Annotated in this window: 105 protein-coding genes and 2 pseudogenes (1 of these 107 running past the window's edge); 52 read left to right on the top strand and 55 right to left on the bottom strand. The window is 62.4% G+C overall.

What is annotated here, in order from left to right; all coding sequences use genetic code 11:
• The 6 genes from APH28_RS17160 to APH28_RS17135 all read right to left on the bottom strand — a co-directional run.
• Positions 1 to 234: the start of an ABC transporter permease subunit gene (locus tag APH28_RS17160; RefSeq protein WP_060511353.1), read on the bottom strand. 777 nt of this gene lie to the left of the window's left edge; only the first 234 of its 1,011 coding nucleotides appear in the window; its start codon is at positions 232 to 234; its stop codon lies off the left edge, out of view.
• A 74-nt stretch (positions 235 to 308) separates the two neighbouring features.
• Positions 309 to 1,904: an ABC transporter substrate-binding protein gene (locus tag APH28_RS17155; protein ID WP_060511351.1), complete on the bottom strand. Its 1,596-nt coding sequence runs from the start codon at positions 1,902 to 1,904 to the stop codon at positions 309 to 311.
• 73 nt (positions 1,905 to 1,977) lie between these two features.
• Positions 1,978 to 3,357 (bottom strand): OprD family porin, encoded by a 1,380-nt coding sequence (locus APH28_RS17150; protein ID WP_060511349.1) that lies wholly within the window; start codon positions 3,355 to 3,357, stop codon positions 1,978 to 1,980.
• Positions 3,358 to 3,575: 218 nt separating this feature from the next.
• Positions 3,576 to 5,168, bottom strand: a complete 1,593-nt coding sequence (locus APH28_RS17145; RefSeq protein ID WP_060511348.1) for an ABC transporter substrate-binding protein — start codon at positions 5,166 to 5,168, stop codon at positions 3,576 to 3,578.
• A 152-nt stretch (positions 5,169 to 5,320) separates the two neighbouring features.
• Complete coding sequence (locus APH28_RS17140; protein WP_060511346.1) at positions 5,321 to 6,946, bottom strand: ABC transporter substrate-binding protein; 1,626 nt, start codon at positions 6,944 to 6,946, stop codon at positions 5,321 to 5,323.
• 300 nt (positions 6,947 to 7,246) lie between these two features.
• Positions 7,247 to 7,963, bottom strand: coding sequence for an SIMPL domain-containing protein (locus APH28_RS17135; RefSeq protein WP_060511344.1), 717 nt, complete (start codon positions 7,961 to 7,963; stop codon positions 7,247 to 7,249).
• A 202-nt stretch (positions 7,964 to 8,165) separates the two neighbouring features.
• Between APH28_RS17135 and APH28_RS17130 the strand changes: the two genes are divergently transcribed.
• The 4 genes from APH28_RS17130 to APH28_RS17115 all read left to right on the top strand — a co-directional run bounded on the left by APH28_RS17130 (position 8,166) and on the right by APH28_RS17115 (position 12,520).
• Positions 8,166 to 9,422 carry an ATP-binding protein gene (locus APH28_RS17130; RefSeq protein ID WP_060511342.1) on the top strand — a complete coding sequence of 419 codons (1,257 nt, stop codon included), beginning with the start codon at positions 8,166 to 8,168 and terminating at the stop codon, positions 9,420 to 9,422.
• On the top strand, positions 9,422 to 9,982 hold the full coding sequence (locus APH28_RS17125; RefSeq protein WP_060511341.1) for a response regulator transcription factor: 561 nt from the start codon (positions 9,422 to 9,424) through the stop codon (positions 9,980 to 9,982). Before APH28_RS17130 ends, APH28_RS17125 begins: the two co-directional genes overlap by 1 nt.
• A 182-nt stretch (positions 9,983 to 10,164) precedes the next feature.
• Positions 10,165 to 11,106 carry an AEC family transporter gene (locus APH28_RS17120; RefSeq protein ID WP_060511339.1) on the top strand — a complete coding sequence of 314 codons (942 nt, stop codon included), beginning with the start codon at positions 10,165 to 10,167 and terminating at the stop codon, positions 11,104 to 11,106.
• A 55-nt stretch (positions 11,107 to 11,161) separates the two neighbouring features.
• A complete protein-coding gene (locus APH28_RS17115) occupies positions 11,162 to 12,520 on the top strand; it encodes an amino acid permease (protein ID WP_060511338.1) in 1,359 nt (452 codons plus the stop codon).
• Between the two features lie 19 nt (positions 12,521 to 12,539).
• On the opposite strand, the gene APH28_RS17110 is transcribed toward APH28_RS17115, so the two are convergent.
• The 5 genes from APH28_RS17110 to gatC all read right to left on the bottom strand — a co-directional run bounded on the left by APH28_RS17110 (position 12,540) and on the right by gatC (position 17,378).
• Positions 12,540 to 13,583 (bottom strand): calcium/sodium antiporter, encoded by a 1,044-nt coding sequence (locus tag APH28_RS17110; RefSeq protein ID WP_060511336.1) that lies wholly within the window; start codon positions 13,581 to 13,583, stop codon positions 12,540 to 12,542.
• Positions 13,584 to 13,655: 72 nt separating this feature from the next.
• Entirely contained in the window at positions 13,656 to 14,030 is a 375-nt protein-coding gene (locus APH28_RS17105; RefSeq protein ID WP_156340905.1) for a septal ring lytic transglycosylase RlpA family protein, read from the bottom strand.
• Positions 14,031 to 14,166: 136 nt separating this feature from the next.
• Positions 14,167 to 15,612: an Asp-tRNA(Asn)/Glu-tRNA(Gln) amidotransferase subunit GatB gene (gene gatB, locus APH28_RS17100; protein WP_060511334.1), complete on the bottom strand. Its 1,446-nt coding sequence runs from the start codon at positions 15,610 to 15,612 to the stop codon at positions 14,167 to 14,169.
• An 11-nt stretch (positions 15,613 to 15,623) separates the two neighbouring features.
• On the bottom strand, positions 15,624 to 17,075 hold the full coding sequence (gatA, locus tag APH28_RS17095) for an Asp-tRNA(Asn)/Glu-tRNA(Gln) amidotransferase subunit GatA (RefSeq protein WP_060511332.1): 1,452 nt from the start codon (positions 17,073 to 17,075) through the stop codon (positions 15,624 to 15,626).
• Positions 17,076 to 17,090: 15 nt separating this feature from the next.
• Positions 17,091 to 17,378 (bottom strand): Asp-tRNA(Asn)/Glu-tRNA(Gln) amidotransferase subunit GatC, encoded by a 288-nt coding sequence (gene gatC, locus APH28_RS17090; protein WP_060511330.1) that lies wholly within the window; start codon positions 17,376 to 17,378, stop codon positions 17,091 to 17,093.
• 203 nt (positions 17,379 to 17,581) lie between these two features.
• Here gatC and mreB point away from each other — a divergent pair, with 203 nt between their 5' ends.
• From mreB to tldD, 8 genes are all read left to right on the top strand, one after another.
• On the top strand, positions 17,582 to 18,619 hold the full coding sequence (gene mreB / locus APH28_RS17085) for a rod shape-determining protein MreB (protein WP_003255163.1): 1,038 nt from the start codon (positions 17,582 to 17,584) through the stop codon (positions 18,617 to 18,619).
• A 192-nt stretch (positions 18,620 to 18,811) separates the two neighbouring features.
• Positions 18,812 to 19,834 (top strand): rod shape-determining protein MreC, encoded by a 1,023-nt coding sequence (gene mreC / locus APH28_RS17080; protein ID WP_371263096.1) that lies wholly within the window; start codon positions 18,812 to 18,814, stop codon positions 19,832 to 19,834.
• A complete protein-coding gene (gene mreD / locus APH28_RS17075) occupies positions 19,834 to 20,322 on the top strand; it encodes a rod shape-determining protein MreD (RefSeq protein ID WP_060511328.1) in 489 nt (162 codons plus the stop codon). Before mreC ends, mreD begins: the two co-directional genes overlap by 1 nt.
• Positions 20,323 to 20,352: 30 nt before the next feature.
• Positions 20,353 to 20,964, top strand: coding sequence for a nucleoside triphosphate pyrophosphatase (locus tag APH28_RS17070; protein WP_060511326.1), 612 nt, complete (start codon positions 20,353 to 20,355; stop codon positions 20,962 to 20,964).
• Positions 20,965 to 21,018: 54 nt separating this feature from the next.
• On the top strand, positions 21,019 to 22,476 hold the full coding sequence (rng, locus tag APH28_RS17065; RefSeq protein ID WP_060511324.1) for a ribonuclease G: 1,458 nt from the start codon (positions 21,019 to 21,021) through the stop codon (positions 22,474 to 22,476).
• Positions 22,477 to 22,558: 82 nt separating this feature from the next.
• On the top strand, positions 22,559 to 26,374 hold the full coding sequence (locus APH28_RS17060; RefSeq protein ID WP_060511322.1) for a YhdP family protein: 3,816 nt from the start codon (positions 22,559 to 22,561) through the stop codon (positions 26,372 to 26,374).
• Between the two features lie 14 nt (positions 26,375 to 26,388).
• Positions 26,389 to 27,240 (top strand): carbon-nitrogen hydrolase family protein, encoded by an 852-nt coding sequence (locus APH28_RS17055; RefSeq protein WP_060511320.1) that lies wholly within the window; start codon positions 26,389 to 26,391, stop codon positions 27,238 to 27,240.
• A 2-nt stretch (positions 27,241 to 27,242) separates the two neighbouring features.
• The gene (gene tldD, locus APH28_RS17050; protein ID WP_060511318.1) at positions 27,243 to 28,682 is read left to right on the top strand and encodes a metalloprotease TldD; all 1,440 of its coding nucleotides are present in this window, start codon (positions 27,243 to 27,245) and stop codon (positions 28,680 to 28,682) included.
• Positions 28,683 to 28,723: 41 nt separating this feature from the next.
• On the opposite strand, the gene yjgA is transcribed toward tldD, so the two are convergent.
• A complete protein-coding gene (gene yjgA, locus APH28_RS17045; protein WP_060511316.1) occupies positions 28,724 to 29,245 on the bottom strand; it encodes a ribosome biogenesis factor YjgA in 522 nt (173 codons plus the stop codon).
• Positions 29,246 to 29,354: 109 nt separating this feature from the next.
• Between yjgA and pmbA the strand changes: the two genes are divergently transcribed.
• From pmbA to APH28_RS17015, 6 genes are all read left to right on the top strand, one after another.
• Positions 29,355 to 30,701 (top strand): metalloprotease PmbA, encoded by a 1,347-nt coding sequence (gene pmbA, locus APH28_RS17040; protein ID WP_060511314.1) that lies wholly within the window; start codon positions 29,355 to 29,357, stop codon positions 30,699 to 30,701.
• A 128-nt stretch (positions 30,702 to 30,829) separates the two neighbouring features.
• Complete coding sequence (locus tag APH28_RS17035) at positions 30,830 to 31,231, top strand: FagA protein (RefSeq protein ID WP_082432316.1); 402 nt, start codon at positions 30,830 to 30,832, stop codon at positions 31,229 to 31,231.
• A complete protein-coding gene (locus tag APH28_RS17030) occupies positions 31,224 to 32,600 on the top strand; it encodes a lyase family protein (RefSeq protein ID WP_060511312.1) in 1,377 nt (458 codons plus the stop codon). The genes APH28_RS17035 and APH28_RS17030 overlap by 8 nt, the downstream gene beginning before the upstream one ends.
• A 30-nt stretch (positions 32,601 to 32,630) precedes the next feature.
• Entirely contained in the window at positions 32,631 to 33,092 is a 462-nt protein-coding gene (locus tag APH28_RS17025; protein WP_060511310.1) for a hypothetical protein, read from the top strand.
• Position 33,093: 1 nt separating this feature from the next.
• Positions 33,094 to 33,705, top strand: a complete 612-nt coding sequence (locus APH28_RS17020; protein ID WP_060511308.1) for a superoxide dismutase — start codon at positions 33,094 to 33,096, stop codon at positions 33,703 to 33,705.
• Between the two features lie 11 nt (positions 33,706 to 33,716).
• Positions 33,717 to 34,610: a ZIP family metal transporter gene (locus tag APH28_RS17015; RefSeq protein ID WP_060511494.1), complete on the top strand. Its 894-nt coding sequence runs from the start codon at positions 33,717 to 33,719 to the stop codon at positions 34,608 to 34,610.
• 111 nt (positions 34,611 to 34,721) lie between these two features.
• Here the strand turns inward: APH28_RS17015 and APH28_RS17010 are convergent, their stop codons facing one another.
• The 10 genes from APH28_RS17010 to APH28_RS16965 all read right to left on the bottom strand — a co-directional run bounded on the left by APH28_RS17010 (position 34,722) and on the right by APH28_RS16965 (position 41,736).
• Entirely contained in the window at positions 34,722 to 34,994 is a 273-nt protein-coding gene (locus tag APH28_RS17010) for an HPr family phosphocarrier protein (RefSeq protein ID WP_060511306.1), read from the bottom strand.
• Positions 34,995 to 35,014: 20 nt separating this feature from the next.
• Positions 35,015 to 35,869, bottom strand: a complete 855-nt coding sequence (gene rapZ, locus APH28_RS17005) for an RNase adapter RapZ (RefSeq protein WP_060511304.1) — start codon at positions 35,867 to 35,869, stop codon at positions 35,015 to 35,017.
• Positions 35,870 to 35,871: 2 nt separating this feature from the next.
• On the bottom strand, positions 35,872 to 36,336 hold the full coding sequence (ptsN, locus tag APH28_RS17000; protein WP_060511302.1) for a PTS IIA-like nitrogen regulatory protein PtsN: 465 nt from the start codon (positions 36,334 to 36,336) through the stop codon (positions 35,872 to 35,874).
• 12 nt (positions 36,337 to 36,348) lie between these two features.
• On the bottom strand, positions 36,349 to 36,657 hold the full coding sequence (hpf, locus tag APH28_RS16995; protein ID WP_003255135.1) for a ribosome hibernation-promoting factor, HPF/YfiA family: 309 nt from the start codon (positions 36,655 to 36,657) through the stop codon (positions 36,349 to 36,351).
• Positions 36,658 to 36,735: 78 nt separating this feature from the next.
• Positions 36,736 to 38,229, bottom strand: a complete 1,494-nt coding sequence (locus tag APH28_RS16990; RefSeq protein WP_060511300.1) for an RNA polymerase factor sigma-54 — start codon at positions 38,227 to 38,229, stop codon at positions 36,736 to 36,738.
• 172 nt (positions 38,230 to 38,401) lie between these two features.
• Positions 38,402 to 39,127 carry an LPS export ABC transporter ATP-binding protein gene (gene lptB, locus APH28_RS16985; protein ID WP_060511298.1) on the bottom strand — a complete coding sequence of 242 codons (726 nt, stop codon included), beginning with the start codon at positions 39,125 to 39,127 and terminating at the stop codon, positions 38,402 to 38,404.
• A complete protein-coding gene (gene lptA, locus APH28_RS16980; RefSeq protein ID WP_060511296.1) occupies positions 39,128 to 39,655 on the bottom strand; it encodes a lipopolysaccharide transport periplasmic protein LptA in 528 nt (175 codons plus the stop codon).
• Positions 39,642 to 40,214 (bottom strand): LPS export ABC transporter periplasmic protein LptC, encoded by a 573-nt coding sequence (lptC, locus tag APH28_RS16975; protein ID WP_060511294.1) that lies wholly within the window; start codon positions 40,212 to 40,214, stop codon positions 39,642 to 39,644. The genes lptA and lptC overlap by 14 nt, the downstream gene beginning before the upstream one ends.
• Before the next feature lie 8 nt (positions 40,215 to 40,222).
• Positions 40,223 to 40,747, bottom strand: coding sequence for an HAD family hydrolase (locus tag APH28_RS16970; protein WP_060511292.1), 525 nt, complete (start codon positions 40,745 to 40,747; stop codon positions 40,223 to 40,225).
• Positions 40,748 to 40,761: 14 nt separating this feature from the next.
• Positions 40,762 to 41,736 carry a KpsF/GutQ family sugar-phosphate isomerase gene (locus tag APH28_RS16965; protein ID WP_060511290.1) on the bottom strand — a complete coding sequence of 325 codons (975 nt, stop codon included), beginning with the start codon at positions 41,734 to 41,736 and terminating at the stop codon, positions 40,762 to 40,764.
• 247 nt (positions 41,737 to 41,983) lie between these two features.
• On the opposite strand from APH28_RS16965, the gene APH28_RS16960 reads away from it, so the two are divergent.
• The 10 genes from APH28_RS16960 to hisC all read left to right on the top strand — a co-directional run bounded on the left by APH28_RS16960 (position 41,984) and on the right by hisC (position 49,909).
• Positions 41,984 to 42,793 carry an ATP-binding cassette domain-containing protein gene (locus tag APH28_RS16960; RefSeq protein WP_043213285.1) on the top strand — a complete coding sequence of 270 codons (810 nt, stop codon included), beginning with the start codon at positions 41,984 to 41,986 and terminating at the stop codon, positions 42,791 to 42,793.
• Positions 42,793 to 43,590: a lipid asymmetry maintenance ABC transporter permease subunit MlaE gene (gene mlaE, locus APH28_RS16955; protein ID WP_060511288.1), complete on the top strand. Its 798-nt coding sequence runs from the start codon at positions 42,793 to 42,795 to the stop codon at positions 43,588 to 43,590. The genes APH28_RS16960 and mlaE overlap by 1 nt, the downstream gene beginning before the upstream one ends.
• On the top strand, positions 43,590 to 44,075 hold the full coding sequence (gene mlaD / locus APH28_RS16950; RefSeq protein ID WP_060511286.1) for an outer membrane lipid asymmetry maintenance protein MlaD: 486 nt from the start codon (positions 43,590 to 43,592) through the stop codon (positions 44,073 to 44,075). Before mlaE ends, mlaD begins: the two co-directional genes overlap by 1 nt.
• 9 nt (positions 44,076 to 44,084) lie before the next feature.
• On the top strand, positions 44,085 to 44,732 hold the full coding sequence (locus tag APH28_RS16945) for a phospholipid-binding protein MlaC (RefSeq protein ID WP_060511284.1): 648 nt from the start codon (positions 44,085 to 44,087) through the stop codon (positions 44,730 to 44,732).
• A complete protein-coding gene (locus APH28_RS16940) occupies positions 44,729 to 45,031 on the top strand; it encodes a lipid asymmetry maintenance protein MlaB (RefSeq protein WP_060511283.1) in 303 nt (100 codons plus the stop codon). Before APH28_RS16945 ends, APH28_RS16940 begins: the two co-directional genes overlap by 4 nt.
• 118 nt (positions 45,032 to 45,149) lie before the next feature.
• Entirely contained in the window at positions 45,150 to 45,389 is a 240-nt protein-coding gene (locus APH28_RS16935) for a BolA family protein (RefSeq protein WP_003255121.1), read from the top strand.
• Between the two features lie 23 nt (positions 45,390 to 45,412).
• On the top strand, positions 45,413 to 46,678 hold the full coding sequence (gene murA, locus APH28_RS16930) for a UDP-N-acetylglucosamine 1-carboxyvinyltransferase (RefSeq protein WP_060511280.1): 1,266 nt from the start codon (positions 45,413 to 45,415) through the stop codon (positions 46,676 to 46,678).
• A 91-nt stretch (positions 46,679 to 46,769) separates the two neighbouring features.
• A complete protein-coding gene (gene hisG / locus APH28_RS16925) occupies positions 46,770 to 47,405 on the top strand; it encodes an ATP phosphoribosyltransferase (RefSeq protein ID WP_060511279.1) in 636 nt (211 codons plus the stop codon).
• A gap of 126 nt (positions 47,406 to 47,531) precedes the next feature.
• Positions 47,532 to 48,857 (top strand): histidinol dehydrogenase, encoded by a 1,326-nt coding sequence (hisD, locus tag APH28_RS16920; RefSeq protein ID WP_060511277.1) that lies wholly within the window; start codon positions 47,532 to 47,534, stop codon positions 48,855 to 48,857.
• A 2-nt stretch (positions 48,858 to 48,859) separates the two neighbouring features.
• Positions 48,860 to 49,909, top strand: a complete 1,050-nt coding sequence (gene hisC / locus APH28_RS16915; protein ID WP_060511275.1) for a histidinol-phosphate transaminase — start codon at positions 48,860 to 48,862, stop codon at positions 49,907 to 49,909.
• 55 nt (positions 49,910 to 49,964) lie between these two features.
• Here the strand turns inward: hisC and APH28_RS16910 are convergent, their stop codons facing one another.
• Positions 49,965 to 51,155, bottom strand: a complete 1,191-nt coding sequence (locus APH28_RS16910) for an alkaline phosphatase family protein (protein WP_060511493.1) — start codon at positions 51,153 to 51,155, stop codon at positions 49,965 to 49,967.
• Positions 51,156 to 51,311: 156 nt separating this feature from the next.
• Between APH28_RS16910 and APH28_RS16905 the strand changes: the two genes are divergently transcribed.
• From APH28_RS16905 to APH28_RS16895, 3 genes are all read left to right on the top strand, one after another.
• A complete protein-coding gene (locus tag APH28_RS16905) occupies positions 51,312 to 51,962 on the top strand; it encodes a FadR/GntR family transcriptional regulator (protein WP_060511273.1) in 651 nt (216 codons plus the stop codon).
• Positions 51,963 to 51,975: 13 nt separating this feature from the next.
• Positions 51,976 to 53,256 carry an MFS transporter gene (locus APH28_RS16900; RefSeq protein ID WP_060511271.1) on the top strand — a complete coding sequence of 427 codons (1,281 nt, stop codon included), beginning with the start codon at positions 51,976 to 51,978 and terminating at the stop codon, positions 53,254 to 53,256.
• 180 nt (positions 53,257 to 53,436) lie between these two features.
• Entirely contained in the window at positions 53,437 to 53,904 is a 468-nt protein-coding gene (locus APH28_RS16895) for a nuclear transport factor 2 family protein (protein WP_060511269.1), read from the top strand.
• 6 nt (positions 53,905 to 53,910) lie between these two features.
• Here APH28_RS16895 and APH28_RS16890 read toward each other — a convergent pair whose 3' ends face one another.
• Entirely contained in the window at positions 53,911 to 54,687 is a 777-nt protein-coding gene (locus tag APH28_RS16890) for a hypothetical protein (protein WP_060511266.1), read from the bottom strand.
• Between the two features lie 151 nt (positions 54,688 to 54,838).
• Between APH28_RS16890 and APH28_RS16885 the strand changes: the two genes are divergently transcribed.
• Positions 54,839 to 55,123, top strand: a complete 285-nt coding sequence (locus APH28_RS16885; RefSeq protein WP_060511264.1) for a GIY-YIG nuclease family protein — start codon at positions 54,839 to 54,841, stop codon at positions 55,121 to 55,123.
• Here APH28_RS16885 and yejK read toward each other — a convergent pair whose 3' ends face one another.
• Entirely contained in the window at positions 55,124 to 56,131 is a 1,008-nt protein-coding gene (gene yejK / locus APH28_RS16880; protein WP_060511262.1) for a nucleoid-associated protein YejK, read from the bottom strand. It abuts the gene before it with no gap.
• 393 nt (positions 56,132 to 56,524) lie between these two features.
• Between yejK and APH28_RS16875 the strand changes: the two genes are divergently transcribed.
• Positions 56,525 to 56,806: an HU family DNA-binding protein gene (locus tag APH28_RS16875; RefSeq protein WP_060511261.1), complete on the top strand. Its 282-nt coding sequence runs from the start codon at positions 56,525 to 56,527 to the stop codon at positions 56,804 to 56,806.
• Positions 56,807 to 56,857: 51 nt separating this feature from the next.
• Here APH28_RS16875 and rlmF read toward each other — a convergent pair whose 3' ends face one another.
• From rlmF to APH28_RS16850, 5 genes are all read right to left on the bottom strand, one after another.
• Positions 56,858 to 57,808 carry a 23S rRNA (adenine(1618)-N(6))-methyltransferase RlmF gene (gene rlmF / locus APH28_RS16870; RefSeq protein WP_060511259.1) on the bottom strand — a complete coding sequence of 317 codons (951 nt, stop codon included), beginning with the start codon at positions 57,806 to 57,808 and terminating at the stop codon, positions 56,858 to 56,860.
• A gap of 103 nt (positions 57,809 to 57,911) precedes the next feature.
• Positions 57,912 to 60,758, bottom strand: coding sequence for a valine--tRNA ligase (locus APH28_RS16865; RefSeq protein ID WP_060511257.1), 2,847 nt, complete (start codon positions 60,756 to 60,758; stop codon positions 57,912 to 57,914).
• 146 nt (positions 60,759 to 60,904) lie between these two features.
• Positions 60,905 to 61,276: a hypothetical protein gene (locus APH28_RS16860; protein WP_060511256.1), complete on the bottom strand. Its 372-nt coding sequence runs from the start codon at positions 61,274 to 61,276 to the stop codon at positions 60,905 to 60,907.
• Between the two features lie 5 nt (positions 61,277 to 61,281).
• The gene (locus tag APH28_RS16855; RefSeq protein ID WP_060511255.1) at positions 61,282 to 61,710 is read right to left on the bottom strand and encodes a DNA polymerase III subunit chi; all 429 of its coding nucleotides are present in this window, start codon (positions 61,708 to 61,710) and stop codon (positions 61,282 to 61,284) included.
• A gap of 50 nt (positions 61,711 to 61,760) precedes the next feature.
• A complete protein-coding gene (locus APH28_RS16850) occupies positions 61,761 to 63,254 on the bottom strand; it encodes a leucyl aminopeptidase (RefSeq protein ID WP_060511254.1) in 1,494 nt (497 codons plus the stop codon).
• Positions 63,255 to 63,543: 289 nt separating this feature from the next.
• On the opposite strand from APH28_RS16850, the gene lptF reads away from it, so the two are divergent.
• The gene (gene lptF, locus APH28_RS16845) at positions 63,544 to 64,659 is read left to right on the top strand and encodes an LPS export ABC transporter permease LptF (RefSeq protein WP_060511253.1); all 1,116 of its coding nucleotides are present in this window, start codon (positions 63,544 to 63,546) and stop codon (positions 64,657 to 64,659) included.
• Complete coding sequence (gene lptG, locus APH28_RS16840; protein ID WP_060511252.1) at positions 64,652 to 65,713, top strand: LPS export ABC transporter permease LptG; 1,062 nt, start codon at positions 64,652 to 64,654, stop codon at positions 65,711 to 65,713. Before lptF ends, lptG begins: the two co-directional genes overlap by 8 nt.
• A gap of 42 nt (positions 65,714 to 65,755) precedes the next feature.
• Here the strand turns inward: lptG and APH28_RS16835 are convergent, their stop codons facing one another.
• The 6 genes from APH28_RS16835 to gcvH all read right to left on the bottom strand — a co-directional run bounded on the left by APH28_RS16835 (position 65,756) and on the right by gcvH (position 72,836).
• Positions 65,756 to 66,250: an RDD family protein gene (locus tag APH28_RS16835; RefSeq protein WP_060511250.1), complete on the bottom strand. Its 495-nt coding sequence runs from the start codon at positions 66,248 to 66,250 to the stop codon at positions 65,756 to 65,758.
• Positions 66,251 to 66,341: 91 nt separating this feature from the next.
• A complete protein-coding gene (locus tag APH28_RS16830) occupies positions 66,342 to 66,551 on the bottom strand; it encodes a cold-shock protein (protein ID WP_016392187.1) in 210 nt (69 codons plus the stop codon).
• A 357-nt stretch (positions 66,552 to 66,908) separates the two neighbouring features.
• Positions 66,909 to 68,030: a glycine cleavage system aminomethyltransferase GcvT gene (gcvT, locus tag APH28_RS16825; RefSeq protein WP_060511248.1), complete on the bottom strand. Its 1,122-nt coding sequence runs from the start codon at positions 68,028 to 68,030 to the stop codon at positions 66,909 to 66,911.
• Between the two features lie 26 nt (positions 68,031 to 68,056).
• Positions 68,057 to 69,433 (bottom strand): L-serine ammonia-lyase, encoded by a 1,377-nt coding sequence (locus APH28_RS16820; RefSeq protein ID WP_060511246.1) that lies wholly within the window; start codon positions 69,431 to 69,433, stop codon positions 68,057 to 68,059.
• 152 nt (positions 69,434 to 69,585) lie between these two features.
• On the bottom strand, positions 69,586 to 72,441 hold the full coding sequence (gene gcvP / locus APH28_RS16815) for an aminomethyl-transferring glycine dehydrogenase (RefSeq protein ID WP_060511245.1): 2,856 nt from the start codon (positions 72,439 to 72,441) through the stop codon (positions 69,586 to 69,588).
• A gap of 11 nt (positions 72,442 to 72,452) precedes the next feature.
• Positions 72,453 to 72,836: a glycine cleavage system protein GcvH gene (gene gcvH / locus APH28_RS16810; RefSeq protein ID WP_060511243.1), complete on the bottom strand. Its 384-nt coding sequence runs from the start codon at positions 72,834 to 72,836 to the stop codon at positions 72,453 to 72,455.
• A 348-nt stretch (positions 72,837 to 73,184) separates the two neighbouring features.
• On the opposite strand from gcvH, the pseudogene APH28_RS28165 reads away from it, so the two are divergent.
• Positions 73,185 to 73,565, top strand: a pseudogene (locus tag APH28_RS28165) (cytochrome c); the annotation flags it as partial.
• Positions 73,566 to 73,597: 32 nt separating this feature from the next.
• On the opposite strand, the gene gltS reads toward APH28_RS28165, so the two are convergent.
• Positions 73,598 to 74,803, bottom strand: coding sequence for a sodium/glutamate symporter (gene gltS / locus APH28_RS16805; RefSeq protein WP_060511240.1), 1,206 nt, complete (start codon positions 74,801 to 74,803; stop codon positions 73,598 to 73,600).
• Between the two features lie 110 nt (positions 74,804 to 74,913).
• Positions 74,914 to 76,422: a sigma-54-dependent transcriptional regulator gene (locus APH28_RS16800; protein WP_060511238.1), complete on the bottom strand. Its 1,509-nt coding sequence runs from the start codon at positions 76,420 to 76,422 to the stop codon at positions 74,914 to 74,916.
• A gap of 65 nt (positions 76,423 to 76,487) precedes the next feature.
• Here APH28_RS16800 and APH28_RS29185 point away from each other — a divergent pair.
• Positions 76,488 to 76,601 (top strand): annotated as a pseudogene (locus tag APH28_RS29185) (LysR family transcriptional regulator); the annotation flags it as partial.
• A 215-nt stretch (positions 76,602 to 76,816) separates the two neighbouring features.
• On the opposite strand, the gene APH28_RS16795 reads toward APH28_RS29185, so the two are convergent.
• From APH28_RS16795 to arcD (APH28_RS16750), 10 genes are all read right to left on the bottom strand, one after another.
• Positions 76,817 to 78,208 carry an HEXXH motif-containing putative peptide modification protein gene (locus APH28_RS16795; RefSeq protein ID WP_060511236.1) on the bottom strand — a complete coding sequence of 464 codons (1,392 nt, stop codon included), beginning with the start codon at positions 78,206 to 78,208 and terminating at the stop codon, positions 76,817 to 76,819.
• On the bottom strand, positions 78,205 to 79,071 hold the full coding sequence (locus tag APH28_RS16790; protein WP_156340904.1) for a class I SAM-dependent methyltransferase: 867 nt from the start codon (positions 79,069 to 79,071) through the stop codon (positions 78,205 to 78,207). The genes APH28_RS16795 and APH28_RS16790 overlap by 4 nt, the downstream gene beginning before the upstream one ends.
• Positions 79,072 to 79,077: 6 nt before the next feature.
• Complete coding sequence (locus APH28_RS16785) at positions 79,078 to 79,644, bottom strand: hypothetical protein (protein WP_060511231.1); 567 nt, start codon at positions 79,642 to 79,644, stop codon at positions 79,078 to 79,080.
• Positions 79,638 to 80,507 carry a radical SAM protein gene (locus tag APH28_RS16780; protein ID WP_177334272.1) on the bottom strand — a complete coding sequence of 290 codons (870 nt, stop codon included), beginning with the start codon at positions 80,505 to 80,507 and terminating at the stop codon, positions 79,638 to 79,640. The genes APH28_RS16785 and APH28_RS16780 overlap by 7 nt, the downstream gene beginning before the upstream one ends.
• Entirely contained in the window at positions 80,443 to 81,882 is a 1,440-nt protein-coding gene (locus tag APH28_RS28870; protein ID WP_177334271.1) for a nucleotidyltransferase domain-containing protein, read from the bottom strand. The genes APH28_RS16780 and APH28_RS28870 overlap by 65 nt, the downstream gene beginning before the upstream one ends.
• Before the next feature lie 570 nt (positions 81,883 to 82,452).
• Complete coding sequence (locus APH28_RS16770) at positions 82,453 to 82,821, bottom strand: DUF5064 family protein (RefSeq protein WP_060511225.1); 369 nt, start codon at positions 82,819 to 82,821, stop codon at positions 82,453 to 82,455.
• Between the two features lie 55 nt (positions 82,822 to 82,876).
• Positions 82,877 to 83,806 (bottom strand): carbamate kinase, encoded by a 930-nt coding sequence (gene arcC / locus APH28_RS16765; RefSeq protein WP_060511223.1) that lies wholly within the window; start codon positions 83,804 to 83,806, stop codon positions 82,877 to 82,879.
• 63 nt (positions 83,807 to 83,869) lie between these two features.
• On the bottom strand, positions 83,870 to 84,880 hold the full coding sequence (locus APH28_RS16760) for an ornithine carbamoyltransferase (protein WP_060511220.1): 1,011 nt from the start codon (positions 84,878 to 84,880) through the stop codon (positions 83,870 to 83,872).
• A 69-nt stretch (positions 84,881 to 84,949) separates the two neighbouring features.
• The gene (gene arcA, locus APH28_RS16755) at positions 84,950 to 86,203 is read right to left on the bottom strand and encodes an arginine deiminase (protein ID WP_060511218.1); all 1,254 of its coding nucleotides are present in this window, start codon (positions 86,201 to 86,203) and stop codon (positions 84,950 to 84,952) included.
• Positions 86,204 to 86,236: 33 nt separating this feature from the next.
• Positions 86,237 to 87,664 (bottom strand): arginine-ornithine antiporter, encoded by a 1,428-nt coding sequence (arcD, locus tag APH28_RS16750; RefSeq protein ID WP_060511217.1) that lies wholly within the window; start codon positions 87,662 to 87,664, stop codon positions 86,237 to 86,239.
• Positions 87,665 to 88,098: 434 nt separating this feature from the next.
• Here arcD (APH28_RS16750) and arcD (APH28_RS16745) point away from each other — a divergent pair, with 434 nt between their 5' ends.
• Positions 88,099 to 89,526, top strand: coding sequence for an arginine-ornithine antiporter (gene arcD, locus APH28_RS16745; protein WP_060511215.1), 1,428 nt, complete (start codon positions 88,099 to 88,101; stop codon positions 89,524 to 89,526).
• Here arcD (APH28_RS16745) and APH28_RS16740 read toward each other — a convergent pair.
• The 6 genes from APH28_RS16740 to gap all read right to left on the bottom strand — a co-directional run bounded on the left by APH28_RS16740 (position 89,506) and on the right by gap (position 96,208).
• Positions 89,506 to 89,919, bottom strand: coding sequence for a YbaN family protein (locus tag APH28_RS16740; RefSeq protein WP_060511213.1), 414 nt, complete (start codon positions 89,917 to 89,919; stop codon positions 89,506 to 89,508). The two genes, arcD (APH28_RS16745) and APH28_RS16740, sit on opposite strands and share 21 nt — an antisense overlap.
• A gap of 52 nt (positions 89,920 to 89,971) precedes the next feature.
• Positions 89,972 to 90,565 carry a biliverdin-producing heme oxygenase gene (locus APH28_RS16735; protein WP_060511211.1) on the bottom strand — a complete coding sequence of 198 codons (594 nt, stop codon included), beginning with the start codon at positions 90,563 to 90,565 and terminating at the stop codon, positions 89,972 to 89,974.
• Between the two features lie 218 nt (positions 90,566 to 90,783).
• Positions 90,784 to 93,372 carry a TonB-dependent receptor gene (locus APH28_RS16730; RefSeq protein ID WP_060511210.1) on the bottom strand — a complete coding sequence of 863 codons (2,589 nt, stop codon included), beginning with the start codon at positions 93,370 to 93,372 and terminating at the stop codon, positions 90,784 to 90,786.
• A gap of 125 nt (positions 93,373 to 93,497) precedes the next feature.
• Positions 93,498 to 94,460 carry a FecR domain-containing protein gene (locus tag APH28_RS16725; RefSeq protein ID WP_060511208.1) on the bottom strand — a complete coding sequence of 321 codons (963 nt, stop codon included), beginning with the start codon at positions 94,458 to 94,460 and terminating at the stop codon, positions 93,498 to 93,500.
• Positions 94,461 to 94,550: 90 nt separating this feature from the next.
• Positions 94,551 to 95,063 carry an RNA polymerase sigma factor gene (locus APH28_RS16720; protein WP_060511206.1) on the bottom strand — a complete coding sequence of 171 codons (513 nt, stop codon included), beginning with the start codon at positions 95,061 to 95,063 and terminating at the stop codon, positions 94,551 to 94,553.
• Between the two features lie 143 nt (positions 95,064 to 95,206).
• Complete coding sequence (gene gap / locus APH28_RS16715; protein ID WP_060511204.1) at positions 95,207 to 96,208, bottom strand: type I glyceraldehyde-3-phosphate dehydrogenase; 1,002 nt, start codon at positions 96,206 to 96,208, stop codon at positions 95,207 to 95,209.
• Positions 96,209 to 96,472: 264 nt separating this feature from the next.
• Between gap and edd the strand changes: the two genes are divergently transcribed.
• The 11 genes from edd to APH28_RS16660 all read left to right on the top strand — a co-directional run bounded on the left by edd (position 96,473) and on the right by APH28_RS16660 (position 109,668).
• Positions 96,473 to 98,299, top strand: a complete 1,827-nt coding sequence (gene edd / locus APH28_RS16710) for a phosphogluconate dehydratase (protein WP_060511202.1) — start codon at positions 96,473 to 96,475, stop codon at positions 98,297 to 98,299.
• On the top strand, positions 98,296 to 99,255 hold the full coding sequence (locus tag APH28_RS16705; protein ID WP_060511200.1) for a glucokinase: 960 nt from the start codon (positions 98,296 to 98,298) through the stop codon (positions 99,253 to 99,255). The genes edd and APH28_RS16705 overlap by 4 nt, the downstream gene beginning before the upstream one ends.
• Before the next feature lie 68 nt (positions 99,256 to 99,323).
• A complete protein-coding gene (gene gltR / locus APH28_RS16700) occupies positions 99,324 to 100,049 on the top strand; it encodes a two-component system response regulator GltR (protein ID WP_060511198.1) in 726 nt (241 codons plus the stop codon).
• Positions 100,030 to 101,484: an ATP-binding protein gene (locus tag APH28_RS16695; protein WP_060511196.1), complete on the top strand. Its 1,455-nt coding sequence runs from the start codon at positions 100,030 to 100,032 to the stop codon at positions 101,482 to 101,484. The genes gltR and APH28_RS16695 overlap by 20 nt, the downstream gene beginning before the upstream one ends.
• A 101-nt stretch (positions 101,485 to 101,585) precedes the next feature.
• Positions 101,586 to 102,836 carry an AGE family epimerase/isomerase gene (locus APH28_RS16690; protein ID WP_060511194.1) on the top strand — a complete coding sequence of 417 codons (1,251 nt, stop codon included), beginning with the start codon at positions 101,586 to 101,588 and terminating at the stop codon, positions 102,834 to 102,836.
• A gap of 104 nt (positions 102,837 to 102,940) precedes the next feature.
• Positions 102,941 to 104,227, top strand: a complete 1,287-nt coding sequence (locus APH28_RS16685) for an ABC transporter substrate-binding protein (protein WP_060511192.1) — start codon at positions 102,941 to 102,943, stop codon at positions 104,225 to 104,227.
• Between the two features lie 179 nt (positions 104,228 to 104,406).
• Positions 104,407 to 105,315 carry a carbohydrate ABC transporter permease gene (locus APH28_RS16680; protein ID WP_060511190.1) on the top strand — a complete coding sequence of 303 codons (909 nt, stop codon included), beginning with the start codon at positions 104,407 to 104,409 and terminating at the stop codon, positions 105,313 to 105,315.
• Complete coding sequence (locus tag APH28_RS16675) at positions 105,308 to 106,153, top strand: carbohydrate ABC transporter permease (protein ID WP_060511188.1); 846 nt, start codon at positions 105,308 to 105,310, stop codon at positions 106,151 to 106,153. Before APH28_RS16680 ends, APH28_RS16675 begins: the two co-directional genes overlap by 8 nt.
• 3 nt (positions 106,154 to 106,156) lie before the next feature.
• Positions 106,157 to 107,311 carry an ABC transporter ATP-binding protein gene (locus APH28_RS16670; protein WP_060511186.1) on the top strand — a complete coding sequence of 385 codons (1,155 nt, stop codon included), beginning with the start codon at positions 106,157 to 106,159 and terminating at the stop codon, positions 107,309 to 107,311.
• Between the two features lie 41 nt (positions 107,312 to 107,352).
• Entirely contained in the window at positions 107,353 to 108,696 is a 1,344-nt protein-coding gene (locus tag APH28_RS16665; RefSeq protein WP_060511184.1) for a carbohydrate porin, read from the top strand.
• A gap of 117 nt (positions 108,697 to 108,813) precedes the next feature.
• Positions 108,814 to 109,668, top strand: a complete 855-nt coding sequence (locus APH28_RS16660) for a D-hexose-6-phosphate mutarotase (RefSeq protein WP_060511182.1) — start codon at positions 108,814 to 108,816, stop codon at positions 109,666 to 109,668.
• Here APH28_RS16660 and hexR read toward each other — a convergent pair.
• Positions 109,661 to 110,524, bottom strand: a complete 864-nt coding sequence (hexR, locus tag APH28_RS16655) for a DNA-binding transcriptional regulator HexR (protein ID WP_177334273.1) — start codon at positions 110,522 to 110,524, stop codon at positions 109,661 to 109,663. The two genes, APH28_RS16660 and hexR, sit on opposite strands and share 8 nt — an antisense overlap.
• Before the next feature lie 211 nt (positions 110,525 to 110,735).
• Here hexR and zwf point away from each other — a divergent pair, with 211 nt between their 5' ends.
• Genes zwf through APH28_RS16640 form a run of 3 tightly spaced genes read left to right on the top strand, consistent with a single transcriptional unit; the run spans position 110,736 to position 113,603 of the window.
• A complete protein-coding gene (gene zwf / locus APH28_RS16650; RefSeq protein ID WP_060511178.1) occupies positions 110,736 to 112,205 on the top strand; it encodes a glucose-6-phosphate dehydrogenase in 1,470 nt (489 codons plus the stop codon).
• Positions 112,192 to 112,905 carry a 6-phosphogluconolactonase gene (gene pgl / locus APH28_RS16645; RefSeq protein WP_060511176.1) on the top strand — a complete coding sequence of 238 codons (714 nt, stop codon included), beginning with the start codon at positions 112,192 to 112,194 and terminating at the stop codon, positions 112,903 to 112,905. Before zwf ends, pgl begins: the two co-directional genes overlap by 14 nt.
• Positions 112,906 to 112,922: 17 nt before the next feature.
• On the top strand, positions 112,923 to 113,603 hold the full coding sequence (locus APH28_RS16640) for a bifunctional 4-hydroxy-2-oxoglutarate aldolase/2-dehydro-3-deoxy-phosphogluconate aldolase (RefSeq protein WP_060511175.1): 681 nt from the start codon (positions 112,923 to 112,925) through the stop codon (positions 113,601 to 113,603).
• The last annotated feature ends 141 nt before the right edge of the window (positions 113,604 to 113,744 follow it).

Genomic DNA, 113,744 nt, shown 5'->3' with positions numbered 1-113,744 from the left:
GAGATCGCCCTGGGCCAGCTTGCCGACGTAGTCCAGGTACTGGACTGGCAGTGGCTTGTTCAGGCCCAGGCGCTCCATGGCCTGGGCGTGCATTTCAGGGTCGACCCTGCGCTCGCCCATCATCACTTCCACCGGGTCGCCGGGGATCAGGCGTATGAGCGCGAAGGTCAGCAAGGTGATACCGAAGAAGGTCGGTATCAGCAGGCCCAGGCGCCGGGCAATAAAACTCAACATTGTCGGGGTTACCTCATCAACAGGTCACGCAGTGCCGCCGGTGCCCGTGTGGGGTCCCGGCGATCGTTGTTGTTCTACTTCACCTTGGTGGTGGCGAAGTTGTTGTTGGTCAGAGGGTTGATCACGTAGCCCTCCACGTTGTCTCGCATGGCGGTGAACATCTTCGGATGGGCCATGCTGATCCAGGGTTGATCGTCATCGTACACCTTCAAAGCCTCGGCATAGAGCCTGGCGCGTTCGTCGTTGTCGATCACTTCGCGGGCGCGGGTGATCAGTTCCTGGAATTTAGGGTTGCACCAGCGCGCATAGTTCTCGCCGGATTTTGCGGCATCGCAACTGAGCAGCGGGCTGAGGAAATTGTCCGGGTCGCCGTTGTCGCCAGCCCAGCCGGTGGACACCAGGTCGGCCTCGCCGCTCTTGGCGCGGCGCAGCATTTCGGCCCACTCCATCACGCGGATGTCCAGCTTCAGGCCGATCTGCTTGAGGTCGGCCTGCAGCATCTCGGCGGACAGGCGCGGGTTGGGGTTGGTCGCGCCGCCGCCGTTGCGGGTGAACAGGGTGATCACCGTGCCCTCCGGTACGCCGGCCTGCGTGAGCAGCTCGCGGGCTTTGGCCAGATCGCGCGGCGGGTTCTTGTTCTCGGTGTTGTAGCCGATCATGGTCGGGGGGTAGGGGTTCACGCCGACCAGCGCGTTGCCCTTGCCGAACAACTGGTCGACGTGGGTCTGGCGGTCGAAGGCCATGTTGATGGCTTTTCGCACGCGCACGTCGCTCAGGTATTTGTGCTCGGTGTTCATCGCGATGTAACCGGTGACCAATGCTTCGATCTCGTCGACCTTAAGTTGCGGGTCCTGCTTGATCAGCGGTACGTCATCAGGCTTGGGGTAAAGCGCCACTTGGCATTCGTTGGCGCGCAACTTCTGCAGGCGTACGTTGCTGTCGGTGGCGATGGCAAAAATCAGTGCGTCGGCCGGTGGCTTGCCGCGGAAGTAGTCCGGGTTGGGCTTGTAGCGAACCTGGGCGTCCTTGTTGTAGCGCTGGAAGATGAACGGGCCAGTGCCGATGGGCTTGCTGTTGAGGTCGCCGGTCTTGCCGGCCCTGAGCAGCTGGTCACCGTATTCGGCGGAGTAGATCGAGGTGAAGGCCATGGCCATGTCGCGCAGGAACGGCGCTTCGGGGCGGGTGAGGGTTATCACCACAGTGTGGTCGTCGGTCTTGCTCACCGACTTGAGCAGGTCCTTGAAGGCCATGCTCTCGAAGTACGGGTAGCCGACGCTGGTCTTGGCGTGCCACGGGTGGTTCGGGTCGAGCTGCCGATTCAGACTCCACAGCACGTCGTCGGCGTTGAAGTCGCGGGTCGGCTTGAAGTAGTCGGTGGTGTGGAACTTGACCCCTTGGCGCAGGTGGAAGGTGTAGGTCAGGCCGTCGGGCGAAATGTCCCAGCGTTCTGCCAGGGCCGGCTGGATGTCGGTGGTGCCGGGCTTGAAGTCGACCAAGCGGTTGAACACCGTCTCGGCCGAGGCGTCGGCGGTGACGGCAGTGGTGTACTGGACGATGTCGAAGCCTTCCGGGCTGGCTTCGGTGCACACCACCAGCGGCTTGGCCGCGAGGTGGCCGGCGGCGCCCAGGATGACCGCTGCCAGGGCAGCGCGGAGCGGTAGCGATGTCATGGAAACTCCCTGCATGCGTTGATTCCAGCGTAGCCGCCACGGCCCGGGTTGAAGCGGGCCGTGGCGCCAGCGGTCAGAGAATATTGAATGGAATGGTGGTGACCAGGCGGAACTCGTCCAGGCTGCCATCGGCCTGCGCCTTGCTGGCGCGGTGCGCGGTGTAGGTGGCGCGGATGCTGGTGTCTTTCAGCGGCCCGCTCTGTACCGCGTAGCTGGTGCCGATGCCCCACTCGTAATGGGTTTCGCCGTCCAGGCCGTTCACGTCGTAGGCGGTGCCACGGTAGTGGGTGCCGTCGATGCCCCAGCCGCGGGCGTTATACAGGTTGAACTTGAGGCCTGGGACGCCGTAGGGCGCCATGTTCAGCACGTAGGAAATCTGCAGGGATTTCTCGTTGGGGCCGTTGAAGTCCGACAGCAGCGAGTTGGCCAAGTAGATGCCGTTGGTTTCGTGCAGGTAGTCGAAGTACTCGTTGCCGTTGACCTGCTGCCAGGAGGCAGTGAGGGTGTGTGCCTGGTGGGTCAGGCCGAACGACAGGCTGTAGGTGTCGTTGTCGATCTCGCCCATCTTCTTGCTGCCTGCATCCACTGTCTTGTAGTAGTTCAGGCCGGTGGTCAGGGCAAGCACGGCGTTGTCGCCGAGCACGTGGTTGGCGCCGAAGTAGTACTGGTTCCAGAAGTCGTCGACCTTGGTGGCGTACAGGCTGGTGGTCAGGCTCTTGAACGGCTGGTAGTTGACCCCGGCGGTGCTGGCGCGGTCGGTTTCGACGCCGGTGGCGCCATATTCGCTGCGGAACTTGCTCAGGCTCTGTTCGGTGCGGGGCGAAACGCGGTCGAAGGTGCCCAGGTCGATCGACAGGTTGTCGAATTCGGCGCTGTGCAGGAACGCGCCCTGGAAGCTCGACGGCAGTGCACGGTTGCCGATGTAGGCGATCATCGGCGTGTCCACCGACTGGCGGCCGACGGTGAGGGTCGTGTTGGACACGCGCGCCTTGATGTTCCCCAGGCCCATCTTGCTCCACTGGCCGACCGGGTCGCCGTCGCTGTGGGTGAGCGTGCGGTTGTTTGGCCCTGCGATCGCGGCGCGGCCCTGCTGGATGGCGACGGCGTTGTAGCCGGCGGCCTCGACGGCGAAGCCGACGGTCCCCTGGGTGAAGCCCGAACTGTAGTTGAGGATGGTGCCCTGCACCCAGTTGTCACGGCTGTGGGTGTCGTGGCGGGTGCCGTCGGCCTTGTAGTACTTCCACAGCGGTGCGCGGGTGGCGCGTTCGTGGGCGTACCAGTTACGGGTGCTGCCGGACAGGCTCTGGCCGTCCAGGAAGCCGCTGGCCGCGTCCTGTTCGCTGCTGGATTTCAGGCTGATCGGGACGTAGTCCTGGCTCTGGGTGTCGGCCTCGGTCACGGCGGAAAAGGTGCCGATGGATAAGGCCAAAGCGGTCAAGGTGAATAGTCTCAAGGTTAAAGCTCCCTTTCTGTTCTTTTAGTTATTGCCTGGCCTTGTGGGCCGGGTTGCTAGCTGCGGTGTTGCCAGGGTTGCCCGGGGTTGCCGGGCAAAATCGCGGGAGGTGTATTGGCTGTACCGGCCCTTTCGCGGGGCAAGCCCGCTCCTACAGGGCGATCACCAACCTGTGTGGGAGCGGGCTTGCCCGCGAAGAGGCCGGTCCTGGCTATCGCCTAATCAACACTCACACCGGAAAAGTCATTGCGCCCGAACGGGCTGACCTTGAAATCGGCCACCTTGATGCTCAGCGGCTGGTTGACGGTGGAATGCGCCACCGGGGTGATCGGCACCTGCTGTTTGAGGCGCTGCTGGGCCTGCTGGTACAGCGCCGTGCGCTGCTCGCGGTCGGTGACCTGCTTGGCCTGCTTGACCAGACTGTCGTACTGCGGGTCGCACCACTGCGAGTAGTTGTTGCTGCCGATGGCGTCGCAGTTGTAGAGGGTGCCGAGCCAGTTGTCCGGGTCACCGTTGTCGCCGGTCCAGCCGATCAGGGCGATGTCGTGTTCGCCGCTTTTCATGCGCTTGAGGTATTCGCCCCATTCGTAGCTGACGATGCGCACCTTGAACCCGAGCTTGTTCCAGTCGGCCTGGAGCATCTCGGCCATCAGCTTGGCGTTGGGGTTGTACGGGCGCTGCACGGGCATGGCCCACAGGGTGATCTCGGTGCCTGACTTGACCCCGGCCTGTTGCAGCAGTTGCCTGGCCTTTTCCGGGTCGAAGGGGGCGTCCTTGAGGCTGTTGTCATAGGACCACTGGGTCGGCGGCATGGCGTTGACCGCCAGCTGGCCGGAGTCCTGGTACACCGCCTGGATGATGGCCTTCTTGTTCACCGCCATGTCCATGGCCTGGCGCACTTCCAGGCGATCGAACGGCGGGTGCTGGGTGTTGTAGGCGATGTAGCCGAGGTTGAACCCCGGCTGCTGCAGCACCTGCAGTTTGCCATCGGCCTTGAGCGCCGGCAGGTCGGCCGGGCGCGGGTGCAGGGTGACCTGGCATTCGTTGCGGCGCAGCTTCTGGATGCGCACCGACGGGTCGGTGTTGATCGAGAACACCAGGTTGTCGATCTTCACTTGATCTGGCGCCCAGTACTGCGGGTTGCCCTTGAAGCGAATCTGCGAGTCCTTCTGGTAACGCTGGAACACGAACGGCCCGGTGCCGATCGGTTGCTGGTTGATGTCGCTGGGGCGCCCGCTGGCCAGCAACGTTTCGGCATATTCGGCCGAGAGTATCGAGGCGAAGCTCATCGCCAGGTTCTGGATGAACGCGGCATCGACCTTGTTCAAGGTGAACACCACGGTCAGCGGGCCGGTTTTCTCGACCCGGGCGATGTTCTTGTCCAGGCCCATGCTGACGAAGTACGGGAACTCGGTGGGGTAGGCCTTGCGGAACGGCTGGTGCCTGTCGAGCATGCGGTTGAAGGTGAACAGCACGTCGTCGGCGTTGAAATCACGGCTCGGTTTGAAGGCCTTGTTGGCGTGAAACTTCACGCCCGAACGCAGGTGGAAGGTGTAACGCAGGCCGTCGTCGGAAACTTCCCATTTCGTCGCCAGCGCCGGGTGCACCGCCGTGCCGCCGCGCTCGAACTCCACCAGCCGGTTGTAGATCGGCTCGGCGGCGTCGTTGTCGGTGGCGCTGGTGTACTGGGCGGTGTCGAAGCCGGCCGGGCTGCCTTCGGAGCAGAACACCAGGTTCTTGGCCTGGAGGGCAGGGGCCTGGCTCAGCAGGCCGAGGGCGAGCAGGGTCGAAAGGCGGGGGACGTGGCGCATGGCGGTTCCTTTTCCAGCTGTTCAAGCCGCTTCGGGGTGCGAATGACGGCAACAGTTTCCTGCTCCGTCGCGGGTAGCGTCGGAGTGGGCACGAGATGCTTGGTGGTGGTGAGGCGGCACCCGCCATCGATCGGCGGGTGCCCGGATCTACCCTATTTGTCCACGCTGACGCCGTAGAAGGCGTTCAGCGCGAACGGGCTGATCTTGAAGTCCTTCACCTTGGCGCTCATCGGCTGGTAGACCGTGGAGTGGGCGATCGGGGTGATCGGCACCTGCTCCTTGAGGATGTGCTGGGCCTTCTGGTACAGCTCGGTGCGCTTGGCCTGGTCGGACGTGGCCTTGGCCTGCTTGATCAGGTCGTCGTAGGGTTTGTAGCACCACTTTGAGAAGTTGTTGCCGTCGATGGCGTCGCAACCATAGAGGGTGCCGAGCCAGTTGTCCGGGTCACCGTTGTCGCCGCTCCAGCCAATCAGCATGGCGCCCTGTTCGCCGCCTTTGGAGCGCTTGATGTACTCGCCCCACTCGTAACTGACGATCTTCGCCTTGATGCCGATCTTGGCCCAGTCTGACTGCAGCATTTCGGCCATCAGCTTGGCGTTGGGGTTGTACGGTCGCTGCACGGGCATGGCCCACAGGGTGATCTCGGTGCCGTCCTTGATGCCGGCTTCCTTGAGCAGTTGCTTGGCTTTTTCCGGGTCGTACGGGGCGTCCTTGATGCTGGTGTCATAGGACCACTGGGTCGGCGGCATGGCGTTGACCGCCAGCTGGCCGGCGCCCTGGTAGACCGATTCGATGATCTTCTTCTTATCGACGGCCATGTCCAGCGCCTGGCGGACTTTCAGCTGGGCCATCGGGTTGGGCTCATTGCTGCCCTTGATCTTGTCCATCACGTTGTAGGCGATGTAACCAAGGTTGAAGCCGGCCTGCTGCGGCATCTGCAGGTTCTTGTCGGCCTTCAGCGGCTCGATGTCGGCCGGCCGCGGGAACAGGGTGACCTGGCACTCGTTTTTCTTCAGCTTCTGCATGCGCACCGAAGCGTCGGTGGTGATGGCGAAGATCAGGTTGTCGATCTTCACGTCCTCGGGCTTCCAGTAGTCCTTGTTGCCCTTGAAGCGGATCTGCGCGTCTTTCTGGTACTTGCTGAACACGAACGGGCCAGTGCCGATCGGCTTCTGGTTGATGTCGGCGGCCTTGCCGTCCTTGAGCAACTGATCCGCGTACTCGGCGGACTGGACCGAGGCGAAGCTCATGGCCAGGTTCTGGATGAACGCGGCGTCCACTTCATTGAGGGTGAACTTGACCGTGTGATCGTCGAGCTTCTCCACCTTGGCGATGTTCTTGTCCATGCCCATGTCGGTGAAGTATGGGAACTCGGTGGGGTAGGCCTTGCGGAAGGGGTGGTTCTTGTCGAGCATGCGGTTGAAGGTGAACAGCACGTCGTCGGCGTTGAATTCGCGGGTCGGCTTGAAGTAGTCGGTGGTGTGGAACTTGACACCCTCGCGCAGGTGGAAGGTGTAGGTCTTGCCGTCGTCGGCCACGTCCCATTGGGTCGCCAGGCCCGGGATGACCGCGGTGCCACCGCGTTCGAACTGGGTCAGGCGGTTGAAGACGGTCTCTGCCGAGGCGTCGAAGTCGGTTCCGGTGGTGTATTGCCCAGGGTCGAAGCCGGCCGGGCTGCCTTCGGAGCAGAACACCAGGTTGGACGCGGCGTGGGCTAGCGGAGCGCCGGCGAGCAAGCCTGCACCGAGCAGGAACGGAATGACTGCGTGTTTGAGCATGGTGGCCTCATTGTTGTCATTTTTGGTTTGAGGTGGCCTCGTGAGCCGACCTGCGGATACTTATGCAGGGGGTATTCCCAATGCAACAGGCAGAAGGATAGTTGGCGTCAGAAAAGTAGTACGAACGTACATGGATGTCGCATTCGTATAACTTTCAGCGAAGTTGAACGTTTGCGCAGGCGAAATGATGGCTTTTTTCAGGATGTTTCGGGGCGGGGGAGGCTGTAGGACGCACCTGTGTGGTGCGTAGGAAATGTCTGAAAATGTGGAATTAGGGGCGCGCTGCGCCCCCAATGTGCATCAAGGCATCTGTACTTCGATCAGGCCATCGGCATTCATGCTGACTTCACTGGTACCTGCTTCGATATCCGGCGCTGGCGCAGCCTCATCAGCCCCCATGGCCTTCATCGCCATCGGCGCGCTGCGCAGGTAAGGGCGCGGATACCCAGAGCTGTTGAGGTTCAGGCTGACCACTTTATAGCCCTTGCCGCCCAACGCCTCGGTGGCCAGCTGCGCACGGGCCTTGAACGCATTCACCGCATCCTTGAGCAGCTCATCCTCGCTGGCCTTGCGCGTGGCCGGGGCAATGGAGAAGTCCATGCCGCCCATTTTCAGGTCCTGCAGCAGGTCGGCAGTGAGCTGGGACAGGGCTGGGAAGTCGGCACCTTCCAGGCGCAGCTCGGCGCGCTCACGCCAGCCGGTGATCTTCTGGCCCTTGCTGTCATACACCGGGTAGCTGTTGCGGCTGCCCTGGCTGATCTTCACGTCCTTGACCTGGCGCGCCTGCTGCACGGCCTTGTTCATGGTTTCGGTGATCTGCTTGGCGAGCTTGCCCGGGTCGGTATTCTGCGCTTCGCTGTAGAGGGTCACGACCATCAGGTCGCGCGCCACTTCCTTGCTGACTTCGGCGCGCAGCGATACCTGGTTGAAGCGCGGCTCATCGGCCGCCAGTGCCGGCAGGCTGGCGAGCAGGCCACAGGACAGGATCAGGGCCGCGCCGCGACGTGGAATGTGCATGTGTTACTCCTTGGCAATAATGGGCGTGGGTTCTGGTCATCCATTCCACGCATGGCCCATCAGACCGGGACCAGTGTAGTGGGTTCAAAAGTGCCATCATGAACGTGTGACAAAGTGTGGCGCTTTGCCGCATCGCTGCAGTGGGGCGCCCGGCTTCGGTATACTCCAGCCGATTTTCCTGGAGCACTCATCGGGAGAGCGCATGCTCGCCGCCGCACAACCGTTGTCCGCAACACGCCAGAACCTCTGGCGCCTGACTGTCATTCGCGTACTGGTCCTGGCCGCCCAGGCAGGCTCTGTGGGCGTCGCCTACTGGACCGACCTGCTGCCGCTGCCGTGGCTTTCGCTGGCCGCGACCCTGGCCCTGTCGTCGATCCTCTGCGCCTTCACCGCCTTACGCCTGCGCCTCTCGGTGCCGGTCACCGAGACCGAATACGCCTTGCAGCTGGCCTGCGACCTGCTGATTCACAGCGCCTTGCTGTACTACTCAGGTGGCTCGACCAACCCGTTCGTCTCCTATTACCTGGTGCCGCTGGCGATTGCCGCGGTCACCTTGCCATGGCTCTATTCGCTGATCCTCTCGGGCATCGCTCTGACCGCCTACAGCTTGCTGCTGGTGCAGTTCTACCCGCTCGAGGGGCTGCCAATGGCGCGGGACAAGATGCAGGTTTACGGCATGTGGCTGAGTATTGCCCTGGCCGCCGCCGTGATCACCTTTTTCGCCGCGCGCATGGCCGAAGAGCTGCGCCGTCAGGAGCAGCTGCGCTCCGAGCGCCGCGAAGAAAGCCTGCGTGACGAGCAGCTGCTGGCCGTGGCCACCCAGGCTGCGGGCGCTGCCCATGAACTGGGCACGCCACTGGCGACCATGAGCGTGCTGCTCAATGAAATGCGCCAGGACCACACCGACCCGCTGCTGCAGGAAGACCTGCAGATCCTTCAGGACCAGGTCAAGCTGTGCAAGGAAACCCTCCAGCAGCTGGTGCGCGCCGCCGAGGCCAACCGCCGCTTGGCGCTGGTGGAGCAGGACGTCACCGCGTGGCTCGACGAGGCCCTGAACCGCTGGCACCTGATGCGCCCGGAGGCCAGCTACCGCTTCCAGCGCCTGCGCGACGGCGAAGTGCCGCGCCTGACGCCGCCACCCGACCTGACCCAGGCGCTGCTGAACCTGCTGAACAATGCCGCCGATGCCTGCCCCGATGACCTGCAGGTGACCCTTGACTGGGACGCCCAGGACATCCTGATCAGCATCCGCGACCATGGCCCTGGCGTGCCGCCGGCCATCGCCGAAGCGATCGGCAAACCCTTCATTACCACCAAGGGCAAAGGCTTCGGCCTGGGCCTGTTCTTGAGCAAGGCCAGCGTGACCCGTGCGGGCGGCTCGGTGAAACTCTATAGTCATGAACAGGGTGGCACCCTGACCGAACTGCGCCTGCCCCATGGCAAGCGAGGAGATGAATGATGAGCGAAGAAATCCAGGTCGAAGGCGAAGAGCTGCCGCACCTGCTGCTGGTGGACGATGACGCCACCTTTACCCGGGTCATGGCCCGCGCCATGAGCCGCCGCGGTTTCCGCGTGAGCACTGCCGGTTCGGCCGAAGAGGGCCTGATCCTGGCCCAGCAGGATCTGCCGGACTACGCCACGCTGGACCTGAAGATGGAAGGCGACTCGGGCCTGGTGCTGCTGCCCAAGCTGCTGGAGCTGGACCCGGAGATGCGCGTGGTGATCCTGACCGGTTACTCGAGCATCGCCACTGCGGTCGAGGCGGTCAAGCGCGGCGCCTGCAACTACCTGTGCAAGCCGGCCGACGCCGACGACGTGCTGGCAGCGTTGCTCTCGGAGCATGCCGACCTGGACTCGCTGGTGCCGGAAAACCCGATGTCGGTCGACCGCCTGCAGTGGGAGCACATCCAGCGCGTGCTGAACGAGCACGAAGGCAACATCTCCGCCACCGCGCGGGCGTTGGGCATGCACCGCCGGACCTTGCAGCGCAAACTGCAGAAGCGCCCCGTACGGCGCTGAGCCGGGGTTGGCCCTTTCGCGGGGCAAGCCCGCTCCTACAGGCATCGTGTGCCCCTGTAGGAGCGGGCTTGCCCCGCGAAAGGGCCGGTACAGGCATTAAAGTCCTCCACGATCCCCGCATTTCCTGACGCGTTGGCGTATCATTAGCCGCCTAACGGCAACCCCTTCAGGACCGCTTGCGCATGCTCGCCCTTCTAATCCAGACGCTGAACATCACGGCCCCCGTCTTCGCCATGCTGTTCATGGGCGTGCTGCTAAAGCGCATCCACCTGATTGACGACAACTTCAACCGCGTCGCCTCGCAGCTGGTATTCAACGTCTGCATGCCGGCACTGCTGTTCCTCGGCATCTACCACGCCGACCTGGCAACGGCGGTCAAACCCAAGGTCATTCTCTACTTCGTCGCCGCCACCCTGGTAGGCTTTGCCGTGGCCTGGGGCATGGCGATCTGGCGCAGCCCACTGGCCGACCGCGGCATCTACACCCAGGGCGCGTTCCGCGGCAACAATGGCGTGATCGGCCTGGCCCTGGCCGCCAGCCTCTATGGTGATTACGGCATCTCGCTGGGGGCAGTGCTCGCCGGCCTGGTCATCCTCATGTACAACTCGCTGTCGTCGGTGGTGCTGGCGGTGTACAGCCCGGACCTCAAGTCCGACCCCTGGAGCATCTGCAAGAGCATCTTCAGCAACCCGCTGATCATCAGTGTGCTGGTGGCCACGCCCATGGCCTACGGCCAGGTGCCGCTGCCCAACTGGCTGCTGACCTCGGGCGACTACCTGGCGCAGATGACCCTGCCGCTGGCGCTGATCTGCATCGGTGGCACCTTGTCGCTGGCGGCGCTGCGCGACAGCGGCAAGCTGGCCGTCGATGCCAGCCTGGTGAAAATGGTCTGGCTGCCGCTGATCGGCACCCTGGGTGCCTGGCTGTGCGGCTTCCGTGGCGCCGAGCTGGGCATCCTGTTCCTGTACATCGGCAGCCCGACGGCGGCGGCCAGTTACGTCATGGCTCGCGCAGCCAACGGCAACCATGAACTGGCAGCGTCGATTATCGTGATCACCACGCTAATGGCGGCGATTACCACCAATATTGGTATTTTCATCTTGCAGTGGGGCGGATGGATCTAGATCCTTGTCTGCAAACAACAGCACAACACTGCCTCACTGAGCCAAAGGACACTTCATGCAAGACCAGAGCACGCCCGAGCAGCTGAAGCGCGGGCTGAAGAATCGCCATATCCAGCTGATCGCGCTGGGTGGTGCCGTGGGTACCGGGCTTTTTTTGGGCGTCGCCCAGACCATCCAGCTGGCCGGTCCCTCCGTTTTGCTGGGCTATGCCATCGCCGGTCTGATGGCTTTCTTCATCATGCGCCAACTGGGTGAGATGGTGGTCGAGGAGCCGGTTGCCGGTAGCTTCAGTCACTTTGCCCACCAATACTGGAGCGAGTTCGCCGGGTTCGTCTCCGGTTGGAACTACTGGGTGGTGTACGTGCTGGTCGGCATGGCCGAGCTCACGGCGGTGGGCATCTATGTGCAGTACTGGTGGCCGGAGTTCCCGACCTGGGCGACGGCGGCGATTTTCTTCGTGGTGATCAACCTGATCAACCTCACCCAGGTGAAGGTCTATGGCGAAATGGAGTTCTGGTTCGCCCTGGTCAAGGTAGTAGCCATCGTCAGCATGATCGGTTTTGGCGCCTGGATGCTCGCCAGCGGCCATGGTGGCCCTGAAGCCAGCGTGGCTAACCTGTGGCAATACGGCGGCTTCTTCCCCAATGGTGTGACCGGGCTGGTGATGGCGCTTGCGGTGATCATGTTCTCGTTCGGTGGCCTGGAGCTGGTCGGTATCACCGCCGCTGAGGCCGACAACCCGCGCCAGAGTATCCCCAAGGCGACCAACCAGGTGGTCTACCGCATCCTGATCTTCTACATCGGCGCGCTGGCCGTACTGCTGTCGCTGTACCCCTGGCAGAAAGTGGTGCAGGGCGGTAGCCCGTTCGTGATGATCTTCCACGAACTGGACAGCGACCTGGTGGCGACCATCCTCAACATCGTGGTGCTGACCGCTGCGCTGTCGGTGTACAACAGCTGCGTATACGCCAACAGCCGCATGCTGTTCGGCCTGGCCAGCCAGGGGGATGCGCCGCGCCAGCTGCTCAAGGTCAGCCGCAGCGGCGTGCCGCTGACAGCGCTGGGGGTGTCGGCCTTCGCGACCGGTATGTGTGTGCTGATCAACTACCTGATGCCCGGTGAAGCGTTCGGCCTGCTGATGGCGCTGGCGGTATCGGCGCTGGTGATCAACTGGGCCAGCATCAGCATTACCCACCTGAAGTTCCGCAAGGCCAAGCTGGCGGCGGGTGTCACTCCGTTCTACCAGAGCTGGGGGCACCCGGTGACGAACTACCTGTGCCTGGCGTTCATCGTGCTGATCCTGGTGGTGATGTACCTGACCCCGCCGATTCGCATCTCGGTGTTGCTGATTCCGGGGTGGATCCTGGTGCTGTGGGGTGCCTTCAAGCTGAAGAAGGCTCGCCAGGGCAGGTGAGGGAAGCAGGCTCGGCCGCTCAGTGCTGCCTGCGCCAGGCCCGAACTGTGGTGAACAAAAGCACCGCGCCTAGAACCGGAAGCACATAGAACAGCATCAGCCGCTCCAGCCGCCCGGCCAGCGGCATGCCCATGGTGAAAGCGGCAATGTGCAGCCCGTAGGCCAGGTACAGGCACAGGAACACCAGCCCTTCGGCGCGGGTGATGCGATAGCCGGAGTAGAACACCGGCAAGCTCAGCGCGGCGACGCCAAGCATCACCGGCAGGTCAAAGGCCAGCGCATTGGGCGAAATGGTCAGTGGCTCGGGGGTGAGCAGTGCGGTCAGGCCCAGTACTGCCAGCAGGTTGAACAGATTGCTGCCGATCACCGTGCCTACCGCAATCTCCCGCTCGCCGCGAATGGCGGCGATCAGCGCAGCGGCAAGCTCAGGCAGCGATGTGCACACCGCCACCACGGTCAGGCCGATGACGCGCTCGGACAGGCCAAGATCGGTGGCCACCTCAATGGCCGCTTCCAGCAGCAGATGGCCGGCCAGGCTCAGCAGCCCAAGGCCGAACAGTATCTGTAACAGTGTCCCGGACCAGAAACGCCCAGCGCTGGCTACCGCGACATCCTGGGCGGGATAGGTGCGGGCATAGTTGCGCGACTGGTGCCACAGCATGGCCAGGTAGCCCACCAGGGCAAGCAGCAGCAACAACCCTTCGGCCCTGCCCAGGTGGCCATTGGCACAGAGCGCATAGACCAGGGCGCTGGCGGCGATCATCAGCGGGATGTCCAGGCGCACCAGCTGGCGCGATACCCGCAGTGGAATGATCAGCGCGGCCAGGCCGAGGATGACCAGCACGTTGAAGATGTTGCTGCCGATCACACTGCCCACGGCCACGTCGGGCGCACCCTGGTAGGCGGCCTGCAGGCTCACGGTCAACTGCGGTGCGGTACTGCCGAAGGCTACCAGGCTCAGGCCGATGATCAGTGGCCGCACGCGCAGGCGTTCGGCCAGGCGCAGCGCCGCGCGCACCAACAGTTCGGCTCCGGCGATTAGCAGCAGGAGGGCAGCGCCCATTTGCAGCAGGCTGAAGGTGGGGAGGGTGGCCAGGTCGAAAATGGTCGGGCTCCAGTCAGTTCGGGTATTGGCTCAGTCGCTCAGACCTTGTACCCGCACGCGCGCCGTTCCGCTACGGAGCATGCCGATTTTTTCTGCTGCAGCACGTGACAGGTCGATCAGGCGGCCGCGGGTATGCGGGCCGCGGTCGTTGATGCGCACCACCACGCTGCGGTCGTTGGCCAGGTTGGTGACCAGCACCCGGCTGCCGAAGGGCAGGCTGCGGTGGGCGGCGGTGAGGCCGTGCTGGTTGAACGGTTCGCCACTGGCAGTGCGTTTGCCGTGGTGGCGCGAGCCGTAGAAGGACGCGGTGCCGGTTTCGTTGTAACCGCGGGGGTCGATGTCATGGCTGGCGCAGCCGGCCAGGAAGGAGAAAAGGGCCAGGGTGCCTAGGGATCGTTTCAGCAATTCGGATGCTCCGGTGCATTGGGGCCGCTGTGCGGCCAATCGCGGGTCAAGCCCGCTCCTACAGGAATGCGCGATCTCTTGTAGGAGCGGGCTTGGCCCGCGATCGAGGGCAAAGCCCTCGCCGCTTTTTTTCAGCTCACCCTTCGAGCTTGGCCTTGAGCAATTGGTTCACCTGCCCCGGGTTGGCCTTGCCTTTGGAGGCCTTCATCGCCTGGCCGACGAAGAAGCCGAACATCTTGCCGCGCTTGGCCTCGTCGGCGGCGCGGTACTGTTCGACCTGCTCGGCGTTGGCAGCGAGCATTTCTTCGAGCATCTTGTCGATCGCGCCGGTGTCGGTGACCTGCTTGAGGCCGCGGCTTTCGATGATGCTGTCGGCATCGCCTTCACCGGCGGCCATGGCCTCGAACACGGTCTTGGCGATCTTGCCGCTGATGGTGTTGTCGCGAATGCGCAGCAGCATGCCACCCAGGTGCGCGGCGCTGACCGGCGCCTGGTCGATCTCGATGCCCAGCTTGTTCAGCAGGCTGCCCAGTTCGACCATGACCCAGTTGGCGGCCAGTTTGGCATCGCCACCGATCTTCACCACTTCTTCGAAGTAGTCCGCCTGCTCACGGCTGGATGCCAGCACGTTGGCGTCGTAGGCCGACAGACCGTACTGGCTCTGGAAGCGCTCGACCTTCTGCGGCGGCAGCTCCGGCAGGCCGGCGCGGATGGTTTCGAGGAAGCTGTCCTCGATCACCACCGGCAGCAGGTCCGGGTCGGGGAAGTAACGGTAGTCGTTGGCCTCCTCCTTGCTGCGCATGGAGCGGGTCTCGTCCTTGTTCGGGTCGTAAAGGCGGGTTTCCTGCACCACCTTGCCACCGTCCTCGATCAGGTCGATCTGGCGCTGGATTTCGCTGTTGATCGCGCGCTCGATGAAGCGGAACGAGTTGACGTTCTTGATCTCGCAGCGGGTGCCAAACTCGGCCTGGCCTTTCGGGCGGATCGACACGTTGCAGTCGCAGCGCAGCGAGCCTTCGGCCATGTTGCCGTCACAGATGCCCAGGTAGCGCACCAGCGCGTGGATCGCCTTGACGTAGGCCACGGCTTCCTTGGCGCTGCGCATGTCCGGCTCGGAGACGATTTCCAGCAGCGGCGTGCCGGCGCGGTTCAGGTCGATGCCGGTGGAGCCGCTGAAGTCTTCGTGCAGGCTCTTGCCGGCGTCTTCTTCCAGGTGCGCACGGGTCACGCCGATGCGCTTGATGGTGCCGTCTTCCAGGGCGATGTCCAGGTGGCCCTTGCCGACGATCGGCAGGTCCATCTGGCTGATCTGGTAGCCCTTGGGCAGGTCGGGGTAGAAGTAGTTCTTGCGCGCGAACACGTTACGCTTGCCGATTTCGGCATCGATCGCCAGGCCGAACATGCACGCCATGCGCACGGCTTCCTGGTTCAGCACCGGCAGTACGCCGGGCATGCCCAGGTCAACCAGGCTGGCCTGGGTGTTCGGCTCGGAGCCGAAGGTGGTGGCGCTGCCGGAGAAGATCTTCGACTGGGTGGCCAGCTGGGTATGAATCTCCAGCCCGATCACAACTTCCCATTGCATGTGTGAATTCCTCAGAAGCCGTTAGGGGCGCGGGTGTGCCAGTCGGTGACTTGCTGGTAACGGTGCGCGACGTTGAGCAGGCGGCCTTCCTGGAAGTACGGGGCCAGCAGCTGCACGCCGACCGGCAGGCCGTCGACGAAGCCGGCTGGCATCGACAGGCCCGGCAGGCCCGCCAGGTTGGCGGTGATGGTGTAGACGTCTTCCAGGTAGGCGGCGACCGGGTCGCTGCTCTTGGCGCCAAGCTTCCAGGCCGGGTTCGGCGTGGTTGGGCCGAGGATCAGGTCAACCTCGTTGAAGGCGGCCATGAAGTCGTTCTTGATCAGGCGACGGATCTGCTGGGCCTTGACGTAGTAGGCGTCATAGTAGCCGGCCGACAGGGCGTAGGTGCCGACCATGATGCGGCGCTGCACTTCGGCGCCGAAGCCTTCGCCACGGGAACGCTTGTATAGGTCGGTCAGGTCTTTCGGCTCTTCGCAGCGGTAGCCGAAGCGCACGCCGTCAAAACGCGACAGGTTGGAGGACGCTTCTGCCGGGGCGATCACGTAGTACGCCGGGATGGCATGCTGCATGTTCGGCAGGCTGATTTCCTTGACCACCGCGCCGAGCTTTTCCAGCTCCTTGACGCTGGCCTGGACCAATTCGGCAATGCGCGGGTCGAGGCCGGCACCGAAGTACTCCTTCGGCAGGCCGATGCGCAGGCCCTGCAGCGAGCCGTTGAGCGTGGCGCTGTAGTCCGGCACTGGCTCATCGATGCTGGTGGAGTCCTTGGTGTCGAAGCCTGCCATGCCTTGCAGCAGCAGGGCACAGTCTTCGGCGGTGCGCGCCAGCGGGCCACCTTGGTCGAGGCTGGAGGCGTAGGCGATCATGCCCCAGCGCGAAACACGACCGTACGTCGGCTTGAGGCCGGTGAGGTTGGTCAGTGCCGCCGGCTGGCGGATCGAGCCGCCGGTGTCGGTACCGGTGGTAGCCGGCAGCAGGCGCGCGGCCACGGCGGCGGCCGAACCACCGGACGAACCGCCTGGCACGTGCTCGAGGTTCCATGGGTTCTTCACCGCGCCGTAATGGCTGGATTCGTTGGCCGAACCCATGGCGAACTCGTCCATGTTGGTCTTGCCCAGGGTGACCATGCCGGCTTCGGCCAGCTTGGCAACCACGGTGGCGTCATACGGCGCCTTGAAGTTGTCGAGCATCTTCGAGCCGCAGCTGGTGCGCACGCCGAGGGTGCAGAACAGGTCCTTGTGGGCGATCGGTGCACCGAGCAGCGCACCGGTCTCGCCAACGGCGCGACGGGCGTCGGCAGCACGCGCCTGGCCCAGGGCCAGTTCTTCGGTGACGCTGATGAAGCTGTTGATCTGTGGGTCGATCTGCTTGACGCGTGCCAGCAGGGCGCCGGTCAGCTCTTCGGAGGAAAACGACTTGTCGGCGAGGCCGCGGGCGATCTCGGCCAGGGTCAATTCATGCATGGCAGGCTCTATCCCTTACTCGATGACTTTCGGAACCAGGTACAGACCGCTTTCGGTCGAGGGTGCGATGGCCTGGTAGGCGTCGCGCTGGTTGCTTTCGGTGACCTGGTCGGGACGCAGGCGCTGGCTGGCCTCCAGGGGGTGGGCCAGGGGCTCGATGCCGTTGGTATCGACCGCTTGCATCTGGTCGACCAGGCCGAGAATGCTGTTCAGGGCGTCAGTAATGCGTGGCAGTTCGCCGTCATTCAGGCCCAGGCGGGCCAGATGGGCGATCTTTTCCACGTCGCTGCGTTCAAGCGCCATGGTGATCTCCAGGGGAAACAAAGAACGGAATAGGTCCGCGGTGAGGAACATGTCAGCATTTTGGCGGTCTAACGGCCGCGATCATCTGCTGGCGTGCTCGGAAAAACAGCCAATTTAACATATTGGCTCCTTGCCCAAAATCCCTGCCATTGTTAGAGTTTGCCGCACTTTTTTACCCACGCTTTCCCCAGGGTCACTTTCCCATGTTCAAGAAACTGCGTGGCATGTTTTCCAGCGATCTTTCCATCGACCTGGGGACTGCCAACACCCTTATTTACGTGCGTGAGCGCGGTATCGTCCTGAATGAGCCCTCGGTTGTTGCCATCCGTACCCACGGCAACCAGAAAAGCGTTGTCGCCGTCGGTACCGAAGCCAAGCGCATGCTGGGCCGTACGCCAGGTAACATTGCTGCCATTCGTCCGATGAAGGACGGCGTCATCGCCGACTTCAGCGTTTGTGAAAAAATGTTGCAGTACTTCATCAACAAGGTCCACGAAAACAGCTTCCTGCAGCCCAGCCCTCGCGTGCTGATCTGCGTGCCGTGCAAGTCGACCCAGGTAGAGCGCCGCGCCATTCGCGAGTCGGCCCTGGGTGCTGGCGCCCGTGAAGTGTTCCTGATCGAAGAACCGATGGCCGCTGCCATCGGTGCCGGCCTGCCAGTCGAAGAAGCCCGTGGCTCGATGGTCGTCGATATCGGCGGTGGCACCACCGAAATCGCCCTGATCTCGCTGAACGGTGTGGTCTACGCCGAGTCCGTCCGCGTGGGCGGCGACCGCTTCGACGAAGCCATCGTCACCTACGTGCGCCGCAACTACGGCAGCCTGATTGGCGAGTCCACCGCCGAGCGCATCAAGCAGGAAATCGGTACCGCCTACCCGGGTGGCGAAGTGCGCGAGGTCGATGTGCGCGGCCGTAACCTGGCTGAGGGCGTACCACGCGCCTTCACCCTGAACTCCAACGAAGTCCTCGAAGCCCTGCAGGAATCCCTGGCGACCATCGTCCAGGCGGTCAAGAGCGCCCTGGAGCAGTCGCCGCCGGAGCTGGCCTCCGACATCGCCGAGCGCGGCCTGGTGCTGACCGGTGGTGGCGCGCTGCTGCGTGACCTCGACAAGCTGCTGGCCCAGGAAACCGGCCTGCCGGTGATCGTCGCCGAAGACCCGCTGACCTGCGTTGCCCGTGGCGGCGGTCGCGCCTTGGAGATGATGGACAAGCATGCGATGGACCTGCTCTCCAGCGAGTGATCCCTGCTGCTTTCGATAGCCCGGTTTACAGGTAGCACGCGCAGTGCTACCTGTATGCGCTGGGCTGGCGTCCATTCGGGCGTCGTTTCCGTCAACCCGCAACCAGGCTGGTGCGTTGTCCCATGTCCAATGACCTCCTGAGTCGTCCACGAGGAACGGCCCATTAAACCGCTTTTTTCCAAGGGCCCTTCGCTGGGCGTTCGCCTGCTGGTACTGGTGGTGCTGTCGGTCGCGTTGATGGTTGTCGACGCGCGTTTTGACGTGCTCAAGCCGGTGCGCAGCCAGATGGGCCTGGTGCTCATGGAATCGTACTGGATCACCGATCTGCCGCAGCGCATGTGGCAAGGGGTGGCCGGCCAGTTCGGCAGCCGCACCGAACTGATCGCCGAAAACGAGAAACTCAAGACCGAAGCCCTGCTGCTGCAGGGGCGCCTGCAAAAGCTGGCGGCCCTGACCGAGCAGAACGTGCGTTTGCGTGAGCTGCTCAACTCCTCGGCGCTGGTCAACGAGAAGGTCGAGGTGGCCGAGCTGATCGGTGTCGACCCCAACCCGTTCACCCACCGCATCCTGATCAACAAGGGCGAGCGTGACGGCGTGTTCCTCGGCCAGCCGGTGCTCGATGCCCGTGGCTTGATGGGCCAGGTGGTGGAGCTGATGCCGTATACCTCGCGGGTCCTGCTGCTGACCGACACCACCCACAGCATTCCGGTGCAGGTCAACCGCAACGGCTTGCGCGCCATTGCCAGCGGCACCGGCAATCCGGAGCGCCTTGAACTGCGCCATGTCGCCGACACCGCCGACATCAAGGAAGGCGACCTGCTGGTGAGTTCCGGCATGGGCCAGCGCTTCCCGGCCGGCTACCCGGTGGCCACGGTCAATGAAGTGATTCACGATTCTGGCCAGCCGTTTGCCATTGTCCGCGCCATTCCAACCGCCGCGCTGAACCGCAGCCGCTACATGTTGCTGGTGTTCAGTGACCGCCGCACGCCGGAGCAGCGCGCCACCGAAGCAGCCATCGCCCAGGAAGAGGCCGATCGCAAGGGCACTGGCCAACCTGCCGCCAATGCCGAGCAGCCGGCAGCTGCCCCAGCCCCGTCTCAGCCAGCGGTTCCGGCTGTGCCGGCAGCTGCGGGGCAGGCGCCTGCAGCCCCGGCTGCAGCGCCCGCCAGCCCTGCCGCCGCACCGGCGGCGCCCACCCATCCACGGAGGCAATGATGGCCAAGTCGCGCCGTAACCACGGTTGGGTCATCTGGCTGACGTTCGCCATCGGCCTGCTGCTCAGCGTTTCGCCCATGCCGCAGTTCCTTGAAGTGTTCCGGCCCATGTGGCTGGCGATGCTGGTTTCGTTCTGGACGTTGAACGTGCCGAACAAGGTGGGCATGACCACCGCTTTCGTTCTGGGGCTGGCCGAGGACGTGCTGTATGGCACCTTGCTAGGGCAGAACGCGCTCATCCTTACCCTGATCACGTTCCTCGTGCTGTCGCTGCAGCAGCGCCTGCGCATGTTCCCGCTGTGGCAGCAGAGCCTGGTGATCCTGGTGATCTTCGGTATCGCCCAGCTGATTCAGCTGTGGCTCAGTGCGCTCACCGGCAACCGCCTGCCGACCCTGGCGCTGGTCTGGTCAGCCGTGATCAGTGCCTTGCTCTGGCCATGGATCAGCTTCGCCCTGCGCGACTTGCGCCGACGTTTGCGTATCAACTGACGGCGCTGCCACTGACAGGGAGATGTCTAGATGAAACCACTCTACCTCGCCTCCGGCTCACCGCGCCGGCGTGAACTGCTTGGCCAGATCGGCGTGCCGTTCACCGTCATCAGTGCCCCTATCGATGAAACCCCGCTGCCGGACGAAAGCGCCGAGGCCTATGTCGAGCGCCTGGCACGGGCCAAGGCCGAAGCCGGCCTGGCCGCGCTGCAAGGCCCTGCCGTAGCGCTTGGCGCCGACACGGCAGTGGTGCTCGATGGTCGTATTCTCGGCAAGCCGGAAAACCGCGAACATGCCCTGACCATGCTGGCCGAACTGGCCGGCCGCGAGCACCAGGTATTGACGGCCGTGGCCTTGAGCGATGGCCAGCGCTGCGAAAGCCTGTGTGTGAGCAGCACCGTACGTTTTCGTCCTGTCGATGCCGCAGAAGCCGAGCGCTACTGGGCCAGTGGGGAGCCTGCGGACAAGGCGGGAGGCTATGCCATCCAGGGCTTGGGCGCGGTGTTCGTCACCGGGCTCGAAGGCAGTTACTCGGCGGTGGTCGGCCTGCCATTGTGTGAAACGGCCGACCTGCTCGCCCGCTTCGGGATCGCCTGCTGGCAGATACCGGCGCTTTTGCCAGAGGTAACAAACCAGCGGTAGCCAGCCCAGCACGCGCGATCCATCATTACCGAAGACCTTTGACGAGAGCCTGCCATGAGTGAAGAGATCCTGATCAACATCACCCCGATGGAATCGCGTGTGGCGGTGGTGGAAAACGGGGTGCTGCAGGAAGTGCACGTCGAGCGCACCCAGCGCCGCGGCATCGTCGGCAATATCTACAAGGGCAAGGTGGTGCGGGTGTTGCCTGGCATGCAGGCGGCGTTCGTCGACATCGGCCTGGAGCGCGCGGCGTTCATCCATGCATCGGAAATCTCCCAGCGCGAAGGTTCGGCAGTGGAGAACATCACTGCACTGGTGCACGAGGGCCAGGCCCTGGTGGTGCAGGTGACCAAGGACCCGATCGGCACCAAGGGCGCACGCCTGACAACGCAGCTGTCGATCCCCTCGCGTTACCTAGTGTACATGCCACGCAGCAGCCATGTCGGCATTTCGCTGAAGATCGAAGACGAAGCCGAACGCGAACGCCTCAAGCAGGTGGTCAGCAACTGCATGGACAGCGAGAACATCAAGGACGCCGGTGGCTTCATCCTGCGCACCGCCGCCGAGGGCGCGCGGGCCGAGGAAATCCTCCAGGACATCCGTTACCTGCGCCGCCTATGGGAGCAAATCGGCAGCCAGATCCAGACCTGTGGTGCGCCGACGGTCATTTATGAAGACCTCGGTCTGGCCTTGCGTACACTGCGCGACCTGGTGAACCCGAAGATCGAGAAGATCCGCATCGACTCGCGGGAAACCTTCCAGAAAACCACGCAGTTCGTCGCTGAACTGATGCCGGAAATCGCCGATCGCCTGGAGCATTACCCGGGTGAGCGGCCGATCTTCGACCTGTACGGGGTCGAGGACGAAATCCAGCGTGCCCTGGACCGCAAGGTGCCGCTCAAGTCCGGTGGTTACCTGGTGGTCGACCCGGCCGAAGCGATGACCACCATCGACGTCAACACAGGGGCGTTCGTCGGCCACCGCAACCTAGAAGAAACCATTTTCAAGACCAACCTCGAAGCCGCCACGGCCATCGCCCGGCAACTGCGCCTGCGCAACATCGGCGGGATCATCATCATCGACTTCATCGACATGGAAGACGAAGAGCACCAGCGCCAGGTGCTGCGTACCCTGGAAAAACAGCTGGAGCGCGATCATGCGAAGACCAACATCATCGGCATCACCGAGCTGGGCCTGGTGCAGATGACCCGCAAGCGCACCCGCGAAAGCCTTGAACAGGTGCTGTGCGAGCCTTGCGTCGCCTGTCAGGGCCGCGGCAAGCTGAAAACCCCCGAGACTATCTGTTACGAGATTTTCCGCGAAATCCTCCGCGAAGCCCGTGCCTACCAGGCTGAAGGCTATCGCGTGCTGGCCAACCAGAAAGTGGTCGATCGCCTGCTGGACGAGGAGTCCGGCAACGTTGCCGAACTGGAGGCGTTCATCGGCCGAACCATTCGCTTCCAGGTCGAGTCGATGTATTCGCAGGAACAATATGATGTGGTGCTGCTCTGAGCCATTCTGATACCCGCCCCGGATCGCACTGGCTGGCAAAACTGGCACGTCGGGCCATCATGGATAAACGACCTGGAGGGCCATGGCCATGGGACGTCTGAACCGCGTTCTTGTTGCCTTGACCCGCTGGGGGCTGGGCATCTGCGCCCTGCTTGCAGTGCTGGTGGCGTTATATGTCAGCCTCGGTCGCGAGCTGGTGCCGCTGGTGGCCGAGTACCGAGCCGACGTCGAGAGCAAGGCCGAGCAGGCACTGGGCTTGCCTGTGCATGTGGGGGCGCTGGAAGGGCGTTGGAGTGGCTTGGCACCGGTATTGCGCGTACGTGACCTGCAACTGGGCGAGGGCGCATCGGCCCTGCGCCTGGATGACGTCAAGGTGGTGCCTGACCTGTGGGCCAGCCTGACGTCCCGCGAAGTGCGCCTGGCGCGCATCGAGCTCGGTGGCCTGCAACTGATTCTGCGGGAAGACGAGCAGGGTGGCTGGGCCCTCGAAGGGTTGCCAAAAAAGGACGATGCGCCATTGGACCCTGCCGAACTGTTGCAACGCTTGCGCCAATTGGGCCGCATCGATGTGTTCGACAGCCAGGTCACCCTGCAGCCCTGGCAGCGTGACCCGCTGACCCTTACCTATGTCAGCGTCGGCTTGCAGGCCGGTGCGTCACGGCAGGCCCTGGACCTGCGTGCGACCTTGCCCGACGGCCAGCCGCTGGCGGTCAATCTGCGCAGCCGGGCAACCGCAAAGGCCTGGCGCGATGGCGAGGTCGAAGCCTACCTGAGCCTGCCACAAAGCGACTGGGCGCAGTGGTTGCCGCCTGCTTTGCTGGGCCAGTGGCGGGCGGAAACGCTGAAGGCCGGTGGCGAGTTCTGGGTCGACTGGAGCAAGGGCCAGTTGCAGCAGGCGGTGGTCCGCTTGAATGCCCCGCAACTGCGCGGTGCCTATGCCGAGCGCAAGGCTATGACCCTCGACAATCTTGCCCTGGGCGCTTGGTTCCAACGCCGTGAGCAGGGCTTCGACGTGGTGGTCGATTCGCTCGCTGCGAATATCGGCAAAACCCGGTGGGAATCGCACCTGCAAGTGAACCAGCGCCTGGGTGATGACCCGGCGGGCGAAACCTGGCAAGTGCAGGCCGACCGCCTTGACCTCACCCCGCTCACCCCGTTGATCAATGCGTTGGCGCCCTTGCCGGACAAGCTCATGACCGTGGTCGATGCGTTGAAGGTGACCGGGGCCCTGCGCAACGTTCGCCTGGAGGCAAGGCCAAAAGCCGAGGGCGACCAGCGTCTGCAGTTTGCCGCCAATCTGGAGCGGGTGGGTTTTGATGCCTACCACGGTGCACCGGCGGCCGGTAATGTCAGCGGCAGCATCAGCGGCGACCTTGGGCATGGCGAACTGCGCCTTGATACCGATGCGTTCATGCTGCATCTGTATCCGATCTTCGCCAAACCCTGGCAGTACCAGAAGGCTAATGCACGGCTGACCTGGGCACTCGACAAACATGGCTTCACCCTCATCGCGCCCTACCTCAAGGTGCTGGGTGAGGAAGGCAAGATTGCCGGCGATTTCCTGATTCGCCTGCTGTTCGACGAAGGCACCGAAAGCTACATGGACCTGCGTGTCGGCCTGACCGAAGGCGATGGCCGCTACACCGCCAAGTACCTGCCCGAAGTGCTGAGCCCGGCGCTCGACGAATGGCTGCGCAGCGCCATCGTCAAAGGCAACGTCGACCAGGGCTATTTCCAGTACCAAGGCTCGTTGAACCACAACGCTACCCCTGAAGCACGCAGTATCAGCCTGTTCTTCAAGGTCCATGACGCCGCACTGGACTTCCAGCCCGGCTGGCCGCAGGTGCAGCAGGTGGATGGCGATGTCCTTATCGAAGACAGCGGCGTGCGCATCAAGGCCAACAAAGGGCTGCTGCTGGACACCAAGGTCAGCGACGTCACTGTGAACATTCCTCACGTCGATAGCGGCCAGCACAGCCACCTGTACCTTGACGGAGATTTCGACGGCAGCCTCGGTGATGGCTTGAAAATTCTCAAGGAAGCACCGATCGGCACGGGTGAGATCTTTGCGGGCTGGGAAGGCGAAGGGCCTCTCAAGGGCAGGGTCAAGCTCGATGTTCCCCTGGCCCATGGCGAGCGGCCAAAAGTGCTGGTGGACTTCGCCACTGCCGATGCGCGCCTGAAGGTAGCCCCGCCCAGTCTGGAGCTGACGCGCTTGAAGGGTGACTTCAGCTTTGACCTCGACAAAGGCCTGAGTGGCAAGAACATCAACCTGCAGGCGTTCGGCAAGCCGGTCACAGCGCAAATCAGCGCCGAGGGCCAGCCCGGGCAGATGCAGACACGCATCAACGCCAACGGCCAGGTTTCGCTGAAGTCCCTGACCGACTGGCTGCAATTCAAGCAGACCTTGCCCGCTTCGGGCGACATTCCGTACCAGCTGCAGGTCAACCTGGGCAGCCGCGATAACAGCTTGAATGTCAGCTCCTCGCTCAAGGGGCTGGCCATCGACCTGCCAGCGCCATTTGGCAAGGCGGCGGCGGACACCCGCGACACCCGTTTCAGCATGAATCTGCAAGGGCCGGAACGGCGCTTTGACGCGGCTTACGCCGACCTCGCCCGTTTCGCCTACGCCGCACCGGCCGACAAGTTGGGACAGGGGCGCGGGGAATTGCTGCTCGGCACTGGCCAGGCGCAACTCCCAGCAAGCCAGGGGCTACGGGTGAAAGGGCGGCTGGAAAGCCTGGACCTGGCACCCTGGCAGGAACAGGCCGCACGCTTTGCCGGTGACGACCCCGGCGGCAATGCCCGGCAAAACCTGCAGAGTGTCGACCTGAGCATCGGCCAGTTGAAAGCCTTCGGTATGACGCTGAATCAGGCGGTGGTACGCCTGGTCCGTGGTGGCCCGGCCTGGGACCTGCGGCTGGACAGCAAGGAGGTCATCGGCAATGCGCGCGTGCCAGATGCCAAGACTGCACCGATGATCGTGCGCTTGCAGACCCTGCGTCTGCCGCCCGCCGACCCGGCTGAGACTCAATCGGAAGAGGGCCCCGATCCGCTGGCCTCTTTCGACCCGCGCAAGGTGCCGGCCCTGGACCTGAGCATCGACAAGCTGTACCGCGGCGACGACCTGTTCGGCAACGCTGCGCTGAAACTGCGCCCGACCGCACGGGGTGTGGCGGCGCAGGACATCGAACTCGACTTCAAAGGCCTGCATGTCGATGGCACGGGCGGCTGGGAAGGCGAAACGGGGGCGACCACCAGCTGGTACAAGGGCCGGCTCGATGGCAAGAACCTCGGTGACGTGCTCAAGGCCTGGGGCTTCGCCCCGACCGTGACCAGCCGCGATTTCCGCCTGGATGTCGACGGCCGTTGGCCCGGTTCTCCAGCCTGGGTTGGTCTCAAGCGGTTCTCTGGCAGCATGGATGCAGCCTTGCGCAGCGGCCAGTTCGTCGAGGTGGAGGGCGGTGCACAAGCGCTGCGAGTGTTCGGCCTGCTTAACTTCAACTCGATTGGCAGGCGCCTGCGCCTGGACTTCTCCGACCTGTTCGAAAAGGGCCTGGCCTACGACCGGGTCAAAGGCCTGCTGGTGGCCAGCAGCGGTGTCTACGTGACCCGCGAGCCGATCACCGTGACCGGGCCGTCGAGCAACTTCGAACTCGATGGCACCCTGGATCTGGTGCGCGATCGGGTGGCTGCCAACCTGCAGGTGACCCTGCCGGTCACCAACAACCTGCCCCTGGCCGCGTTGATCGTCGGTGCGCCGGCGGTCGGTGGTGCGCTGTTCCTGGTCGATCGGTTGATCGGCGACCGTGTATCACGTTTCGCCAGCGTGCATTATCGCGTCGAGGGCCCTGTGAAAGAGCCTAAAATCAGCTTTGTGAAACCGTTCGACAAATAATTTCAGGAGTGCTCATGAAGGCAGCGGTCATCCAGATGGTCAGCCAGGACGATGTGCTGGCCAACCTGCAACGTGCAGGCGCCCTGCTGGAACAGGCGGCCTTGAGCGGTGCACGGCTGGCGGTGCTGCCGGAAAACTTCGCGGCGATGGGGCGCAAGGACGCCGCCGCCATCGGCCGCGCCGAAGCCCTGGGCGAAGGTCCGATCCTGCCATGGTTGAAACGTACCGCACGCGACCTCAGGTTATGGATTGTTGCCGGTACCTTGCCGCTGCCACCGCAAGGTCAGCCTGAGGCAAAAGCCCATGCCTGTTCGTTGCTGATCGACGAACATGGCGAGGTGGTGGCGCGTTACGACAAGCTGCACCTGTTCGACGTGGATGTAGCCGACAACCGTGGCCGCTACCGCGAGTCCGATGACTATGCCCATGGTGCCCAGGTGGTGGTGGCCGATACGCCGGTAGGGCGCCTGGGGCTGAGTGTGTGCTACGACTTGCGCTTCCCTGAGCTCTACAGCGCTTTGCGCAGTGCAGGGGCGGAACTGATCACGGCACCGGCCGCCTTTACTGCGGTCACAGGGGCAGCGCATTGGGAAGTGCTGATCCGCGCCCGGGCCATCGAGACCCAGTGCTATGTACTGGCAGCGGCTCAGGGCGGTACCCATCCAGGCCCGCGGGAAACCCACGGGCATGCGGCGATCGTCGACCCCTGGGGGCGCATCGTCGCGCAGCAGGCGCGAGGCGAAGCGGTATTGCTCGCCGAGCGCGACATTGATGAACAGGCGTCCATTCGGGCGCGCATGCCGGTCACCACGCACCGGCGCTTTTTCTCGCAGGGCGCCTTGCGGCCTGCGCACACCTCGGAGTGACTATGAGCCAGATGTTATCCACCGTCAGCGAGCAGCTCCTGGCCCCGGGCGGACTCACCCTCGACAGCCTGCAGAGCGTGTTGGGCGAGCTGGCCGGCCCCAGCATCGACGCCGCTGACCTGTACTTCCAGGGCCAGATCTCGGAAACCTGGGCGCTGGAGGACGGCATCGTCAAAGAGGGCAGCTTCAACCTTGACCAGGGTGTGGGTGTGCGTGCCCAGTCCGGTGAGAAGACGGGCTTCGCCTACAGCAATGCGATCAACTTGGAGGCACTGACCTCGGCGGCCCGTGCTGCCCGCTCGATTTCCCGCGCCGGTCAGAACGGCACGGTGCAGGCGTTTCGCAGCCAGGACGTGACGGCGCTGTACGCGCCGGACAACCCGCTGGACGTACTCAGCCGGGCCGAGAAGGTCGAACTGCTCAAGCGTGTCGATGCCGCCACCCGTGCCCTTGACCCGCGCATCCAACAGGTCAGCGTGAGCATGGCCGGGGTCTGGGAGCGCATCCTGATTGCTGCCGCCGACGGCAGCCTGGCAGCCGATGTGCGCCCATTGGTGCGCTTCAACGTCAGCGTCATCGTCGAGCAGAATGGCCGTCGCGAGCGCGGCGGGCAGGGCGGTGGCGGGCGTACCGACTACCGCTTCTTCACTGAAGACCGGGTCATGGGCTATGCCCGCGAAGCGCTGCGCCAGGCGCTGGTCAACCTTGAGGCGATCCCGGCCCCGGCCGGCACCTTGCCGGTTGTACTGGGTTCCGGCTGGTCCGGCGTGCTGCTGCACGAAGCGGTCGGCCATGGCCTGGAGGGTGACTTCAACCGCAAGGGCAGCTCGGCATTCAGCGGGCGGATTGGCGAGAAGGTCGCCTCGAGCCTGTGCACCATCGTCGACGACGGTACGCTCGAAGGCCGCCGTGGCTCGTTGAGCGTCGATGACGAAGGCACCCCGACCGAATGCACCACGCTGATCGAGAACGGCATCCTCAAGGGCTACATGCAGGACAAGCTCAATGCGCGCCTGATGGGCATGGCGGTTACCGGCAACGGTCGTCGCGAGTCGTATGCGCACCTGCCGATGCCGCGCATGACCAATACGTACATGCTGGCCGGCGAAAGCGACCCGCAGGAAATCATCGCCTCGGTGAAGAAGGGCATCTACTGCGCCAACCTCGGCGGTGGCCAGGTCGATATCACCAGTGGCAAGTTCGTGTTCTCGACCAGCGAAGCGTACCTGATCGAAGACGGCAAGATCACTGCGCCAGTCAAGGGCGCGACCCTGATCGGCAACGGGCCTGAGGCCATGAGCCGGGTGTCGATGGTCGGTAACGACCTGGCGCTGGACAGTGGGGTGGGGACGTGTGGCAAGGACGGGCAATCGGTGCCGGTGGGTGTCGGGCAGCCGACCTTGAAACTGGACGCAATTACCGTGGGCGGTACTGGCGCGTGAGAATCGTCCCGGGGCTGCAAACCAGCCCCAGGCGGCGGGAATCAGCGCAGACCGCGCTGCATCTCGTCGAGATCACGGATGTACTTGAACACCTTGCGCGCAGCGGCGGGCGGTTTGTTCCGTGCTTTTTCGTGCTGGGCATGACGGATCAGCGAGCGCATCTGCTGGCGATCGGTTTCGGGGAACTCCTGAACAAAACGCTCAAGGTCCTCGTCATTGCCATCGATCAACCGGTCACGCCAGCGTTCCAGGCCATGGAAACGCTCGTTGTACTGGCGGCTGGAGGTGTCGATCTGATCGAGCACGGCGTGGATGGCGTCCAGGTCCTGGTCGCGCATCAGCTTGCCGACAAACGACATGTGGCGTTTGCGTGCGCCATGGGCGGTGTGCTTGCAGGCTTCGGCCAGGGCCTTGCGCAGCTCGTCGGTGAGCGGCAGGCGTGCCAGCGTGTCGGCCTTGACCGTGGTCAGGCGCTCGCCGAGTTCGACCAGCGCATGCAGCTCGCGCTTGATCTGGGTTTTGCTTTTTTCGCCGTCGAAGGCGTCGTCGTATGAATCAACCATGGTGGCAGTCCGCTAGAAATCGCCGCCATGATAACCAGTCGGGGGCCGCTTGTCCGGCCCGGTCGCTGAATGACCCTCAGCCGAACGCAGAATTTGAGTGGAGAAAACCATGAGTGCAGTCCAGAGCGTAGGCCCCAAGGACCTGCCAGCGTTGCAGGAGCAGGTCGAAGCGATCATTGCAGAAGCACGCAAGCAAGGCGCCAGTGCCTGCGAAGTGGCGGTATCGCTGGAGCAGGGCCTGTCCACCACGGTGCGCCAGCGCGAGGTCGAGACGGTCGAGTTCAACCGCGACCAAGGCTTTGGCATCACCCTCTATGTCGGCCAGCGCAAGGGCTCGGCCAGCACCTCGGCCAGTGGCCCGGACGCCATTCGCGAAACTGTGGCCGCCGCGTTGGCGATTGCCAAGCACACGTCCGAAGACGAATGTTCAGGCCTGGCTGACGCCGCGCTGATGGCCCGCGAGATCCCCGACCTCGACCTCTATCACGACTGGGACATCGAGCCGGAGAAAGCCATCGAGATGGCGCTGGCCTGCGAGGCGGCGGCATTCGACGCCGACAAGCGCATTCTCAATGCCGATGGCACTACACTGAACACTCACCAGGGTTGCCGCGTGTACGGCAACAGCCACGGTTTCATCGGTGGCTACGCCTCGACCCGCCACAGCCTGAGCTGCGTCATGATCGCCGAAGGCGAAGGCCAGATGCAGCGTGACTACTGGTATGACGTAAACCGCCAGGGGCACTTGCTGGCCGACCCGCGTAGCATTGGCGTGCGCGCCGCCCAGCGTGCCGCCAGCCGATTGGGCGCACGGCCGGTCCCGACCTGCGAAGTGCCGGTGCTGTTCTCCGCCGAGCTGGCGGGTGGCCTGTTCGGCAGCTTCCTTTCGGCCATTTCGGGCGGCAACCTGTACCGCAAGTCGTCGTTCCTCGACGGTGCCATCGGCCAGCGCCTGTTCCCGTCCTGGCTGACCCTCGACGAGCGCCCACACATTCCACGCGCGCTGGGCAGCGCCGCTTTCGACGGCGATGGCCTGGCGACCTACGCCAAGCCGTTCGTCGACAAAGGTGAGTTGGTGTCCTACCTGCTGGGCACCTACTCCGGGCGCAAGTTGGGGCTGCCGAGCACTGCCAACGCCGGGGGCGTGCACAATCTGTACGTTACCCATGGCGTCGAAGACCAAGCGGCGCTGATCCGTCGCATGGGTCGTGGCCTCCTGGTGACCGAGCTGATGGGCCATGGCCTGAACATGGTGACGGGCGATTATTCGCGCGGCGCGGCGGGCTTCTGGGTCGAGAACGGTGAAATCCAGCATGCCGTGCAGGAAGTGACTATCGCCGGCAATATGAAGGACATGTTCCAGCAAATTGTAGCCATCGGCAGTGATATTGAGACTCGCAGCAATATCCACACAGGGTCGGTCCTGATCGAGCGGATGACGGTCGCTGGCAGCTGATAATTGGCAAATCTAGTCAGTGACATTAAAACCCGGCCATCGCGCCGGGTTTTTTTCTTTCATCGCGCGGGCTTGAAGTGATTATATTTATCAATTAATAATGAATATCATTATCCAGTCACCCGGCGATGATGTTCATGAAACCCGTCCTCCGCGAACTGCCCTACCTGGAAAACTGGCGCTGGCTCAGCCGGCGCATCCGCTGCGCGCTTGAACCCGACGAGCCGCGCCTGATCGAGCACTACCTGGCCGAAGGCCGCTACCTGGTGTGCTGCACTGAAACGTCGCCATGGACCGTGGCACTGACTTCCTTGCGCTTGCTGCTGGATACCGCCAGCGACCGCATGCTGCCGTGGCACTGGCGTTGCCAGTGCCTGGACCAGGCCTGGCGCCCGCTGCTCGACCTGCGCAACCTCGATCGCCGCGAGCAGAACCAGCGCTGGCAGCCCTATGCCTTGCAGCTGGCCAACTGCCGGCTGCTGCCGTCGATTTCCCCCGATGAACTGATGCAAGGATTTGAAGATGAGTGATACCCGTATCGAGCGTGACAGCATGGGCGAGCTGCAGGTGCCGGCCAACGCCCTGTATGGCGCCCAGACCCAGCGCGCAGTCGACAACTTCCCGATCAGTCGCCAGCGCATGCCAGCCCAGTTCATCCGCGCCCTTTTGCTGGCCAAGGCTGCTGCGGCCAAAGCCAACATCGAGCTGGAGCAACTGTCGGCAGGGCAGGGCCAGGCCATCGTCAAGGCGGTCGAACAACTGTTGGCTGAAGACTTCATTCAGCACTTCCCGGTGGACGTGTTCCAGACCGGCTCCGGCACCAGTTCAAACATGAACGCCAACGAAGTGATCGCCACCTTGGCCAGCCGCATCCTCGGCGAGCCGGTCAATGCCAACGATCACGTCAACTGTGGCCAGAGCAGCAATGACATCATCCCGACTACCATTCACGTCAGTGCCGCCCTGGCTCTGCATGAGCAACTGTTGCCGGCCCTGGGCCACTTGGCACAGGTGATCGAGGCCAAGTCAGCGCAAGTGCATCACTATGTGAAAACCGGCCGCACACATCTCATGGATGCCATGCCAGTGCGCATGAGCCAGGTGCTCGATGGTTGGGCGGCGCAGATCAATGGCGCCAAGGCGCATATCCAGGCGACCTTGCCGAGCTTGCAGGCACTGGCTCAAGGCGGCACCGCCGTGGGCACCGGGATTAACGCCCACCCGCAGTTCGCAGCCTGCTTCGCCCGTCAGTTGAGCGGTCTCACCAAGGTCGAGTTTAGCCCCGGCCAAAACCTGTTCGCTCTGATCGGCTCCCAGGACACGGCCGTGGCGCTGTCCGGACAACTCAAGACTACCGCCGTGGCGCTGATGAAGATTGCCAACGACCTGCGCTGGATGAACTCGGGCCCATTGGCCGGCCTGGGTGAAATCGAGCTTCAGGGCCTGCAGCCAGGCTCGTCGATCATGCCGGGCAAGGTCAACCCGGTGATCCCGGAAGCCACCGCCATGGTTGCCGCCCAAGTGATCGGCAATGACGCCACCATTGCTGTGGCGGGCCAGTCGGGCAACTTCGAACTGAACGTGATGCTGCCGGTGATCGCCCGCAACCTGCTGGAGAGCATCGAGCTGATGGCCAATGCCAGCCGCCTGCTCGCCGACAAGGCCATTGCCAGTTTCAAGGTCAACGAGGGCAAGCTCAAGGAGGCCTTGGCGCGCAACCCGATCCTGGTCACCGCACTTAATCCGATCATCGGCTACCTCAAGGCCGCCGAAATCGCCAAGACCGCCTACAAGCAGGGCCGTCCGGTCATCGATGTCGCACTGGAGCACACCGACCTGTCGCGCGACCAGCTCGAAGCGCTGCTGGACCCGGAAAAACTCACTGCTGGCGGCATCTGATAAGCCGTAGCACCCGGAGGAAACAACGTCATGCAGCACTGGAAACGCACGACCGAGACCGCCAATCGCCTGTTCGATCAGGGTGAGCTGGTCGATGCCCGGGAGCACTACCTGCAAGCACTGGCGTTGGCTCAAGTGCTGTTCGAGCGCTGGCATGACGTCGACGAGGCGGTGGCCGCGCTGGTCATCGCCCATCACAACCTGGCCGACCTGCACCTGCGCCTGAACCAGCCGCACGAGAGCGCCGACTACCTGTGCGCTGCCCATCAGCGTTTGCTCCAGGCCAGCCAGCAAGCGCGCTTGCCCCAGGCGCTGCGAGATGCCGCGCTGCGCCACAGCAGGCGTACGTACACCGAACTGCTGAGTTTTATCTCCGAATACGGCCAGTACCCGCGAACCGAGCGCCTGCTCAACCGCCACGGCGCTGAGGCCAGCGAACTCGTTGCCCAGCCAGACGTGGCGCCCACAACCCATGCCTACGGAATCCATTGATATGCCGCATACCTTGCCTGCACTGACTTACGCCTACGATGCGCTGGAACCGCACATCGATGCGCAAACCATGGAAATCCACCACACCAAGCACCACCAGACCTACGTCAATGGCCTGAACGCAGCCATCGAGGGCACCGAGTGGGCTGAATGGCCGGTCGAGAAACTGGTCGGCGCGGTCGAGCAACTGCCCGAAAACCTGCGCGGTGCAGTCACCAACCACGGTGGCGGTCACGCCAACCACAGCCTGTTCTGGACGGTGATGTCGCCCAAGGGTGGGGGCCAGCCACAAGGGGAGCTGGCCAGTGCCATTGACGCTGAGCTGGGTGGTTTCGAGGCGTTCAAGGACGCCTTCACCAAGGCCGCACTGACCCGTTTCGGCAGCGGTTGGGCATGGCTCAGCGTCACGCCGCAGAACAAGCTGGTAGTGGAAAGCAGCGGCAACCAGGACAGCCCGCTGATGCACGGCAATACGCCGATCCTCGGCCTGGACGTGTGGGAGCACGCCTATTACCTGAAGTACCAGAACCGTCGCCCGGAATACATTGGTGCTTTCTACAACGTGATTGACTGGGCGCAAGTGGAGCGCCGCTATCACGAAGCCTTGAAGTGAGTCTGGCCGGTATGCGCTCTGAGGTGATGTCCATCAGCAGTGTCCGGCTGTTTCGGCTGGCCCTGGGCACATTGCTGTTGCTGGCCGGTACCGCGTTGCTGCTGGCCCGTGGCATCGCCTGGCTGGACCTGGAACCCCGCATGCTGCGCGCCCTGGAAGGCGGTGCATTGTGCGCGCTGGGTACAGCGCTGGGCGCAGTGCCGGTGTTGGTGATTCGCAACATGTCGGTAGCCTTGGCCGATACCTTGTTGGGGTTCGGGGCAGGGGTGATGCTCGCGGCTACGGCGTTCTCGCTGATCATCCCCGGGCTGGATGCCGCCCAGTCCCTTGGTTTCAGCCCTTGGGGCGCCGGTGGGCTGATCAGTTTCGGTTTGATGCTCGGCGCCCTGTGCCTGTTTCTGGTCGACCTCAAGGTTTCCGGTGCTTCGCCAGAAGCCTTGGTCGGTACGGAAAACCAGCCAGTCATCGCCGCAAGGATCTGGTTGTTCGTGATTGCCATCATCGCCCACAACATCCCCGAGGGCATGGCCATCGGTGTCTCTGCCGGAAGCGGCATGGCCGACGCCGACAGCCTGGCGATGGGCATAGCGTTGCAGGATGTGCCCGAAGGCCTGGTAATAGCGCTGGTGCTGGCAGGGGCGGGGATGCCACGGTTCAAGGCGTTTCTGATCGGCGCCGCCTCGGGCCTGGTCGAGCCACTGGCTGCGGTGATCTGTGCCTGGTTGGTGAACATGGCGGAGTTGCTGTTGCCGGTTGGCCTGGCCTGTGCGGCGGGGGCGATGCTACTGGTGGTAACCCAGGAGATCATTCCCGAGTCGCGCAGCAATGGTCATCACCGCCTTGCCAGTCTGGGGCTTTGCATCGGCTTTTGCCTGATGATGGTGATGGATACTGCAATGTCGTGATCTTGGCCTAGGGCCAGCTGGCGTATTTCGTGTGCTTTTGAGATCGAACGCCGCGCGGGTGGCGCTCGAACTCACAGGCGCCGAAGAGGATCGTCGCGCCCGCAGAGGCCTTCATTCGCCTTCGTCGAAGTAGTTGTTGATCAGCGCCACCAGCGCGTCCAGCGCCTCGCTATCCTGTTCGCCCTCAGTCATCAGGTGTACCTGGGTGCCTTTGCCTGCGGCCAGCATCATCACCGCCATGATGCTCTTGCCGTCCACCAGCTTGTCGGGCGCGCGGCCGACGCGAACCTGGCAGGGAAACTTACCGGCCACGCCGACGAATTTGGCAGCCGCCCGGGCATGCAGGCCCAGCTTGTTGATGATGGTGATTTCGCGGGCGGGCATCGTGCGGTGGATCCTGTGGGCTAGAGGTCGCGGTGGCGGACCTGGACGTTTTTCAGGGATTGCTGCAGCAGCTCGCCGAGCCGTTCGGTGATGTAGACCGAGCGGTGATGGCCTCCGGTGCAGCCAATGGCAATGGTGACATAGGCGCGGTTGCTGGCGGCAAAGCGTGGCAGCCATTTGAGCAGGTAGCTGGAGATGTCGTTGAACATCTCTTCGACGTCCGGCTGTGCGGCCAGGTAATCGATCACCGGTTGCTCCAGGCCGGAATGTTCGCGCAGTTCCGGTTTCCAGTACGGGTTGGGCAGGCAGCGTACATCGAACACCAGGTCGGCATCGACCGGCATTCCGCGCTTGAAGCCGAACGACTCGACCAGGAATGCGGTACCGGGCTCGGGCTGATTGAGCAGGCGCAGTTTGATCGAGTCGCGCAGCTGGTAGAGGTTGAGGCTGGTGGTGTCGATCTTCAGGTCGGCAAGGTCGGCAATCGGCCCCAGCAATTCGCTTTCAACGCGGATGGCCTCGGCCAGCGAGCGGTCGGCGTTGGTCAGCGGGTGACGCCGACGGGTTTCCGAGAAGCGCTTGAGCAGCGTGTCTTCGTCGGCGTCGAGGAACAACACATCACACTGGATGTGGCGCCCACGGGCCTCCCCGAGCAATTCGGGGAAACGCGACAGGTGGCTGGGCAGGTTGCGCGCATCGATCGATACCGCCACCTTGGGTTGCAGCAGCTCGGTATTGATCAACGCGTTTTCCGCCAGCTGCGGCAGCAGCCCGGCGGGCAAGTTGTCGATGCAATAGAAACCGTTGTCTTCCAGGACATCGAGGGCGGTACTCTTGCCGGAGCCGGACCGGCCGCTGACGATGATCAGGCGCATGTTCAGTGCTCGTTCTGTGCGTCCAGGACAACCTGGTACAGGGCCTCGCTGCTGCCGGCGGCACGCAGGCGATCACGGACCTCCTTGCGATCGAGCATGCTGGCGATCTGGCGCAGCAATTCAAGATGGGCATCGGTGGCCGCCTCGGGTACCAGCAGGACGAACAGCAGATCCACCGGGGCGCCATCGATGGCGTCATAGTCGATCGGCGCATCCAGGTGCAGCAGGGCACTGACCGGGGACGAGCAGCCTTCAAGCCGGCAGTGGGGGATGGCAATGCCATTGCCAAAGCCGGTCGAGCCCAGTTTTTCGCGAGCGATGAGCTTTTCGAAGACGTCTTGCATCGCAAGCTCAGGTACTTGCTCGGCAATCAGGTTGGCGACCTTTTCCAGGGCGCGCTTCTTGCTGCCGCCCGGCACGTTCACAAGGGAACGGCCGGGGGTCAGGATGGTTTCAAGTCGGATCATGGATGAGAGGGATCAGCGAGCGGCTGCACCTTGCAGCAGGCTTTGCTGTTTTTCCTTGTGTTTTTTCAGTTGGCGGTCGAGCTTGTCGGCCAGGGCGTCGATCGCTGCATACATGTCTTCGTGTTCCGCGTTGGCAACCACTTCACCGCCTGGAATCTGCAAGGTCGCTTCGACCTTCTGCTGCAGCTTCTCGACTTTCATGATGACCTGCACGTTGGTGATCTTGTCGAAGTGACTCTCCACGCGAGCGAGCTTTTCAAGCACATAATCGCGCAGTGGCTGGGTGACTTCTACATGCTGTCCACTGATATTGACTTGCATACAGCTTCTCCTTTGTTGCCCGTGCATAAAGAGGCAGGTGTTGCACCTGCCCCACAAACGCTGTGGCACATCCGGGGGCTACATCAGTCGCTTGCGCTCGCTCGACGGTGCGATGCCGAGGGACTCGCGGTACTTGGCGACGGTGCGACGGGCTACCTGGATGCCTTGTGCCTCCAGTAAACCAGCGATCTTGCTGTCACTCAATGGCTTTTTCTGATTTTCCGCTGCAACCAGTTTCTTGATGATCGCGCGGATAGCCGTAGACGAGCATTCTCCGCCTTCGGCGGTGCTGACGTGGCTGGAGAAAAAGTATTTCAGTTCGTAGATGCCGCGCGGGGTGTGCATGTATTTCTGCGTGGTCACCCGGGAAATGGTCGACTCGTGCATGCCCACCGCTTCGGCGATGTCATGCAGGACCAGCGGTTTCATCGCTTCATCGCCGTGGTCAAGGAAGCCGCGCTGGTGCTCGACGATCTGCGTGGCGACTTTCATCAGTGTTTCGTTGCGGCTTTGCAGGCTCTTGATGAACCAGCGCGCCTCCTGCAACTGGTTGCGCATGAAAGTGTTGTCGGCGCTGGTGTCGGCACGGCGGACGAAGCCGGCGTACTGCGGGTTGACCCGCAGGCGCGGTATCGCTTCCTGGTTCAGCTCGACCAGCCAGCGGTCACTGTCCTTGCGCACGATCACGTCAGGCACCACGTATTCCGGTTCGCTCGACTCGATCTGCGAACCCGGCCGCGGGTTGAGGCTCTGCACCAGCTCGATCACCTGGCGCAGCTCGTCTTCCTTGAGTTTCATGCGGCGCATCAGCTGGCTGTAGTCGCGGCTGCCGAGCAGGTCGATAAAGTCGGTGACCAGACGCTGGGCGTCACTCATCCACGGCGTGCTGGCAGGCAGTTGGCGCAATTGCAGCAGCAGGCATTCGCCCAGAGTGCGTGCGCCGACACCGGCTGGCTCGAACTGCTGGATGCGGTGCAGTACCGCTTCGACCTCGTCGAGTTCGATATCTAGCTCCGGGTCGAAGCCTGCGCAGATTTCTTCGAGGGTGTCTTCCAGGTAACCCTGGCCGTTGATGCTGTCGATCAGGGTGACGGCGATCAGGCGGTCGGTATCGGACATCGGAGCCAGGTTCAGCTGCCACAGCAGGTGGCTCTGCAGGCTTTCGCCGGCCGATGTGCGGGTGGTGAAGTCCCACTCATCGTCATCGTTGCTCGGCAGGCTGCTGGCGCTGGTCTGGTAGATGTCTTCCCAGGCGGTGTCGACCGGCAACTCGTTGGGGATTCGCTCGTTCCACTCTCCGTCTTCCAGGGTTTCGGCACTGCTGGTGCTTTCCTGGAAGCTGTTGTCCTGGACTTCGGCGGCCGGCTTGTTCTCGGCGTTGTCCGCCATCGGGTCGCTGTTGTCGAAGTCGTCGCCGTCTTCCTGACGTTCGAGCATCGGATTGGACTCCAGCGCTTCCTGGATTTCCTGTTGGAGGTCCAAGGTGGAGAGCTGAAGTAGGCGGATGGCCTGTTGCAACTGCGGGGTCATCGTCAGTTGCTGGCCCATTTTTAGGACGAGCGATGGTTTCATGGCTGGGGCTTAATACCTTGTTCGCCGGCGCGCATGCGCCATCCACTACACGAGGGCGCCGGAGCGCCAAATTCAAGCAAGTTATATGCCTTAAATTGTAGCGTTTGCCTAGAGCACTGTAACAACTTAAGCCCCGACAAGGCGTTAATGCCAGCGCTCCAGGCAGTCCGGGTCAGAGTCGGAACTCGTGACCCAGGTAGACTTCCTTGACCAGGTCGTTGGCCAGGATGGTCTCGGCGTCACCTTCGGCGATCAGTCGACCGTCGTTGACGATGTAGGCAGTTTCGCAGATATCCAGGGTTTCACGGACGTTGTGGTCGGTGATCAGTACACCGATGCCCTTGGCCTTGAGGTGGTGGATAATCTGTTTGATGTCGCCAACCGAGATCGGGTCGACACCGGCAAACGGTTCGTCAAGCAGGATGAACTTCGGTGCGGTGGCCAGGGCACGGGCAATTTCGACCCGGCGGCGTTCACCGCCGGAAAGGCTCATGCCGAGGTTGTCGCGGATGTGGCTGATGTGAAATTCCTGCAGCAGGCTTTCCAGCTCCTTGCGCCGGCCTTCGCGATCGATGTCCTTGCGGGTCTCGAGGATGGCCATGATGTTATCGGCCACCGACAGCTTGCGGAAGATCGAAGCTTCCTGCGGCAGGTAGCCGATACCGGCGCGGGCACGGCCATGCATGGGCTGGTGGCTGACATCGAGGTTGTCGATCAGCACGCGCCCCTGATCGGCCTGGACCAGGCCGACGATCATGTAGAAGCAGGTGGTCTTGCCGGCGCCGTTGGGGCCGAGCAGGCCGACGATCTGCCCGCTGTCGATCGACAGGCTGACATCACGCACGACTTGTCGCCCCTTGTAGCTCTTGGCCAGGTGCTGAGCTTTGAGGGTTGCCATTTACTCGGCCTTCTTCTTCGGCTGGATCACCATGTCGATGCGCTGACGTGGTTGGGTCACGTTGCCACCGCGACCGGCGGTCGCAACCTGGGTCTTGGTGTTGTAGACGATCTTCTCGCCTTCGGTGGTGTTGCCTTCGTTCTCGACCTTGGCGCGATCGGTAAGGATCACCGTGTCTTTCTGCGCCTGGTACTGGATGGTCACCGCCCAGCCTTTCATCTTGTCGGGCTTGGCCGCAGTCTGCTGCTGTTCGAAGTACGCCAGGTTGCCCACCGAGGTCACTACGTCGATGTCGCCATTGGCGGCACGGGTCATGGTCACGGTGTTGCCTTTGATCATCATCGAGCCTTGGGTGATGATCACGTCGCCGGTGTAGGTAGCCACGCCTTGCTTGTCGTCCAGGTGCGCGTTGTCGGCCTGGATGCGAATAGGCTGGTCACGGTCGTTCGGCAGGGCGAAGGCGCTCGCGCTTCCCAGTGCTGCTGCGCTCAGGCTGAGCAAAAGGGGGAGGGTTTTAACGAGCCTCATACTGTCCTCTTACGTTAGAGAGCAAGTCGATCTTGCTTTCTTTCAAATACGCTTTCATTCCCTTGCCTGTGGTTGTGCCACCGGCGCCGTCGATTCTAACGGCTTGCTCGGTCTGCGCATATTGCTTCTGCGGGAATACGGTCATGCGCGAGCTGGTAATGATGGTATCGCGCTGTTTTTCGTCGGTGCGGGCAATGCGCACCTGGTCGATCAGTTCGACTTCGCTGCCGTCAGGGTTGACCTCGGCACGCACGCTCTGCACGTGCCACGGGTACTGAGTACCGCGGTACATGTGCAGGTCGGGCGTGGTCACCAGTGTGACCTCGCTGGCCTTGACGTGTTCGACCTTGTCGGCAGTCATTTCGTATTGCAGCTTGCCATCGGGCAGGTACTGCACACTGTGGGCGTTGATCGCATAGTAGTCGATGGCGCTTTCGTCGACCTGGGCTACCGGTTTGTCTAGGAAGCTCTCAGGGCTGACATTCCAGTAGCCGATTGCCGCCAGCAGGGCGGCAACCACCGCAAACAGCGCAATGTTCCGGGCTTTCTTGCTGAACATGGGCAGCCTTAAAGGTAGTTGGCGTTGGCAGCGTCCAGGGTGCCCTGGGCCTGCATGATCAGTTCGCAGAATTCACGCGCGGCACCTTCACCGCCGCGAGCCTGTGTCACGCCATGAGCGTGCTGGCGAACGAACGGTGCGGCGTTGGCGACGGCGATGCCCAGCCCTACTCGGCGAATCACCGGCAGGTCGGGCAGGTCGTCGCCCAGGTAGGCGACCTGCTCATAGCTTAGGCCCAGTTCGCTGAGCAGGCCGTCGAGAACCACCAATTTATCCTCGCGCCCCTGGTAGAGGTGAGGGATGCCGAGGTTTTTAGCCCGGCGTTCTACTACCGGGGTCTTGCGCCCGCTGATGATGGCTGTGGTCACACCTGAGGCCATGAGCATCTTGATGCCTTGGCCATCAAGGGTATTGAAGGTCTTGAATTCGCTGCCATCTTCAAGAAAGTACAGGCGGCCATCGGTGAGCACGCCATCGACGTCGAAAACAGCAAGCTTGATGGCTTTGCCGCGTTGCAGGAGCTGTTGGGTCATCTGTTCGTTCTCCTTTACATCACGCCGGCGCGCAGCAAATCGTGCATGTTCAGAGCGCCGGTCGGGCGGTCGTCCCGGTCCACGACCACCAGGGCGCTGATCTTGTGGTCTTCCATGATCTTCAGGGCCTCCGCTGCGAGCATCTCGGCGCGGGCTGTCTTGCCGTGCACGGTCATGACCTGGTCGATCAGGGTGGTGTGCACATCGATGTTGCGGTCCAGGCTGCGGCGCAGGTCACCGTCGGTGAAAATCCCTGCCAGTTTGCCATCGTCGCCTACGATCACGGTCATGCCCAAGCCTTTGCGGGACATTTCAAGGAGCGCGTCCTTGAGCAGCGTGCCGCGCTGTACCTGGGGCAGTTCGTCACCGGCGTGCATGACATTCTCGACCTTGAGCAGCAGTCGGCGGCCCAGCGCGCCGCCGGGGTGCGAGAACGCGAAGTCTTCGGCAGTGAAACCACGCGCTTCGAGCAAGGCAATCGCCAGTGCGTCCCCCAGCACCAGCGCGGCGGTGGTGGAAGAGGTCGGGGCCAGGTTCAATGGGCAGGCTTCCTGGCTCACGCTGGCATCGAGGTTGACCTCGGCGGCCAGGGCCAAGGGGGAGTCAGGGTTGCCGGTAAGGCTGACCAGCTGAATGCCCAGGCGTTTGATAAGAGGTAGCAGGGTGACGATTTCTGCAGTGCTACCGGAGTTGGACAGGGCGAGGATGACGTCATCGCGGGTAATCATGCCCATGTCGCCATGGCTGGCTTCGGCCGGGTGCACAAAAAATGCCGGCGTGCCGGTGCTGGCCAGGGTGGCGGCGATCTTGTTGCCGATATGCCCGGACTTGCCCATGCCGACCACCACGACCCGTCCCTTGCTCGCCAGGATCAGCTCGCAGGCCTTGACGAAATTGGCGTCGATGCGGGCCACCAGGCCTTCTACGGCCTCGAGTTCCAGGCGCAAGGTACGCTGGGCAGAGTGGATCAGCTCGCTGGATTGGCTCATGTCGAAAAGCAATGCCTGATTAAAAGGCGGCGATTATAGCCGCAATACAAGAAAGCCTCATCCATTGGATTGCCTGAACAATCATCATGAAACCCTGTCGTTGTCCTGAACGACACGTTTCATGGCCTTGGGGACGCGTGGTCAGCGGTGCTATAGTTCGCCGCTATTCGGCCTGCCAAGGGTGCGTGTGTCTTCACGATGAAGGCCGGCGTCCATTAGTGCGAGGCTGCACTAGCAAGGAGTCTAGATGAGTGTGGATAGCGCCTACGCGGTCGAGTTGAAGGGCGTCACCTTCAAGCGCGGTTCGCGCAGCATTTTCAGCAATGTCGACATCCGTATCCCGCGCGGCAAGGTCACCGGGATCATGGGGCCGTCGGGTTGCGGCAAGACCACGCTGCTGCGCCTGATGGGCGCGCAGCTACGGCCGTCGAGCGGTGAAGTGTGGGTGGCAGGGCAGAACCTGCCGAGCCTTTCACGCAGCGACCTGTTCGACGCGCGCAAGCAGATGGGCGTGTTGTTCCAGAGCGGCGCGCTGTTTACCGATCTCGACGTATTCGAGAACGTCGCTTTTCCGTTGCGCGTGCATACCCAGCTTTCGGACGAAATGATCCGCGACATCGTGTTGATGAAGCTGCAGGCCGTCGGCCTGCGCGGTGCCATCGACCTGATGCCGGATGAATTGTCCGGTGGCATGAAGCGCCGGGTGGCGCTGGCCCGGGCGATTGCCCTGGACCCGCAGATCCTGATGTACGACGAACCGTTCGTCGGCCAGGACCCGATTGCGATGGGTGTGCTCGTGCGGCTGATCCGCCTGCTCAACGATGCCTTGGGCATCACCAGCATCGTGGTTTCCCATGACTTGGCTGAAACCGCCAGTATCGCCGACTACATCTATGTGGTCGGTGATGGTCAGGTGCTGGGCCAGGGCACGCCCGACGAGCTGATGGGCTCGGACAATCCGCGTATTCGCCAGTTCATGAAAGGCGACCCGGACGGCCCGGTGCCATTCCACTTTCCCGCGCCTGACTACCGCGCCGATTTGCTGGGGGCGCGGTGATGCGCAGAAAATCCTTACTCGAACGGATCCGCCTGCTCGGACGCTCGGCGATCGACGTGGTGGCAGTGCTCGGGCGCTCGTGCCTGTTCCTGTTCCACGCATTGATCGGCCGTGGCGGCATTGGCGGCGGTTTCCAGCTGCTGACCAAGCAGTTGTACTCGGTGGGCGTGCTGTCACTGGCGATCATCGCCGTTTCCGGGGTCTTCATCGGCATGGTGCTGGCCCTCCAGGGCTACAGCATCCTGACCAAGTACGGCTCCGAGCAGGCGGTCGGGCAGATGGTTGCCCTGACCCTGCTGCGTGAGCTCGGCCCGGTGGTGACCGCACTGCTGTTTGCCGGCCGTGCCGGTTCTGCATTGACTGCCGAAATTGGCAACATGAAGTCCACCGAGCAGCTGTCGAGCCTGGAAATGATCGGCGTCGACCCGCTCAAGTACATCGTCGCGCCACGCCTGTGGGCCGGTTTCATCTCGCTGCCGCTGCTGGCGCTTATCTTCAGCGTGGTCGGCATCTGGGGTGGTTCTTGGGTCGCGGTCGACTGGCTGGGCGTTTACGAAGGCTCGTTCTGGGGCAACATGCAGAACAGCGTTTCCTTTACCGACGACGTGCTCAACGGGCTGATCAAAAGCCTGGTGTTCGCCTTCGTCACGACCTGGATTGCCGTATTCCAGGGGTACGACTGCGAACCCACCTCAGAGGGGATCAGCCGTGCCACCACCAAGACCGTGGTCTATGCCTCATTGGCAGTACTGGGTCTGGACTTTATTCTGACCGCCTTGATGTTTGGAGATTTCTGATGCAAAACCGCACCCTGGAAATCGGTGTCGGCCTGTTCCTCCTGGCCGGGATCCTGGCGCTGCTGCTGCTGGCCCTGCGCGTCAGCGGGCTGTCCGCCAGCCCGAGCAGCGATACCTACAAAGTTTACGCGTACTTCGACAATATCGCCGGTTTGACTGTCAGAGCTAAAGTGACCATGGCCGGTGTAACGATCGGCAAGGTCACCGCCATCGATCTGGACCGTGATTCCTACACCGGTCGGGTGACCCTGCAGCTGGACAAGTCGGTCAACAACCTGCCGACTGACTCCACGGCTTCGATCCTGACCGCCGGCTTGCTTGGCGAGAAGTACATCGGTATCAGCGTGGGCGGTGAAGAAGACGTGCTCAAGGATGGCTCGACCATCCATGACACACAGTCGTCGCTGGTGCTGGAAGATCTGATTGGCAAGTTCCTGCTCAACTCCGTTGGCAAGGAACCAAAAGAAGCGCAACCGGCTAATTAAGGAGTTTCCATGATTTCGATCCTGCGACGTGGCCTGCTGGTGCTGCTGGCGGCCTTTCCCCTGATGGCCCTGGCCGCGCAGTCGCCGCATGACGTGGTTCAGAGCACCACCAATGAGCTGCTGAGCGACCTGAAGGCGAACAAAGAGCAGTACAAGACCAACCCGAATGCCTTCTACGATTCGCTCAACCGCATTCTAGGTCCGGTAGTGGATGCTGAAGGCATCTCGAAAAGCATCATGACCGTCAAGTACTCGCGCAAGGCCACCCCTGCGCAGATTCAGCGCTTCCAGGACAACTTCAAGCGCAGCCTGTTTCAGTTCTACGGCAATGCGCTGCTCGAGTACAACAACCAGGGCATCACCGTCGACCCGGCCAAGGCTGATGACGGCAAGCGCGCCAGTGTCGGCATGAAGGTTACCGGCAACAACGGTGCGGTCTATCCGGTGCAGTACACCTTGGAAAACCTCGGCGGCGAGTGGAAGGTGCGCAACGTCATCGTCAACGGCATCAACATCGGCAAGCTGTTCCGCGACCAGTTCGCCGATGCCATGCAGCGTAATGGCAACGATCTGGACAAGACCATCGACGGCTGGGCCGGCGAAGTGGCCAAGGCCAAGGAAGCTGCCGACAACTCGCCAGAGAAGACCGTCAAATGAGCGAGGCCGCTGTAACCATGGCCGAGCCGGGCGTGCTGCGCCTGGCGGGCGAACTGGATTACCGCAGCGGGCCGGCCCTGCGCAAGCAGGGCCAGGCGCTGATCGGCGCCAGCCGTGAAACCCGTCTGGTGCTGGATTGTTCGGCCGTGGCGCGTTCCACCAGTGTTGGCCTGTCGCTGCTGCTGGCGTTCATCCGTGACGCCCAGGCAACCGGCAAGGCAGTCGAGGTACGCAACATGCCCGACGACATGCAGGAAATTGCCGGGGTCTATGACCTCGATGAGGTGCTGGCAAGCTGATGGCTTGGCAGTGATGAGAGGCCCCTCGGTCGCGCGCCCCTTCGTTGGGCTTCGCAGGCGAGGGGCTTTTTTGTATGATGGCCGACCCGTGCGCATCGGGCGCCGATTGAGGTTGAGCATGCAGGCCGTAGAAGTTAAGAGCTTCCTTGAAGAGAAATTGCCGGGATCCCGGGTCGAAGTTGAAGGCGAAGGCTGCAACTTCCAGTTGAACGTGATCAGCGACGAGTTGGCTGGCCTGAGCCCGGTCAAACGTCAGCAGGCGATCTATGCTCACCTGAATCCGTGGATCGCCAATGGCAGCATCCATGCGGTAACCATGAAATTTTTCAGCAGCGCAGCCTGGGCTGAGCGCACCTGAGCCAACTTGGCGGCGAGACACCAATGGACAAACTGATTATTACTGGCGGCGCTCGTCTTGACGGCGAGATCCGCATTTCCGGCGCGAAGAACGCGGCCCTGCCGATCCTGGCGGCGACCTTGCTGGCCGATGGCCCGGTCACCGTGGGCAACCTGCCGCACCTGCACGACATCACCACCATGATCGAGCTGTTCGGGCGCATGGGCATCGAGCCTGTGATCGACGAAAAGCTGGCGGTGGAAATCGACCCGCGCACCATCAAGACCCTGGTAGCCCCCTACGAGCTGGTCAAGACCATGCGCGCCTCGATTCTGGTGCTCGGCCCCATGGTCGCGCGCTTCGGTGAGGCCGAAGTAGCACTGCCCGGTGGCTGCGCCATCGGCTCGCGCCCGGTCGACCTGCACATCCGCGGCCTCGAGGCCATGGGGGCGACAATCGAAGTCGAAGGCGGCTACATCAAGGCCAAGGCACCTGAAGGCGGCCTGCGCGGCGCCCACTTCTTCTTCGACACCGTCAGCGTCACCGGTACCGAGAACATCATGATGGCCGCTGCCCTGGCCAAAGGCCGCAGCGTGCTGCAAAACGCCGCGCGCGAGCCTGAAGTGGTCGACCTGGCCAACTTCATCAATGCCATGGGCGGCAAGGTGCAGGGCGCCGGCACCGACACCATCACCATCGATGGCGTCGAGCGTCTGGACAGCGCTCACTACCGCGTCATGCCCGACCGCATCGAGACCGGCACCTACCTGGTCGCCGCTGCCGTGACCGGTGGCCGCGTCAAGGTCAAGGATACCGACCCGACCATCCTCGAAGCGGTACTTGAGAAGCTGAAGGAAGCGGGTGCCGACCTCACCACCGGTGAGGACTGGATCGAGCTGGACATGCACGGCAAGCGGCCGAAAGCCGTCAACCTGCGCACCGCTCCGTACCCGGCGTTCCCGACCGACATGCAGGCGCAGTTCATCTCGCTGAACGCCATCGCCGAAGGTACTGGCGCGGTCATCGAGACGATCTTCGAAAACCGTTTCATGCATGTGTACGAAATGCACCGCATGGGCGCGCAGATCCAGGTCGAAGGCAACACCGCGATCGTCACTGGCGTACCGGCCCTCAAGGGCGCCCCGGTCATGGCCACCGACCTGCGTGCTTCCGCCAGCCTGGTGCTGTCGGCGCTCGTTGCCGAAGGCGATACCCTGATCGACCGCATCTACCACATCGACCGTGGTTACGAGTGCATCGAAGAAAAACTGCAGATGCTCGGCGCGAAAATCCGCCGCGTACCGGGCTAATCGCCCGCTGGCACACGGATGTGCCATTCGAATTGAATGCGGTCGGGTGTTAGGCCCGGCCGGCAGTAGCCGCTTAAGGACCGACGTTCCAATGCTGACCATCGCGCTTTCCAAAGGCCGTATTCTCGACGATACCCTGCCATTGCTGGCCGAGGCCGGTATCGTGCCGACCGAGAACCCGGACAAGAGCCGCAAGCTGATCATCCCCACCACGCAGAGCGATGTGCGCCTGCTGATCGTGCGTGCCACCGACGTGCCGACCTATGTCGAGCATGGCGCCGCCGACCTCGGTGTGGCGGGCAAGGACGTGCTGATGGAGTACGGCGGCCAGGGCCTGTACGAACCGCTGGACTTGCAGATCGCCCAGTGCAAGCTGATGACTGCAGGTGTCACCGGCGCACCCGAGCCCAAAGGCCGCCTGCGTGTCGCCACCAAGTTCGTCAATGTGGCCAAGCGTTACTACGCCGAACAAGGCCGTCAGGTCGACATCATCAAGCTGTACGGCTCGATGGAGCTGGCGCCGCTGATCAACCTCGCCGACAAGATCATCGACGTGGTCGACACCGGCAACACCCTGCGTGCCAACGGCCTGGAACCCCAGGACCTGATCGCCACGATCAGCTCGCGCCTGGTGGTCAACAAGGCTTCCATGAAGATGCAGCACGCCCGCATCCAGAGCCTGATCGACACGCTGCGCCAAGCAGTCGAGTCGCGACACCGCGGTTGACTTCTGCGCGCGGCCTTCGCTGTCGCGCCCGTCTATCCGCGTCATAGCCACTTTTCTCGGGTGCCCGCGCGGATGGACTGGTAGCCTAGGGCGCCTGAGCATTCGCTAATAATCGAGGCCCTCGCCATGACCGTGTCCACTGCAATTGCCCGTCTCAACGCTGCTGATCCGGATTTCGCCCGACATCTGGATCATCTGCTGAGCTGGGAAAGTGTGTCCGATGACGCGGTCAACCAGCGCGTGCTCGACATCATCAAGGCCGTGCGCGAGCGCGGCGACGCTGCCCTGGTGGAATTCACCCAGCGATTCGACGGTGTTGACGCCAAGTCCATCGATGACCTGATCCTCGGTCGCGAGCGCCTGGAGCTGGCCCTGACCCGCATCACCGATACCCAGCGTGAAGCCCTGGAGAAAGCCGCCAATCGCGTGCGCATGTACCACGAGCGGCAGAAGCAGGACTCCTGGCAGTACACCGAAGCCGACGGCACCGTGCTCGGCCAGAAGGTCACCCCGCTCGACCGTGCCGGCCTGTACGTGCCAGGCGGCAAGGCGTCGTACCCGTCTTCGGTGCTGATGAACGCCATTCCGGCCAAGGTCGCCGGCGTCACCGAGGTGGTGATGGTGGTGCCGACCCCGCGTGGCGAAGTCAACGAGCTGGTGCTGGCCGCCGCCTGCATCGCCGGTGTCGACCGGGTGTTCACTGTCGGTGGTGCCCAGGCCGTTGCAGCCCTCGCTTATGGCACCGAAAGCGTGCCGCAGGTAGACAAGATCGTCGGTCCGGGCAATATCTACGTGGCCACTGCCAAGCGCCACGTGTTCGGCCAGGTCGGTATCGACATGATCGCCGGCCCATCGGAAATCCTCGTGGTGTGCGACGGCCAGACCGACCCTGACTGGATCGCCATGGACCTGTTCTCCCAGGCCGAGCACGACGAAGATGCCCAGGCCATCCTGGTCAGCCCGGATGCCGCCTTCCTCGACCGCGTGGCCGCGAGCATCGACAAGCTGCTGCCGACCATGGAGCGTGCCGAGATCATCGAGAAATCGATCAATGGGCGCGGTGCGCTGATCCAGGTGCGTGACATGCAGCAGGCCATCGAAGTGGCCAACCGCATCGCCCCCGAGCACCTGGAGCTGTCGGTCGCCGAGCCGCAGGCCTGGCTGCCGCAAATCCGCCACGCGGGCGCGATCTTCATGGGCCGCCACACCAGCGAAGCGCTGGGCGACTACTGCGCCGGCCCTAACCACGTGCTGCCGACCTCCGGTACCGCGCGCTTCTCGTCGCCACTGGGTGTGTATGACTTCCAGAAGCGTTCGTCGATCATCTTCTGCTCCGAGCAGGGCGCATCGGAGCTGGGCCACACCGCTTCGGTCCTGGCCCGTGGCGAGTCGCTGACCGCCCACGCCCGCAGTGCCGAATACCGTATCCTGACCCAAGACAAGGGGAACTGAGCATGAGTCGTTTCTGGAGCCCCTTCGTCAAGGCGCTGGTACCTTACGTCCCGGGCGAGCAGCCGAAAATGGCCCGCCTGGTGAAGCTGAACACCAACGAGAACCCGTATGGCCCGTCGCCCAAGGCGCTGGAAGCCATGCGCGCTGAACTGAACGACAACCTGCGCCTTTACCCGGACCCGAACAGTGACCGGCTCAAGCAGGTGGTGGCCGAGTATTACGGCGTCACCCCGGCCCAGGTTTTCGTCGGCAACGGCTCGGACGAGGTGCTGGCGCACATTTTCCACGGCCTGTTCCAGCACGATCGTGGGCCGCTGCTGTTCCCGGATGTCAGCTACAGCTTCTATCCGGTCTACTGCGGCCTGTACGGCATTCCGTTCGAGCAGGTGGCGCTGGATGAGCAGTTCCAGATCCGCATCGCCGATTATGCCAAGGCCAACGCCGGGATCATCTTCCCCAATCCCAACGCACCCACCGGCTGCTTGCTGCCGCTGCAGGCGATCGAGCAGTTGCTGCAGGCCAACCGCGACTCGGTCGTGGTGGTGGACGAGGCCTACATCGACTTCGGGGGTGAGACGGCCATCAGCCTGGTGGGGCGCTACGACAACCTGCTGGTAACCCAGACCCTCTCGAAATCGCGCTCGCTGGCCGGTCTGCGGGTCGGCCTGGCAGTCGGCCATCCAGACCTGATCGAGGCGCTGGAGCGGATCAAGAACAGCTTTAACTCCTATCCGCTGGACCGCATGGCCATCGTCGGAGCCGCGGCGGCGTTTGAAGATCGGGCGTACTTCGAGGAAACCTGCCGCAAGGTGATCGACAGCCGTGAAGCGCTGGTCGAGCAGTTGGTTGCAAAGGGCTTCGAAGTGCTGCCATCGGCAGCCAACTTCATCTTCGCCCGCCACCCGCAGCAGGATGCCGCGCAACTGGCGGCCCGCTTGCGCGAGCAAGGGGTGATCGTGCGTCACTTCAAGCAGGAGCGGATTGCCCAGTTCCTGCGTATCACCATCGGCACGCCGCAGATGAACCAGGCGTTGATCGACGCGCTGAACTGAGCCAGGTGGCCTGCAGGGGCGGGTGCGCTCGCTCCTGCAGGCCAGGCCGCGCACATCAGTAGCTGCTTTCCTCAAGAACGAATGGCTTGCTGGCTGGCCGGGTGCGCACCGCTACCGGTGTGTCATCCAGCTCCAGCACGTAGTCGCTGGCCTGGCGCATGCCCTGCGGATCGGTCCACTGCTGCAGATAAGCCGGGACGTTGGCGACTATCTGGTCATTTTTGTAAATGGTCACGGTTTCTTGCGAGTCGCTGTTCCACAGCAGCTTGGCGTCGCCTTCAATGGCCCGTGCCTTGCGTACTCCCGTAGCGCCCAGCAGTGGCGTGCCATCGAGCTTCCATTCCGGCAGCAGGTCGAGCCCCATGTGCCTGAGCACGGTGGGTGTCACTGACGTCTGCGCCACATAGCCGTAGAGGTTGTTCGGACCAGGGTTGTCCCCCGGAATGCTCGGTTGGGTCAACTCTTCGTTCAACGGCTTGTTGCTGGCGATGAAGACCGTCTTCTCTTGCTCTGTTACGCCACCATGGCCTGAGCCCCAGTAATCACGCCCGTGGTCGGTACAGACGATCACCAGCCAGTCCTCCTGTGGGTGCTTGGAGGCACGCTCCTCGACCTTGTCCAACAGGCGCCCCAGCCTGTCGTCAGCTTCGCGCAGGGCGAACTGGTAGGCCGGGCCGAAGCCACTGGCGTGACCGGCCTCATCGGGTTCGTCGAGCTGGATGAAGGTGAAATCGGCCGGTGTTTTATCGAGAATATCCAGGGTTCGGGCGGTCACCTGTTCATCGCTCAGGCCGCTTTCGCGCACATCGTTGCCTTGCGCGTCCTCCAGCAGGAACGCCGTGTTGATCGGCGACCAGTTGACGACACTGGAGAGGTAGGCATTTGGCAGGGCATCACGTAGCCGTTTGAACAGGCTGGGAAACTCAGGGTCGACCCGCAAGGATTCGTTATTGGTGATGACCCCATGCTTGTTGGCCCATACGCCGGTGAGCAAGGTCATCCAGCCGGGCCCGCTGATGGTCGCCTGTTCGCTGGCGCGGCCGTTGATGCCGCCGGCATAGGCTTTGCCGTAGAACAGGCGCTTCTGCAGGTGAGTGTCGCCGCCCAGTTGTTCATAGTGCTGCAGTTGAACACCGTCCATTCCGATGATGAGCGTTTTGGGTTGCATTGGCGGTTGTTTGGCGTCGCACCCTTTGAAAAGCAGCCCGAGCAGCAGGCCGGCTGCAATCAGGGTAATCAGCCGCAATACGTTTGGCAGGGACATGGATGAGGCCTTGAGGGAGTCGTGCCAAGGGTTACAACAAGGTCGTCGGCTGACAACTGGTAGAAATGCCAGTTGAATTGATGTCCGGATGGCGTTCTATTAAGCTCTCTGAATTCATCGGATGATTGGTTGAGTGAAATGAGCAGTGAATTGACCAAGCGCACCCTGGTCGAACTAGCGGTCGAGCGCATGCGTGAGCGCATCCTGCAAGGCGACTGGCAAGTCGGCCAGCGCCTGCCGACCGAGCCGGTGCTGGCGCTTGAACTGGGCATCAGCCGCAATACCGTGCGCGAGGCCATGCGAGTACTGGCGTTCAGCGGCCTGGTGGAAATCCGCCAGGGCGATGGAAGTTATCTGCGCACTTGCCAGGACCCGTTGCAGGCCGTGCAGGCGATGTCGCGCTGCACCCTGGAGCAGGCTCGCGAAACCCGCCACATCCTCGAAACCGAAGCGATCGGCCTTGCGGCATTGCGCCGTACCGACGAGGACTTGCAACACTTGCGCGCAGCGCTGACGGGCAGTGCCGAGCACTTTCACGGTGATGTAGATGCCTATGTCAGCTGCGACCTGGTGTTTCACCAGCGCCTGATCGACGCTGCGCACAATCCGGCACTGAGCGAGCTGTACCGTTACTTTTCCGGCGTGGTGGCCGCCGCGTTGCAACACAACATGGCAACCGTGCCGCGCTGCCAGGCGACCTTCGACCTGCACGGGCAGATTCTTGAAGCCATCGAACAACGCGATCCGGAGCGGGCCAAGGCCCTGAGCCGGACCCTCATCGAATCCTGAAGACGAGAATGCCATGGCTGACCCAATGACCCGAGACGCGCCTGCCCGCGAGCGCGAACTGGAAGAACTGCTGATCGACGCTGAGGCTGACGATGCCCAGGTGCAACAGCAGCCGCCGGCCCTACGGCGGCCCTGGCTGTTGCTGCTGGGCCTGGTGCTGGTGGCATTGAACCTGCGCCCGGCGTTGTCGAGCATGGCGCCGGTGCTTGGCCAGGTGGCTGCGGGGCTCGGCCTGAATGCCTCCGAGGCGGGCCTGCTGACCACCTTGCCGGTGCTCTGCCTGGGGCTGTTCGCACCGCTGGCGCCGGTCCTGGCACGCCGCTTCGGCAGCGAGCGGGTGATCCTGGGCATTCTGCTCACCCTGGCGCTGGGTATCGTGGTGCGCAGCGCCCTTGGGGCTGCCGGGGTGTTTATCGGCAGCGTGATGGCCGGGGCCAGCATCGGTATCATCGGCGTGCTGCTGCCGGGTATCGTCAAACGCGACTTCCCGCAACATGCGGGCACCCTGACCGGCGTCTACACCATGGCGCTGTGCCTCGGGGCGGCCATGGCGGCCGGGGCTACGGTGCCGCTGACTCAGCATTTCGATGACAACTGGGCCTTTGGCCTGGGCTTCTGGATGCTACCGGCGCTGCTGGCGATGCTCTTCTGGTTGCCGCAAGCGCGTCAGGGCCACGGCCTGCACAAGGTCGCCTACCGGGTGCGCGGGCTGTGGCGCGATCCGCTGGCGTGGCAGGTAACGCTGTACATGGGGCTGCAGTCGTCGCTGGCATACATCGTCTTTGGTTGGTTGCCGTCGATCCTCATCGGCCGGGGCCTGAGCCCGACCGAAGCGGGCCTGGTGCTGTCTGGCTCGGTCATCGTGCAGCTCATCAGCTCGCTGGGCGCCCCTTGGCTGGCGACCCGCGGCAAGGACCAGCGCCTGGCCATCGTGATCGTGATGCTGGTTACCCTGGCGGGCTTGTTCGGTTGCCTGTATGCACCTGTTGATGGGTTGTGGGGCTGGGCAGTTCTACTGGGACTGGGGCAGGGCGGTACTTTCGCCCTGGCCCTTACGTTGATCGTACTGCGTTCGAAAGATGCCCATGTGGCAGCGAACCTGTCGAGCATGGCGCAAGGGGTAGGTTATACCCTGGCGTCCATGGGGCCGTTCGCGGTTGGCCTGGTGCATGACCTGACCGGCGGCTGGGCGGCGGTTGGGTGGATCTTTGCCGTGCTGGGCATCGGCGCAATCGTCTTCGGGCTCGGCGCTGGGCGGGCTTTGCATGTGCAGGTGACCAGCGAAAAACTTTGACATCAAGGGTGGCCTCACCGGCCTCTTCGCGGGCAAGCCCGCTCCCACAGGGTCATCACAGGCTTCAAGGTTTGCGCCTGGCCTGTGTGAGCGGGCGTGCCCGCGAAGAGGCCGGCACTGGCGTATGCAGGTGGGGCAGATTATTGTGCTGCTTCCTACTCCCAGGACGGACCTGCTTTCATGACTGACGCCAACCGCGACCTGATCACTCGCTTCTACCAGGCGTTCCAGCGCCTGGACGCCGAGGCCATGGTGGCCTGCTACAGCGACGACATCGTTTTCAGCGACCCGGTGTTCGGCACCCTGCGCGGCCGCGATGCGGGCGATATGTGGCGCATGCTCACCACCCGCGCCAAGGACTTCTCGCTGACCTTCGACCAAGTTCGTGCTGATCCGCATAGTGGCTGTGCCCACTGGGTTGCGACCTATCTGTTCAGCCAGACAGGCCGCACTGTGGTCAACGATATCCAGGCGCGCTTCGTCATTCGCGATGGGCTGATCTGTCAGCATGACGACAGCTTCGATTTGTGGCGCTGGTCGCGCCAAGCCCTGGGTACTCCAGGGCTGCTCTTGGGTTGGTCGCCGATGCTGCAGAACAAGGTACGCGCGCAGGCCTATCAAGGCCTGCGGGCTTTTCAGGCCACGTAAAACCGCTCAGCGGGAGGCGATGGCCTGGTCGGCTTCGTCGTAGCTGAACACCGTGCGGTGATCTGAGGATTGTGGAAGCCTGACGCGAATCACAGGTATGAATCGACCATTGGTTGAGTGCCAGTCTTTCTGATCGGCTTGGGCTTGCTGCAGCGCGCCGTTCATGCCTTCGATGTAGAAAAAGGATTGAATCGGCAGTTGGTGAGAGGTTTTCTCTTTCCAGGCCCTGAGAATCAGCTCGTTCCAGGCAAAGGGCAGTTCCTTGCCATAAAGTTGCTTGGCACGAATGCTCTGATAGAACGCCTCGTCGCGACCTGGCACGCGTGTGTATTGGCTATCAAATGCACATTGCTGCTTGTAGTCGCGGCTCTTGCGGAATTGAGCTACCCAGTCCTCGGCAGTGTGTACGCCTTGCTCATGGCACGCCTGTTCGCGGTTGGCAGTCTGGCTATTGTCACCACAGCCACTGCCATTGCGTGTCCAGCTATCGCCATCAGTAGGCCAAGCGCAGAGCACCTCGTAGTGCAGGGTCCCTTCAGGGCGTTGCAGCTGAGGATAAAAAGTAAAGCCACTGCGGGCATCGGCTGCCAGTTTGGTGATTGGAATATCCGCGCGCAAATAAGAAAACGATAACCCACCTTTTTTCAGGGTGTTTTCACTATGATGCCAGGTGTGATAGCTAGGAGAAGGCTTGGTCGCTCTGATCAGAACGCCCGAGCAGGCATGGGCCGGAATCGCATTGCCCTCGCAGCGTTGCGGAGTGGCGTCGTAGTTTTTCTGCATTTGTGCCGCCACCTGTGCACCGAGTGATGCGTGGACACTCAAGGCTAGTGTGGACAGGCCTGTGCAAATCATTGATTGCGTTAGCGTGCGGAGCATGATGTCGCCCTCAATGGATGGGCTCACCAAATTAATGATGGAAAGAGCAAGAGTCGTGAGTGAAATTTTGCCGGAACTGGCAGCGAAACCCTGGTACGTCTATCTGGTTCGGGCCGCCAATGGCTCGTTGTACTGTGGTATCAGCGATGACCCGCAGCGGCGTTTCGCTGCTCATCAGAAAGGCCAGGGTGCGCGCTATTTCAAGACCAGCCCGGCACAGGCGCTGGTCTATGTCGAGCAATGGCCGGACAAGGGCGAGGCGCTGCGCCAGGAGCGCCTGGTGAAGAAATTGCGCAAGTCGGCAAAGGAGGCGTTGGTCGCCTCCTATGCGGCCATTTGATCAGTCCTTGCGGCGCTTGAGCTGATCCACCAGCGTGGTCGGCAAGCCTTTGATGATCAGCGTGCCGGCGGCCTCGTCATACTCCACCTTGTCACCCAGCAGGTGTGCCTCGAAGCTGATCGACAACCCTTCGGCACGCCCGGTGAAGCGGCGGAACTGGTTGAGGGTGCGTTTGTCTGCAGGGATTTCCGGCGACAGGCCGTAGTCCTTGTTGCGGATATGGTCGTAGAACGCCTTCGGGCGGTCTTCGTCGATCAGGCTCGACAGCTCTTCCAAGGTCACCGGTTCACCCAGCTTGGTCTGGGTGGTGGCGTACTCCACCAGGGTCTGGGTCTTCTCGCGGGCAGCTTCTTCCGGCAGGTCCTCGCTTTCGACGAAGTCGCTGAAGGCCTTGAGCAGGGTGCGTGTCTCGCCGGGGCCGTCGACGCCTTCCTGGCAGCCGATGAAGTCGCGGAAGTAGTCCGACACCTTCTTGCCGTTCTTGCCCTTGATGAACGAGATGTACTGCTTGGAGTTCTGGTTGTTCTTCCACTCCGACAGGTTGATGCGCGCCGCCAGGTGCAGCTGGCCGAGGTCAAGGTGGCGCGACGGTGTCACATCCAGCTCGGCATTCACGGCCACGCCTTCGCTGTGGTGCAGCAGGGCAATGGCCAGGTAGTCGGTCATGCCTTGCTGGTAGTGGGCGAACAGAATATGGCCGCCGGTGGAAAGGTTGGACTCCTCCATCAGCTTTTGCAGGTGCTCGACCGCTACGCGGCTGAAGGCGGCGAAGTCTTTCTCGTCTTCCAGGTACTGTTTCAGCCAGCCGCTCAGTGGATAGGCACCGGACTCGCCGTGGAAGAAGCCCCAGGCCTTGCCTTGCTTGGCGTTGTAGCTGTCGTTGAGGTCGGCCAGCAGGTTTTCGATGGCGTCCGATGCGCCCAGCTCGGTATCCCGTGCATGGAGCACGGCGGGGCTGCCATCGGGCTTCTTGTCGATCAGGTGAACGATGCAATGACGGATTGGCATGGATTTCTCGGTGCGTCTGGGGCGGCCGCAGGCCGCGCTGCAAAAGTCGTCCAGTTTACCCTAGAGAACAGGCGCTGCAGTGGCCGGATGTTGGCAGAAATGCCGGTTGTTCGTTTTTTGTTCAAAATTGGAGGTTTTAGGCTGAAACCCCCGAAAAACCTGCACTAAATCGAAGCAGGTAGCGGATATTTATCCATTCCTGTGGTAGCTTTGCGCCGTCTTGCGCACCTTGTGTGGCGCATTGCTGGCAGCGTGCTCATGCCGTGTCGAACCAAACGCCGATTTGCGTATCTACATTCGCGATTGGCGCGGCCCTCCAGAACTCAGGGGCTGGCCCGATAACGTCGTAGAACGCTGCATAACCACTGAATTAGATAGGGAAGGAACACCACCATGGCATTGACCAAAGACCAACTGATTGCCGATATCGCTGAAGCCATCGACGCGCCAAAGACCACCGCTCGTAACGCACTGGAGCAACTGGGCCAGATCGTTGCCGACCAACTGGAAAACGGCGCTGAAATCACCCTGCCAGGCATCGGCAAGCTGAAAGTCTCCGAGCGTCCTGCCCGTACCGGCCGCAACCCTTCGACTGGCGCTGCCATCGAAATCGCTGCCAAGAAAGTCGTCAAGTTCGTGCCAGCCAAATCGCTGAACGATTCCATCAACAAGTAATTGTTGATGCGTTGACCAGAACCGCGCCCGGCTTGCCCGGGCGCGGTTTTTTCATGCCTGCGATTTGCGCAGAGCGTGCCAGGCCTGGCGCGCGGCGTCGTCCAGGAAGCTCCAGGCGACCATGCGACTCTGCTTCTGTCCCTGGCCCATCTCGATGATGCGCACGGCCTTGGCGCCGGCCTTCTTCAACGCCGCCTCGATCCCAGGCACGTTGCTGGCCTTGGACACTAGGCTGGTGAACCACAGCACCTGCTGCGCGTACTGCGTGCTCTCGTCGACCAGTTGGGTGACGAAGCGGATCTCGCCGCCCTCGCACCACAGTTCGTTGTTCTGCCCGCCGAAGTTGAGCACCGGCAGCTTGCGCTTGGGGTCTTGCTTGCCGAGGTTCTTCCATTTGCGCTGGCTGCCGCGGGTGGCTTCCTCTCGCGAGGCATGGAAGGGTGGGTTGCACAGGGTCAGGTCGAAGCGCTCATCCTCTTGCAGCAGGCCACCCAGGATCTGCTTGCGGTTGGCTTGCTGGCGCAGGCTGATGCCCTTGCTCAAGCCGTTGGCCTGGACGATGGCCTTGGCCGAGGCCAGCGCCACCGGGTCGATGTCCGAACCGAGGAAGCGCCAACGGTAATCGCTATGGCCGAGCAGCGGGTAGATGCAGTTGGCACCGACGCCGATGTCCAGCGCGCGTATCTGTGCGCCCCGGGGGACCTCGCCGGCATTGTCTTCGGCCAACAGGTCGGCGGCCACGTGGATGTAGTCGGCACGGCCGGGGATCGGCGGGCACAGGTAATCGGCAGGGATATCCCAGTGCTGGATGCCGTACTGCGCCTTGAGCAGGGCACGGTTGAACACCCGCACGGCTTCGGGGTTGGCAAAGTCGATGCTGGGTTTGCCGTGGGGGTTGGTGATGGTGAAGCGGGCCAGGTCAGGGTGGGCCTTGATCAGGCTCGGGAAGTCGTAGCGGCCCTGGTGGCGGTTGCGCGGGTGCAGGGTGGGTTTGTCGGTCATGATAGGGTCCTGAAAAAGCTTCGCCGGCAAGCCGGCTCCCACAGGACGGTACCGTACCTGTAAGAGCTGGCTTGCCGGCGATGGGCTTTAGCTGCGCTTTGGATTAGAGCGCAGCAATCCGCGCATGCTGCTCGGTAAAGTTGGCCAAGGCCTGCTCGGACTCGGCCAGCTTGGCGCGCTCCTTCTCGATCACCGCAGGCGGTGCCTTGTCGACGAAGGCCGCGTTGGAGAGCTTGCCGCCCACGCGCTGGACTTCACCCTGCAGACGCTGGATTTCCTTGCTCAGGCGAGCCAGCTCGGCGTCCTTGTCGATCAGGCCGGCCATCGGCACCAGCACCTGCAGGTCGCCCACCAGGGCGGTAGCCGACAGCGGTGCTTCGTCGGCATCGCCGAGCACGGTGAACGATTCGACCTTGGCCAGCTTCTTCAGCAGCGCTTCGTTTTCCTGCAGGCGACGCTGGTCGTCGGCGTTGGCGTTTTTCAGGAACAGCGGCAGTGGCTTGCCCGGGCCGATGTTCATTTCGGCGCGGATGTTGCGCAGGCCGACCATCAGCTCCTTGAGCCACTCGATATCACCTTCGGCGGCGGCATCGATGCGGCTTTCATTGGCCACTGGCCATGGCTGCAGCATGATGGTCTTGCCTTCGATGCCGGCCAGCGGCGCGATGCGCTGCCAGATTTCTTCAGTGATGAACGGCATGAACGGGTGCGCCAGGCGCAGGGCTACTTCCAGCACGCGCACCAGGGTGCGGCGGGTGCCGCGGGCGCGCTCGACCGGGGCGTTCTCGTCCCACAGCACCGGCTTGGACAGCTCCAGGTACCAGTCGCAGTACTGGTTCCAGATGAACTCGTACAGCGCCTGGCTGGCCAGGTCGAAGCGGAACTGCTCAAGCTGGCGGGTCACTTCGGCTTCGGTGCGCTGCAACTGCGAGATGATCCAGCGGTCGGCCAGCGACAGCTCGTAGGCTTCGCCGTTCTGGCCGCAGTCTTCGCCCTTGTCCAGCACGTAGCGGGCGGCGTTCCAGATCTTGTTGCAGAAGTTGCGGTAGCCTTCGACGCGACCCATGTCGAACTTGATGTCGCGGCCGGTGGAGGCCAGCGAGCAGAAGGTGAAGCGCAGGGCGTCGGTGCCGTAGCTGGCGATACCTTCCGGGAACTCGGCCTTGGTCTGCTTGGCGATCTTCTCGGCAAGCTTGGGCTGCATCATGCCGCTGGTGCGTTTTTCCAGCAGGGCGTCGAGGGTGATGCCGTCGACGATGTCCAGCGGGTCAAGGACGTTGCCCTTGGACTTGGACATCTTCTGGCCCTGGCCATCGCGCACCAGGCCGTGCACGTACACGGTCTTGAACGGTACCTGCGGGGTGCCGTCCTCGTTCTTGATCAGGTGCATGGTCAGCATGATCATGCGCGCAACCCAGAAGAAGATGATATCGAAGCCGGTCACCAGCACGTCGGTGCTGTGGAACTTCTTGAGGAATTCGGTCTGCTCCGGCCAGCCCAGGGTGGAGAAGGTCCACAGGCCCGAACTGAACCAGGTGTCGAGTACGTCGTCGTCCTGACGCAGTTTCACGTCGGCACCGAGGTTGTGCTTGCTGCGCACTTCTTCCTCGTTGCGGCCAACATAGACCTGACCCGCCTCGTCGTACCAGGCCGGGATGCGGTGGCCCCACCACAGCTGGCGGCTGATGCACCAGTCCTGGATGTCACGCATCCAGGAGAAGTACATGTTCTCGTATTGCTTGGGCACGAACTGGATACGGCCATCTTCCACGGCTTCGATGGCAGGTTCTGCCAACGGCTTGGTGGAAACGTACCACTGGTCGGTCAGCCAAGGCTCGATGACAGTGCCGGAACGGTCGCCTTTCGGCACCTTCAGGGCGTGGTCATCGATGCTGACCAGCAGGCCTTGGGCGTCCATGTCGGCGACGATCTGCTTGCGTGCGACGAAGCGGTCGAGGCCGGCGTACTGGGCAGGCAGGCTAGTATCGACCTGCTCGTTGACGCTGCCGTCGAGGTTGAAGGCCTGGGCGGCGGACAGCACCAGGGCGTTCTTGTCGAAAATGTTCAGCAGCGACAGGTTGTGTCGCTTGCCGACTTCGTAGTCGTTGAAGTCGTGGGCCGGGGTGATCTTCACGCAACCGGTGCCGAATTCCGGGTCGCAGTAGTCGTCGGCGATGATCGGGATGCGACGGCCGACCAGCGGCAGCTCGACGAACTTGCCGATCAGGGCCTGGTAGCGCTCGTCGGTCGGATTGACGGCAACGGCGGCGTCACCCAGCAGGGTTTCCGGGCGGGTGGTGGCGACCACCAGGTAGTCCTTGCCCTCGGCGGTCTTGGCGCCATCGGCCAACGGGTAGCGCAGGTTCCACAGGTGGCCCTTTTCGTCGTGGTTTTCCACTTCGAGGTCGGAGATCGCCGTGTGCAGCTTGGTGTCCCAGTTGACCAGGCGCTTGCCGCGGTAGATCAGGCCATCTTCGTGCAGGCGCACGAAGGCTTCCTTGACTGCCTCGGACAGGCCGTCGTCCATGGTGAAGCGCTCGCGGCTCCAGTCTACCGACGAGCCCAGGCGACGAATCTGGCGGCTGATGTTGCCACCGGACTGATCTTTCCATTCCCAGACTTTTTCCAGGAATTTCTCACGGCCCAGGTCGTGACGGTTCTGGCCCTTGGCCTCGAGCTGGCGCTCGACCAGCATCTGCGTGGCGATACCGGCGTGGTCGGTACCTGGCTGCCACAGGGTGTCGCGGCCTTGCATGCGGCGGAAACGGATCAGGGCGTCCATGATCGCGTTGTTGAAGCCGTGGCCCATGTGCAGGCTGCCCGTCACGTTCGGTGGCGGGATCATGATGGTGTAGGACTCACCTGCACCTTGTGGAGCGAAATAGTTTTCGGACTCCCAGGTGTTGTACCAGGAAGTTTCAATGGCGTGCGGCTGGTAGGTCTTATCCATGCGCGGCGGGACCCTGTGCATTTATTCGGGAAAGCCGAAAAGTATAACGAAGGCACAGGGTTTAGGCGACAGGGGCGGACAGAAGACCGAGATTTCCTGCAAGAGCGGCCTTGTGTCGCGAAAAGGGCGCAAAGCGCCCTCAAGGCTTATTCGGAACGCTTGATCAACCGCTCGATCCGCGCATCGAGGCGGCGCTTGATCTCGTTCTCGATGTGCGGAGTGAAGTCGTTGATCACGTCTTGCATGATCATCTGCGCTGCGGCACGCAACTCGCTTTCCAGGTGCAGCAGGGTGTCCTGGCGGCGGGTCTGCGGATCATCCTCGGGCTCAGCGGCCTGAGGCTCGGCCTCGGGCGCTGGTGCCGGGTTACCTGCAGGCACATCGAGCAACAGCGGAATCTGCTCGACCGTTTCGGTCAGCAGCGGCGGCTGCAGGTCGGCATCGCCGAGCAGCTGGCGAATCGACTCCAGATCATCAAGCAGATGGGAGGAATCGGGTAGGGCGGAAGGCTTGTCCATCGTCGTTAAAGTCGCTGTAAGCGGTGGTCTTGCAGAGCATAGCCCTGTTCACGGTAGAAACGGAACCGCTCGCGGGCCGATTGGCGAATGCCGGGTTCCTCGACAACGATCTCGGCAACCCGCTCGAACTGGCCGACGAACCCCGGCACACCGGCGCCCAGGTTGATCAGCAGGTCACGGTGCTCGCCGGCATCGTCGGCAAGGCCCAAGGCTACCGCGGCATCCGCGTGGAGTTCGGCCAGGTCATGGGGCACGAACGCTTCGCCCTTGAAACGCCACAGGCGTTGATCCAGTTCGGCACGCTGTTCTGTGTCCTGGCAGTGCAGGTACACCCGGTGGCCGAGACGCCAGGCCTTCTCGCACAGCTTGCAGGCGAAATCCAGCCGTGCCGACAGCGAGTCGGTGGGCAGGATATAGAAATCGACTTTGCTCATGGTGTGTTCTGCCAGCCAGCGGCGCCTGGGACGCCGCCGGCTTCACGGCATCAGGCGCCGGCGCGGTCGAGCAGGTACTGAGTCAGCAGTGGAACCGGGCGACCGGTAGCGCCTTTGTCCTTGCCGCCGCTGATCCAGGCTGTGCCGGCGATGTCCATGTGAGCCCAGTTGTAGGCCTTGGCGAAGCGCGACAGGAAGCAGCCCGCGGTGATGGTGCCGGCCTTCGGGCCACCAATGTTGCCCATGTCGGCGAACGGGCTGTCCAGCTGCTCCTGGTACTCGTCGAACAGTGGCAGCTGCCAGGCACGGTCGTCGGCACGCTTGCCGGCGTCGAGCAGTTGGCCGACCAGCTCGTCGTTGTTGCCCATCAGGCCCGAAGTGTGGCTGCCCAGGGCAACGATGCAGGCGCCGGTCAGGGTGGCGATGTCGATCACTGCCTGTGGCTTGAAGCGCTCGGCGTAGGTCAGGGTGTCGCACAGCACCAGGCGGCCTTCGGCGTCGGTGTTGAGGATTTCGACGGTCTGGCCGCTCATGGTGGTGACGATGTCGCCCGGGCGGGTGGCGCCGCCGCTTGGCATGTTCTCGGCGCAGGCCAGCAGGCACACCAGGTTGATCGGCAATTGCAGCTCGAGTACCGCACGCAGGGTACCGAACACGCTGGCGGCGCCGCACATGTCGTATTTCATTTCATCCATGCCGGCGCCTGGCTTGAGGCTGATGCCGCCGGTATCGAAGGTGATGCCTTTGCCCACCAGCACGAACGGCTTGTCGGCCTTCTTGCCACCCTGGTAGTTGAGCACGATCAGGCGTGGCGGCTGGTCGCTGCCCTGGCCCACGGCATAGAACGCGCCCATGCCCAGGTCCTTGATCTTCTTCTCGTCCAGCACTTCGACCTTCAGGCCCTTGTGGGCCTTGCCCAGGTCCTTGGCCTGCTCGGCCAGGAAGCTTGGGTGGCACAGGTTCGGCGGCAGGTTGCCCAGGTCGCGGGTGTAGGCCATGCCGGAGGCGATGGCGCTGGCGTGCTTGACGGCACGCTCGACCTCGGCCAGGCCGGCCTTGTCGGCCAGCAGGGTGACTTTCTTCAGGGCGCGCGGTTCGGCCTTCTGGCTCTTGAAGCGGTCGAACACGTATGCGCCGTCGAGCAGGGTCTCGGCCAGCAGGCGGTACTTGCCGTAATGAGCGTCGCGGTTGCTGACTGCGATGTCATCCAGCGCCAGCACGGCATCGCCGCCGTTCAGGCCCTTGAGCACGCCAGCCACGCTGGCGACCAGTTTGCGCCATGCGCGGTCACCGAGGGCTTCGTCCTTGCCGCTGCCGACCAGCAGCACGCGCTCGGCCTTCAGGCCCGGCAAGCTCTGCAGCAACAGGGTCTGGCCAGGCTTGCCGGCCAGGTCGCCACGCTTGAGCACCGCGCTGATGGCGCCTTCGCTGGCCTGGTCGATGGCCTTGGCAACAGTACCGAGCTTGCGCCCTTCACCGACCGGTACGACCAGAGTGGCGGTTTTTACGGATGCAGCAGCTACGCTTTTTACAACCAGTTCCATGTCAGGGTCCCCGAATGATCTATGCAGTTGGCGCTATGCGATTTCGCGCTCTGGACGGGCCTGGCCGCGTTGTCGCGTGCCAGTGGAAAAGCTGCCAGTTTGAGCCTCTGGCAAGCGTGCTGACAAGCCCGATGTCGGCCTTCATGCGCGGCCAAGTGACAGGCGCGGCCAATCACAGGATAATGCGCGCACTTCATATGGAGGTTCGCCGTTGGCGAACCGGCTTTGGTCCTGGCTGTCACAGGCCAATGTTTGGCAGTCCGCCCCTGACAACCCAGGAGTGTCTGGTTTGATCGTCTTTCGTTATCTGTCCCGCGAGGTCCTGGTGACCTTGAGCGCCGTCAGCGCCGTGCTGCTGGTGATCATCATGAGCGGGCGCTTCATCAAGTACCTGGCCCAGGCGGCTCAGGGCATTCTCGACCCGGGCGTGTTGTTCCTGATCATGGGCTTCCGCATGCCAGGGTTCCTGCAGCTGATTTTGCCGCTGGGTCTGTTCCTCGGGATTCTTCTGGCCTACGGCCGGCTGTACCTCGAAAGCGAAATGACCGTGCTCTCGGCGACCGGCATGAGCCAGCAGCGTCTGCTGGGCCTGACCATGGCGCCAGCGGCACTGGTGGCCCTGCTGGTTGCCTGGCTGAGCCTGAGCCTGTCACCACTGGGCGTTGCCCAGGTGCAGAAAATCATCGCCCAGCAGGATGCCATGACCGAGTTCGACACCCTGGTGCCGGGTCGCTTCCAGACCCTGCGTGACGGTTCGCGGGTCACCTACACCGAGCAGCTGTCGGATGACCGCGTCAAGCTGGCCGGGGTGTTCATTTCCGAGAAGCGCTTCAATCAGGACAAGACCAAGGACCGTGCGCCTTCGGTACTGGTCGCCGAAAAAGGCCATCAGGAAATACAGGCAGACGGCAATCGCTACCTGGTGCTGGAGAACGGCTACCGCTACGACGGTAACCCGGGCCAGGCCGACTACCGTGCGATCAAGTACGACACCTACGGTGTCTTGCTGCCCAAGCCGGAAGTCGCCGAAGACGTGACCGATCGCGAAGCCATCCCGACCCTCGAGCTGTTCGGCAAGACCGACCTGCGCGAGCGGGCCGAGCTGCAATGGCGCCTGTCGCTGCCGATCCTGGTGTTCATCGTGACCCTGATGGCGGTGCCGCTGGCCCGGGTCAACCCGCGCCAGGGCCGCTTCCTCAAGCTGCTGCCGGCAATTCTTCTGTACATGGCTTACCTGACAATGCTGATTTCCGTACGCGGTGCCCTGGAGAAGGGCAAATTGCCGATTGGCCTGGGCATCTGGTGGGTGCATGGTCTGTTCCTGCTGATCGGCCTGGCCCTGATGTACTGGGAGCCGCTGCGCCTGAAAATGGCTGCCCGTCGTGCGGAGGTGGCCCATGGCTAAGCTCGACCGCTACATCGGCCTGAGTGTGCTGCTGGCCATCCTGGCCGTGCTGGGGATCATCCTCGGCCTGGCTTCGCTGTTCGCCTTCATCGACGAGATGGGTGAACTGAGCGACACCTACACCTTGCTGGACGCGGGCAATTTCGTTCTGCTGACGGCACCCCGACGCCTGTACGAAATGCTGCCCATGGCGGCACTGATTGGCTGCCTGATCGGTCTCGGCAGCTTGGCCAGCAACAGCGAGCTGACCATCATGCGCGCTGCGGGTGTCTCCATCGGCCGCATCGTCTGGGCGGTAATGAAGCCGATGCTGGTACTGATGCTGGTCGGCCTGCTGATTGGTGAATACGTTGCCCCGGTGACCGAGAACAAGGCCCAGGCAGACCGTTCCCTGGCCCAGGGTGGTGGTGAAGCGCAAAGCTCCAGGCATGGCATGTGGCACCGCCAGGGCGAAGAGTTCGTGCACATCAACTCGGTGCAGCCCAATGGCCTGCTGCTGGGTGTGACGCGTTACACCTTCGACAGCGAGCGCAAGATCCAGACCTCGAGCTTTGCCCGTCGTGCCCAGTACAACGACGACCACTGGACGCTCAGCGATATCAACACCACCTTCTTCCGCGGTGACCACACCGAAGTGGTGAAGACGCCGACCGAGCGCTGGGACGTTTCGCTGACGCCGCAACTGCTCAATACCGTGATCATGGCCCCCGAGTCGTTGTCGGTCACCGGGCTGTGGGATTACATCCATTACCTGTCCGACCAGGGCTTGAACAACGCCCGCTACTGGTTGGCGTTCTGGACCAAGGTGATGCAGCCGCTGGTAACTGCGGCGCTGGTGCTGATGGCGATTTCCTTCATCTTCGGCCCGCTGCGTTCGGTCACCCTCGGCCAGCGCGTGTTCACCGGCGTGCTGGTGGGCTTCGCGTTCCGCATCGGCCAGGACTTGCTGGGGCCGTCGAGCCAGGTGTTCGGCTTCCCGCCGCTGCTGGCGGTGGTGATTCCTGCGGGCATCTGTGCCTTGGCTGGGGTATGGTTGTTGCGTCGAGCGGGTTGATGCTTTGAGCCGCTGAAAAAGCCGACCCAAGGGTCGGCTTTTTTACGCCTGTTTTTTCTGCTTCGGCACCCGCACCAGCTGGGTTTCCGAATAGATGTCATGCCAGCCGCGCTGGCGTTTGTCGATCAGCGACCAGAAGAACCCGAGCCCCAGGCACAGCCAGGAGGCGATCGACACCACAAAGCGCAACAGTGCCTGCCACAAGCTGATCGCGCTGCCATCGGCGTTCTGCACGCGCACGCCCCACACCTGCATACCCAGCGTCTGACCGCCATGGGTCCAGAATTTGGCAAAGAAGCCGAACAGGGCGAACAGCAGAAGGGTCGATAGCAGCGGGTCGCCATCCAATGCGCCGGCCTCGGTCAGTTCACGCATGCGGGCTTCGCCGATGATCGCCATCTGGATCATCTTGTAGGCTCCGGCGGTGACGATCAGCAGTGCAGTGCACAGCAGAAAATCATAGAACATCGCCGCCAGGCGGCGGCCCAGGCCAACCGGTGGGAAATCACCCTGGGGGGAAAGCAGAGGCTTGGACATGCAGAACAGCTCCGAATGGCGAAGCCGCTATTCTACGGACAAAAAAAAGCCCCTGCACATGGCAGGGGCTTTTTAGGAGTCTGGCTTGTGCTTAGACAGGCTGGACTTTGTCAGCCTGCATGCCTTTCTGGCCTTGGACTGCTTCGAAGGTGACCTTCTGGCCTTCTTTCAGGCTCTTGAAGCCGTTGCCTTCGATGGCACGGAAGTGCACGAACAGATCCGGACCGCTTTCTGGGGTGATGAAACCGTAACCTTTTTCGTCATTGAACCACTTGACGGTACCGTTCTGACGCTCAGCCATTGTCTTATTTCCTATGAAGCTTAAATTTTAATGACAGTTTCTTTCACGTTATATAAAGGCGAAAGAGTACTGGGCTGGGTTGCAGGAAAGTAAGAGACGTCGAACGGGTTGTAGCAAATCTCGGCTACTGGCCCAGGTCACGAACTGTTGCGACCCATGCAAACACAGTGCGTTGACTCTACGCCAACTCCTGAGAAAAAAACAAGCCCTTGGTCGTATAGAAAACTGGCGTTTAGCCGATAACCGAAAAATTTGTCGGAAACGGCGTGGCGCCTGGCCTGGCGCCATGTCCAAAAGTTATTGGGCAGGTTCGAAATCGAATATCTACCCCCTGCCCGCACACCTCAGACCGAACCTTCAACCCCGATAGTAACGCTGTGCAACGAAAGGCATTTTGCTGACTTTCAAAGCCACCTTCTTACCGCGCACCAAGGCAAACAGTGCGGTGTCGAGTGCGCTGTGTTCGATATCGACATAGCCCATTGCAACAGGGGCACCGAGTGTCGGACCAAAACCGCCACTGCACACTTTGCCTACCGTTTTATCGAACGCATCAACAATATCCGCGCCCTCGCGTACGGGCGTACGTTCCTGCGGCAGCAGACCCACACGTTTACGTGTCACACCATCGCGCTGATGAGCAAATATCGCATCGGCACCAGGGAAGCCGGCGGCACGCTCGCCGTCGGCACGGCGTACTTTGGAAATTGCCCACAGCAGGCTGGCTTCGACCGGGGTAGTTGCGGTGTCCATGTCATGGCCGTACAGGCACAGACCGGCTTCCAGACGCAGCGAGTCGCGCGCACCCAGGCCGATAGGCTGGACTTCGGGTTCGGCCAGCAGGCGGCGGGCCAGGGCCTCGGCAGCGTTGACCGGAACCGAAATCTCGTAGCCATCTTCACCGGTGTAGCCCGAACGGCTGACGAAACAGTCTTCACCCAGCAGCTTCACCGGGCGGAACTGCATGAAGGTCATGCTGGCCACTTCCGGGGCCAAGCGCTCCAGCACCTTGACCGCCGCCGGGCCTTGCAGGGCGAGCAGGGCGCGTTGCTCGAACAGTGGCTGCACTTCACAACGGCTGCTGATGTGTTGCTGCAGGTGGGCCAGGTCCTGCTCCTTGCACGCAGCGTTGACCACCAGGAACAGGGTGTCGTCACCGAGATTGGCAACCATCAGGTCGTCGAGGATGCCACCTTGCGCGTTGGTGAACATGGCATAGCGCTGCATGCCCACTGGCAGGTCGATGATGTCCACCGGCACCAGCGTCTCCAGCGCCTTGGCCGCATCGGCGCCACGCAGGACGATCTGGCCCATGTGCGAGACGTCGAACAAGCCGGCCTGCTCGCGGGTGTGCAGGTGTTCCTTGAGCACGCCCAGCGGGTACTGCACCGGCATGTCGAAGCCGGCGAACGGCACCATGCGCGCGCCCAGTTCCAGGTGCAGGGCGTGCAGTGGGGTCTTTTGCAGTGTTTCGGACATCGATGACTCCTTGGTTTTTTGTCGGGTCAACATTCGATGATGTTGACGGCCAGACCGCCGCGGGCGGTCTCCTTGTATTTGCTTTTCATGTCGGCGCCGGTCTGGCGCATGGTGCGGATCACCTTGTCGAGCGACACGAAGTGCTGCCCGTCACCGCGCAGGGCCATGCGCACGGCATTGATGGCTTTCACCGAGCCCATGGCGTTGCGCTCGATGCAGGGCACCTGAACCAGCCCGCCGATCGGGTCGCAGGTCAGGCCGAGGTTGTGCTCCATGCCGATTTCAGCGGCGTTTTCCACTTGCTGCGGGGTGCCGCCCATCACTTCGCAAAGGGCTCCAGCGGCCATCGAGCAGGCCACGCCGACCTCGCCCTGGCAGCCGACCTCGGCCCCGGAAATCGAGGCGTTTTCCTTGTACAGGATGCCGATGGCAGCAGCGGTGAGCAGGAAGCGCACCACCCCGTCTTCGCTGGCACCCGGGACGAAGCGCATGTAGTAGTGCAACACCGCCGGGACGATGCCCGCCGCGCCGTTGGTGGGCGCGGTGACCACGCGTCCGCCGTAGGCGTTTTCCTCGTTGACCGCCAGGGCGTAGAGGTTGACCCAGTCGAGCACCGACAACGCGTCACGCAGGCTGGCCTCCGGATGGCGGCTGAGCTGGCGATACAGCGCGGGGGCGCGGCGCTTGACCTTGAGCCCGCCGGGCAGGATGCCTTCGTGCCGGCAACCGGCTTCGACGCAATCTTGCATCACCTGCCAGATGCGCAGCAGGCCGCTGCGTGTTTCTGCCTCCGGCCGCCAGGCCGCCTCGTTGGCCAGCATCACCTGGCTGATCGACAGGTGCTGGGTGGTGCAGTGGCCGAGCAACGCCTTGGCGGTCTTGAACGGGTAGGCCAGCACGGTGCTGTCCTCGACGATGCGGTCCTGGCCGGCGGCGTCCTCGTCCACCACGAAACCGCCACCCACCGAGTAGTACTCGCGGCTGCGGATTTGCAGTCCTGCTGCATCGAAGGCGCGAAAGATCATGCCGTTGGGGTGATAAGCCAGTGGCTTGCGCATCATTGCCAGGTGCTGCTTCTCAACGAAGGCGATGGTCTGCTGACCGAGCAGGCTGAGCTGGCCGCTGGCGCGGATGGCCTGCAGGCGGGCGGGGATGGTTTCGGTGTCGACGGTATCGGGGTGCTCGCCTTCCAGGCCGAGCAATACCGCCTTGTCACTGCCGTGGCCTTTGCCGGTGGCGCCGAGCGAGCCATACAGCTCGGCTTTGACGCAAACGGTGCTGGCCAGCAGGCCATCGCGGCGCAGCCCTTCGGCGAAGCGCGCGGCGGCGCGCATCGGGCCGACCGTGTGGGAACTGGAGGGGCCGATGCCGATCTTGAACAGGTCGAAGACGCTCAGTGACATGGGAACCTCCTGCCAGATTCGTTGGGCGGACGGTGAACCCTGTGGGAGCGGGCGTGCCCGCGAATGCGGCGCTGAAGCCAACGTCGCATTCGCGGGCACGCCCGCTCCCACAAAGGCCCACACCTCAAGTCAGGTAGCGGGGCCGAGGGCTATCAGGCGTCCTGATAGCTCTCGATCGACGGGCAGGCGCAGACCAGGTTACGGTCGCCAAACACGTTGTCGACCCGGCCGACCGGCGGCCAGTACTTGCTTTCCACCAGGCTCGGCAGCGGGTACACCGCCTGCTCGCGGCTGTAGCCATGGGCCCATTCGCCAACCAGCTCGGCCGCAGTGTGCGGGGCGTTCTTCAGCGGGTTGTCGTCCTTGTCCAAGCTGCCGTTTTCCACCGCGCGAATCTCTTCGCGGATCTGGATCATCGCGTCGCAGAAGCGGTCCAGTTCTTCCTTGGACTCGCTTTCGGTCGGTTCGATCATCAGCGTGCCAGCCACCGGGAACGACATGGTTGGCGCATGGAAACCGAAATCGATCAGGCGCTTGGCCACGTCATCGACACTGATGCCGCTGGTGTCCTTGAGTGGGCGCAGGTCGAGGATGCATTCGTGGGCGACCAGGCCATTGCCGCCGGTGTAAAGAACAGGATAGTGCTCTTCAAGGCGGCGGGCGATGTAGTTGGCGTTGAGGATCGCCATCTGCGAAGCACGCTTGAGGCCGGCACCGCCCATCATGCGAATGTACATCCAGGTGATTGGCAGGATGCTGGCGCTGCCGAACGGCGCGGCGCACACCGCGCCTTCGGTGTTCTCAAGCGCAGCGTGGCCTGGCAGGAACGGCGCCAGGTGCGACTTGACGCCGATCGGGCCGACGCCCGGGCCGCCACCACCGTGGGGGATGCAGAAGGTCTTGTGCAGGTTCAGGTGCGACACGTCGCCACCGAACTTGCCCGGGGCACACAGGCCGACCATGGCGTTCATGTTGGCGCCATCGATGTACACCTGGCCGCCGTTGTCGTGGATGATCGCGCAGATTTCGCCGATCGCTTCCTCGAACACGCCGTGGGTCGACGGGTAGGTGATCATGATCGCCGCCAGCCGTTCGCGGTGTTCGATGGCCTTGGCGCGCAGGTCCTCGACATCGACGTTACCGCGGGCATCACAGGCAGTGACCACCACACGCATGCCGGCCATGTGCGCGGTGGCCGGGTTGGTGCCGTGGGCCGAAGAGGGGATCAGGCAGATGTCGCGGTGGCCTTCGCCACGGCTGCGGTGGTAGGCACGGATGGCCAAGAGGCCCGCGTACTCGCCCTGGGAACCGGCGTTGGGTTGCAGCGACACGGCGTCGTAGCCGGTGGCGGCGCAGAGCATGGCTTCCAGCTCGGTGGTCATCTGCAGGTAGCCCTGGCTCTGCTCGGCCGGGGCGAACGGGTGCAGGTTGCCGAACTCGGCCCAGGTCACCGGGATCATTTCGCTGGCAGCGTTGAGTTTCATGGTGCACGAGCCCAGCGGGATCATGCTCCGGTCCAGCGCCAGGTCCTTGTCGGCCAGGCGGCGCAGGTAGCGCATCAGCTCGGTTTCGCTGTGGTAGCGGTTGAACACCGGGTGCTCGAGGATGGCCGACTGGCGCAGCAAGGCGGCCGGCAGGCGCGAGCCGGTGCTGGCGGCCAGGGCGGCGAAATCGGGTTGAACCTGGTCAGCGCCAAACAGCTGCCAGAGGGCTTCGACGTCAGCCTGAGTGCTGGTTTCGTCGAGCGACAGGCCCAGGTGAGCGGCGTCGATCTGGCGCAGGTTGATACGCTGGGCGCGGGCTTTGTCATGCAGGCTGGCGGTGGTGTTGCCGGTGGCCAGGGTCAGGGTGTCGAAGGCGGTTTCACCGACCACTTCCAGACCCAGGGTTTTCAGGCCGGCAGCCAGAATCGCGGTCAGCGCATGGGTGCGTTCGGCAATGCGCTTGAGGCCGGCCGGGCCGTGGTACACGGCGAACATGCTGGCGATGTTGGCCAGCAGCACCTGCGCGGTGCAGATGTTGCTGGTAGCCTTCTCGCGGCGGATGTGCTGCTCGCGGGTCTGCATGGCCAGGCGCAGGGCGGTCTTGCCGAAACGGTCGATCGATACGCCGACCAGGCGGCCCGGCATGTCGCGCTTGAAGGCATCGCGGGTAGCGAAGTAGGCCGCGTGCGGGCCACCGAAGCCCAGTGGCACGCCAAAGCGCTGGGCGCTGCCGATGGCTACATCGGCGTCGAACTCGCCCGGCGGGGTCAGCAGGGTCAGGGCGAGCAGATCGGCGGCAACGGCAACCAAGGCGTTGGCGGCGTGGAAGCGCTCGACGATTTCACGGTAGTCGAACACTTCGCCGTTGCTGGCCGGGTACTGCAGCAGGGCGCCGAAGAAGGCGCTGACATCGCTCAGTTCACGCTCGTCGCCAACCACGATCTCGATGCCCAGTGGTTCGGCGCGGGTGCGCAGCACGTCGAGGGTCTGCGGGTGGCAGTGCACGGAGGCAAAGAAGGCGTGGCTGGCCTTGTTCTTCGAAAGGCGCTTGCAGAAGGTCATGGCTTCGGCTGCGGCAGTGGCTTCGTCGAGCAAGGATGCGTTGGCGATCGGCAGGCCGGTGAGGTCGCTGATCAAGGTCTGGAAGTTCAGCAGCGCTTCCAGGCGGCCCTGGGAAATTTCTGGCTGGTACGGGGTGTACGCGGTGTACCAGGCCGGGTTTTCCAGCAGGTTGCGCAGGATTGGCGCCGGGGTGTGGGTGTTGTAGTAGCCCTGGCCGATGAAGCTCTTGAACAGTGCGTTCTTGCCGGCGATGGCTTTCAGCGCTGCGAGGGCATCGGCCTCGCTCTGGCCGTCTTCCGAGCCCAGCACGCTGGTGCCTTTGATGCTGTCGGGGATGACGGCGGCGCTCATGGCGTTCAGTGAGTCGAAGCCCAGGGTGGCGAGCATGGCCTGCTCGTCGGCGGCGCGTGGGCCGATGTGACGGGCGATGAATTCGTTGGCGGTGCCGAGGTTGATGGTCATGGTCGGATTCCTCAGGCGTCGTCGTTGGCTTTGATCAGGCGGTCGTAGGCGTCCTGGTCGAGCAGGGCGTGGACTTCGGCCATGTCGGCAGGCTTGAAACGGAAGAACCAGCCTTCGCCCAGCGGGTCTTCGTTGACCCGCTCGGGGCTGTCGTTGAGGCCTTCGTTGACTGCGACTACTTCGCCGGTCAGGGGCATGTACACGCCGCTGGCGGCTTTGACCGATTCGACGGTGGAGGCTTCGCTGCCTTTTTCATACTGCTGCAGTTCAGGCAGTTGCACGAAAACCACATCGCCAAGGGCGTTCTGGGCGTAGGCGGTGATGCCCACGGTGACGCTACCGTCAGCTTCGACGCGCAGCCATTCGTGATCTTCAGTGAAACGCAACTCGCTCATGGGGAATCCTCGGGAAGCAGGGCGTTGGGCGCGGTGCGTCCGCGCTCTTGGGTTGAGGAATCCTTAGCAATAATGCGGCCAATCAAAATAAATTCAATTAAATCAGTGACTTGTGCTATTGCCTTGGCAGGCTCGTCATTGATTTGTAATGAAAACGCTACAACGGCTGGGGCATAGAAAAGGGTTTGCGGATCAAACCCTTGGTTTGCTGCGCTGAAAAGGGCGTGTATTGATATCGATACGGTGTATTTAAATCAATACAAAGCGAATGGCCACGGCGTTGACAGCTTCGCAAACGCTCATTGATAGTGCTTCGGATCAACAGTGATAAATGCTCAAGGGATTAGCATGTTTCGAACCGCAGCCATTAAAACCACCGCCTTTACTGGGTTGCTGGCCTTCGGCCTGGCAGCGCCTTGCATAGCCGATGATGCGAACGGCAAGAAGATTTATCAGGCTCGCTGTGCCGTTTGCCATGGTGCCAATCTCAAGGGCACCGGGCCGCTGGCCAACAAAAGTAATCCGCCCACGCCAGACCTCACAACTTCCGCTTTCAGGCAAAGACTCAACGATTACCCGGGTGTCATCGTTTCGTCGGTCATCCTGCGTCCCAATGGTGATCTGATACCCAGGACGCTACGCGAGAATGGCGTGAAGATGCCGCCGTTTGCCTGGAGCGTTCAGGACTTTCGCGATTTGAACCACTACATGAGTGGCGTCATTTCAAAGCACCCCGAGTTTCGAAGTTGGCCCTGGGTTGATCAGCTGGCGACAAAAAACGGCAACGCCAGATACAGCTTGATCACCACGACATTAATGATGTCGATAAAGAACGCCCCCACCATCGGCACTACCAGAAACGCCAGTTGCGAAGGCCCGAAACGGTGGGTCACGGCCTGCATGTTGGCGATGGCGGTCGGCGTGGCGCCCAGGCCAAACCCGCAATGCCCGGCTGCGAGTACCGCGGCATCGTAGTTGCTGCCCATGACCCGGAAGGTGATGAAGATCGCGAACAGCGCCATGAGCAGGGTTTGCGCCGCCAGAATGATCAGGAAGGGCAGGGCCAGTGCTGCCAGATCCCACAACTTCAGGGACATGAGTGCGATGGCCAGGAACAGCGACAGGCTGACATTGCCCAGCACGGAAACTTCCCGTTCGAATACTTGATAGAGCCCCAGCGCCGAAAGCCCGTTGCGTAACAGCACGCCCACGAACAGCACGCAGACGAAGGTCGGCAGCTCGAACGCCGTACCGAGCAACTGGCCATTCAACAGGGTGCCACCGAGCAGGCTGACCGAAATCAGCGCCAGGGTCTCGATGAACGAAAATGGCGTGATCAGGCGCTCTTTCTCGGGTTCTTCAAACCCTTTGGGCATGTGTGGCACTGCGTGCTCCACGCCGGGGACCTGCACGCGTTTGATCAGCAGGCGGGCGACCGGGCCGCCGATCAGGCCGCCCAGCACCAGGCCAAAGGTGGCGGACGCCAGTGCCAGTTCCGAGGCTGACGCCAGGCCATATTTTTCGCTGAAGGTACTGCTCCAGGCCGCGCCCGTGCCGTGGCCGCCGGACAGCGTGATGGAGCCGGTCAGCAGGCCCATCAACGGGTCCAGCCCCAATGCCGTGGCCAGGCCGATGCCCATGGCGTTTTGTACCAGCAGCAATCCGGTCACCACGACCAGAAAGATGCCGACCACACGCCCGCCTTTTTTCAAACTGGCGAAGTCTGCGTTCAGGCCGATGGTGGCGAAGAATGCCAGCATCAACGGGGCTTGCAATGAAGTATCGAACTGCACTTTCAGGTCGAAACTGCGTAATGCCAGCAAGATCAGGGCAACGACCAACCCACCCGCGACAGGCTCAGGGATGTTGTAGGTTCGCAGGACGGTGACACGAGCCACCAGTCCGTGGCCCAACAACAGGACCAGGGAAGCGGCGACCAGCGTGCCATAGAAGTCGAGTTCCAGCATGAGAGGCGCTCTCTCTTCATCAACAAAGAAGGGCGCCATTTTCGCAGCAGTGCTTGTTGAAGTATTGGCTGAGCCCGTAGGATCAATCTGAAGTTAGAGAGCGTTAAGTTCTAACTTTTGCTCGGAATACCATATTTGCGCAAACGTTGAGCAATCGCGGTATGCGATGTCTGCAGCCGCCCCGCCAACTGCCGGGTCGACGGATAACTGGCATAAAGCCGCTGCAGCAATTCACGCTCGAAGTCCCCCACCGCCTGTTCCAGGCTCGCCACGTCGCCGTCCTGCCCACGCGCCACCGAAGTCCCGGCGATGTCCAGGTCTCCGATATCCACCAGATTGCTCTCGCAGATCGCCGCAGCGCGGAAAATCACGTTCTGCAGCTGACGTACGTTACCTGGCCAAGGGTTGGCCAGCAGCGCCGCATGGGTGGCCGGGGTGAGGCGGCAAGGTGAGCGCTGGATCTGTGTGCAGGCCTGCTGCATGAAATAGTGCGCCAGCATCAGGATGTCCTGGCCACGGTCGCGCAGCGGCGGTACCTGCAGGTTGAGCACATTCAGCCTGTAGAACAGGTCTTCACGGAAGGTGCCTTCGGCGACCATGCGTTCCAGGTCGCGGTGGGTGGCGCTGATGATGCGCACATCCACCTTCACCTCGCGGTCGCCACCTACCCGGCGGAAGCTGCCATCGCTGAGAAAACGCAGCAGCTTGGCCTGCAGGTACGGCGACATTTCGCCGATCTCGTCGAGAAACACCGTGCCCTGGTTGGCCAGCTCCATGAGCCCCGGCTTGCCGCCGCGCTGGGCGCCGGTGAAGGCACCGGGGGCGTAGCCGAACAGCTCGCTCTCGGCCAGGCTCTCGGGCAGCGCGGCGCAGTTGAGGGCGAGGAATGGCGCGGAGTGGCGGCTGCTGATGGCATGGCAGGCGCGGGCCACCAGTTCCTTGCCGGTGCCGGTTTCGCCGTGCACCAGCAGTGGCGCGTCGAGCGCCGCCACGCGCAGGGCGCGGGCCTTGAGGGTACGGATTGCCGGTGATTCACCGAGCAGCGCATCGAAGCCTTCGGCGTGGTCGTGGTGCAGGGCCGACAGGCGCTCGCCCATGCGGTTGGGCGCATACAGCGTCAGCAGGCCGCCGGCATTGGTGATCGGCGAGGCGTCCAGCAGCAGGCTTTGGCCATTGAGCTGCATCTCGCGCATCGGCAGGTGGAAATTGTTGTCCAGCAAAGCCTGCAGCAGGTCGGCATCGTCGAACAGTTCGCCCACCGAGCGCCCGGCGGATTCACGGCCGCACAGGGCGATCAGCGCCGGGTTGGCCAGCAGCACCTTGCCGGCGCTGTCGACCGCCAGCACCGGGTCGCTCATGGCCGCGAGCAGGGCGTCGAGCTGCAGGTGGCGGCGCTGGCCGGGAAGGATGTCGACCACGTCCACCGACTGCACGCCATGGACTTCGAACAGCGCGTCGTGGAGCTCTTCGAGCACTGCCGGGCTGAGGGTCGGGGCGTCGATGTAGACGTTCGGCGGGACCATTTCCACAGCGTCCAGGTTGAGGTTGCGAGCACCGAGCAGGGCGAGGACTTCCTGGGTGATGCCGACGCGGTCGATGAAGCTGACGTGGATGCGCATGGGGTTTGAACAGTAGCGACGGAGGGCGCCAGTATGCCTTGAGTTGAGGGGCCGGCCCAAGCGCGGTGGCGCATCCGGTGACCGGGCGGGTGCGTTCCTGGCCCTTGACCAGCCGCTGGCAAGAGCAGCAGCCGTTGCTATTGCGCCAGGCAATGACCATGAGCGATTCGGATGCGGCAGGGCTTGCCGGCTAGATCAATGCCGTGTCGGCGAGCTTCTTCAACAAGCTCAGGGTACACATACTGAAAGTGGAAATGGATGGTGCGGCCATCAATCATTTTGTTGCCAACGTCTTCCGCAGGTTTCCGAGGTATTAGTGCAGATCTGGGGAAGATACTGTAGATAGGTGAAGCAATTTGAAAGTCCATCTTCCGGTTCCCTTGCTTATGCAGTTTTAGTGCAGGTTGACAGCCCTGTTTACTTCCTCGGCGATAATGCACTTTACCGCAGGTGCTCGGTCAAGCGTTGTGAGCACCTCGGCGAGCATTTCAAGGTGCTCGATGATGACGTGTCTTTCAGCGTCCCTTTTTCGCGTGAAGTAGACACGTTCGTATTCCGAGAGGTCAGGTTGGCCAAGGATTTCATTGAAGAAGCAGACCAGGCGCGAAAATACCAATGCCGCATGGAGGATACCTACGGCAGGCCGCGCTTTCTTTCGCCATGGCGAATAGAACAATACGTCGGGGTCAAGTTTGACGCCCTGCGCGCGTAGCAATTCGTTCAGCCAGTTGTGCGTCGCTTCGTGTAAAATTATTTCCGCGAGCCGGTAGACATTGTCTATATAGTCACAATAGACGGTGCCCGGGAGCCCAGACAAAGTGTAACTGTCAGTCGCACTAAGCAAGTCTTTTTCCTGGAGGACGCACACGTTGCCAACTTGTTTTTCCAGTGTTTCGGCAAAGCCAAGTGCCATGCAGCGATTCATTGCCAGCAGAATTTTCTTTTGTTTATCTTCGCCCGCCGAGTCAGAATCATCAAATTTTGATAGGTAGGCAGGTGACTCGAAGTCAGAGGCGTACAGGCGCTGTGAGCAGTGTTTGGATACATGCAGCGCTTCGTTCGATACCTTGCCAATAGTCTCTAACAACTCAAGGCCTAGCGACAACTGTGAACGATTGTTGTGCTCCAGGGCTTGAGTAATGCTATAGAAAGCCTGCTCCAGTACCGCATAACGGGCACCGTGGGTGATGTCTAATGCGTCGAGATGATCGATGTCACAGACGCCATCAGGTAACAGTTTCAGCAGCTGTTTTACTTCGTGCACGCGTGACTGTCGGAAGGCGCTCAAGACGCTACTGAGGCTGGTGAACTCGACGCGTTGAGCTGGGCGCTTTCCGATGCCGATACCGGCGACACGCTCAATGAGCGCTCCTTGGCCAACGCTCAGGAGTCGCTTCACATCGTACTGAGTACTGACCCACTCATAACAAAATTTGGTAGGGCTATCACTGTTCGATGTGCCGGCGTGCAGCTCATAGTGAGTCCAGGTTTTCGCAGCGGTATCATCAATCGCGACGTGGAAATAAGTGCGCCGGTGCAACTCAGATTTAAAGGGACGCATGTCATGGGTGTTTTCACCCAGCAACGCGAATTGTGCCACAGGCACATCCAGGCCCGCTTCTTCCAGCAACTCCCGGCGTGCGGCATCAACAGGAAGCTCTCCGGGCTCTACGGTCCCGGCAGGTACCTGGTACCCGACTTCTGGATAATCAAAGTGATAAAAGACAAGTAATGTATCGCCTGAGGTTGCGTAAATGACAACCTTGTGTTTTTCCTTGAGGCTCATAGGGTTTTCTCGTACATGAAAAAGAAGTTGTCTCGGCACTCATCGACATCAGTATCTATTGCCTGAAGCGGATAGCCTGACTTGATCAACCTGAACCCCGCACTGGAAAAGCTGGCGTCGAGTTGATCGGGGCGGATCAGGCGCAGGCAGTTATACTCTTCATTGAGCGAGCCGGAAGTTGTAACCATGCGGGTTCGACGTGCGATCATTTCTTTCTCTACGAGATCACCCACTTCATCTAGCCATATACCATCGCTTGAGCGATGCAGCGTGATCGAGTAACCGCCGTGCAGTTGTTGGCACGTTCGCACGTCGCCCACCACGCGGTCGCCTTTTCTTAATCGTTGTCCCAGCGCTTGTACAAGCGCATGGCAGTCCATCTCTGTATAGGTATTGAGTACTTCGTACAATGCAAAAACGATGTCGAAATTCGCCTCAGGCTGCTCAGTATTCAGATAGTTTGAACTGTCCGCCGTGCGCCACGTGAAATTCGCCTTTCGGGCCGAACATTCATTGCCGTAGTGGGCCAAGTATTCATTGATTTCCAGCCCCAGGTAGACAGCGCACCCATGGCGTTCCACCCACGGCGCAACCCCAATGGGGCCGGCATGGAGTTCCAGTACCCTTTGGTTTTCGAGTCTCAATCCCCATTCGGTAAAGGTCTTGAATAAATGTTCCATTGTCAGTGGACGTCGTGTGGCCTGATCAGTGGCCTGGTCAAGATGAACAGGCAGGACACGCTCACCATAGGAGTGGCTCGAATACGGAACGGAAGTGAGCCGTTTTCGGGATGCCAGTTCTTCAAATGCTGTGCGGCATTCGTCGTACCATTCAGAGAGCCTTGCAGGATTCATTTCTGGCATGAGCGATTACTGCAAGCATTTAACAAGAAGGCTAACGGCAGCCTCCCGGCTGGCCAGGTAAAGGGCAGTGGACAGGCCTCGGTTTTTTTCCAGGTAGAGATCAAGACAGGGCACTGCGCGGGCGTGCGTTTCGCAATACAACTCACCGGCATAGAGCTGGAACTCGGCGTTCATGTTCCGCATTTTCAATGCGTCGTTAGACTGTGCGACGGCGTGCTGGATGAGTGCTGTGCCAACGTCGGTAGGGTTGATCACCCCCACATGAAGCTCAAGGAGATGAGGGGAGATCGCATGCCCTTCGCAACTTGTGTACGTGATGAAGTTGTGGTTGACCAAGCACTCAACGAGTGGGCGTACAAGGGGTTCGAGTGCATCGGTGAAGTGTGAATCGAAACGCGCATATGGGAACGCGTAAGCGCAATCATCGGTGCCATGGAAATTGATTCTTCCAGACGGTGATCGGGTATACACCTTGGTCAGGCTGACGCTGGCGTCAGCGCTGTGCCAACGTGACAGGAAATCGGCAATGTTATCCATGCTGTTGGGGTGGCGTTTGTCCGATAGGTTCAGCATGGTGTGGCCTCGATCAGTGCGGAAGTATTGTTGATAAGGGTTATCCGATGTTGGCAATACGCAGCCTCGCGACCGTGCTCCGCCAAGCGTCGGCGCGTTGCAATACAGCCGCCGCCACACACGGAGTAGTAATCACAGGCTTGGCACGCCTGCTGAAGCCTGGAGACGACGGCGTCATTGGAAAATGCGGCTACACGCTCTGTGAAACCTTCCAGGTTGAACCTGTGGGTGGGTATGAGCCCAATGTCGCTTTTGCACAATTCATCGCAGGCGCCCACCTGGCCATCAGGATAGAGGGTGAGTACGTGGCCACATTTTTTTGCACTGTAATGGCAGTGGTTCACGGAAGCATTGGAGAACTTCCGAATAATTGTAATGTCAGGCTCTAAAATATAGTGGCGGTAGAACTCGGACTGCCAAGCACTTGAAAAGGACGCTAAGAAGCGGGTGTACGCTTCAGCGGTGATGGCCCATGGCAACATTTCGGGACGCGAAGTGTAAATGAGCTGCGCAAGTTTTTCTCGTCGTCGTGTACCGGGTTCGGCGTGACCCGAGTAGTCAAAGCACGGCACCAGTTTTACCGCCTTGATGCAGGACCACGCGGCGAAATATTTCGCCGTTTCGGCTGCCCTTTCAAGTGACGAGCGCGTGACAACGCAAATGACCCCAATATTGATGTTCTCGCTTTCACACAAGCGAAACGCGGACTCGACATCCTTCAGGCTAGGACGGTTCTGATAATCCTGGCGCAAGGCATCGTGGGAACTGGGGCCATCGCAACTGATACCGAGTTGCAGGCTAGGGAAATGCTCTGTTAGAAAAGACAGCCACGCCTTGTTGAGCAGCGTTCCGTTTGTCTGCATCGTGACGCGGGTGATTTTGTCCGAGTGGGTCTTGAGTAGCTCGGCAATTTCCTTGAAGCGGCGCTTGGAATAGAGAAGTGGTTCGCCCCCCATGTAGCTCAATGGCGAATCGCGTCTCGGGCATGGTGATAAAGAGGTGCCGAAGGTCCTCAGGGTCCAAGGTACGCGCGCCCTCGTAAGGTTTGCGCTTTTCGTAACAGTAGCTGCAGTCCAGATTGCAGACTTCGCCCACCAACTTGAGAATGATCGATATCGCATCGCCCTTTTTTGCAGGGGCAATGATACTACGCTCGCCAGTATTCATTGGAAACGTCCTGTCGTCCTTGATAGAAGATCTACCTAAATGATCAGATTCAGGCGTTATTTGCGCCAGCAATCCCATCGCCATCAGGTTATCCATGGCAGCTATTACATCGCGGCGTTGATGGCCACTTTTCTCACCCATGGCGATGATCGCAGCGTAAGATCGAGGCTGAAACGCGAAACAGACGATTAACTGCGCCAGTAACTCTACGCGATAGACCTTAAGTTGGTGTTTGATCAGCCTTGTGCCATGGCTGACATAGGGTAAGGCCCAGGTGTCTGTCATAAACTGCGGAGCCTTGTGTTCTGACGACTGAGCGTTCTCTGCGTGCGTGTGATGGCCGAACCAAGCACCCCACAGCAGCCTTCTGTATAGGCGAAGGGCTTGGAAACAATGCCTGGCATAGGCTTCGTCGGAGGACAGCGTCGCATTGAAAGTCACCTGAAGATATTCATCATGGACAGCCGCTGGTAGCGCGCGTGCCGCGCGCTTCAAGCGCCATTTGTACTTCTGATACGTATCGCCCACTGCGGCCAGGGCAGTGTCCACGGCGCTGTCTACCAGGAAACGAGAAAACAGCGCTGCTGAGGCATAATCACGTTCTACGTGAGCACCGATCATGTCATCGTAATGACTGATCGAGAAGTCTTGGGCGTAGGTTATGACTTTTTCGTCGAAAGATGCTATTTGAACCTGGCTTGTTAATGTCAGGTGGGCGGATTGGCCAAAGAGGACCTTGCCCTTCAGTAATTTGTGGATGATTTCGATGTCGCGTGCTGGAAAACCATCATAGTTTTCGCTGTTGGCTTTTTTTAGATAACGCTCAAAAAAGCCACGGTCAATGACGGAGACTTCGACGTTCTGCCCAGGTCGCTGTCTCATCATGCCAGCGTTATGCAGTACACCTTGATAGCCTGTTTCACAATAGGCATAGAGGTCGATATCCGACGTTGAATTTGCCAGGCCCTCAGCATACGAGCCTACCAAAAGTACAAAGTCCGACTTCGATAGAAGGTCAGGCGAAAGAAAACTTAGAAGCTCGGCAACATTATCATTGTCGCCACAATCCATTGAGACCGACATTGCACCCACGCATAGTATGTAAATTTTTTGTGGGCGCACGCTAGCACCGCTCTAAAAAATGCGTCAATACACCTGTGTAGCACTTTATTACTGAAAGACTGACTGATTTGCTCGGTCTTTAATTTTGTTTTTTAGTGCGTCTTTTTTTGTAACTGGATGGTTAAAATAGCGGCAACCTGCGTACTTCCTGAGGTGTGTGCTTCATACGAGCGAGGGGTAAGGGTAACTGGCTTTTCCAATGGCATGTAAATACTGTGGGCATTGGTTCATTTGTTGGAGCTTATCTGTAGGAATTTTTACTGTTAAAACGATTTAGCCTTGTCTCTATAAGTATTTCAAAATATTTCTAATGCGCTATGGCGAGGAGGGCGAAGTGTTCATCGGCGCGCGCTGGTCAATGACGTGATTGAAAAACCGCATATTGTCCTCATGACGGGGTTACCAATGAGCGGCCCAAGGGTAAGAACGGGTTTTTTATCGACGGTACTCCACGACGTCCAGCGACTTACTGGTCATATGCAAGCCGCCGAGGCTGCAGAGCAGCCCCGGTTCTTGAAACTACTCAAGGTGTTCAGGCTTGATCGGGTCGCCCGATTTTACATCCAGCTTCTGTCGAATGTCTTCGAACATGGCGTCGTAAAGCTTGTGCGGCGAACCCAGCGTTTCGAACTTCTGATGCGGCGCGAGGTAGGATTGGGCCTTGCGCGAAGCCACGCTAAGAAAACTTGGCAGCACCTGATCCTTGGCCAGGAAGAACGTGTCATCGACGGTCTTGCCCTCGATGCTGCCATGCATGCGGAACTGGATGCCTCTGCCTTCCTTGGGGTCTGAAAACGCTTCGTACTCAATGTTGAGGTCGTAACTGTGGTCGTTCTTGGTCAGCGCAGTGCGCTCGATATGTACATGACCGGGGTGGAACTGGGCCATGGCAAACTCCTCCGGAAGGTGAAAATGGCGGGCCCCGTCAGCCCGCCCACTGCAATCAACGGTAGCTGATACCGGGCTTTTCGGTGCTCACGCGGGTGCCGGCGGTGCCTTTGACGATGCCCTCGATGTTCTCCAGCGAGCTGATCACCGCCACTTTGCCGGTGTGCCGGGCGAAGTCGCAGGCTGCCTGCACCTTCGGCCCCATGGAGCCGGCCGCGAAGCCGAGGCGTTCGAGCTCGTCGGGGTGGGCCTGGGCAATGGCTTTCTGTGTCGGCTTGCCCCAGTCAATGTAGGCGCCATCGACGTCCGTGGCGATTACCAGAAGGTCGGCTTCCAGCTGTTCGGCCAGCAGCGCCGAGCACAGGTCTTTGTCGATTACCGCTTCGATGCCTTTGAGCTTCTTGTGCTCATCGTACATGGTGGGGATGCCGCCACCTCCCGCGCAGATCACGATGCTGCTTTTCTCCAGCAGCCATTTGATCGGACGGATTTCGAAGATGCGCTTGGGTTTCGGGCTGGCGACCACGCGGCGGTACTTGTCGCCGTCGGCCTTGACCACCCAGCCTTTTTCCTTGGCCAGTCGCTCGGCCTCTTCCTTGCTGTAGACCGGGCCGATGAACTTGCTCGGGTCCTTGAAGGCCGGATCGTTGGCGTCCACTTCCACCTGGGTCAGCAGGGTGGCGAACGGCACTTCGAAGTCCAGCAGGTTACCCAGCTCCTGTTCGATCATGTAGCCGATCATGCCTTCGGTCTCGGCACCCAGCACGTCCAGCGGGTAGGCTTCGTCGGGTTTGTACGACAGCCCTTGCAGGGCCAGCAGGCCAACCTGCGGACCGTTACCGTGGGCGATGACCAGTTCGTTGCCGGGGTGAATTTTGGCGATCTGTTCGGTGGCCGTGCGGATATTGGCGCGCTGGTTGTCAGCGGTCATGGGTTCGCCACGGCGCAGGAGGGCGTTGCCGCCCAATGCAACAACGATACGCATGGGGAATGTCCTTTAACGAAGAGGGAAGGGCGCCGCCCCAGGGGCCGGGGCGGCGCGGCCGGCTTACAGGTCAGCCAGGGTCGAAACCAGGATCGCCTTGATGGTGTGCATGCGGTTTTCCGCCTGCTCGAAGGCGATGCACGCTGGCGACTCGAACACGTCATCGGTCACTTCGATGCCGTTGGCCAGGTCCGGATACTGTTCGGCAATTTGCTTGCCGACCTTGGTCTCGGAGTTGTGGAACGCCGGCAGGCAGTGCATGAATTTGGTCCGTGGGTTGCCGCTGGCTTTCATCAGCTCCTTGTTTACCTGGTAGGGCTTGAGCTGCTTGATGCGCTCGCCCCAGGCTTCGATCGGCTCGCCCATCGACACCCAGACGTCGGTGTGGATGAAGTCGACGCCCTTGACCGCGGCCTTGGGGTCTTCGGTCAGGGTGATGCGCGCGCCGCTTTCTTCGGCGTACTTGTGGCAGCGCTCGACCAGGTCCTCATGTGGCCACAGCGCCTTCGGTGCCGCGATGCGCACGTCCATGCCGAGCTTGGCACCGATCAGCAGCAGCGAGTTGCCCATGTTGTTGCGGGCGTCGCCCAGGTAGGCGTAGCTGATGTCGTGCAGCGGCTTGTCGCTGTGCTCACGCATGGTCAGCACGTCGGCGATCATTTGGGTCGGGTGGTATTCATCGGTCAGGCCGTTGAACACCGGTACGCCGGCGAACTTGGCCAGCTCTTCGACGATTTCCTGCTTGAAGCCGCGGTACTCGATGGCGTCGTACATGCGCCCGAGCACGCGGGCGGTGTCCTTCATGCTTTCCTTGTGGCCGATTTGCGAGGAGTTGGGGTCGATGTAGGTGACGTTGGCGCCCTGATCATAGGCGGCGACTTCGAAGGCGCAGCGGGTGCGGGTCGAAGTCTTCTCGAAGATCAGGGCGATATTGTTGCCCTTCAGGTGCTGCTGCTCGGTGCCGGTGTACTTGGCGCGCTTGAGGTCGCGGGACAGGTCCAGCAGGTACTTCAGCTCGCGGGTGGTGTGGTGTTCGAGGCTGAGCAGGTTGCGGTTGTGAATGTTGAACGCCATGACATTTCTCCTTGAGTTTGGTGAACACACCGGCCGCCGCTTTGTGAGGGCGGCCGGGGGTAATGGGCGTTAGTAGTCGATTGGGTCGCGCACGATCGGGCAGGTCATGCAGTGGCCGCCGCCACGGCCCCGGCCCAGCTCGCCGGCGCTGATGGTGATGACCTCGATACCGGCCTTGCGCAGCAGGGTATTGGTGTAGGTGTTGCGGTCATAGCCAATGACCACGCCTGGCTCGATGGCCACCACGTTGTTGCCGTCATCCCACTGTTCGCGTTCGGCGGCGAAGCTGTTGCCGCCGGTTTCGACCACACGCAACTGGACGCCCAGCTGCTCGCCGACCACCTCGATGAACGACTTGTTGATGCGGCGAACGTCCATGCCGTAGGGCTTGCTTTCGTCCGGACGGATGATGAACGGAATGATCTCTTTCACGACTTCCGGGAAGACCGTGACCAGGTCGCGGTCGCAGAAGCTGAACACAGTGTCCAGGTGCATGGCGGCGCGGGACTTCGGCAGGCCGGCGACGATGACTTCCTTGACCGCGCCCTTGGCGAACAGGTTGCGTGCCAGCTGGCCGATGGCCTGACGTGAGGTGCGCTCGCCCATGCCGATCAGCACGATGCCGTTGCCGATCGGCATCACGTCACCGCCTTCGAGGGTGGACTGGCCGTGCTCCTTGTCCGGGTCGCCGTACCAGACTTCGAAGTCGGCGTTGGTGAACTCCTTGTGGAACTTGTAGATGGCAGTGGTCAGCAGGGTTTCCTGGCGACGCGCCGGCCAATACATCGGGTTCAGCGTCACGCCACCGTAGATCCAGCAGGTGGTGTCGCGGGTGAACTGCGTGTTGGGCAGTGGCGGCAGGATAAAGCTGGAGTGGCCCAGGTAGTCGTTGTACATCTTGACCACATCGGCGCCTTCGCTCTGCGGCAGGTCCTGGCCGGCCACACCACCGATCAGGTACTCGGCCAAATGACGCGGCTCGAGGCCTTCGAGCCAGCTGCGCACTTCGTTTTTCAGGCCCACACCGACAGTGTCATCGGTGATCTTGCGGTCGAGGATCCACTTCAAGGCTTCGGGTTGCTGGACGATGTCGGTCAGCAGGTTGTGCATTTCCAGCACCTCGACGCCGCGTTCACGCATCTTGGTGACGAAGTCGAAATGGTCACGCTTGGCCTGGTCGACCCAGATCACGTCGTCGAACAGCAGTTCGTCACAGTTGCTAGGCGTCAGCCGCTTGTGCGCCAGGCCCGGTGCACAAACCATTACCTTGCGCAGTTTGCCGGCTTCGGAGTGGACACCGTACTTCTGTTTTTCAGCGGACATGGTTTCATTCCTCCAATTGAACGAAGACGTGGGTCAAAGGGTCAGGAAGCCGTCATACAGGCCGAAGGCTGCCATCAGGGCGCCGATGACCACGGCTGCGAAGATCAGTTTTTCCACGTTGGTGAAGATCGGTTGGCCTATTTCACGCTTGGCCTTGGCGAACAGGATCGCGCCAGGGGCATAGAGCAGGGCCGAGAGCAGCAGGTATTTCACGCCGCCGGCATACAGCAGCCAGATGGCGTATATCAGCGCGATGGCGCCGATGATCAGGTCCTTGCGCCGCTCGGCCAGGGCCTGTTCGTAGGTTTCGCTGCGCAGTGCCAGCAGGAAGGCATAAGCCGCCGACCACAGGTAAGGCACCAGGATCATCGAGGTGGCGAGGTAGATCAGCGACAGGTAGGTACTGTTGGAGAACAGGGTGATGACCAGGAAGATCTGCACCATGGCGTTGGTCAGCCACAGGGCGTTGGCCGGCACCTGGTTGGCGTTCTCGCGGCGCAGGAACTCCGGCATGGTGTGGTCCTTGGCGGCGGCGAACATGATCTCGGCGCACAGCAGCACCCACGACAGCAGGGCCCCGAGCAGCGAGATGATGAGGCCGACGCTGATCAGCACCGCGCCCCAGTGGCCGACCACGTGCTCGAGCACGGCAGCCATCGACGGGTTCTGCAGCTTGGCCAGTTCCGGTTGGGTCATGATGCCCAGCGACAGCACGTTGACCAGCACCAGGAACAGCAACACGGTGATGAAGCCGATGACCGTGGCTTTGCCCACGTCGGAGCGCTTTTCCGCACGGGACGAGAAGATGCTCGCGCCCTCGATACCGATGAACACCCAGACGGTAACCAGCATCATGTTGCGCACCTGGTTCATCACGCTGCCCAGGTCGGGTGTGCCCACGGCCCAGATGTCGGCGGTGAACACGTCGAGCTTGAAGGCGAACAGGCAGATCAGGGCAAACAGCACCAGCGGCACGACCTTGGCCACGGTGGTGACCAGGTTGATGAACGCCGCTTCCTTGATGCCACGCAGTACCAGGAAGTGAACGGCCCAGAGCAGCACCGAGGCGCCGATAATCGCCGCCGGGGTGTTGCCTTCTCCGAAGATCGGGAAGAAGTAACCGAGTGTGCTGAACAGCAGCACGAAGTAACCGACGTTGCCCAGCCAGGCACTGATCCAGTAGCCCCAGGCCGAAGAGAAACCCATGTAATCGCCGAAGCCGGCCTTGGCGTAGGCGTATACGCCGCCATCCAGGTCAGGCTTGCGGTTGGCCAGTGTCTGGAACACGAAGGCCAAGGTCAGCATGCCCACGGCGGTGATCGCCCAACCTATCAATACCGCGCCAACGCCTGCGCTGGCGGCCATGTTTTGCGGCAGCGAGAAGATCCCGCCCCCAATCATCGAACCAACCACAAGTGCAACTAGCGCGCCGAGCTTTAGTTTTCCGGATGAATCAGACATTTAACAACTCCTGCCAGGAGAAAGTTGACGACAGAATAAATCTGCCGCCTGGACCATGGCCTGACTTGGATCAGTTTCATGGCAACGCGAAGGTAGGAAATTTCCTACTCTCGACTCCTGGAGCGTGCCGACTGCTCAACTGCAGGCCCTTAGCGCTGGCATCTCCATGTCCTTCTAGAGCAAACGCTCCGTTTGGCCTGCGATGTCTGAAGCTAGTCGTTTTTGCCGCTTTCGCAAATTTTTCACAAGAATTTCGAGCTTTATCGGCTTCTTTTCTAGTTGTTGGGCAGCTGCTATTTTCTACAGGGTCAGTCTGATAGACATTGTGGTTATTAATGCTATAGGTTTAATAGGTTTGACCATATAAGTAACAGCATTTATATGGCGACCCTATCTGTTGCAAACGCATGACAGCTCGGAAAAAAAGGAGCCCCATGAGCGAACCGGGACAAAAGCTGCGTCTGGGAGCACTGATCGCACTGGTGGTCGGCTCGATGATTGGCGGCGGGATCTTCTCGCTGCCGCAGAACATGGCCGCCCGTGCCGATGTCGGCGCCGTGCTGATCGGCTGGGCGATCACCGCGGTGGGCATGCTGGCACTGGCCTTCGTGTTCCAGACCCTGGCCAACCGCAAGCCCGAACTGGATTCGGGGGTATACGCCTATGCCAAGGCCGGTTTCGGCGACTACATGGGCTTCTCCTCCGCCTGGGGATACTGGATCAGCGCCTGGCTGGGCAACGTCGGCTACTTCGTGCTGCTGTTCAGCACGTTGGGCTTCTACTTCCCGGTGTTTGGCGAAGGCAACACACCGATAGCCATTGGCTGCGCCTCGTTGCTGCTGTGGGCGGTGCATTTTCTGGTACTGCGTGGCATCAAGGAGGCGGCGTTCATCAACCAGGTGACCACCGTGGCCAAGGTGGTGCCCTTGCTGATCTTCATCGTCATCGCCGCCTTTGCCTTCCGCGCCGATATCTTCACCCGCGATATCTGGGGCATGAGCAACCCGCAGTTCGGCAATGTGCTGGACCAGGTGCGCAACATGATGCTGGTCACGGTATTCGTGTTCATCGGTATCGAGGGCGCCAGCGTATATTCCGGGCGGGCGCAGCGCCGTTCCGACGTTGGCAAGGCCACGGTGATCGGTTTTCTCGGGGTGCTGGCGCTGCTGGTGCTGGTCAACGTGCTGTCGCTGGGGGTGATGACTCAGCCGGAACTGGCCGGGTTGCAGAATCCGTCGCTGGCCTCGGTACTGGAGCATATCGTCGGCCCTTGGGGGGCGTTGCTGATCAGCCTCGGCCTGGCCGTTTCGCTGCTCGGTGCGCTGCTGTCGTGGGCGCTGCTGTGCGCAGAAATTCTGTACGCCACGGCGCGGGACAAGACCATGCCGCGTTTCCTGGCCAAGGAAAACGCCAACCACGTCCCGGCCAATGCCCTGTGGCTGACCAACTGCATGATCCAGGGCTTCCTGCTGATTACGCTGTTTTCGGCGGGCACCTATACCAGCCTTATCTACCTGGCATCGTCGATGATCCTGGTGCCGTACCTGTGGTCGGCGGCCTACGCGGTGCTGTTGGCCTGGCGTGGGGAAAGCTACGAAGGGCAGCCAGCACTGCGACGCAAGGACCTGCTGGTGGCGGCGCTGGCGCTGGTGTATGCGATATGGCTGCTGTACGCCGGTGGCCTCAAGTACCTGCTACTGTCGGCGCTGCTGTACGCCCCAGGCGTCATCCTGTTCGCCCGGGCCAAGCACGAACAAGGGCAGACGCTGTTCACCACCTGGGAGAAGCTGATCTTCGCAGCAGTGCTGGCAGGTGCGGCACTGGCAGCCTACTTGCTGTATTCAGGGCTGTTGAGCCTGTGATGCCGCGGGGCAGGGCTGCTCCGGGCGCGACCAGATCCACAGGTTGCCCAGAGTCATCCCGGCAATCGCCAGAAACACGGGCCAGTGGTGTTCGAGGAAAATCAGCATCAGCGCAGCGCACAGCAGCATGCTGATGGTGGCGCTGACCTTGGCGCGGCGCTGGATGACCTTGCCGTTGCGCCAGTTGAACAGGATCGGCCCAAACAGACGATGGTTCTCCAGCCAGGCGGACAGGCGCGGCGAACTGCGTGTGGCGGCCCAGGCGGCCAGCAGGATGAACTCGGTGGTCGGCAAGCCGGGGATGACGATCGCGACCAGGCCGATCCCCAGGCTCACGTAAGCCAGGATGCCATACAGCAGGCGGGACAGTTTGGAGCGGGCGGGTTGGGTCATGGTCTCACTGCAAAAACGTCCGGCCACCGGAAAGGTGGCCGGTTGATGCGTCTCAGGCCAGCGCGGCGTCGGCGGCGTAGGCATGCTTGAGCAATTCGGTGAAACGCTCGAAGGCGGCAACCGCAGCACGCTCGGCAGCGGCGTCCTCCTCGGCCGACAGCTCCAGGCCATCGAGGATGCGGGTGAACTGCTTCCAGCCTTCGGCACGGCCACCGGCCGGTTCGCCGAGGTGGCGGGCACCGAAACTGTCGGACAATTCCAGGGCCACGGCACGCTTGATCAGGAACGCAGCGCCAAGTTTGGAGCCTTCCGAGACGAAGATCCAGCCCATTGCCTCACCCAGGGTCGGATTGTGCAGGGCGCCGGGTACGGCGGCCGGGACTTCGGTGTTGAGGTCAGCCAAGTCCAGGCGAGCCTGTTCGGCACGGCAGCGCTCGGCCAGGTCGGGGACAATAGCGATCAGTTGCGGGTCGTTGTACAAGGCCTGCAGTTCGGCCTGGAACAGGTATTGGGCGACGACGAAGCGGGCGAAGCTTTCGCGGCTGTCGAACGGCGCGTGGGATTTGACCAGGGTGTCGAGCTCGCTGTGCGGAGCGTGGGTGGCCTGGTTGAGGCGTTGCGAGCGCAGTGCTGGGCGTTCGGTCATGGGTGTGTCCTTGGGAAATGAGGGCGTCTTGTGACAAGACGAAACAGCGGGGGCGGGACAGTAAAAAAACTGGGTATCAACGTTTCGCGACGGCACGCTCTTGTAGGAGCGGCCTTGTGTCGCGAAAGGGCCGCAAAGCGGCCCCAGGATCTTGCAGTGCGATGTAAACATCTGGGTCTGCTGCGCAGCCCTTTCGCGACACAAGGCCGCTCCTACAGTCAGATATCCCACACCACATTGACGGCGAAGTTGCGCCCCGGCATGGTCAGGCGGTCGAGGTTGGCCGGTTGGGTCACACCCGCTTCACCCTGACCGTCGTAACCGCGCACCGAATCCCACTGCCAGTATTTCTTGTCGGTCAGGTTGTACAGCCCGGCGTTGACGGTGACGTCGTCAGTCACTTTGTAGAAGCCGCTCAGGTCCAGCACGCCGTAGCCCGGGGTGCGGAACTGCGAGCTCTGACCGTCCGGAGCAAAGAACGTGGTGTCGTCGACACGGGTCTTGCGCTTGACCAGAGTCCAGCTCAGCAGGCCGCCATAGTTCGCCTGCTCGTAACCCAGGCCGAACACCCCGGTCAGTGGGTTGACGCTGTTCAGCGGCTGGCCATTGTCATCGTTGCGGCCATAGGCGTAGGCGATCGAGCCCTGGGTGTACAGGCCCTGCGGCGCACCGAAGTGGTCGAGGTTCACGCGGCCCTTGATCTCGGCGCCCTTGATGGTGGCGTGCTTGATGTTGTTGGCCTGGAACGTGGTTTCCAGGTTGGCCGACTGCACGGCGTCTTCATCGATGAAGTCGCGGTACTTGTTGTAGAACACCGCCACGTCGAAGTTGCCGGCATCGAAGTTACCGCGCAGACCGGTTTCGTAGCTTTTGCTCTTTTCCGGCTCAAGCCCGGGGTTACCCTGCACGCTGTAGCCCAGGGTCGGGTTTTCGAAGCGCCCGTACATCGACTTTGCCGTCGGGGTGCGGAAGCCTTCGGCGTACTGGCCGTACCAGGTGTAGTGGTCGTTGAAGGCGTAGGTCAGGCCGAACTTGGGCGAGACGCGGTGCCACTTTTTGTCCGAGTCGTCGAGGCTGCTCGGGGCGGTGCCTGAGCCCTGGATACCGCGCAGGAACTCCTCGGTGAACTTCGGCTCCATGCGCGTGTAGTCGTAGCGCGCGCCGGGCATGAAGGTCCAGTTGTTCCAGCGGATTTCATCCTGCACGAACAGGCTGTAGGTGTTCACGGTCGGGTCCGGGAAGTCGCTCACCAGCACCTGGCCATCTGCCGGGCGATCGGCGCCTGCGGCGGAACAACCTGAGCCAACGGCCAGGCAAGTGCCGGTGCCGCTGCGCGAACCCGTCACCTTCTCGTGCTTGAGGGTGGTGCCGTAGGTCAGCAGGTGATCGGTGGCGCCGATGCTGAAGGCCTTGTCCAGCTGGGCATCGAACACCCACTGGCGGTCCTTGTAAGTCGTGTCGCGGGTACGCATGACCTGGCGACCAGGCGGTGCGTAGAGTTCATCGGTGTGCTGGTCGGTCTTGGCGATCTGGTAGTTCAGGCTCCACTTGACGTGGTCGGCGACCAGCGAATCCAGGCCGAACTCATGGTTGATGCCGAAGCGCTCGCGGGTGATGGTGTCGTTGCCACTGCGCGCCTTGTAGTAACCCATACCGCCAAAGCCTGGAATGAACGGCCCACCGACAGCGCTGAGGATATTCTGGTCGCGATCATCCTTGTAATGCTCGTAGGTGAAACCCAGGCGGGCATCGTCGGCATAGTTCCAGCCCAGCTTGGCCAGCACGTTGGTGGTGCGCACGTCTTCCGGGTTGGCCTCGGTGCGCGACAGGCCGGTGCCGCCATGGCTGCCGTAGGATTCGGTCTCGTGGCCATTGCGTTGGCTCAGGTGCAGCAAACCGTCGAAATCCCCCGTGCGGCCAGCCACGGTGGCCGAGGTCAGCCAGCTCTCGTCGGCCGAGCTGTAGCCGGTCTTCAGGCGTGCGCCGACGTCCTTGCCGGGCTTGATGATGTCGTCGGGGTCGAGGGTGAAGTAGCTCACCGCGCCGCCGATGGCATTGCTGCCGTACAGCACCGAAGCGGGGCCGCGGAGGATTTCCACGCGCTTGACGATCTCGGGGTCGACGTAGTTGCGCTGGGTCTGGGCGTAGGGGCCGTAGAAGAAACTGTCGGGGATCGACACGCCATCGACCTGGGTGAGCACGCGCTCGCCGTCGATGCCGCGGATGTTGTAGCCGTTCAGGCCACTGCGCTGGCCGGTGCCGCCCACCGAAACACCCGGTTCGTAACGCACCAGTTCCTGAATGTTATTGACGTTCTGCCGGTCCAGCTGCTCGCGGGTCTGCACGGTCACGGTGCTCGGCACCTGGCTCACATCCTGGGCGCTACGGGTGGCGCTGACGGTCATCTGCTGCAAGGCGATGACGTTGCCCGCCGACTGGCGTTCGAGCACCACGCTCCCGTTGCTTATCTTGCGAAAGCCCAAGCCCGTGCCCTGCAGCAGGCGCTTGAGCGCCGCTTCCGGCGGCAGCGAACCCTGTACACCCGGCGATGCCACGCCGTCGGCCAGTTCGGCGCTGAAGCCGACCTGCCAGCCGGTGACCTTGCTGAAGGCGTTGATCGCCTCGACCAGAGGTTGCTGGGCAATGCTGAAACGGTAGTCGCCCATGCGCGGGCTGCTGGCCTGGGCCGGCTCGGCGGCCAGCGCCGGCAGGCTGCAGGCACCGCTGGCGAGCAAGGCCAATGTCAGCAGGGACAGCTGACCGGTACGGCGGGGAAGGGGGGACGGGCGAGTTGGACCTGTGGACATCGAAAGCGCTCCCTGACGCGCGAACTGTTATAGGTGATGACCGTTCTTGCCTTTAAACAAGAATCAGTTGCATTGGCTATAACGAGACGGGCGGGGTTGCGTGATCGCGTAAAAAAACTTGTCGGTCAGTTGATGATGACCACGGCGGGGAATTCCTGCAGGTGCGCCGAGGTGATGTGGGCCAGTGCGCGGAGTGTTTCCAGCGGCTGGTCGAGGCGGTAGTTGCCGGTCACCGCCATGTCGCCAAGGTGCTCGTTGCGGTTGATGATCCAGCCGGGGTAATAACGCCGTACTTCGGCCAGTACCTGGCTCAACGGGCAGTTCTCGAACACCAGGCGTCCGTCGATCCAGGCCAGGTCCTTGTGCATGTCCGGGCGCTGGCGCTGGCCAAAACCTTGCGGGCCGACACTGATGCTGTCGCCGGCACTGAGGCGGATGCGTTGGTCGCTGGCGGCCTGCAGGTCGACGTCGCCGCGCTGCACGCGGACCTGTGTCTCACCGTCGAGGTAGCGCACGGCAAAATCGGTGTCGCGCACCTGTGCACGCACGGGGCCTGCCTGCACCTCCAGCGGCAACTGAGCGCCGCCGGGCACCTGGAAGTACGCCTCGCCTTGCAGCAGGCGAGCGACCTGGCGGCCACCTTGCTGGTCGCTGGCGAAGGCGGAGTTGGTGTTGAGCAGGACCTTGGCGCCGTCATCCAGCTCCAGGCGCTGGCGTTCACCGACTACGGTCAGGTGGTCCGCCTGCAGGCGTACTGGCAGGTTGCCGAACGTGAACAGCCCGACCAGCAGCATCGCAGCGGTGGCCAGTGGCTTCCAGTGCGCGCGCAGGCGCCCGCGCAGCGAGCGGCGCTGGTGCTGGTGCAGGTGCATGGCGGCCTGGCGCAGCGGGGCGCCGTTCCACAAGGCCTCGGCCTCGACGTAGGCTTCTGCGTTTTCAGGGGCTGCGCTGAGCCATTGCTCGAAGGCCAGGGTATCGGCCTCGCTGGCACACTGCAGGCGCACGAGCCAGTCCAACGCCTCGTCAAGCGCGCGGGCGCGGGCGTCGGGCCCGTTGGCTGGCGGGCGAGTGACGGGGCTGTCGGTCACGGTGGGTCCTTGCAGGTATTTTTGCGAATGATCAAGGCTGGGGCGAAGCATGGCAAGGGTCACGCCGCATTCTGCATCCCGGCGGTCGGCTTACTTGAGGCGGTCGGCCACACCCATGCAGATTGCCATGATCAGTTTCAGTTCCTTCTGTACCGTGCTGGCCGATACGTGCAACTGCTCGGCAATTTCCAGATAGCTGGCGCCGTGCAGGCGGCTGAGGATGAAGATGCGTTGCTGGCGCTCGGTCAGCTGGTTGAGGCTGACGCTCAGGTGCATGAGCAGTTGTTCGGCATGGGCGGCATCCTCGCTGCTGCCAACCGGCGACGCGACATTGTGCAGCACCGCGTCGGGCACATCGTCGACCAGCATGCGCGCCTGCACCCGCCGTGTGCGCAGGTGGTCCAGGGCGAGGTTGCGGGCGGTCTGGAACACGAAGGGTTCGAGGTGTTCGATGGGCCGTTCGCCCAAGGCGCGGGACACCCGCAGGTAGGTTTCCTGCAGCAGGTCTTCGGCCGTGCTGGGATTACCTACCATGCGCTGCAGGGTGCGCAGCAGGGAGTGGCGCTGGACGAGGAAGACTGAGTTGAACCGGGACTGACTCACGGGGGGGACCTGGCCGACGAAAGGTGAATGATAATGCTTATCATCTTGTGGCCAGGTCAAGCTTGGAGTTGTTAGGAAAAAGTAAAGATTGTGAGATCTTCCGACTTGCGCGCTCCTACAGAGGCCCCACTCACCTGCCAGCCTCAGCGCGCCCTGGCCAATGCCAAACAGTTATCCAGCATGCGGTTGGAGAACCCCCACTCGTTGTCATACCAGGCCAGCACTTTGAGCATCCGCCCATTGGCGCGGGTATGGTTGGCATCGAAGATCGACGAAAGCGGGTTGTGGTTGAAGTCGCACGACACCAGCGGCAGCGCGTTGTAGCCGAGCACCTTGGAGTGCCGACTGGCTTCCAGGAACAGCTGGTTGACCTGCTCGGCAGTGGCTTCGCGCTTGAGGTTGACGGTCAGGTCGACCAGCGACACGTTGATCACCGGCACGCGCACGGCCATGCCGGTGAGCTTGCCGGCCAGTTCCGGCAGCACCAGGCCCACCGCCTCGGCGGCGCCGGTCTTGCTCGGGATCATCGACTGGGTGGCCGAGCGGGCGCGGTACGGGTCGCTGTGGTAGACGTCGGTCAGCACCTGGTCGTTGGTGTAGGCGTGGATGGTGGTCATCAGCCCCTGTTCGATGCCGAACTCGCGGTGCAGCACCTGAGCGATCGGCGCCAGGCAGTTGGTGGTGCACGAGGCGTTGGAAATGACCTGGTGCGAAGCCCGCAGGACATCGTGGTTGACCCCGTACACCACGGTGGCATCGACGCCCTTGCCCGGCGCCGAGATGATCACCTTGCCGGCCCCCGCAGCGAGGTGCGCGGCAGCCTTGGCTCGGTCGGTGAACAAGCCGGTGCATTCGAACACCACGTCGATCGCCTCGGCCTTCCAGGGCAGTTCCGCCGGGTTGCGGATGGCGCTGACCGCGATACGGTCACCATTGACCGTCAGGCTTTCATGGTCAGCCTCGACCTGCGCATCGAATGTGCCGTGCACGCTGTCATATTTGAGCAGGTGGGCGTTCATCGCGCTGTCACCCAGGTCGTTGATGGCGACGACCTGCAGGTCCTGGCGGTAGCCTTGGGTATACAGTGCGCGCAGAACATTGCGCCCGATGCGGCCGAATCCATTGATGGCGATACGTAGGGTCATGGCAGTACCTCTGGCGGTCCGAGTGAAAGCTGTGGCACAAAGGCGCTTCACTGAAACGGTTTTGTTGTTGGAATTACAAGATTATTCACCTGACGATAGAAAACAAGCCTTTTTGATGGCAGTATTTTGTTTAAACATACAACGAGTGGTTGGGCGCAGTGCCTCCCCCGATGTTGCGAGCCCTCTACCCTGAGCCTAGGCCGCAATCGTTTGGAGGGGAAATGCCCGGTAAACCGCCCTTACAATTAGCCTGGAGTCCAGTACATGCATCCGCGCATCCTTGAGGTCACCCAGCGGCTGATCGAACGTAGCCGTGCCACCCGCGAACGCTACCTGCAGCTGATTCGTGGCGCGGCCAGTGACGGGCCCATGCGTGCCAGCCTGCAATGCGCCAACTTCGCCCACGGCGTGGCCGGTTGCGGTGCCGAAGACAAGCAGACCCTGCGCTTGATGAACGCGGCCAACGTCGCCATCGTCTCGGCCTACAACGACATGCTTTCGGCGCACCAGCCGTACCTGCACTTCCCTGACCAGATCAAGCAGGCCTTGCGCGAAGTCGGCTCGGTCGGCCAGTTCGCCGGTGGCGTGCCGGCCATGTGCGATGGCGTGACCCAGGGCGAACCCGGCATGGAGCTGGCCATCGCCAGCCGCGAAGTGATTGCCATGTCCACGGCGGTGGCGCTGTCGCACAACATGTTCGACGCCGCCCTGATGCTCGGCATCTGCGACAAGATCGTCCCCGGCCTGATGATGGGGGCGCTGCGCTTTGGTCACCTGCCGACCCTCTTCGTCCCGGGCGGGCCGATGGTTTCCGGCATCTCCAACAAGCAGAAGGCCGATGTGCGCCAGCGCTATGCCGAAGGCAAGGCCAGCCGCGAGGAGCTGCTGGAGTCGGAGATGAATTCCTATCACAGCCCGGGCACCTGCACGTTCTACGGCACGGCCAACACCAACCAGCTGGTGATGGAAGTCATGGGCCTGCACTTGCCAGGCGCCTCGTTCGTCAACCCGTACACGCCGCTGCGCGATGCCCTCACCGCCGAGGCGGCGCAACAGGTCACGCGCATGACCAAGGCCAGCGGCAGCTTCATGCCGCTGGGCGAGATCGTCGACGAGAAGGCGCTGGTCAACGCCATCGTGGCCCTGCACGCCACTGGCGGCTCGACCAACCACACCCTGCACATCCCGGCGATCGCCCAGGCGGCCGGCATCCAGCTGACCTGGCAGGACATGGCCGACCTGTCCGAGGTGGTGCCGACGCTGTCCCACGTCTACCCCAACGGCAAGGCCGACATCAACCACTTCCAGGCCGCTGGCGGCATGGCCTTCCTGATCCGTGAACTGCTCGATGCCGGCCTGCTGCACGAAGACGTCAACACCGTGGCTGGCCACGGCCTGCGCCGCTATACCCAGGAGCCGTTCCTCGACAACGGCAAGCTGGTATGGCGCGAAGGGCCGCTGCAGAGCCTGGACGAGAGCATCCTGCGCCCGGTGGCGCGGCCATTCTCGGCCGAAGGTGGCCTGCGGGTGATGGAAGGCAACCTGGGCCGTGGCGTGATGAAAGTCTCGGCGGTAGCGCCTGAGCATCGGGTGGTCGAAGCGCCGGCTCGGGTGTTCCATGACCAGCAGTCGCTGGCCGATGCCTTCAAGGCCGGTGAGCTGGATCGCGACTTCGTTGCCGTGGTGCGCTTCCAGGGCCCGCGTTGCAATGGCATGCCCGAGCTGCACAAGCTGACGCCATTCCTCGGTGTGCTGCAGGATCGTGGCTACAAGGTCGCGCTGGTGACCGACGGGCGCATGTCGGGGGCTTCGGGCAAGATCCCGGCAGCCATCCACGTTTGCCCGGAAGCATACGATGGTGGCCCGCTGGCACGGGTGCACGATGGTGATATCGTGCGGGTCGATGGTGTCGAAGGCACGCTGCGGGTGATGGTGTCGGCCGAGGCGTTGGCCAGCCGTGATCTGCCGCCCGCGCCGCAGGGCAATGACCTGGGCTGCGGCCGTGAGCTGTTCGGCTTCATGCGCATGGCATTCAGCCCGGCAGAGCAGGGCGCGAGTGCCTTCACCTCGGCCCTGGAGAACCTCAAATGAAGGACCTGCTGGTTGGCGACATCGGTGGCACCAATGCCCGTTTTGCGTTGTGGCGTGACAACCAGCTGTACCAGGTGAAAGTCTTCGCCACGGCGGACTACACCAGCCCGGAACAGGCCATCGAGGCTTACCTGGAAGGCCACGGCATTGCCCGAGGCGGCTTGGCAGCGGTGTGCCTGGCGGTGGCCGGGCCGGTCGATGGCGATGAATTCCGCTTCACCAACAACCACTGGCGGCTCAGCCACAAGGCGTTCTGTCAGACCTTGCAGGTCGAGCGGCTGCTGCTGATCAACGACTTCTCTGCCCAGGCACTGGGCATGACCCGCCTGCAACCCGGCGAGTACCGTGAAGTCTGCGCGGGCCAGGCGGACCTGGTGCGCCCCGCGCTGGTGATTGGCCCAGGCACTGGCCTGGGCGTCGGCAGCCTGTTGCGCCTGGGCGAGCAGCACTGGCAGGCGCTGCCGGGTGAGGGCGGGCATGTGGACCTGCCGGTGGGTAATGCCCGCGAAGCGGCGATTCATCAGCAGATACACAGCCAGATCGGCCACGTCAGCGCCGAGACCGTACTCAGCGGCGGTGGCCTGGTGCGCTTGTATCAAGCCATGTGCGCGTTGGACGGCGACACGCCCCGACACACATCCCCGGCGCAGGTCACTGATGCGGCGCTGGGCGGCGAGCCACGGGCGCTGGCGGTAATCGAACAGTTCTGTCGATTCCTCGGGCGCGTGGCCGGTAACAATGTGCTGACCCTGGGCGCGCGCGGTGGGGTCTATATTGTCGGCGGCGTGATTCCGCGCTTTGCCGAGCTGTTCCTGCGCAGCGGGTTTGCCGCCAGCTTTGCCGACAAGGGCTGCATGAGCGGTTACTTCGCGGGTGTGCCGGTGTGGCTGGTGACGGCCGAGTTTTCTGGCCTGATCGGCGCCGGGGTGGCACTGCAGCAAATACTGGATCACTGATACTCTCGATCAGGCTGCACCGCGACAGCAGGCGAGAAGACCTGCGACAACCATGAGGGCGGGATACCTTGAGCACTGCCGGAAAATCCATCCTGATGGTCGACGACGATCAGGAAATACGTGAATTGCTGCAAACCTACCTGAGCCGCGCCGGCTTCCAGGTTCATGCCGAAGCCGATGGCCAGGGGTTTCGCCGAGCCTTGGAAAACACCCCCTGTGACCTGGTGATCCTCGACGTCATGTTGCCTGACGAAGACGGCTTCAGCCTGTGCCGCTGGGTGCGTCAGCACCCTCGCCAGTCACGGGTGCCGATCATCATGCTGACTGCCAGTTCCGACGAGGCCGACCGCGTCATCGGCTTGGAGCTGGGCGCCGACGATTACCTGGGCAAGCCATTCAGCCCGCGTGAACTACAGGCGCGGATCAAGGCCCTGTTGCGCCGCAGCGAATTTGGCCAGGCCGCGCCGGTTAGCGCCGTGCTGGCCTTCGATGACTGGCGTCTGGATACCATCAGCCATCGCCTGTTCCACCGCGATGGCGAAGAGGTGATGCTGTCCGGTGCCGACTTCGCTTTGCTCAAGCTGTTTCTCGATCACCCGCAGCAGATTCTCGACCGCGACACCATCGGCAATGCCACCCGTGGCCGCGAGCCAATGCCGCTGGACCGCATCGTCGACATGGCCGTCAGCCGCTTGCGCCAGCGCCTGCGCGACACCGACAAGCCGCCGCGGCTGATCCGTACCGTGCGTGGCAGTGGTTACCTGCTGGCTGCCCATGTCTGCTGCGCTTCCTGAGCGGCGCTGGCGCCTGCTGCCGCGCTCGTTGCTGGGGCGCATGCTGCTGCTGACCCTGCTGGTGGTGGTGCTGGCCCAGGGCCTGTCGAGCCTGATCTGGGTCGCCCAGCTGCGCGCCAGCCAGTTGCAGGGCCTGCGTGCCAGTGCAAGCAGCCTGGCCCATTCGATGAGCGCCAGCGTCAGCTACTTCCGCTCGCTGCCGGTGGCTTATCGGCCGATGGTGCTCGATCAATTGCGCAGCATGGGTGGCACGCGCTTTTTCGTGTCGCTCAACGACAAGCCGCTGGACATGCCGGTGCTGCCCATCACACCGCGCAAACAGGCAGTGATCGATGTGTTTCAGCAGGTGCTGCACGAGCGTCTGGGCGAGCAGATGGAGATCTCCGTCGAGTTCGTCGGCCCCGATGACCTGCGCATCTTCAACAGTGGCCTGAAGCTCGACGAGCTGCCGCGTTCGTGGGCGCATTACTCGCTGACCCTGGAGCCGCTGAACCCGCCGGTGCTGGTGACCCAGATCCGCCTGGACCAGGGCGAATGGCTGTACATCGCCTCCTTGCTGCCCGAACCCTATACCAGCCTTGAAGCCGAACGCCTGCCGCGTCAGCAGATCGGCTTCATCGTCCTGACCACCGCCTTGCTGCTGTTGTTCATCGGCTTGCTGGTGCACTGGCAGAGCTGGCCGCTCAAGCGCCTGGCACGTGCCGCGCGTGAATTGTCGCTGGGCGCCGATGTGGCCCCGGTGGCCGAAGGCGGCGGCAGCGAGGTGGTCGAGGTGGGGCGGGCGTTCAACAGCATGCGTGAGCGCATCAGCCGCTACCTGACCGAACGCTCACAGTTGTTCAGCGCCATTTCCCACGACCTGCGTACGCCGATTACGCGCTTGCGCCTGCGTGTGGAACTGCTTGAGGACGAGCGCCTGCAGGCCAAGTTCAGCCAGGACCTCGACGAGCTGGAGTTGCTGGTCAAAGGGGCGCTGCAGTGCGTGAAGGACACCGACATCCACGAGAACATCGAGCCGGTCGACCTCAACCAGGTGCTGGAGATTCTCGCCGAGCCGTATCTCAGGGACGGCCGCATCACCGTCGAAGGACGAGCCACGGCAGCGTACCCGGGCAAGCCGCTGGCCCTGCGCCGCTGTATCGGCAACCTGATCGACAATGCCATCAAGTACGGCGAGCGGGCCCACCTGCGCGTCATCGACAGCGCCGAAGCCTTCGTTTTGCAGGTCGATGACCAGGGCCCCGGCGTGCCGCAACAGCAGATGGAGCAGGTGTTCGAGCCGCATTTCCGCCTGGCCGGCAAGCAGCAGGGTTATGGCCTGGGCCTGGGCATCGCGCGCAACATTGCCCACAGCCATGGCGGCGAGGTGAGCTTGCTCAACCTGCGCGACGGCGGCTTGCGGGTGACACTGTATCTGCCCAGAGGCATGGATTGAGGTGTGTCACCAACTGGTGACACAACAGCAGCCCTTCGTGACATCCCGGCCAGGACGGCTGGCTAGACTTCGCAGACGACTGGCAAGGAACGCTCAGGCCCATGACGCACATCGATCTCCCGTTTGGCAGCTGGCTGGACTCACCGGTTCATGCTGCCTGGCTCATGGCCGAAGGGCAGCGCCTGCTAGCTTTCGCCAAGGCATCGAAGCTGCCAGGTGGCTTCGGTAACCTCGACGCGTCGGGCAACCTCACGGCGGGTGCCGCCGCCGAAACCATGAACACCGCGCGCATGACCCATTGCTTCGCCCTCGCGCATATCCAGGGCGTACCCGGCTGCCTGGCCTACGCCGAGCATGGTGTATCGGCCCTGCGCGGGGTGCTGCGCGATGCCCGCTACGATGGCTGGTTCGCGCATCCTGGAGGCCTTTACGACAGTGGCAAGGCCGCCTACCTGCACGCTTTCGTCGCGCTGGCCGCCAGTTCTGCCAAAGTGGCCGGCACGGCCGGTGCGCCGCAGTTGCTGGCGGACGCCGTGCGGGTCATCGATGGGCACTTCTGGTGCGAGCAGGAGGGCGCCCTGCGTGAATCCTTCTCCCGCGCCTGGCAGCTGCCTGAAGCCTACCGTGGCGCCAATAGCAACATGCACGCCACCGAGGCGTTCCTGGCCCTGGCCGATGCCACCGGCAACACGCTGTGGCTGCAACGGGCGTTGCGCATTGCCGAGCGCATCATTCACACCCATGCCGCCGCCAACGGCTATCGGGTCATCGAACATTTCGACGCGTCGTGGCAGCCAGTGCCGCACTACAACCTGGAGCACCCGGCTGACCACTTCCGCCCTTACGGCACAACGCCCGGGCATGCCATGGAATGGGCGCGCCTGTTACTGCACCTGGAGGCCGGCCTGGACCTGGCTGGGCTGCCCGTACCCGATTGGCTGCTGACCTGCGCCCGTGGCCTGTTCGACAGCGCCTGTCGTCACGCCTGGAATGCCGATGGCGAACCTGGTTTCGTCTACACCCTGGATTGGGACAACCGCCCGGTCGTCAGGCAGCGCCTGCACTGGGTGCATGCCGAGGCCAGCGCCGCTGCCGCCGCGCTGTTGCGCAGAACCGGCGAGGCCGGTTACGAGCAGTGGTACCAATGTTTCTGGGGGTTCATCGACAACCATTTCATCGACCGTGCCGGCGGTAGCTGGCACCACGAACTCGATGCGAACAATCGCCCTGCCGGCACCCTCTGGCCGGGCAAGCCAGACCTGTATCACGCCTACCAGGCGGTTGTGCTGCCGGGCCTGCCATTGGCACCCAGCCTGGCGAGCGCCATTTCGCGTTATGTAACCAAACGATGACATTCGCGCATCGCTTCGTTACCTGACGAGGCGGGCGCACTGATTAGACTCCATGCAATGCAAGCAACCGACTTGCCTCGCATAACAACAAGAAAGGTACTCCGATGAATTCGACGCTCCGCCTCGCCGCCGCAATTTCCCTCGCCTCGCTCCTGCCGCTCAGTGCCTCCGCCGCCGAATCCAAGGGCAGCGTCGAAGTGGTGCACTGGTGGACCTCCGGCGGTGAAAAAGCCGCTGTCGATGTGCTCAAGGCCCAGGTTGAAAAAGACGGCTTTACCTGGAAGGACGGCGCTGTCGCCGGTGGCGGTGGTGCCACGGCCATGACCGTGCTCAAGAGTCGTGCGGTAGCTGGCAACCCGCCAGGGGTCGCTCAGATCAAAGGGCCGGACATACAAGAGTGGGCGTCCACCGGCCTGCTCGATACTGACGTGCTCAAGAACGTCGCCAAGGAAGAAAAGTGGGACTCGCTGCTCGACAAGAAGGTCGCCGACACCGTGAAGTACGACGGTGACTATGTCGCCGTCCCGGTCAACATCCACCGCATCAACTGGCTGTGGATCAACCCTGAGGTTTTCAAGAAAGCCGGTATCGACAAAGCGCCGACCACCCTGGACGAATTCTACGCCGCTGCCGACAAGCTCAAGGCCGCTGGCTTCATCCCGCTCGCCCACGGCGGCCAGCCGTGGCAGGACAGCACCGTATTCGAAAGCGTGGTGCTGGCAGTGATGGGCCCTGAGGGCTACAAGAAAGCCATGGTCGACCTGGACGCGTCGGCGCTGACCGGCCCCGAGATGGTCAAGTCGCTCACCGAGCTGATGAAGGTCGCCACCTACATGGACCCTGACGGCAAGGGCCAGGACTGGAACCTGGAAGCGGCCAAGGTCATCAACGGCAAAGCCGGCATGCAGATCATGGGCGACTGGGCCAAGAGCGAGTGGACCCTGGCGAAGAAGACTGCTGGCAAGGATTACCAGTGCGTGCCGTTCCCCGGCACTGACAAGGCGTTCCTCTACAACATCGACTCGCTGGTGGTGTTCAAGCAAAAGGACGAGGGCACTGCTGCCGGCCAGCAGGACATTGCCAAGCAGGTCCTCGGCCAGGACTTCCAGAAGGTCTTCAGCGTCAACAAGGGCTCGATCCCGGTGCGCAACGACATGCTCGCCGACATGGGCAAGTACGGCTTCGACGCTTGCGCCCAGACCTCCGCCAAGGACTTCCTCGCCGACGCCAAGACCGGCGGCCTGCAGCCGAGCATGGCGCACAACATGGCCACCACGCTGGCCGTGCAGGGCGCATTCTTCGATGTGGTGACCAACTACATCAACGACCCCAAGGCCGACCCGGCCGATGCGGCGAAGAAGCTGGCGGCGGCGATCAAGGCTGCCAAGTAAAGGCTGGCGCGATCCCTGTAGGAGCGGCCTTGTGTCGCGAAAGGGCTGCACAGCAGCCCCAATCCGGTGCGCTCGACCTGTCAGGTAGGTGAGGGTTTGGAGCTTGCGGGGCTGCTGAGCAGCCCTTTCGCGACACAAGGCCGCTCCTACAGTCAGTGGCAGTGCCTGAAAGGTGACCCATGACAACAGCAACCGCCCAACTGCGGGCCTCCCCCCTGGACGCGCTGCAGCGCTGGCTACCGAAACTGGTACTGGCCCCCAGCATGTTCATCGTCCTGGTGGGCTTCTACGGCTACATCCTGTGGACCTTCGTCCTGTCCTTCACCACCTCGACCTTCCTGCCGACCTACAAGTGGGCGGGCCTGGCTCAATACGCCCGGCTGTTCGACAACGACCGCTGGTGGGTGGCGAGCAAGAACCTGATGCTGTTCGGTGGCCTGTTCATCGCCATCAGCCTGGCCATCGGCGTGCTGCTGGCGGTGCTGCTGGACCAGCGCATCCGCCGCGAAGGCTTCATCCGTACCCTTTACCTGTACCCCATGGCGCTGTCGATGATCGTCACCGGTACCGCCTGGAAATGGCTGCTCAACCCCGGCATGGGCCTGGACAAGCTGCTGCGCGACTGGGGCTGGGAGGGCTTTCGCCTGGACTGGCTGATCGACCCTGACCGGGTGGTGTATTGCCTGGTGATCGCTGCCGTGTGGCAGGCCTCGGGCTTCATCATGGCGATGTTCCTTGCCGGCCTGCGCGGGGTCGACCAGTCGATCATCCGCGCCGCGCAAATAGATGGCGCCAGCCTGCCGCGCATCTACTGGACCGTGGTGTTGCCCAGCCTGCGCCCGGTGTTCTTCAGCGCGCTGATGATCCTTTCGCACATCGCCATCAAAAGCTTCGACCTGGTGGCGGCGATGACGGCCGGCGGCCCGGGTTATTCCTCCGACCTGCCGGCGATGTTCATGTACTCCTTCACCTTCAGCCGCGGCCAGATGGGCATGGGCTCGGCCAGTGCCATCCTCATGCTCGGGGCGATCCTGGCGATTCTCGTGCCGTACCTGTACTCGGAGCTACGGAGCAAGCGCCATGCATAGCCCTTCGGTAAAACCAGCGCTGAGCCTGAGCCGTATCGCCATCCACGCCGTGCTACTGATCGCCGTGCTGCTGTACTTGGTGCCACTGGTGGTGATGCTGCTGACCAGCTTCAAGTCCCCGGAAGACATCAGCACCGGCAACCTGCTGAGCTGGCCCGCCGTGGTCACCGGCATCGGCTGGGTCAAGGCCTGGGGCACGGTCAGCGGTTACTTCTGGAACTCGATCATGATCACTGTGCCGGCGGTGCTGATCTCCACCGCCATCGGCGCACTGAACGGCTACGTGCTGTCGATGTGGCGCTTCCGCGGCTCGCAACTGTTCTTCGGCCTGTTGCTGTTCGGCTGCTTCCTGCCGTTCCAGACCGTGCTGCTGCCGGCCTCGTTCACCCTTGGCAAGTTGGGGCTGGCCAGCACCACCAGTGGCCTGGTGTTGGTGCATGTGGTCTACGGCCTGGCGTTCACTACGCTGTTTTTCCGCAACTTCTACGTGAGCATTCCCGATGCCCTGGTCAAGGCTGCGCGCCTGGACGGCGCCGGCTTCTTCACCATCTTCCGCCGCATCATTCTGCCGATGTCGACGCCGATCATCATGGTCTGCCTGATTTGGCAGTTCACCCAGATATGGAACGACTTCCTGTTCGGGGTGGTGTTTTCCAGCGGCGACTCGCAACCGATCACCGTGGCGCTGAACAACCTGGTCAACACCAGCACCGGGGCCAAGGAATACAACGTCGACATGGCGGCGGCAATGATCGCTGGTCTGCCAACCCTGCTGGTCTACGTGGTGGCAGGCAAATATTTCGTCCGCGGGCTCACGGCTGGCGCGGTCAAGGGGTAAGTCATGGCAACGCTCGAACTACGCAATGTGAACAAGACCTACGGCAGCGGCCTGCCGGACACCCTCAAGGACATCCAGCTGTCGATCAAGGATGGCGAGTTCCTGATCCTGGTCGGCCCCTCGGGCTGCGGCAAGTCGACCCTGATGAACTGTATCGCCGGCCTGGAAAACATCACCGGCGGCGCGATCCTTATCGACGATCAGGACGTCAGCGGCATGAGCCCCAAGGACCGCGACATCGCCATGGTGTTCCAGTCCTACGCGCTGTACCCGACCATGAGCGTGCGCGAGAACATCGAGTTTGGCCTGAAGATCCGCAAGATGCCGCAGGCGGCCATCGACGAGGAGGTGGCGCGGGTGGCCAAGCTGCTGCAGATCGAGCACCTGCTCACGCGCAAGCCGGCGCAGCTCTCCGGTGGCCAGCAACAGCGTGTGGCCATGGGCCGGGCGTTGGCGCGGCGGCCGAAGATCTACCTGTTCGACGAGCCGCTCTCCAACCTCGACGCCAAGCTGCGAGTCGAGATGCGCACTGAAATGAAACTGATGCACCAGCGCCTGAAAACCACCACGGTGTACGTCACCCATGACCAGATCGAGGCCATGACCCTGGGCGACAAAGTGGCGGTGATGAAGGACGGCATCATCCAGCAGTTCGGCACCCCGCAGCAGATCTACAACGACCCGGCCAACCAGTTCGTCGCCAGCTTCATCGGTTCGCCACCGATGAACTTTATTCCGGTGCGCCTGACCAAGCAGGACGGGCGCCTGCTGGCGCTGCTCGACAGTGGCCAGGCGCGTTGCGAGCTGCCGCTGGGGCCGGCCAACGACGACCTCGACGGCCGCGAGATCATCCTTGGTATCCGCCCTGAGCAGATCGCCCTGGGCGCAGGCGAGGGCAACGGCTTGCCGGGTATCCGCGCCGAAGTGCAGGTGACCGAGCCCACCGGGCCGGACCTGCTGGTGTTCGTCACCCTCAACCAAACAAAGGTCTGCTGTCGCCTGGCGCCAGATATCGCCTGCCGGGTGGGGGACAGCCTGAACCTGCAGTTCGACCCGGCACGGGTGCTGCTGTTCGATGCCGACAGCGGCGAACGCCTGCACTTGGCCAGCAGCACTACTGCGGTAAAGGACAACGTGGCTCACTTCAAAGGCCGCTAATTCGTCTACACCATCAATAAGAAAAAAGAGGACGCAAAGGGATGGAACAGCGCAATCGCATCAGGACCTTGGGTTCACTGGCCCTGCTCGCCGTGGTCGGCAGCAGCGGCGTGCAGGCTGCCGAGGCATTTTCCAGCGAGTCGAAATGGATGACCGGCGACTGGGGCGGCACCCGCACCGAGCTGCTGGACAAGGGCTACGACTTCACCCTCGACTACGTCGGCGAGGTGGCCGGCAACCTGCATGGCGGCTACAACGACGACAAGACCGCGCGCTACAGCGACCAGTTCGCCCTCGGCGCGCATCTGGACTTGCAGAAGATCCTCGGTTGGCATGATGCCGAGTTCAAGCTGGCGATCACCGAGCGCAGCGGCCGCAACCTGTCCAACGACCGCATCAGCGACCCGCGTGCCGGGCAATTCAGCTCGGTGCAGGAAGTGTGGGGCCGTGGCCAGACCTGGCGCCTGACACAGATGTGGGTCAAGCAGAAGTATTTCGACGGCGCGCTGGACGTGAAGGTCGGCCGCTTTGGTGAGGGCGAAGACTTCAACAGCTTCCCCTGCGACTTCCAGAACCTGGCCTTCTGCGGCTCGCAGGTGGGCAACTGGGTCGGCGGTATCTGGTACAACTGGCCAGTCAGCCAGTGGGCGCTGCGGGTCAAGTACAACATCACCCCGGAATTCTTCGTGCAAGTCGGCGCTTTCGAACAGAACCCGTCCAACCTTGAGACTGGCAACGGCTTCAAGCTCAGCGGCAGCGGCACGAAAGGTGCGATCCTGCCGGTGGAGATGGTCTGGTCGCCCAAGGTCAACGACCTGCCGGGCGAATACCGGCTGGGTTACTACTACAGCACGGCCAAGGCCGACGACGTGTTCGAGGACGTCAACGGCAACCCGCAGGCAGTCACCGGCGAGGCCTTCAAGTCGCACTCGAGCAAGCACGGCTGGTGGGTGGTTGCACAGCAACAGGTCACCGCCCATGGCGGCGACATCAACCGCGGCCTGAGCCTGTTCGCCAACTTCACCGTGCACGACAAGGCCACCAACGTGGTCGACAACTACCAGCAGGTTGGCCTGGTCTACAAAGGCGCCTTCGACGCGCGGCCCAAGGACGACATCGGCTTTGGCGTGGCGCGCATCCATGTGAATGATGATGTGAAGAAGCGCGCCGAACTGCTCAATGCCCAGAGCGGTATCGATGATTACGACAATCCCGGCTTTGTGCCGCTGCAGCGCACCGAGTACAACGCCGAGCTCTATTACGGCTTCCATGTCACCAACTGGCTGACCGTGCGGCCCAACCTGCAGTACATCAAGAGCCCGGGCGGGGTAGACGACGTGGACAACGCGCTGGTCGCAGGTTTGAAGATTCAGTCGTCTTTCTAAGGCTGTTTGTTGTAAATTTACGCCAATCCAAATTCGGCTCCCGGCACCCACTGGCTTGCAGTGGTTGTCGGGGTTAGGCCGAGATAGCGCTATCTCAAACAACAAGAGCTTGGAACCATGCCCGAACATCCGCTACATCGCTTCTTTTCCTCGCAGCGGCCCCGGCCGACATTCGAGTGGGAGCGTTACCAGCAGCGCGATGTGCTGATCATCGACCATCCCCGTTGCCAGGCGGTGTTCAGCCGTCAAGGCGCGCAACTGCTGCACTTCCAGCCGGCGGGCGAGCGGCCTTGGCTGTGGTGTGCCGAACAGTGGCCGCAAGTGGGCGCCATTCGCGGTGGCGTGCCGGTGTGCTGGCCCTGGTATGGCCGCCACCCCAGCGAAGACCTGTGGCCTGCCCATGGCTGGGCGCGCCTGCTGGACTGGAAGTTGGTGGACAGCCGTGAAGACGAGGAGGGCGTCAGCCTGAAGTGGCGGCTGGACCTGTGCGATTGGCAGGTCGACCTGCACGCCAGGCTTGGCAATCGCATGGAATTGAAACTGAGCACCGAGCATCAGGACAGCGAACCTTGCCAGTTGAGCCATGCGCTGCTGGCCTACTGGCGCATCAGTGACGTGTCCGAGATAGCGCTGTCTGGGCTTGAGGATATCGAAGGCTATGACCGCCTGAGCCGTCAGGCCTGCCGCGAAGAGGGCGCGCTCAAGCTCAAGGGAGGCTGCCAGAAAGTCTACCCAGGCACGCCACGGGTGCAATTGCAGGACCCGGCCTGGGAGCGGGAGCTGTGCATCGATACCGGCGACAGCGACGACACCGTGGTCTGGCACCCAGGCAATCGGCCACTGATGGGCGTCAGCGGCCGTGAGTGCCAGGGCTTCGTCTGCGTCGAGGCGGCCAGTGGCAGTGGCGAGGGCATGAGCCTGGCGCCGGGCCAGCGTGCGCACCTGCGGCTGCAGGCGCACCGGCTCAGTTGAGTTCGTCGTCCTCGATCGGGTAGCGGCTGGCGTTCAGGCTTTCCTTGATCTTGCGCAGGTGCGGCTGGAAGTCCACGCCGCGGCGCAGGGTCATGCCGGTGGCCAGCACGTCGAGCACGGTCAGCTGGATAATCCGCGAGGTCATCGGCATGTAGATGTCGGTGTCTTCCGGCAACGGGATGTGCAGGCTCAGGCTGCAGGCCTGGGCCAATGGCGAGCCGGCAGCGGTCAGGCCGAGCACCGAGGCGCCGTTTTCCCGGGCCAGGCGCGCCACGTCGACCAGTTCGCGGGTGCGCCCGGTGTAGGAAATAATCACGAACAGGTCGCCGGTGTGTGCCACCGAGGCCAGCATGCGCTGCATCAGCACGTCGGCATGGGCCGATACCGCAAGGTTGAAGCGGAAGAACTTGTGCTGGGCATCGAGGGCCACCGGCGCCGAGGCGCCGAGGCCGAAGAAGTGGATCTGCCGGGCCTGGATCATCATGTCCACGGCGCGGCTGACCTGGAACGGGTCCAACTGCTGACAGGCGCTGTCGAGCGAGGCTATAGCGCTGCCGAAGATCTTCTGTGTGTAGGCTGCGGGGTCGTCGTCGGCTTCCACTGCACGGCTCACGTAAGCCGCACCGCTGGCCAGGCTCTGTGCCAGCTGCAGCTTGAGCTCCGGGTAGCCGCTGACGCCGAACGAACGGCAGAAGCGGTTGACGGTCGGTTCGCTGACCTTGGCCGCCTGGGCCAGCGCGGCGATGCTGAAACGGGTGGCTTGTTGCGGGTTGAACAGGATGACTTCGGCGACTTTGCGTTCGGCCTTGTTCAGCTCGTCGAGGCGTCCCTGGATCTGTTCCAGGAGGTTTCGCACGCGGTCCATGGGTGTGTCCTTGGGTCGGGAAGACAGCCGGCTGTGGGAGCAGCAGGCTTTTTGCACGGTCGTCTATCGTACTGTCGGTGCGATTGGCGTACCACTTGTCTGTAACGCTAGTGTGTAATGTTGTGGTTTTTACTACATTATTCCTTGAAAACCGTATGTGAAAGCGGTATTCCTAGACCAACTTTAGGAAAGAACCAACATCATGGCTGCGATCAGTGTCGAACCTTGCACCTTTGCCCTGTTTGGCGCCCTTGGCGACCTGGCATTGCGCAAGCTGTTTCCTGCGCTCTATCAGCTCGACCGTGCCAACCTCCTGCACGCGGACACCCGCCTGCTGGCGCTGGCCCGCGAGGCCGGCAGCGCCGAGGGTCACCTGAACACCATCGAAACGCACCTGCGCCGGCATGTGGCCGAGGCCGATATCGAGCCCGCCGCGTTGGGCCGTTTCCTTGGCCGCCTGCGCTACCAGCACCTGGACTTCCTGCAGCCCGAGGGCTATCAGGCCCTGGCCGAACAACTGCCCGGCGAACAGCCGCTGATCGCCTACTTTGCCACGGCGGCGGCCGTCTACGGTGCCATCTGCGAGAACCTCGACAAGGCTGGCCTGGCGGCACGCACCCGGGTGGTGCTGGAAAAGCCCATCGGCCATGACCTGGAGTCGTCGCGGCGGGTCAACGATGCCGTGGCGCGTTTCTTCCCAGAGAACCGGGTTTATCGCATCGACCACTATCTGGGCAAGGAGACGGTGCAGAACCTGATCGCCCTGCGGTTTGCCAACAGCCTGTTTGAAACCCAGTGGAACCAGAACTCCATCTCCCACGTGGAGATCACCGTGGCGGAGAAGGTCGGCATCGAGGGCCGCTGGGGTTACTTCGACAAGGCCGGCCAGCTGCGTGACATGATCCAGAATCACCTGCTGCAGCTGCTGTGCCTGATCGCCATGGACCCGCCCAGCGAGTTGTCGGCCGACAGCATCCGTGACGAGAAGGTCAAGGTGCTCAAGGCGCTGGCACCGATCACCGGCGAAGGCTTGAGCACCCGCGTGGTGCGCGGCCAATACATCGCCGGCTACAGCGACGGCAAGCCGGTGCCTGGCTACCTGGAAGAAGACAATTCCAACGCCCAGAGCGACACCGAAACCTTCGTTGCCCTGCGCGCCGACATTCGCAACTGGCGCTGGTCGGGCGTGCCGTTCTACCTGCGTACCGGTAAACGCATGCCGCAGAAGCTGTCGCAGATCGTCATCCACTTCAAGGAAACGCCGCACTACATCTTCGCCCCGGAGCAGCGTTTGCAGATCGGTAACAAGCTGATCATCCGCCTGCAGCCGGACGAAGGCATATCCTTGCGGGTGATGACCAAGGAGCAGGGCCTGGACAAGGGCATGCAACTGCGCAGTGGCCCGTTGCAGCTTAATTTTTCCGACACCTGGCGCAGTGCGCGGATTCCGGATGCCTACGAGCGTCTGCTGCTCGAAGTGATGCGCGGCAACCAGAACCTGTTCGTGCGCAAGGACGAGATCGAGTATGCCTGGAAGTGGTGTGACCAGTTGATCGCCGGCTGGCGTAATGCGGGCGATGCGCCCAAGCCTTACGCGGCGGGCTCCTGGGGGCCGATGAGCTCGATTGCATTGATCACCCGTGATGGGAGGGCGTGGTATGGCGATATCTGAACTGAAGCTGCCAGCGAGCGTGCAGGTGCACGACCTGGTGGATGCCAAGGCACTGGCCGCAACCCTGGCCCATGATGTGGCCGAGCGCCTGCGCGCAGCGATTGCCGCCAAAGGCCAGGCCTGCGTGGTGTTGTCCGGCGGTCGCAGCCCGGTGCCGTTCCTCGAACAGCTGGCCGGCGAGCAACTGGACTGGGGCAAGGTCACCGTCAGCCTGGCTGACGAGCGCTGGGTGCCGGTGGAGCACGCCGACAGCAACGCCGGCTTGCTGGCCCGCCATCTGCTCAAGGGGGCGGCCGCCAAGGCGCGCTTTGTCGGGCTTTACCAGCAGGCTGAAAACCTGGATGCCGCCGCAGTCGTGGCCGACCAGGGCCTGGCCGAATTGCCGGCCATCGATGTGCTGGTGCTGGGCATGGGTGACGATGGCCATACCGCTTCGCTGTTCCCCAATAGCCCCAACCTCGCCGAAGGCCTGGACCCGAACAGTCAGCGCCGCTGCCTGCCGATGTTGGCGCCGAGCGTGCCGCACCAGCGCTTGTCGATGACTCGTTCACTGCTGGCCAGCGCCGCCTTCATCGCGCTGTCTGTGCAAGGTCCGGGCAAACTCGCTACCCTGCGCGCCGCGCTGGCGGGCAACGACCTTTCCGAAATGCCGATTCGCGCCTTTCTTCACGACCCCCTGGACATCTACTGGTGCCCATGAGCCAAGGATCCACTGTCATGACCACCCTTGAACGCCCACAGCCCCAGCTTTCGATGGCGGATAAAGCCGCGCGGATCGATGCCATCTGCGAAAAGGCGCGCATCCTGCCGGTAATCACCATCGCCCGTGAGCAAGACATCCTGCCATTGGCTGATGCCCTGGCCGCTGGCGGTATCCGCACGCTGGAGGTGACCTTGCGCTCGCAGCATGGCCTGAAGGCCATCCAGGTACTGCGCGAGCAGCGGCCGGAGCTGTGCGTCGGCGCCGGTACCGTGCTCGATCGCAGCATGTTCGCGGCGGTGGAAGCCGCTGGCGCACAGTTCGTCGTTACCCCGGGCATCACCCAGGATATCCTCGAAGCCGGTGTCGACAGCGAAATCCCGCTGCTGCCAGGCATCAGCACGCCTTCCGAGATCATGATGGGTTATGCCCTGGGCTATCGCCGCTTCAAGCTGTTCCCAGCGGAAATCAGCGGTGGCGTGGCCGCAATCAAGGCCTTTGCCGGCCCGTTCGGTGACATTCGCTTCTGCCCGACTGGCGGCGTGAACCCAGCTAACGTGCGCAGTTACATGGCACTGCCCAACGTGATGTGCGTAGGCGGCACCTGGATGCTCGACAGCAGCTGGATCAAGAACGGTGACTGGGCGCGGATCGAGGCGTGCAGCGCCGAGGCGATTGCACTGCTGGACGCCAACTGAATCTGTTGTGTGCTTTACGGCTTATGGGGCGCTTGGTCGGCGCCCCTTTTTTTGCTTGATGCTTTTGTATCGCCTGTACCGGCCCTTTCGCGGGTAAACCCGCTCCCACAGACATTGCACAGCTTTCAAGTTCTGTGGAAT

The sequence above is a fragment of the Pseudomonas sp. NBRC 111124 genome (assembly GCF_001320245.1).
GTDB lineage: Bacteria > Pseudomonadota > Gammaproteobacteria > Pseudomonadales > Pseudomonadaceae > Aquipseudomonas.
Note: the sequence above shows the minus strand (reverse complement) of the source record. Positions and strands in the feature narration are given on the sequence as shown.

Coding starts and splice junctions, on each gene's coding strand:
- APH28_RS16680 (WP_060511190.1), top strand. CDS start 104,407: ATGACAACAGCAACCGCCCAACTGCGGGCCTCCCCCCTGGACGCGCTG.
- arcA (WP_060511218.1), bottom strand. CDS start 86,203: ATGTCCGCTGAAAAACAGAAGTACGGTGTCCACTCCGAAGCCGGCAAA.
- rlmF (WP_060511259.1), bottom strand. CDS start 57,808: ATGACCGACAAACCCACCCTGCACCCGCGCAACCGCCACCAGGGCCGC.
- APH28_RS17035 (WP_082432316.1), top strand. CDS start 30,830: ATGATGTTCATGAAACCCGTCCTCCGCGAACTGCCCTACCTGGAAAAC.
- gatA (WP_060511332.1), bottom strand. CDS start 17,075: ATGCATGAATTGACCCTGGCCGAGATCGCCCGCGGCCTCGCCGACAAG.
- hisG (WP_060511279.1), top strand. CDS start 46,770: ATGCTGACCATCGCGCTTTCCAAAGGCCGTATTCTCGACGATACCCTG.
- lptC (WP_060511294.1), bottom strand. CDS start 40,214: ATGTTCAGCAAGAAAGCCCGGAACATTGCGCTGTTTGCGGTGGTTGCC.
- APH28_RS17135 (WP_060511344.1), bottom strand. CDS start 7,963: ATGCACATTCCACGTCGCGGCGCGGCCCTGATCCTGTCCTGTGGCCTG.
- APH28_RS17070 (WP_060511326.1), top strand. CDS start 20,353: ATGAAACCACTCTACCTCGCCTCCGGCTCACCGCGCCGGCGTGAACTG.
- APH28_RS17025 (WP_060511310.1), top strand. CDS start 32,631: ATGCAGCACTGGAAACGCACGACCGAGACCGCCAATCGCCTGTTCGAT.
- APH28_RS17055 (WP_060511320.1), top strand. CDS start 26,389: ATGAAGGCAGCGGTCATCCAGATGGTCAGCCAGGACGATGTGCTGGCC.
- APH28_RS16865 (WP_060511257.1), bottom strand. CDS start 60,758: ATGGATAAGACCTACCAGCCGCACGCCATTGAAACTTCCTGGTACAAC.
- APH28_RS17125 (WP_060511341.1), top strand. CDS start 9,422: ATGAGCGAAGAAATCCAGGTCGAAGGCGAAGAGCTGCCGCACCTGCTG.
- APH28_RS16860 (WP_060511256.1), bottom strand. CDS start 61,276: ATGGACAAGCCTTCCGCCCTACCCGATTCCTCCCATCTGCTTGATGAT.
- APH28_RS16790 (WP_156340904.1), bottom strand. CDS start 79,071: ATGCCAGAAATGAATCCTGCAAGGCTCTCTGAATGGTACGACGAATGC.
- arcC (WP_060511223.1), bottom strand. CDS start 83,806: ATGCGTATCGTTGTTGCATTGGGCGGCAACGCCCTCCTGCGCCGTGGC.
- APH28_RS16770 (WP_060511225.1), bottom strand. CDS start 82,821: ATGGCCCAGTTCCACCCCGGTCATGTACATATCGAGCGCACTGCGCTG.
- arcD (WP_060511217.1), bottom strand. CDS start 87,664: ATGTCTGATTCATCCGGAAAACTAAAGCTCGGCGCGCTAGTTGCACTT.
- APH28_RS16935 (WP_003255121.1), top strand. CDS start 45,150: ATGCAGGCCGTAGAAGTTAAGAGCTTCCTTGAAGAGAAATTGCCGGGA.
- hisD (WP_060511277.1), top strand. CDS start 47,532: ATGACCGTGTCCACTGCAATTGCCCGTCTCAACGCTGCTGATCCGGAT.
- APH28_RS16640 (WP_060511175.1), top strand. CDS start 112,923: ATGACCACCCTTGAACGCCCACAGCCCCAGCTTTCGATGGCGGATAAA.
- gcvH (WP_060511243.1), bottom strand. CDS start 72,836: ATGAGCGAGTTGCGTTTCACTGAAGATCACGAATGGCTGCGCGTCGAA.
- APH28_RS16740 (WP_060511213.1), bottom strand. CDS start 89,919: ATGACCCAACCCGCCCGCTCCAAACTGTCCCGCCTGCTGTATGGCATC.
- pmbA (WP_060511314.1), top strand. CDS start 29,355: ATGAGTGCAGTCCAGAGCGTAGGCCCCAAGGACCTGCCAGCGTTGCAG.
- APH28_RS17115 (WP_060511338.1), top strand. CDS start 11,162: ATGCAAGACCAGAGCACGCCCGAGCAGCTGAAGCGCGGGCTGAAGAAT.
- tldD (WP_060511318.1), top strand. CDS start 27,243: ATGAGCCAGATGTTATCCACCGTCAGCGAGCAGCTCCTGGCCCCGGGC.
- APH28_RS16660 (WP_060511182.1), top strand. CDS start 108,814: ATGCCCGAACATCCGCTACATCGCTTCTTTTCCTCGCAGCGGCCCCGG.
- APH28_RS16970 (WP_060511292.1), bottom strand. CDS start 40,747: ATGACCCAACAGCTCCTGCAACGCGGCAAAGCCATCAAGCTTGCTGTT.
- APH28_RS16760 (WP_060511220.1), bottom strand. CDS start 84,880: ATGGCGTTCAACATTCACAACCGCAACCTGCTCAGCCTCGAACACCAC.
- lptA (WP_060511296.1), bottom strand. CDS start 39,655: ATGAGGCTCGTTAAAACCCTCCCCCTTTTGCTCAGCCTGAGCGCAGCA.
- APH28_RS17030 (WP_060511312.1), top strand. CDS start 31,224: ATGAGTGATACCCGTATCGAGCGTGACAGCATGGGCGAGCTGCAGGTG.
- gcvP (WP_060511245.1), bottom strand. CDS start 72,441: ATGACCATCAACCTCGGCACCGCCAACGAATTCATCGCCCGTCACATC.
- rng (WP_060511324.1), top strand. CDS start 21,019: ATGAGTGAAGAGATCCTGATCAACATCACCCCGATGGAATCGCGTGTG.
- lptG (WP_060511252.1), top strand. CDS start 64,652: ATGGCTAAGCTCGACCGCTACATCGGCCTGAGTGTGCTGCTGGCCATC.
- murA (WP_060511280.1), top strand. CDS start 45,413: ATGGACAAACTGATTATTACTGGCGGCGCTCGTCTTGACGGCGAGATC.
- gcvT (WP_060511248.1), bottom strand. CDS start 68,030: ATGTCCGAAACACTGCAAAAGACCCCACTGCACGCCCTGCACCTGGAA.
- yjgA (WP_060511316.1), bottom strand. CDS start 29,245: ATGGTTGATTCATACGACGACGCCTTCGACGGCGAAAAAAGCAAAACC.
- APH28_RS16780 (WP_177334272.1), bottom strand. CDS start 80,507: ATGCAGACAAACGGAACGCTGCTCAACAAGGCGTGGCTGTCTTTTCTA.
- APH28_RS16730 (WP_060511210.1), bottom strand. CDS start 93,372: ATGTCCACAGGTCCAACTCGCCCGTCCCCCCTTCCCCGCCGTACCGGT.
- APH28_RS16735 (WP_060511211.1), bottom strand. CDS start 90,565: ATGACCGAACGCCCAGCACTGCGCTCGCAACGCCTCAACCAGGCCACC.
- APH28_RS17015 (WP_060511494.1), top strand. CDS start 33,717: ATGCGCTCTGAGGTGATGTCCATCAGCAGTGTCCGGCTGTTTCGGCTG.
- APH28_RS17140 (WP_060511346.1), bottom strand. CDS start 6,946: ATGCTCAAACACGCAGTCATTCCGTTCCTGCTCGGTGCAGGCTTGCTC.
- APH28_RS16830 (WP_016392187.1), bottom strand. CDS start 66,551: ATGGCTGAGCGTCAGAACGGTACCGTCAAGTGGTTCAATGACGAAAAA.
- gap (WP_060511204.1), bottom strand. CDS start 96,208: ATGACCCTACGTATCGCCATCAATGGATTCGGCCGCATCGGGCGCAAT.
- zwf (WP_060511178.1), top strand. CDS start 110,736: ATGGCTGCGATCAGTGTCGAACCTTGCACCTTTGCCCTGTTTGGCGCC.
- APH28_RS28870 (WP_177334271.1), bottom strand. CDS start 81,882: ATGGATTGTGGCGACAATGATAATGTTGCCGAGCTTCTAAGTTTTCTT.
- APH28_RS17110 (WP_060511336.1), bottom strand. CDS start 13,583: ATGGGCGCTGCCCTCCTGCTGCTAATCGCCGGAGCCGAACTGTTGGTG.
- APH28_RS16900 (WP_060511271.1), top strand. CDS start 51,976: ATGGCTGACCCAATGACCCGAGACGCGCCTGCCCGCGAGCGCGAACTG.
- mlaD (WP_060511286.1), top strand. CDS start 43,590: ATGCAAAACCGCACCCTGGAAATCGGTGTCGGCCTGTTCCTCCTGGCC.
- APH28_RS16685 (WP_060511192.1), top strand. CDS start 102,941: ATGAATTCGACGCTCCGCCTCGCCGCCGCAATTTCCCTCGCCTCGCTC.
- APH28_RS16690 (WP_060511194.1), top strand. CDS start 101,586: ATGACGCACATCGATCTCCCGTTTGGCAGCTGGCTGGACTCACCGGTT.
- APH28_RS16905 (WP_060511273.1), top strand. CDS start 51,312: ATGAGCAGTGAATTGACCAAGCGCACCCTGGTCGAACTAGCGGTCGAG.
- APH28_RS16670 (WP_060511186.1), top strand. CDS start 106,157: ATGGCAACGCTCGAACTACGCAATGTGAACAAGACCTACGGCAGCGGC.
- mreB (WP_003255163.1), top strand. CDS start 17,582: ATGTTCAAGAAACTGCGTGGCATGTTTTCCAGCGATCTTTCCATCGAC.
- APH28_RS16795 (WP_060511236.1), bottom strand. CDS start 78,208: ATGAGCCTCAAGGAAAAACACAAGGTTGTCATTTACGCAACCTCAGGC.
- APH28_RS16990 (WP_060511300.1), bottom strand. CDS start 38,229: ATGAAACCATCGCTCGTCCTAAAAATGGGCCAGCAACTGACGATGACC.
- APH28_RS16785 (WP_060511231.1), bottom strand. CDS start 79,644: ATGCTGAACCTATCGGACAAACGCCACCCCAACAGCATGGATAACATT.
- APH28_RS16855 (WP_060511255.1), bottom strand. CDS start 61,710: ATGAGCAAAGTCGATTTCTATATCCTGCCCACCGACTCGCTGTCGGCA.
- arcD (WP_060511215.1), top strand. CDS start 88,099: ATGAGCGAACCGGGACAAAAGCTGCGTCTGGGAGCACTGATCGCACTG.
- APH28_RS17010 (WP_060511306.1), bottom strand. CDS start 34,994: ATGCCCGCCCGCGAAATCACCATCATCAACAAGCTGGGCCTGCATGCC.
- rapZ (WP_060511304.1), bottom strand. CDS start 35,869: ATGCGCCTGATCATCGTCAGCGGCCGGTCCGGCTCCGGCAAGAGTACC.
- mreD (WP_060511328.1), top strand. CDS start 19,834: ATGGCCAAGTCGCGCCGTAACCACGGTTGGGTCATCTGGCTGACGTTC.
- APH28_RS16695 (WP_060511196.1), top strand. CDS start 100,030: ATGTCTGCTGCGCTTCCTGAGCGGCGCTGGCGCCTGCTGCCGCGCTCG.
- APH28_RS16800 (WP_060511238.1), bottom strand. CDS start 76,422: ATGCGCATCCACGTCAGCTTCATCGACCGCGTCGGCATCACCCAGGAA.
- lptB (WP_060511298.1), bottom strand. CDS start 39,127: ATGGCAACCCTCAAAGCTCAGCACCTGGCCAAGAGCTACAAGGGGCGA.
- APH28_RS16940 (WP_060511283.1), top strand. CDS start 44,729: ATGAGCGAGGCCGCTGTAACCATGGCCGAGCCGGGCGTGCTGCGCCTG.
- APH28_RS16820 (WP_060511246.1), bottom strand. CDS start 69,433: ATGTCACTGAGCGTCTTCGACCTGTTCAAGATCGGCATCGGCCCCTCC.
- APH28_RS17155 (WP_060511351.1), bottom strand. CDS start 1,904: ATGACATCGCTACCGCTCCGCGCTGCCCTGGCAGCGGTCATCCTGGGC.
- APH28_RS17120 (WP_060511339.1), top strand. CDS start 10,165: ATGCTCGCCCTTCTAATCCAGACGCTGAACATCACGGCCCCCGTCTTC.
- yejK (WP_060511262.1), bottom strand. CDS start 56,131: ATGCCAATCCGTCATTGCATCGTTCACCTGATCGACAAGAAGCCCGAT.
- APH28_RS16665 (WP_060511184.1), top strand. CDS start 107,353: ATGGAACAGCGCAATCGCATCAGGACCTTGGGTTCACTGGCCCTGCTC.
- gltS (WP_060511240.1), bottom strand. CDS start 74,803: ATGCTGGAACTCGACTTCTATGGCACGCTGGTCGCCGCTTCCCTGGTC.
- hisC (WP_060511275.1), top strand. CDS start 48,860: ATGAGTCGTTTCTGGAGCCCCTTCGTCAAGGCGCTGGTACCTTACGTC.
- APH28_RS16875 (WP_060511261.1), top strand. CDS start 56,525: ATGGCATTGACCAAAGACCAACTGATTGCCGATATCGCTGAAGCCATC.
- pgl (WP_060511176.1), top strand. CDS start 112,192: ATGGCGATATCTGAACTGAAGCTGCCAGCGAGCGTGCAGGTGCACGAC.
- APH28_RS16960 (WP_043213285.1), top strand. CDS start 41,984: ATGAGTGTGGATAGCGCCTACGCGGTCGAGTTGAAGGGCGTCACCTTC.
- APH28_RS17145 (WP_060511348.1), bottom strand. CDS start 5,168: ATGCGCCACGTCCCCCGCCTTTCGACCCTGCTCGCCCTCGGCCTGCTG.
- gatC (WP_060511330.1), bottom strand. CDS start 17,378: ATGGCGCTTGAACGCAGCGACGTGGAAAAGATCGCCCATCTGGCCCGC.
- APH28_RS16965 (WP_060511290.1), bottom strand. CDS start 41,736: ATGAGCCAATCCAGCGAGCTGATCCACTCTGCCCAGCGTACCTTGCGC.
- APH28_RS16705 (WP_060511200.1), top strand. CDS start 98,296: ATGAAGGACCTGCTGGTTGGCGACATCGGTGGCACCAATGCCCGTTTT.
- APH28_RS16945 (WP_060511284.1), top strand. CDS start 44,085: ATGATTTCGATCCTGCGACGTGGCCTGCTGGTGCTGCTGGCGGCCTTT.
- mlaE (WP_060511288.1), top strand. CDS start 42,793: ATGCGCAGAAAATCCTTACTCGAACGGATCCGCCTGCTCGGACGCTCG.
- ptsN (WP_060511302.1), bottom strand. CDS start 36,336: ATGATCCGACTTGAAACCATCCTGACCCCCGGCCGTTCCCTTGTGAAC.
- APH28_RS16895 (WP_060511269.1), top strand. CDS start 53,437: ATGACTGACGCCAACCGCGACCTGATCACTCGCTTCTACCAGGCGTTC.
- APH28_RS16850 (WP_060511254.1), bottom strand. CDS start 63,254: ATGGAACTGGTTGTAAAAAGCGTAGCTGCTGCATCCGTAAAAACCGCC.
- APH28_RS16835 (WP_060511250.1), bottom strand. CDS start 66,250: ATGTCCAAGCCTCTGCTTTCCCCCCAGGGTGATTTCCCACCGGTTGGC.
- APH28_RS17020 (WP_060511308.1), top strand. CDS start 33,094: ATGCCGCATACCTTGCCTGCACTGACTTACGCCTACGATGCGCTGGAA.
- hpf (WP_003255135.1), bottom strand. CDS start 36,657: ATGCAAGTCAATATCAGTGGACAGCATGTAGAAGTCACCCAGCCACTG.
- APH28_RS16890 (WP_060511266.1), bottom strand. CDS start 54,687: ATGCAGAAAAACTACGACGCCACTCCGCAACGCTGCGAGGGCAATGCG.
- gatB (WP_060511334.1), bottom strand. CDS start 15,612: ATGCAATGGGAAGTTGTGATCGGGCTGGAGATTCATACCCAGCTGGCC.
- APH28_RS16675 (WP_060511188.1), top strand. CDS start 105,308: ATGCATAGCCCTTCGGTAAAACCAGCGCTGAGCCTGAGCCGTATCGCC.
- APH28_RS17130 (WP_060511342.1), top strand. CDS start 8,166: ATGCTCGCCGCCGCACAACCGTTGTCCGCAACACGCCAGAACCTCTGG.
- APH28_RS17060 (WP_060511322.1), top strand. CDS start 22,559: ATGGCCATGGGACGTCTGAACCGCGTTCTTGTTGCCTTGACCCGCTGG.
- edd (WP_060511202.1), top strand. CDS start 96,473: ATGCATCCGCGCATCCTTGAGGTCACCCAGCGGCTGATCGAACGTAGC.